Raw genomic sequence first — 114,449 nt, 5'->3', positions numbered from 1 at the left:
CGGCCGCTGACCGACATTTCCTGGCGCAGGTCGCCCTGGCTGATCCGCTCGGCGGCGTCCACGGCGCGCCGCAGCGGAATGGTGATGCTGCGGGTGATGGCGACGGAGAGTAGTGCCGCCAGTGCCAGCGCGACCAGCGCTACTGCCAGCAGCCAGAAGACCGCGCGCTCGAAGGATCGCGCCATGGCAGGCGTCACCTCGGCCATACCCGCGGTGGCCAGTTCGTTGATGGCTCCGGCGTGGGTTTCGAGACTGTAGATATTCTTCTTGTGCTCGGAGAAGGCCGCGTTGGCCGACTGGGGGCTTCTCAGTTCGCCGGAAACTATGCGCTCGTGGATACCGGTGAAGTCCGCCCGGTAGGCGGCCAGCGCCTGCCGCGCCTGCTGGTAGTGCTGCAGCAGGGTTTCGTCGGTAGTCAGCGAAAGGCCCGCCTGCAGGGTTCCTGCGAGCCGTTCGCTGGTCTTCTGCCAGCGCTGGAAATAGGAATGCACCTTGTCCTTCGATCTGATATTGATGAACACATCTTTCTCGTAGCGGCGCTCCTCCAGTGCCAGGATTTGTATCCTCTGCGCATTCAGCGCCAGGGCGGCGCTGACGTTGAGTGCCTCGTCAGAGGTGTCCTTGAATTTTGACAGGGAGTAGAGACCAACTCCCGTGGCCAGTGCCAGCAGCCCTGAGACAACGGCGAAGGCGAGTGCGAGCCGCGCCCCTATCCTGATGCGGTTTAACATTGTTCCCCTCTTGAATATATGCTGTATGTAAGCCGTTATATCGGCCGGGGCGGCAGATCCTTGAAACCCTGCGGTCGTTGCAGAAAGGGCTGGGAAGTTGTTCTATTGCAATGCTGGATTTTGTAACAACAGCCTCTTATTCTGCATATGCAGGAGTAAAAATAACCAATAACCAACCGCAAGGAGCGCTGTATGGAATTCCTATCCCGCCAATCCCTGGCTCGCCTCGGGCTCGATGATGATGTAGAACTGCTTGAAACCATTGCCAATCTCTCCCAACACTGGCCGCAGCTGCGCGGGGACACCTCCGCGGAGTCTGCGCTGGATTACCTGGCCACTCTCGAGGACCAACTGGAGCAGCAACGCCCGCTGCTGGAGAGTCTCGATATCAACCCGGATGCCTTGACACAATTGTCACGCAAGTTCCGCAAGGCCTATGCGGGTGAGGTGCCGGAACCACTGCGAAAGCTACTGCGCGAACTGGGTTCCTTTCGCGAACAGGAGAGTGATCGCGATCCGGGCCTGGTGCGCTGGAAGCTGTATGACGACCAGGAGGGCGGCGAGCTGCTGTCCGCGGATGCGTTGACCTTCTCCCTTAACAACGGCCTGGCGCAGATAGACCTGGAGGCCGGCGACCTGTCTCCGGAGATACTGGCGGAGGAGAACCTACTGCGCGTCGGTTTTGCCGGCCAGTTGAGCGGCGCCGCCGCGGCCAGTGGGAATGGCACGGCGATCGGCCTGGAGGCCGGCGCCGACGGGCGCCTGGATTACTGGTTTGCGGCCCCCGCGCAGGAACTCTTCGCCAGCGCCGCCGCCGACAGCCTGCGCAGGCTGCCGTCGCCCTTTTCACTGGCATCCATCGACGCTTCGGTGGAACACGGCTTCCGGGGGCTGCAGCTGACACTCGCGACTTCCAGCAAGGCATCGCTCAGTGTCGAGTACAGCCTCTTCAAGGGTGGCGACCTGATCGATACCAGTGCCGGCATCGACATCAGCGCCAGCTACGACGCGCGGCGGAATTTCGACCTCAGTGTCGGACGGGATCCCGAAGACGGCGGAAAAATGGCGGTGCAGATCCGGCGCAGTCGCGGCAGCGGGATCAACAGCACCGTCGGCCTGGGCGTGCAACTGGATATCGCCCGCGCCGTCGAGCAGGTACGGGAGGCGGTGATAGAGCCCCATCTGGGCAGGTACGAAAGTGTTTACGAGAAGTTCAAACCCTACCTGAGCCCCGGCACCCTGCTGGAAGAGAAGTGCAACGAGGAACTCTCGCGCGCGGCGGCGCGGCTGAGCGACGACGCCCATATCCAGGCTGCGCTGCGCCTGGCGCTTGGTCAGGAGGTGGATGCCAGAGAGCTGCAGCGGGATATCAGCGCGCGGCTGGTGAACTGGTTCAACAGCGGTGTCGGTGGTATCTACGACCGGGTGATTTCCGCCGGGCTGCTGCAGAGCGCCGCCGACAGGCTGAACGACAGCCTGCCGGCGGGGCTGCCGCAAGGCGTGCGCAGCAAAGTCGGCGAGGAGGTGCGCGAACTGATCCAGTCTCTGCAGGCAAAGTTGAAGGAGGAGGTGCAGCAGCGCGCGGATGCCGCCAGCGGCGAGCTTGTCGATGAACTCTCCGGACTGAACCGGCGCGTCTCCGACGCGATGGACAGCGTCAGCCAGTCCCTGGACAAGGCCTTCGAGGGCGCGCGTGAGGCGCTGGCGGAAATCGACGAGCGTATCCATTCGATCGTCACGAAGTTGGAGGAGGCCGCCGCGCGCAAGATCAAGCTGCGCATCCTGTCCGCGGAAAAGGTCCTGCGCGAGCGGGAGGTGTCCATGCAGCTGCGCATCGACAGGAGTAGCGCGCCTGCCGCGGAGATCTACCGCTCACTGGTAACTGGTAAACTGGATCTCCTCGAGGACCTGATGCAGGCGCGGGTGCCCGGTGTGGAAATCGTCTCCGGCAGCGCCAGCGAGCTGTTGGGGCGCAACTACACATCCGGGGTCGAGTTTTCCCTGCTCGGTATTTCCCTCGGGGCCTCGTCTATCGTCGACAGCAATGTGCAGATCCAGAAGGACTCCGCTGGCAATATCGCCATCCAGTCGCAGCTGGCGGCGACGCGGGTCCTCGACGGTATCCGCGAGATGCAATCGGTCGGTTTTGCCTCGCATCTGAGCCTGAGCCTGTTGAAGCGCAGCCGCAGCCTGCCACTCAACCTGACGGTCACCCAGGAGGACGAGCGGCTGGAGGCGAAGGAACTGGAAAAATTCCTCGGTGGGCTGACCGGCAGCGGCCTGCTGTCGCAGACAGCCGGGGATAATGCCCTGGCGCTCTACCGCCAGTGGCAGGGCGCGGGCAATCGGCATATCAACGCCCGCGTCCAGGTGCTGCTGCAGATAAGTGGCGACCACCTGGACAACCTGATCGACTACGCCGCCACTACCGGGGACGGGGAGAAGATTTCCGATGTGCTCGCGGCACTGCAGGAATACGATGTGTTCAGCGAGCGCGCCGTGGCCAGGGCCTGTGCCGATGTGCGCGGCTGTTCGAGAAGCTATCGGAAATACAAGGACCCAGTTTCGCTGTTCGAGGCGTTCAACGTGGGTATGCACAGGGATGACCGCCCGTTGAAGGGCCGCCGGGCATTTTTCGCCGCGCCCTTTGCCAAAACCGACGGCCACCCGCTCTGCAGCAGCGGGGACCGCAGCCTGGTCGATGCCCGCGCGATTCACTTTCAGGTCAAGTCCTGGGTGCTGCTGATGCGCGAGCTGCACACCATTTACGAGATGGAACCCGGCGCCGCGGATACGCAGCAGATGGAGCGGCACAACGAACTGATGGCCTTCTGCCTGCTCAAGTGGTTGAAGGCGAAGCAGTTCTTCCTCTTCCAGCCGGGCGACGAGGTGTCCGCGAAAACCATCGCCTTAATGGCGCTGCTGGCCCGGGCGGCGGGCCTGCCCGCGAGCCATCCGCTGACCATTGCCATGGAGCTGGTTGGCGAGGACGCGGAGCCGCAGTTGTTTTCCTAAACTGCGTGGGAGCCTGCCCCGGACTCGATCCGGGGGCCGGCTCCCACAGCGATCGTAGGGTGCGCCATGCGCACCGAAAGGTTTGAAGCCCTCGTCAGCCGTGGGCGGTGCGCACGGCGCACCCTACGGTTCAGGACAAATGGGTAATTTTCAGAGGCATCAGGCCTCGGTCTTCTCCGTTTCCTCTGCCCGCACAGCTTCCGTCGACGTGACGGCGGCCTCGATTGCTGCCGGGCTTCTCTCTGCCGGATCCCGCAACTCATCCAAGTTGCGCCGGAACATATGCGCCTGCAGCATATCGCTGTACAGCTGGATGGAGTGGAAGCCGGCGATCTGTTTGAAATTCGGGAAGCTGCCCAGCCAAGCGCGCCAGATGCAGTTGATGCGCCAGAAAATATTCACCGACTGGTCGACGCGCATATCCCTGAAGCCGATATCGTGCGTGTCGGGCAGGTTGGCGGCGTGCTTGATGAATACGCGAAAGCCGGTGTGGCAGTAGCCGAGAAACTTGCCCTGCAGCCAGCGGGCGATATGCAGGGTGCCGTTGATCGGGATCAGTCTCAGCAGGGCGAGAAAGCCGTTGAAGCCGTAGCCGAAGGGCACCATGGGCACCGGGTCGCCGCCGATCTCCAGGCGGTAGATGGGGGTCTTCACCTTGCTGAAATAGGGCCTGTCGCCGGTACGCGGCGAACCGTACACATAGGTGGCGCCGTGGCCCCTGGCATTCAGTTCGCGGGTGCAGATCAGGGCGAGGGCACCGCCAAGGCTGTGGCCGAAGGTGTACAGCGGGTGATCCCCGTGCCGGCTGAGATCCCGCTCCAGGTCCGCGCGGATATTCTCGAAGGCCTGCTTGAAACCCGCGTGCACGCGGCCCTGGCTGTCCGCGGGTACCAGGGTGAATTTCAGGTCGGTGGCGATATCCCAGGGATTCATCTCGGTGCCGCGGAAGCAGAGTATAAGCACCTTGCGCCCGGCGCCCTCCTCCATGCGGGCGAGAAAGGCCTGGGTCTCCGACTTGTCGTAAAAGGCGATGGGCTCGAAGCGGTTTTCCCGCAGGATTTGCCGGATACCGTCCGCCAGCTGGCAGTTGGCACTCTGCAGGTGATTGCTCCAGGCGCCCAGCAATTCCTTGCGCTCGGTGTCATTCTTCGCCTTGCCGAGTTTCTTCAGGATTTCGGTGAGACTGGCGTCCGGGGTGAAGGGTTCGTAGACGAGGCGCGAAAGCTCGGCGCCGATATAGGCCATGCGATCACTGTAGGCGGCGCGGCCGACGGGAATGCCGGGCAGGCGTTTCATACCTTCGAAATAAGACATTGCTGGTCCCTCAGGTCGTTTGGCTGTTCTTGTGTTCGCCCGGGTACCTCTGGGTGTGATTTGCGGCCGGTGCCGCAGCGGCAGTTTACTCCGGTGGAAGGGAATGGGGCCAGTGCCGCGAGCGCGCCCGCCCGATGGGCGGGCGCGACGGCTCATGCGACTTGCGTGAGCCGTGCAAGGGCCTGCTGAAGGGAGACTTCGCCGACAAAACCGCCGCTGCTGGCCGCGGGGCGCTGTAGCTCAATCGCGTGGGCAAAGATCACCCCGGGGTCGGTCTGCAGTTTTTCGTAGAGCCGCTGCAGGTTGGGGTAGTCGCGGTGATCGATCACCTGGTGGTACTCGTTCCAGCGGGCTATGCCGATAAAGTAGGCGTCGGCCAGGGTGCGGTGGTCGCCGAGCAGCCATTCTTTGTCGCCGAGCATGGTCTCCAAGGCGGAATGGGCTCTTTCCACCTGGCGGCGGCCGTAATCGGTGAGTATCTCCTTTTCGACACCTGCGGTACCGTATTTCACGGTTTCCCACAGAGGGGCGAAGGCGGTGAAGAAGGTGCCGTTCAGAAAGGCGAGCATCCGGTTGAGCCGGTCGAACTCCGGGGTGCCCTGGGCGAAGGCGAGTTTGCCGTCGATGCCCCGGGTGCCGATGTGGTTCAGGATCGCCGCGCTCTCGTTGAGCGAATCGCCGGCGGCGGTGATCAGTGCGGGTGTCTTGGCCTGCGGATTGATGCGCTTGAAGTCGCCGTTGGTGGCAATTTCATGCATATCGATGCGGCACAGGTGATAGGGTTCGGCCAGCCACTCGAGGGCGACGATGGAACCGAAAGAACAGCCCAAGGGCACGCCGTAGAAAAGGATGGGATTCATGGTGCTCTCCACTGGTTGGGTTTCGCTTGCTTGTGTGGAGGCACTATATGTTTATGGACTTTGCCCGAGTAGCCGGTAAAAATTGGTTGTAAAGTCCACGTATATGAACTTTGCAACCGATGCTGAACCTCAATGACCTGTTTTTCTTCGTGCGTGCGGTGGAGCACGGCGGTTTTGCCGCCGCCGCGCGCAGCCTGGGCATTCCCAAGTCGACCATCAGCAAGCGGATCGCGGAGCTGGAGGCGAACCTGGGCGCGCGGCTGATTCACCGCACGTCGCGTAGCTTTAAACTGACGGAGCTGGGGCGGGATTTCTTCGAGCACGCCCGGGCTGCGCTGATCGAGTCGGAGACCGCGGAGGCGCTGGTGCGCAGCCGTGCGGCCGAACCCGGTGGCACCGTGCGTATCAGTACATCGGTGCCGGTAGCGCAGGTGCACCTGGCCGCGCACCTGCCCGAGCTGGCACAGCGGTTTCCCAAACTGCACCTGCTGGTGGACGTCTCCGACCGTTACGTGGACTTGGTGCAGGAGGGGGTTGATATCGCCATCCGCAGCCACTTCGCACCGCTGCCGGATTCCGGTCTGGTGCAGCGCAAGATAGTGGAGGAGCCGATTATCCTGGTGGCCGCGCCGGCCTACCTGGACCGGTTGGGGCCGCTGGACACCCCGCGGGATCTGCAGCGGCACCACGGCTTGATCACCGGTCCCCACAATAGCACCTGGGAGTTGCGCGACAACGCGGGAAAGAAGGTGGGAGTGACGCCGTTGCCGCGGATGACCGCCAACGAATCGGCGGTGCTGGCGGCTTCCGCGGCGGCGGGACTGGGCGTCACCTGCCTGCCGGAGATGTTGTGCCGGGCCGAGCTGGAATCCGGGCAACTGGTCAGGGTGCTACCGGGCTGGAGCTGTGGCAGCGTGACCACCACCATCTTGATGCCGCACAGGCGCGGCCTCCTGCCCGGGGTGCGCGCCGTGGTGGAGTTCCTGGTGGAAAAACTGGGGCCGCAGTGACCCCAGGGTTGCTTGTCCAACGATTGTGCGTCGGTCACTTCGTTGGCTATAACAAACCTTTAATTCAAATTTCCCGGGTGGGTTGCGGCAGTTCACGGCAATCTTCCGCCAGCTTCGGGCAATGACGGCGGCCGGCCATTCGCGATAACCTGCGCGGCCTGGATTACCGGGGCGGGAAGCCCCACAGCGGAGTCAATTTATGTCGGACAGCAGTTACACACCGCCCAGAGTCTGGAAATGGGATTCGGAGAGCGGCGGCCAGTTCGCCAGTATCAATCGCCCCATTGCCGGCCCCACTCATGAAAAAACGCTGCCGGTGGGCGAGCACCCGCTACAGCTCTATTCGCTGGTCACGCCCAATGGCGTCAAGGTGACCATCATGCTGGAGGAGCTGCTGGCGCTGGGGCATGAGGGCGCCGAGTACGACGCGCACCTGATCGAGATCACCGACGGAGACCAGTTCGGCAGCGGCTTTGTCGAAATCAATCCCAACTCGAAGATCCCGGCAATGGTGGACCGGAGCATGCACCCGCCGATCCGCGTGTTCGAGTCCGGCTCCATCCTGCTCTACCTGGCGGAAAAGTTCAGTGCTTTCCTGCCGCACACCCCGGCCCAGCGCACCGAGTGCCTCAACTGGCTCTTCTGGCAGATGGGCAGCGCGCCCTTTCTCGGCGGCGGCTTCGGCCACTTCTATGCCTATGCGCCGGAGAAGTACGAATACCCGATCAATCGCTACGCGATGGAGGTGAAGCGCCAGCTGGATGTGCTGGACCGGCAGCTGGGTGATCATCCCTATGTGGCCGGGCGCGAGTATACCATTGCGGATATGGCGATCTGGCCCTGGTACGGCGCCCTGGTCAAGAACAAGGTCTACGACGCCGCCGAGTTTCTCGAGGCGCACACCTATAGGAACGTCATTCGCTGGGCCGAAGAGATAGCCCGGCGGCCGGCAGTGCAGCGTGGCCGCATGGTCAACCGCACCTGGGGGGATCCGGGTTCGCAGCTGCACGAGCGCCACGACGCCAGTGATTTCGAGACTCGCACCCAGGACAAGATCGGAGGTGATGCGAAACCGTAAAGGATCACAGCGGCCACCATCGGCGGACAAGGCGGAAGGCGCGGGATGGTGTTGGCAAAGGAACAAGCCGCTCTACGAGGAATCCGCCGATAAATCCCAGGCCGATCGCAAGCGGGAGCGGAACCCTGCGCACCTGCTGGCGAATATCGTCTCTCTGCCGGTCCAGCAGTATAAAAGCGCAGCGACGCTGCTTTTCCATTTCCCGGCTGCAGCACTGGATACGCTTATTTAAATGTCTCAAAGACATCGCTAATTGCCTCTTTTGCCTGCCGCCTGGTTTCGCTGAATCCCAGCATGGCACTCAGCTTCCGTTGGTACAGGAGAATGCCCGCCAGGATGAAAACCTGCGCCAGCACGAAGACGGCAAAGCCCACGTATATGGATTGTGAGTAGTAGTAGCCGATCAGGCCGGCGCCTCCACAGAGGCTAAGCACCAGCGCCAGAGCCAGTGGCAAAAGCAGCAGCTGCAGCGCGATGATCCGCTTGCCGGCCGCAAGGGTGCGGCTGAATTCCAGCCGCACCAGCGATTGCAGGTTCACGAGCCATGCGGACAGCAGCGTCAAGGTGGCTTCGGAGTGGGCCAATGCCTTTTCTTCATTTCCCGTTTCATTTTCCGGAGGCGGCGTAGAGCGATCCCGGCTGCGCTGGTGCGCAGCCGGCGTCTCATCGGAGGGGTGAGACTTTGGTTCCTGTGCCATTCAGCAGGCTCCTCGCAGAGGTGCCCTTATCTCTTGAACAGTTTCGCAATCACCCAGCCCGCGGCAAAGGCACAGCCGACGCTGAGGACAGGGTGCGACTTGATAGAGGCTTCCGCTCTTTTTTCAAGATCTGTAGCGCGCCGTCTACTGGTGTTGAGGGTAGAGGTTGCGCGCGCTCTCAGGTCTCCCGCCGTTTGTGTCGCCGCCTCGCCGGCGAGCTGGTAGGCCTGGGTCAACTTTTCCCGACTGGAGTTGGGGGCTTTTGCGGTTGCCATGAGACTCTCCTTTACACTGGGGGTCAAGGTGTCTGGTATCTTAGAGTCGCCGCTGTCAAAAACCACGAATGATCGGAAAAGAGACCAATCCTCTCTCATCTTATGCCGGCTGCCGATCCCGCGGCCGCCACCTTATATTGCGACTGAATGTCCGTTGGCGAAGCGGGACAAGGGGTTCCGAACGAATGGCGGGCACTGCGGAGGCATTATGTCGAGTCTTAGAGTTTTCTTCGCAACGCTGGCCAGCCTGTGCGCCTGCGCTGCCGTGGCGCAGGATCGCTATGTGTGCAACCTGGGGAACAGCGAGCGGATCATCCAGGTGATCTACGCGAGCCCGCCCAGCAGGATCCCCTGCGAGGTGAGCTATACCAAGTCGGAGGGCGTGCAGACGCTCTGGCGCTCGCAGCATGAAGTCGGCTACTGCGAGGCGCGGGCGCGGGAGTTGGTCGAGAAACAGGTGGCCTGGGGTTGGCACTGTTCGGAGCCTTTGGCCGCACCCGCGGAGACCGAAGCCGCAGAAGACGGGCGGGAGCCGTAGGCCCCGGTTACCGCGAGGCGCGCCACTCGCGAATATTTTCCACCACGCCGTCCAGTAGTCGCTGGCGGCTCTCGCGGCTGATCCAGGCGTTGTGCGGGGTGATGATCAGGTTGGGAATACCCTTCGCCAGCAGCGGGTGATCCGCCGGCGGCGGTTCCTCACTCAATACATCCAGTGCCGCGCCCCCCAGGTGGCCGCTTTTCAACGCAGCTGCCAGCGCGGTTTCATCGACCAGGCCGCCGCGGGCGGTGTTTACCAGGAAGGCGCCGGCCTTCATCGCGGCGAGAAACTCTTTGTCCACCAGCCGGTCTGTCTGCTCGGTCAGTGGGCAGTGCAGGCTGATTACATCGGACTCGGCCAGCAGCTGTCGCAACGGGATGCGGCCTTGCTGTTGGTGGCTCCCCTGTTTTTGTGGAGAGAAAGACTCCGCCACCAGGACATTCATATCCAGTGCGCGCCCCAGTTCGGCAACCCTCCGCCCCAGGTCACCGTAGCCGATGATGCCGAGATTCCTGCCGGCCAGCTCCACTACCGGGTGGTCCAGCAGGCAGAAGATCGGCGACCGGGTCCAGCGGCCGGACAGGACATCGTTGTGGTAATCGTGCCAGCGGGTAGCCAGCGCCAATATCAGGGCCAGGGTGTGTTGCGGTACGGAGGCGCCGGCATAGCCCCGCACATTGCGCACGGGGATATTGCATTCCTTCGCCGCATCCAGGTCGATATTGTTGGTGCCGGTGGCGCAGACGCAGATGAGTTTCAGCTTGGGGGCATTTTCGATAACGGCGCGGTCGAGGACCACCTTGTTGCTGATGACCACCTCGGCGTCCGCGATACGCGCGGCGGTCTCTTCCGGCGCGGTGGTCTCGTGGAAGTCCCAGTGGTCGAGGGCGTCTTCCAGGGCGGAGGTGTCCAGCTCCTCCAGTTTCATGGTGAGTGTGTCGAGAAATACACCGCGCATTTATTCAAGTCCTTCAGCAGTAAGGGGAAACCTGTAGGAGCCTGCTGTGACCGCCATGGATGGCGGAGTGCCGCCCCGCGGAAATGCAGATTTTGCAGGAGCAAAAATCTGCCAGGCGAAAAGAAGTGTGCTTCGTGGCCGATCCGCCTGCAAGCAGGCTCCTACAGGGAGGCATCGTACAAAAGAAAGTAGTGAAAACAAGGTCAGGTGGCATCGTGGAAGATAATGCCGGCGGTCAGCCGCCGGCCGCTGTGCAGGCGGCTGACCCCGTGGCGCATGTTGACCCGGTAGTAGCCGCGGCTGCCCTGCTGCGGGCGCTGGTGCACGGCGAAGATCACAGCGCTGCCCTTGTGCAGCGGCACCACCTGGGCGCGGGACTGCATGCGCGGGCGCTGTTCCGTGAGCACGAACTCACCGCCGCTGAAATCCACTCCGGGTTCGGAGAGCAGCAGGGCGACCTGCAGCGGGAACACCTGCTCGCCGTATAAATCCTGGTGCAGGCAGTTGAAGTCGCCCTCGCCGTACTGCAGCAACAGCGGCGTGGGGCGGGTCTGGCCGGCGCGGTGGCAGTGTTCCAGGTAGTCGCTGTGTTCTTCCGGGTAGCGGCTTTCTACGCCCAGGCACTGGTTCCAGCGGTTGGCGACGGCGGCCAGGGGCCGGTAGAGGGCGCTGCGCAGTTCGGTGACCAGTTGAGGCAGGGGGTAGGCGAAGTATTTGTACTCGCCAAGGCCGAAGTTGTGGTTGGCCATCACTATGCGGCTGCGGAAATGTTCGTCCTGAGGGTAGAGGGCGGCCAGGCTGTCGCATTCCGTGGCGGTGAGCAGTCGGTCGAGCAGGGCCCAGCCGTCGCTGTCCAGGTCGGCGGCGACCCGCGACCAGTCGATACGGGCGATGCGTCGTTGCAGCGTGGCGGTTTTCATCGGGCTGTCTCCGGGCGATTGGTGCCGCGCAGAGTAGGATAGCCTGGGAGTGGTTGCCGGCCGGTTTCGGAAGTGGTTTTAAGTGGGGCGGGTGTGGTGATATTTCGCCGCACCGGCGCAGGCCGGTGCCCAGGTAGGCCTGGATGCCGGTCTGCGCCGGCATGACGAGGAAAAACCTTACATCACCCGCATGCCGGGCTGGGCGCCCTCGTGGGGCTCAAGGAGCCACAGCTCCCTGCCACCGGGGCCGGCGGCAAGGACCATGCCCTCGCTGATGCCGAAACGCATCTTGCGCGGCGCCAGATTGGCGACCATGACGGTGAGCTTGCCCTCCAGGTCCTCCGGCTTGTAGGCGCTCTTGATACCGGAGAAGACCTGGCGGGTCTCGCCGCCCAGGTCCAGGGTCAGCTTCAGCAGCTTGCCGGCGCCCTCGACGTGTTCCGCCCTGGCGATCAGCGCGATGCGCAGATCCACCTTGGCGAAGTCGTCGAACTGGATTTCCGGTGCAATCGGTTCGTCGGCCAGGGGACCGCTTGCCGGTTTGGATTCCGCCTGCAATTGCGCCAGGGATTCCCTCGCCGCTTCCATCACCGCGTCCACCTGGGTCTTCTCCACCCGCTGCAGCAGCGGGGTGAATTTTTCGATCCTGTGGCCCGCCAGCGGTGTGGTGGCTGCATTCCAGTCCAGCTCGCAATTCAGGAACTGGGCCGCCTTCTGCGCGGTGTTCGGCAGCACCGGCGCCAGCCAGGTGATCAGGGCGCGGAACATGTTGACGCCCTGGGAACAGATGGCCAGCACTTCCGCCTCCTTGCCTTCCTCCTTGGCCAGGGACCAGGGCGCCTTGTCGGCAATCCAGGCGTTGGCGACGTCGGCGAGGCCCATGATGTCGCGCATGGCGCGGGCGTATTCGCGGCTCTCGTAATAGTCGGCGATGCGCGGCGCCGCCTCGACGAACTGGTTCCAGAGTTTTTCGTCGGCGAGTTCACCGGCCAGCTCGCCGCCGGACTTGCTGACGAACTTGGCGGTGCGCGAGGCGATATTGACCACCTTGCCCACCAGGTCCGAATTGACCCTGGCGATAAAGTCGTCCAGGTTCAGGTCCAGGTCGTCGACGCCGGATGTGAGCTTGGCGGCGAAGTAGTAGCGCAGGTACTCGGGATTCAGGTGATCCAGGTAGTTGCGCGCATTGATAAAGGTGCCGCGGGACTTGGACATCTTCTTGCCGTTGACGGTCAGGAATCCGTGCACGCACACCTTGGTGGGGGTGCGGAAATCCGCGGAGTCCAGCATCGCCGGCCAGAAGAGGGCGTGGAAGTTGACTATGTCCTTGCCGATAAAGTGATACACCTCGGCATCGCTGTCCTTTTTCCAGTAGTCCTGCCAGTCGAGGCCGTTTTTGTCGCAGTAGTTCTTCAGGCTGGCCATATAGCCGATGGGCGCATCCAGCCACACGTAAAAGAACTTGCCCGGCGCGTCGGGAATCTCGAAGCCGAAGTAGGGCGCATCGCGGGAGATATCCCACTCCTGCAGGCCCTCTTCCAGCCATTCCGACAGCTTGTTGGCCACTTCGTCCTGCAGGGTGCCGGAGCGGGTCCAGTCACGCAGGAATTCGGTGAAGGCGGGCAGGGTGAAGAAGAAGTGCTCCGACTCCTTCTCGATGGGCGCAACGCCGGAGATGGCGGACACCGGGTCTATCAGCTCGGTGGGGCTGTAGGTGGCCCCGCAGGCCTCGCAGTTGTCGCCGTACTGGTCCGGGGTGCTGCAACGTGGGCAGGTGCCCTTGATATAGCGGTCGGCCAGGAACAGCTGCTTTTCCGGATCGAAGGCCTGGGTGATGGTGCGCGAGGCGATATGGCCGTTGTCGGACAGGCGCCGGTAGATCATCGCCGACAGCTCGCGGTTCTCCTCAGAGTGGGTGGAGTGGTAGTTGTCCACGCCGATCAGGAAGTCGGCGAAGTCGCGCTCGTGCTCCGCCTGCATATTGGCGATGTGTTGTTCCGGTGTCAGGCCCAGCTGTTCGGCCTTCAGCATGATGGCGGTGCCGTGGGCGTCGTCGGCGCACATGTACAGGCAGTCGTGGCCGCGCGCGCGCTGGAAGCGCGCCCAGATGTCGGTCTGGATATATTCGAGCACATGGCCCAGGTGCAGGGAGCCATTGGCGTAGGGGAGTGCGCTGGTTACCAGGATTTTTCTCGCTGTGGGGCGCGATTGCGGCATGGGGGATTCCGTGTGCTTTTGGTCGGTGGAAAGGGCGGGGAATATAGCAGATTTGGAGTGCTGTCGGGAGTTTGGGGGTTCGTTCACCCCTCTCCCCCGGTCCCACTGACTCGCGCCATCCCTGGCGCTTGCCCGCTGCGCAGGCGCCTTCGGCGTCCAAATTTGATCCTGTCAAATTTGTCCCCGGGAGAGGAGCGCTCGGTCGGCTGGCTTTGGGCGTCGGCTTCCGGGACAATGCCGCCCAACATGCATTCGCCAAGAGGGACGAAAAGTGAGCGACCACCAGCACGACCATCACCTTGAAGACGTGCCCGAGGAAGTACAGGCCGAACTGGAGCGCCTGGCGGAGTGCCTGGGGCAGCTGCACGATCCGGCCACCGGCCTGCCGCTGGACGAGCTGGACGCGGAGATAGAGGTCGGCTTCGACGAGGGCACCGTGTTTGTCGGTATCACCCTCGGCTATCCCTGCGCCAGCCAGGAGGACAGCTGGAGCGGGCGGGTGCACGAGGCCTGCCTGCCGACACTGAAGGGCGGCCCCCTGGGCGATGCGCAGCTGCAGTTCGAGCTGTTCAGCGAGATTCCGGCGACGCCGGCGGCCGATGTGCCCGAGCCGCTGCAGGGGGTGAAGAACATAGTCGCGGTCGCGTCCGGCAAGGGCGGCGTGGGCAAGTCCACCACGGCGGTGAACCTGGCCCTGGCCCTGGCGGCCGAGGGCGCTAGCGTCGGTCTGCTGGATGCGGATATCTACGGCCCCAGCCTGCCCACGATGCTCGGCACCGAGGGCGCGCGCCCGCAGGTCAAGGAGCAGAAATTCTTCCTGCCGGTGGAGGCGCAGGGCCTGAAGACCATGTCCCTGGGCTACCTGATGACCGAGGAGACCCCGGCGGTATGGCGCGGCCCAATGGCCAGTGGCGCCTTGAACCAGATCCTGACGCAGACGCTCTGGTGTGAAGAGGGGGGCGAACTGGACTACCTGATCGTGGACATGCCCCCGGGCACTGGCGATATCCAGCTGACCCTGGCACAGAAAGCTGCCCTCGCCGGCGCGGTGATAGTGACCACTCCCCAGGATCTGGCGTTGAAGGACGCGATCAAGGGCGTGGAGATGTTCCGCAAGGTATCGGTGCCGGTACTGGGCATCGTGGAGAATATGTCCCTGCACACCTGCTCCAACTGCGGCCACAGCGAGCCGATCTTTGGCAGCGGCGGCGGTGAGCGCATCGCCGCGGATTACGGCACGCAGCTACTCGGCCAGTTGCCCCTGGATATGGCGATCCGCGAGGACGCCGACAGCGGCCTGCCCAGTGTGGCGGCGGATCCGCAGGGGGAGATCGCCGGTCGCTACCGTGAGATAGGCCGCCGCGCCGCGGCGCAAATCTGGCTCAGCGCCGGCGAGGAGGCACTGCCGGAAATCGAAGTTACCTGAGATCGGAAACAGGTCACAAACGGAGTAATTCCTTGCATTTTTCTCTTTGTTGGGAATTTGTTCCAAATGTATTGTTGGCGAAAGGATTTTGCGCCACGACCTGAATACCTGGGTGGCGCAGCCAATGTCTGCACGGAAGCCCGCATGTCGCCCAGTTTCCAGATTCGCTATCTCGCCGTTGGGCGCATTGTCCGGGTACACCTGATCGGCCGTGTGGGCCTGGCTGAGCGGTTGCAGGCCGCCGGGCAGTTGGTGGAGAAATACCGCCACCTGACCCCCCTGCGCCTGCTCGTCGACACGCGCTATGCGGAATCCACCATGACCCCCACCGAACAGAAGCAGTTTGCCGAGTTCATACGGCTGCACCCGGTGCTGCGGCGGGCGCGCATCGCTGTGCTCTACCGCAACGGTTACAGCCCGGTGGCGCTGGCCGCCAGTCAAATCGCCCTGCGCGCCGGCAACACGCGGCAGTTTCTGGTGGAGTCGGAAGCCCTGGTCTGGCTGAGGAGCCGGAGAGTGCATTCCGCCGCCAGGGAGCGCTTCCCGGCTAAATGACAGGGGCGCTTATCGAAATCACAGTTAGCCAAAGAATATCGATTTTGTTGGTATTCGAGCGAAGACTGTTTTTATACTGGTGACGCAGTTGGCGCCACATATGTGAAGTGGTCGCGGAGAATAATGGCAACAAGCGCAGGACCTTCGCAGCGATGAATTTTCACATCACCTACAGGCCGGTCCCCGGCATAGTGCGGCTACTGTATCACGGCACTATCGGGCTGGCGGAGCGTATGGAAGCGGCCACAATGCTGGTGGAAAAGTACCGCCACAGGACGCCGTTGCGCATCCTGGTGGACCTGCGCTTCGCGCGCTCGGTCATCGCGCCGGAGGAGCAGCGCCGCTTTGGCCACTTCCTGGCCGAACACCCCGTTCTCGGCCCGGCGCGCATCGCCGTGCTGCACCCCAGCGACAGCTACCCCTCGCAGATGGTCGCCAGTGAGGCCAGATCGCGCGGGCACAGTTTGCGGCAGTTCTTTGTGGAGGCTGAGGCCGAGGCCTGGCTGGTGCAGGCGAGAGATGAGGTGCCGTCCCTGGCGCTGTAACTCTGGCTCTAAGAACTCTGCGCCTCCGCCTGGCGGCGGCGCTCTTCCTGTTTCCGGCGGCGCCGCGCGGCGGTCACTTCCCGCGCCTCCAGTCCAATATGTTCCTCGCCGCGCTGCCTGGCCAGTTGTATCTGCTTTTCCCGTTCGCGAAAGCGCGCCCGGTCGGCCTCGGAAACCCTGTCGAAGCAGTGCGGGCAGCTGACGCCCTGTTCGAACATGGGTGACCGTTTTTCCTCCTCGGTCACCGGCATGCGGCAGGCGTTGCACTGGTCGTAGTTGCCGCGCTCCAGGTTGTGGTTGACGGTCACCCGGTCGTCGAAGACAAAGCACTCACCATCCCACAGGGTCTCCTCCAACGGCACCTCCTCCAGGTATTTGAGGATGCCGCCCTGCAGGTGGTAGACCTCCTCGAAGCCCTGTTCCTTCAGGTAGGCGGTGGACTTCTCGCAGCGGATGCCGCCGGTGCAGAACATGGCCACTTTCTTGTGCTTGGCCGGGTCCAGGTTGTCGCGTACATACTGCGGGAATTCGCGGAAGCTGCTGGTATTGGGATTCACCGCATTGCGGAAGCTGCCCACCTGGTACTCGTAGTCGTTGCGGGTGTCGATCAGTAGCACTTCCGGGTCACTGATCAGCGCGTTCCAGTCGGCGGGTTTGACGTAGGTGCCTTTGGTGCGGCGCGGGTCTATGCCCTCCACACCCATGGTGACTATCTCGCGCTTCAGCTTCACCTTGCTGCGCAGGAAGGGGGGCTTGTCGGTGTAGGACTCCTTGTGGTCCAGTTCGGCCAGGCGCGGGTCCGACGTAAGGTAAGAGAGCAGCGTGTCTATGGCCTCACGGGTGCCGGCCACGGTGCCGTTGATGCCCTCGCGGGCCAGCAGCAGGGTGCCGCGCACGCGGTTGTCCATCATGACCTTGAGCAGGGGGGCGCGCAGGGATTCGAAGTCGTCCAGGGTGACGAACTTGTAGAGCGCGCAGACGACGATCTGTTTCATGTTGTTTCCTCTTTGCGGGCCGGAGCGTAAATCCGGGGCAGTGGGACCTGTACGTCGGGCACAGGTCAAAAATCGCCGCGCATTTTATCGCAGACGGGCGCAGTTGTCGTACATTTATCAATCAGTGGTGGCGGGCTGCGAAAAGCAATTGACCGTCGGGCCACAAGTTGTCACAGTTCGGCAACACCAAAATGAGGCTATCCCCATGGATGAAGAGTTTGCACCCAGAGAGTCGGAATTGAGCCAGACCTATCGCGAGGGCGATGTGACGGTCCACATCGATATTTACGAAGATGGCGAGGGCGGCTGGCTGCTGGAGATCGTCGACGAGAACGACAACTCCACCGTGTGGGAGGATGCATTCGATACGGAACGAGAGGCGCTGGACGAGGCCCTGGACGCGCTGCGGGAAGAGGGCATAGCGACCTTCGTCGGCCCGGTCCAGGAGACCGACGAGAGCTGGTGACTTCCCCCGATCCGCCCCGCCGATTCCCCGCCCCGATGCAATGTCCGGGTGAGCCCGGACATTGCTTTGCCGGCTGCGCCCTCACTTGATCTCTGCACGCTCAGCGCATTTTTTCGGCTAATACAGGCAGTAAGCATGCATATACGCCGAAAAAATGCGCTGAGCGCACAGATCTCGGCGCGATCATCACAGCCGGCAACGCAATGTCCGGGCTATGCTATGGTTAACTGAGAAGGGAATCGCGACAGTGTGACAGCACACAACCCAATCACAGCACCGTCGCGAGGCAACCACGGACTGATTGTCTCCGGCGGTGCGACCTGGTGTTCGCGGGCGGTTCCCTCTCCATGAAAGCACTTTGTTTTCTTTCCTTCCTATTGCTGAGCCCCCTGGCCGCAGCAGAAAGCATCCAGCTTTCCGATCGGCGCCTTCTCGATACCGGGCTGGCGGAAGCCAAACTGATTTCCGAATTGCGCGGCTATGCGATTGTCGCCGGCCGCAGCTGCGTGGACTGCGACGAGAACACGGCCATCTATATTCACCGGCTAGGTGGCAACGGGGAGGAGGGCGACGGGGAAACGGCCAGCGTCGACCGCTACACCTATCCCGGTCGGTATCTCGATTACCTGAGCAAGGAACTGGTGGAAAAGACGCGCATGTTCTACGGCCGCTGCTATGAGAACCAGCCATCGCTGCTGTGGCTCAGTGAATACCGGGAGAACGGCGGCTGGATCAAGTCGGAATACCTGATCGTATTCGGTGAGGACGGCCTGGAGCACCGCTACAACGAGAACCGCCAGCCGAGTATTTTCTATATCGACAACAGCGACTGTGTGGAGCTGCCGGGTATTACTGCGGAGACGGAGCCCTAGCGGAATTGGCGGGCTCGCCCCGCGTGGGTTCGCTTGAATGGTAGCTTGGGCTGAGCGCAGCGAAGCCCAACGAGGAGGTCGGGACTTCGCTGTTGGGGGTTCGCAGGGCTCACCCCAACCTACGCGCTTTCCCGAGTCCCAGTCCCCAAATAAAAAGCCCCGCTGGAGGGCGGGGCTTTCAGGGGCGGGGTCAACCGCTGTCGTCAATAATCAGTTATTTCTTCTTCAGCAGGGAGACCTTCAGTTTTTTCTTGCCCCACTTGCGCGCCTTCTTGATGTCCTTTTCCATCCACACGTCGATGCGGTTCTTGAAGCGCTTGTTCATGCGGTCGCGGACGGTATAGGTGCCGGGCAGCCCCTCAATCTTTACCTTGGCGCCGTTGGTCAGGCCGTGCTTTTCGAGGTCACGGGACACTGCGATGACCTTTTGGCCCGGGCGCAGGCGGTTGTTCCAGGCCGCTACCCAGGGATCGCCGTCGGTCTGTCCGGGTACTGAGTTGTAAGCGGTGGCGTCGACGGTCATGGTCTTTTTCACGGTGGCAGATGCATTCAGGCTCACTGCTGCTGCGAGAAACGCGATTACAAAAAGTGCCGAATTGCGCAGAGTCTGTTTCATCATGTCCCGATACCTCCAGGATTCAAATGGGCCGCAAGCCAAAAGGTGCTTGTGAAGTTTCCAAGTGCCTTTGGAAATAACTGATCAATGTTTGATCAGTGATCGCTATATTACGGACTGATGACCCCATATCAACTTTTTCTGGGAAGTCGGCAAAAAGCCGTACGTTATGACAGGTTATTTCCTGGCGTGAGCATATTTACCCCGGTCACGCAGGGATTCTGAAAAATAATTCTTGGAGATCAAGTATCCGTAAACGGTTGGTCAAAAAATGCACTTCCGGTTTGGTAATTGATTTCTTTACTCAGGTATTTGCTGACAACGATGTCATCCTAACGGCTGTATAAAATTTGTATTAGGTTGTCTTCCTAATCCCGGGGCGGAAAGTAAAAAATTTCCTTTGAATTATTTGTGACCGAGCGTCCGGAAAAGCGATTTCCAGCCTTGAAACAGGCATATAGGAGGAGAAACCATACGTTCTGTATGGAAAATAGGGATGGGTATCCGGGTTTAAAATGGCTAGAGGGCCGTGCTGCTGGCGCGGGCCGGGGGATTGACCAGCTGGCGCAGGGCCAGTAGGTAGGCGCGGTCCTCTTCGAGGTCGGCAAAGCCGTGGCGGGCATCGAGCTCCACGGCCTTCTCCAGCCACTCGATGGCCTCTTCCAGGTTGCCCTGCCACTCGCACACCTGCCCCAGATTGAAATAGGTGATGGCCAGATTGTGCCACTCCCTCTGTCGCGCCAGGTCGCGGGCGGCGCCGCTATAGAACAGGTAGGCGGTGCGCAGGAAGTGCGCTTTCTGTACCGGGTCCTCCTCGCTGGCGGACTGCTGGTGATAGGTGTGGGCCAGGGCCGAACGCACCCGGGCGGCCGAGTGTTCGAAGGGGGGCGGATGTCCCAGGGAGGCGCCGCCGTCCAGGTAGTCCAGCACCGACTCGAACTGGGCCCGCGCCAGCGGGTAGAGGTCTGGGCGCGCCCGCGCGCTCAGGGCGTTCAGCACCATGCCGTAGCGGTAGCGCAGGGCCTGCTGCTGTTGCGGCCGGCTGGCGAGGGCGGCGATGGCTTTCTCATAGAGGGGCAGGGCGGCCTCGAAATCGCCGTCCAGGGCGAGTTCTTCGGCTTCGTCGACCAGCTGTTGCGGAGCCGGCTCCGCGAGAGCGGCACCCGGCGCGAGTAGCGCCGCCAAGAACAGCAATCTGGTCAGGCTTTTGTACATCGGCCTTTCCCGTGGTAGAGGTAGGGTGCGCCGTGCGCACCGTTGATCGGTCGGTGCGCACGGCGCACCCTACAAATTTCCCGAGTCCCGATACTTCTCAGTATCACCCCTCAACCCGCAGCTGCGCCAGCACTCCCTGCAACGGATGGCGCAGAGTCACACCCGCGAAGCGCTTGGCCTGGCAGCGGCAGGAGTAGCCGCTGGCGAGCAGCGTGCCCTTCCCGTCGGCGCTGGCTTCTGACAGCCGCGGCGCCCAGGACTGCTGGAAGATGGTGCGGGAAGTCTCCCTGTGCGCCGTCTCGTGGCCGTAGGTGCCGGCCATGCCACAGCAGCCGAGGCTCTCCGTGTGCAGTTCCAGCCCCAGGGCCTCGAAGATGCTCTGCCAGTCGCGCAGGGAGGCGGTGGCGTTGGTCTGCTCGCTGCAGTGGGGCAGCAGGCGGAAGCTGGTGGGATTCAGCCGTGGGCGCTGCTGTTCGAGGTGCTCCAACTGCCCGGCCAGCCATTCCTGCAGCAGCTGCACCTTGGGTGCGCCTTCGCCGAGCAGTTTCCGGTACTCGGCGCGGTAGGTCAGGGTCATGGATGGATCCACGCCCACCAGGGGTACGCCGCTGGCGGCCAGTTCATTCAGCATATCGCTGTTGCCCTCGGCCACGCGTCGGAACTGGCGCAGGAAACCGTGCACATGCAGCGGCTTGCCGTTGGCCTTGAATGGCGCCACCAGTGGCACGAAATCCAGCTGCTTCAGTAGGCGCAGGGTATCGCCGACCACTTCGGCGTCGAAATAGCTGGTGAAGGCGTCCTGGACGATGATTACCGCGCGGTTGCGCTGCGCCGGTCCCAGGGCCTTGAGGCAGGCGGGACTGGCGAAGGGCACGCCCAACTCGCCCATGGTCTTGCGCAGTGTCTTCTGCGCCAGCAGCGGGCTGTCCACCAGGCCCAGGCCGCGCTCCAGCAGCCAGGACACCGGCCTCAGGCCCAAGGGTAAATTGTACAGCTGCGGCAGCCTCGCCAGGTGCGGCATCACGAACTCCAGGCCGCCGACGAAGTAATCCTTCAGCGGGCGCAGGTAGCGGCTGTAGTAGAGCTCGAGGAACTTGCTGCGGAACTCGGGCACATCCACTTTCACCGGGCACTGGCCGGAGCAGGACTTGCAGCCGAGGCAGCCCTGCATGGCCTCGTTCACCTCGTGGTTGAAGTCGTACTCGCCGCGCATCTTCGCCAGGGAGTTCACGATGCGCCCGGGCAGGCCGACGAAGAAGGACTGCTCCCGGAACCTGCGCGCGGCCTCCACCGCGTCCACGTTCCGTTCACTCAACAGCCGCAGCCACTCCTTCATCAGGGTTGCGCGGCCCTTGGGGGAGTGGATGCGCTCGCGGGTGGCCTTGTAGGACGGGCACATGGCGTCGTCCGGGTTCCAGTTGAAGCAGGCGCCGTTGCCGTTGCAGTGCACCCCTTCGCCATAGCCGTCCCAAACCTGTACCGGGATCTGCCGGTCCAGCTCGCCGCGGGTGGTGACCCGGTCGATCTTCAGCAGCGCCGAGGCGCGGCTCGGTGTGGCTATCTTGCCCGGGTTCAGCTGGTTGCGCGGGTCGAAGGCGGCCTTGATCCGCTGCAACTCCGGGTAGAGCTCGCCGAAGAACTCCGGCGCGTACTCGGAGCGCACGCCCTTGCCGTGCTCGCCCCACAGCAACCCTTGGTATTTCTGTGTCAGCGCCACCACCTGGTCGGTGATCGGGCGTATCTGTGCCGCCTGCTCGGGGTCCTTCATGTCGATGGCCGGGCGCACGTGCAGCACGCCCGCATCCACGTGGCCGAACATGCCGTAGTCGAGGCCGGCTTCATCGAGCACCGCGCGGAACTCGGCGATAAAGTCCGCCAGGTTCTCCGGCGGCACCGCCGTGTCCTCGACGAAGGGAATCGGGCGTTTCTCTCCCTGCACATTGCCGAGCAGCCCCACGGCGCGCTTGCGCATGCCCCAGATGCGGTTCACCTCGCTGTGGCCGCGGGCGATGGTGTAGCCGAAGCTCTTGCCCGGCTGGCCTATCACTGCGTCCACACGGCCGGTGAAGCCGGCCAGCAGCAGGTCCAGTTCCTCCTCCGAGTCGGCGGTGTATTCCACCAGGTTGATGCCCTTTACCGGGCGATCGTCGGAGGGGAAAAACTCGCTGACGCTGTGCCAGACGATATCCTCCATCGCCAGCATCAGCACCTTGCTGTCCACCGTCTCGATGGAGGTGGGGCCGGCCCCCATCAGGTCCTTGGCGTCGCGCAGGGCGTCCCGGAAGTGGTCGTACTTCAGGTTCACCAGCGCCGCGCATTTGGGGATCGGCAGCAGGTTCAGCTTCGCCTCGGCGATAAAGCCGAGGGTGCCCTCGGAGCCGCACAGCACGCTGTTCAGGTTGAACTGGTCGCCCTCACGGATGTGGGCCAGGTCGTAGCCGGTCAGGCAGCGGTTCAGCTTGGGGAACTTCTGCTCGATCAGCGCCGCCTTGTCGCGGGCTATCTCGTTGCAGGTCTCGTGTACCTTGCCGATGCGGTCGTCGCGTGCGGTGATTTCCTTCAATTCTTCGTCATTCAGCGGTGCGGATTTCCACAGCTCGCCGCCCAGCAGCACCGCGGACAGTTCCAGCACATGGTCGCGGGTCTTGCCGTAGACGCAGGAGCCCTGGCCGGAGGCGTCGGTATTGATCATGCCGCCGATGGTGGCGCGGTTGCTGGTGGACAGCTCCGGGGCGAAGAAGAGGCCGTGGGGCTTCAGTGCCGCGTTCAGCTGGTCCTTGACCACCCCCGCCTGCACCCGCACCCAGCGCTCCTTGGCGTTGATCTCCAGGATGCGGTTCATATGGCGGGAGATATCCACCACCAGGCCGTCGGTCAGGGACTGGCCGTTGGTGCCGGTGCCGCCGCCGCGGGGGGAGAGCACCACCTGGTGGAAGTCCTCGCGATCCGCCAGTACCGCCACCAACTGCAGGTCGCGGGTATCCCGCGGGTAGACCACCGCCTGGGGCAGCACCTGATAGATGGAGTTGTCCGTGGCCAGCACCGTGCGGCTGGCGTAGCTGGGGCTGATATCGCCGCGAAAACCGGCGTCCGCCAGTGCCTGCAGGAATTGCAGGTAGAGCGCCTGTACCTCGTCGACTTCGCGCAGTGCTGGGATCATGGGGGTAAATCCGTAGCTCTCGGGAGCACCTGTGGAAAATGCGGCCCTGCATTGTAGCCGCGGCGCCTGTATGCGCAAGCGGCGCCCGGGCCACCGGCCGTCTCGCCGTGTGGAGAAGCGTCATCCCGGGGCGGTGGGATTTCTTGTGTGGCTTTCGCCTCCGGGATATAAAAGTTGTACCTGTCATCGTGGACCTGGGACTCTTGTGACGATCCAATTGCTGACACAGAAGATTCCGGTAGGCATCAGCCAGTGCGCGCTGGGGGACCCGGTGCGCTACAACGGCGGCCACAAGTTGAGCCGGGTCTGCACCGGGCTGTTGAGCCGCTGCTTCGACTATGCGCCCTTCTGCCCGGAGGTCGCCATAGGCCTGGGCGTGCCGCGACCGCCCATTCACCTGGTCGCCAGCGACCGCCTGCGCGCCGTCGGCGTGGACGATCCTTCGATGGACGCAAGCGAGGCACTCGAGGGCTATGCGGACCGAATCGTGCCCCGGGTGGCGCAGCTGCGCGGCTTTATCCTGATGCAGAGGTCGCCGAGCTGCGGTGTGGGCAGCACACCGCACTACCCGCCGGGAAAGGCCGAGCCACTGGCCCACGGCGCCGGCCTGTTCACCGCGCGCCTGCGGACGCACTTTCCGCACCTGCCGGTCGAGGAGGCGGGGCGGCTGGACAACCGCGAGATCCGCGGGAATTTCCTCACCCGGGTCTTCGCCTACGACGCCTGGCACCGCTATGTGGCGCCGGACCCGCGCCCGGCGAAAGTGATCGAGTTCTACTCCGCCTACAAATACCTGCTGCTGGCCCACCACCAGGAGATGACCCGCGAACTGGGCCGCTTTCTCGCCGGTGCCAAGGCGCTGCCACCCGGACAACTGGCCTTCGAGGCGCGCGGCCGGATCATGGAGATCCTCGCCCATCCGGCGAGCCGCGAGAACAGGACCAATGCGCTGATGCACAGCCAGGGGCACCTGCGGGAGTTCCTCGGCAGGGCGGAGAGAGCCGAGCTGGTGCAACTGATCGAGGACTATCGCCTGGGCCGGAAACCCCTGTCCGCGGTGTTGAGTCTGCTGCGTCGCTATCTGCCCCGCAGCCGGCACGCGTTTATTCACAGCCAGGTGCTGCTCGCCGCGGAGCCCGAGGCGTGCGCGCTGGCGGATTCGCAGCAGCCGGAGCGACCCTGATGGCCGCCCGGGCCTTCGCGCGCGGGCTGGTGTGGCTGCGCAACGACCTGCGCCTCAACGACAACACGGCGCTCTACCGCGCGGCAAAAGGTTGCGATGAGCTGGCGGTAGTCTTTATCGCCTGCCCGCAGACCTGGCACAGCCACGATGACGGCGAGCCGGTGGTCGCCTTCCGCCTCGCCTGCCTGCGCGAACTGCAGCAGAGCCTGGCGGGGCGCAATATCCCGCTCTATTTCCTCGAACTGCCGACTTTCGAACAGGTGCCGCGGGCGCTGGTGCAGGTGGCGCAGAGACTGGAAATCGATGCACTCTTTGCCAACGCGGAATACCCCCTCAACGAGCGGCGCCGCGACGACGCCGTGCGCGATGCGCTGAAAACAGTGGGGGTTCCGGTGGAATACAGTAGCGACCGCACCTTGCTGCCCCCGGGCTCGCTCAAGACTGCCAGCGGCGAAACCTACAGGGTGTTCACCCCCTTCAAGCGCGCCTTCATTGCCCAGTGCGGCAGTGACAGCTTCGCACCACTGCCGCCACCGCGCAGGCTGGGCGGCTACGGCGGCTGGCCGAAGTGGATTCAAATGGAGGGCGAGCACAATCTGGTGCAGAAAATTCCCCATCGCCTGCAGGGATACGGGCTCGCGCCCGACAGGGATGGCAGGCTGTTGGGCTGGGTGCCGGGAGAGCAGGCCGCGGGAAAACGCCTGCGGGAGTTCCGCGAGGAAATCGGCGGCTACGCGGAGGAGCGGGACTTTCCCGCGCTGGACGCCACGTCGCGCCTGTCTCCCTACCTGAATTGCGGCGCCGTCTCGATCCGCCAGTGCGCGCACATGGCGCTGGACTTGAATGGCGGCCGCTGGAGCGGCGGCAGCGAGGGCGTCAGCTGCTGGCTGGGCGAACTGCTGTGGCGCGAGTTCTACACCCACCTGGTCGCGGCCTTTCCGCGGCTCTGCATGCACAAGCCGTTCAAAACGGAGACGGAAAAGGTACCCTGGTCCTGCGACGAGCGGCAGTTCCAGAAATGGTGCGCGGGCAAAACCGGGGTGCCTATCGTCGATGCGGCCATGCGCCAGCTGAATGAAACCGGTTGGATGCACAACCGCCTGCGCATGGTCGTGGCATCCTTCCTGAGCAAGAACCTGCTGATCGACTGGCGCCGGGGCGAGCGCTATTTCATGCAGCACCTGATAGACGCGGACCTGGCCGCCAACAACGGCGGCTGGCAGTGGGCCGCCTCCACCGGCACCGATGCGGTGCCCTACTTCCGCGTATTCAATCCCTACAGCCAGTCGCGGAAGTTCGACAGGGAGGGAATATTCATCCGCGAGTTCGTGCCGGAGCTGCGCCATCTGGACAGGGATCAGATTCACTGCCCGCCGCCCCTGGCGGGCTATCCTCCGCCAATCTGTGATGTTGCGCAGAGTCGCAAACGCGCGATCGCCGTGTTCGCCGATTTGAAGTGAGTAACGGTTCGGGGCGTGTTGCGCTGGTCTATATTCTTGGAAACTCAAGTTTCGGAGTTCACATCGAGGGCAGGAAGCCTCCGGTTGGCACTGTGCGAGGCCCTGCTGCCGGTGGCCACCTGGCAAATATCTACCGATGAGGTTTTTTACCAGGTGGCCACCGGCAGCAGGGCCGCTCGAAGGCATCTCCCCGCGGCGTTGGCAATCCCTGTGAACTCCGAAACTTGAGTTGGAAAAATCGACGGAATGATTTTGGGTTCGGCAGAATAAGCGAGCTGGAAGCATGAAACAGCTGCTCAACTTCTCGATGTATTTCTGCGGCTGGTGGATCGCCATTCTCGGCGGTAATGCCATGGCGCTGGTGGCGCTGTTTGTGATCCTGATGTCCCATTTTGCCCTGTGGCACGATCAGCGCGACATCTTTATCGTGCTGTTTTTTATCTTTACCGGCTTCCTGACGGAGTGGCTATTTATGGCCAATCGGGTGCTGGATTATGGCTCCAATCTGCCACCGGCCTGGGTCATCTGCATGTGGGCCATGCTCGCCACCACCCTGCGCTATTCCCTCTCTTTCCTGGTTGGGCGGCCGCTGGTGGCGTTTGCCACCGGCTTTATCCTGGCGCCTCTCGTCTACAGCAACAGTGTGTATTTCGGCCCCGCCGACTGGGGCAGGGAGAGCTGGGAATCCCTGTTGATCCTGTCCCTGTGCTGGGGACCCCTGGCGGCCGCGATCAGTGGCCTGGTGATTCCCTTTGTCGATCGACTGGACGGCGGTGGTGATTCGCTGGGTACTATTCGATAAATTTTGAATAGCTGTCGCTACCTATCGAGTGATCTCTTGCCGCACTGCACCGCCGGGCGGCGTGTCTATACTTGCCCCATCGTGATCTGACCAATTTCCGCAATGGAGTGCGCAATGGGTTTTCCCCTCAGACCTGTCTGTGCCGCCGTGGCCCTCGCCAGCGCCGCCACCGCATATGCCGATAACGGCAACGATCTCCTGTATCAGAGTATTGTCGTCTTCGGCGACAGCCTGTCGGACAGCGGCAACGCCGGCATTTTCACCAGCAGCGATCCCGACGGCATACTGCCGAGACAGCCGGCGATCAGCTTTACCGCGCAGAACTTCGGCCTGGATCCACTGGAGCCCTCCTGTTCCGGCCTGGGGATCAGCATCGGCGGGCCGGTTCCCTGCTACCCGAGCGCCGCGGATCCCGCCGGGCAGTTCCAGCAGGTAGCGGCCTCGGTATTGGCCAACGGCAGCAACTGGGCCGTGGGCGGCAACCACACCGCGGACGTGCTGCTGGACGTTGTGGGGCCGCAGCGCTTCCGCCAACTGTTTCCGAATACCACCGTCGCCGATCACAATGCCCTGACCACGATCCTGCCGGACTCCAGCCGCTGCGGCGCCGACGGCGTCTGCGATCCGGCCGCCGGCGAGAGCCCTTTCCTCTCCCCTGCGGAGGTGGCCGCAGCGGTCGCCGCCTTCGATGATCCCGCGGCCCTGCAGGCACTGGTGGACGACCCGAACAACGATATCACCCTCACCGGCGTGCCCTTCGGTACCGGCCAGGGTTATCTGCCGCAGAACGGCGTCTCCAGCGACACCCTCTACTACCTGAACGGCGGCGGCAACGACATCATCGCCGCCACCATTGCCGGGACTGTTTCCCCGGACAGCATGGAGCGCGCCGCAAATTTCCTCGCCACCGCGGCCCGGGAACTGCGCATTGCCGGCGCCGACTATGTGGTGGTGTCCAACGCGCCGCGGGTGGGCGATACGCCGCTGATGAACGACATTGGCCCCGACGCAATCAGCGCGGCCAACATAGGCACGGCGCTGTTCAACAACTCGCTGCGGATACAGCTGAACTTTGTCGGCAATGTACTGATCCTGGACACCGAGGGCATGGGCGCCCTGGCCCTGGCCAGACCCGGGCTCTTCGGCTTCGCCAACATCGATCAGGCCAGGACCTGCTACGCCGCCGGCGCCTGCTCCAACCCGAATCCCGTCTACAGCGAGACCGGCAGCGCCCCCGACTCGGACCGGCTGCTGTTCAACGACGGCGTGCACCCGACCCTGGCCGCCGGGCAGCTGCTCGGGGATTATTACTATTCGGTACTGAGCGCGCCGGTGGGCTTCGGCATGCTGCCGGACCTGGGCTACCAGAACACGCGCCTGCACCAGTCCAATATCGACCACCACCTGGTGGCGCAGCGCTTCCGCGATCCCACCACCACGGTGTTTTTCAGCGCCGCCTGGCAGTACACCGACCTCGGCCAGGGCCCGGCCCCCAACCGGGAGAGCAATGGCTGGGATGGCTTCTTCGGCTTCAGCTTTGCCGCCGGTGACCATTTCGAGTGGGCCCTGGCGCTGTCCTACGCCGGCAACGACTACACGCCCACAGACCTGTCCCTGAAGGCCCGCAGCTGGAATCTTTCCGCCTTGGGGCGCTGGGACGACGAGCGCTGGTTCGTGGACGGCGGCATCACCTACAGCGATATCGATTACCACGAGGTGGACCGCGACATCCACCTCGGCCAGACTTTCAGCACGCGCATCGAGGGCGATACCGACGGCAGTGCCACCGCCCTGTTTGCCCGCGCCGGCTACGACAGCGCGCCGGCGCTTCCCTGCCAGATAGGCCCCTTCGTGTCGGCCGAGTGGACCCAGGTGGATGTGGACAGCTTCCGCGAATCCACCGATCCGGACCTCACCTATATCGGCAGCAACGGCCAGACCCTGGACCCCCTCGGCCTCTATGTTCGCCACCAGGACCGCGAGTACTATCGGCTGCGCGCCGGCTTCTTCTACAACGCGCCGGAAGAGGCGGACTGGCGCTGGTTCGGGGAGGTGTGGCTGGAGCACAACGGCGGAGACGACACCGCGAATGTGGGCATCGGCGTCAAGTCCATTCCCGGCAACAGCGCCTACCTGAATGCCTACGACAGCCGCAACGCCGGCTTCTTCCAGAACGGCTTCGGTGCCCTGGTGGGCCTCAACCTGACCGACAAGCTGCAGCTCTCCGGCAATATCCTGGTGCGCCCGGAGGACACGGTGGGCGGGCTGAACCTGAACTACCGCTTCTAATGCTGGGGACTGGGGACTGGGGACTGGGGACTGGGGACTGGGGACTGGGGACTCGGGACTCGGGACTCGGGACTCGGGACTCGTCGGATCCTCCTGGGCGAGAAAGAATAGCTCCCCTCTCCCGCTTGCGGGGAGGGGCCGGGGGCGGGGGAGTCACAAAAGTGTCACCGAATTTTCTGCGGCAAAGCCGCTGAAAAAGCCGCAGGAATGCGAAATTCGAGCCTCTATATCGCCATCAATTACCCGCGCCGTTGTTAACGTTAGAAGTATCGATAACAACCCGAAAGTGACACCAGTGACGATGTTCAGTCCCCGATTCAGCAAACAGAGTGAAGCCCTCAACAGCGCCGATGCCGACGTCTGGGCGGTCAGCGACCGCGCCCACGAACTGGCCGACAAGGGCGAGGATGTGATCTTCCTGTGCGTGGGCGACCCCAACTTCGACACCCCGGAGCCGATCCTCGATTTCGCCCGCGCCCGCCTCGGCGTCGGCCGCACCCACTACTCCCCGGCCGCCGGTGAGCCGATGCTGCGCCGCGCCATCGCCGATATCGAGAGCAAGGTCTCCCCGCACCCCTGCAGCCCGGACGACGTGGTGGTCTTCCCCGGCGGCACCAACGCCATCTACGCGGTGCTCGCATGCCTGCTGAACCCGGGCGAGGAAATCGTGATTCCCGAGCCCATGTATATCGGCTATGTGCCTATCTGTGACTCCCTGCGCCTGAAGGTCAAGAAGGTCGCCTGTCCGGCGGAGACCAACTTCGCCTTCGACGTGGACGCGATCGAGGCCGCCATAGGCCCGGACACCCGCGCAGTGATGATCAATACCCCGGTCAATCCCACCGGCGCCATGGCTACCCCGGAGCAGCTGCGCGAACTGGCCGCCTACTGCCGCGAGCGCGACGTCTGGCTGGTGTGCGACGAGATGTATTCGATGATCACCTTCGCCCGCCGCCACACCTCCCTGCGTACCGCGGCGGCGGAGCTGGACAATATCGTCGTGATCGACGGCCTGTCCAAGTCCCACGCCATGAGCGGCTGGCGCCTGGGCTGGGCGGTGGCCCGCGGGCCACTGGTGGAGCGGCTGATCGAATTCGCCGGTGCCACCATCTTCGGTTGCCCGCAATTCATCCAGGAGACCGCCGCCTTTGCGCTGGAGTTCGACACCTACTTCGTCAAGCAGATGCGCGAGGCCTACGAGCGCCGTCGCGACCTGATAGTCCCGCGGATCAACCAGATCCCCGGCCTCAGCTGCTACTCCCCCGAGGCGGGTATGTTCGTGATGGTGGACGTGTCCCGGGTGGCCCACTCGAAAGAGGGGAGTAGTGGCCAGGCCTTTGCCGAGGCATTGCTGGATGCGGAGCGGGTTTCCGTACTGCCCGGCGCGCCCTTCGGTACCAGCGCCGCCAACCACGTGCGCCTGACCCTGGCCGCGGACGAGGGGGAACTCTCCCGCGCCCTGGACCGCATTGAGCGTTTCGTCACCGCCGGCAGCCGCCGGGCGGGTTAATCCCCGGCATCATGATGGGGGCGAACCTTGTGTTCGCCCATTCGATCGCCGCGCACTGACCCGAAACGGGCGAACACAAGGTTCGTTCCAGCCGCTCCAGGTATTCGCGGCGCCTTCGGCCCCTACGCGGCGGGTGCAGTACGTGATGCGATTGCCCGCGAATGCCGCTATCCTTGCCCCTTTTCCAAGATCAAAAGAACAGCCAAGTGAAAATCGACCGGCACAATCTGCGTATTTTGCAGGCGCTGCAGACCAATGCGCGCATCAGCAACCTGAAGCTGAGTGAAGAGATAGGACTTTCCGAGAGTGCCTGCCTGGCGCGGGTCAAGCGCCTGACCAGCGAGCGCTATATCCGCGAGTTTCACGCCGAGGTGAACCTGGACAAGGTGCGCCACGCCGAGTTTTACGTCAACGTGGCCCTGAAGCGCCAGGACGCCCGCACCAGCGAAAGCTTCCGCCGCGCCATCAACGATATTCCGCAGATAGTCTCCTGCGTGAAGATGTCCGGCGAATTCGACTATATGCTGCGTTTCGTCTGCCCGGACGCGGCGGACTTCAACCGCGTGTCCGAGCAGCTGCTCGCCAACGAGGACGCGGCCATCTCGCGCATGACCTCCCACCTGGTGATCGAGAAGACCAAGCCGTTTACCGGCTATCCGCTGGAATTGTTGTTCAACGACTGAGCCTTGCGGCCATCTTGCCCAGCGATTCCAGAGCCCGCTGCAAGTTCTGGTCCAGGGGCCAGCCGCAGTTGATGCGAGTGCAGTTGCGGTAGCGCCCCAGGCTGGAAAATCCCTGGCCGGGTAGGATGCTGATGTTTTCCGCGGCGGCGGCTTCGAATAGGGCCATTCCGTCGAATTCCTCCGCCAATGTCAGCCACAGCACGAAACCGCCGTCCGGTTTCGAAATTGCCGTGCCCGCAGGCATGGCTTCATCCAATACGTGGCGGTAGGCCGGCAACTGTTCCGCCAGCGCCGGGCGCAGCCGCTGCAGGTGGCGGCGGTAGTAGCCGCCGTTGACGAAGTCCGCCAGTGCCGCCCGCAGGGGCAGGTTCACTACGAGCTGCTGGTGCCCCGCAAATTGAATGTGGTGGTCTTCCGCCCGCGAAAATGCGCGCCTGGTTGAGAAGGCTGAACGGCAGCGACGAGGTATTTATGACGCCCGGGCAGTGGCGGGGCGGGGACGCGCTGCGTGCTGCCTTCAGTAACTGGTCCACAACCGACGCCGATGTAAGCAGGGTGATTCGCCTGCTGGAGAAAATCGCGTCCTGACGCAACAATCGCAGGTGATGCCCGCTAAGAAACGACCTCACAGCGCGTCGCGCACCAGTCGAACGGCTTTCGGCTTCGTCCTTTCGCCGTAGGTAAAAGCGCCGGTTGCAAAATTGACGTGCCACGAATAGTGCGTATGAAAATTGGCGGGCGATGACGACCAGACATCCGCAGGGGCCGCGTTGGGGAAAATCGCCAGGTTGATTGCGGGGCCGGCGCACTGCAGTTCGACCAGGGTGCCCAGTTCGCGGATATTCGGCAGGCGCCAGTCCCTGTGGCCGCCGAAACCGCCTTCACCGTTGAATGTCGGTACGTAGGCCAGCGCCTCGGCCCAGGTCAACGCCAGCGGTTCGCCCCGATCACAGGTTTTGCCCGCGACACCTTCCAGGCAGGCGCGCCACATCAGGCCGGTTTTTGTGTCGACAATGGCGCCGTCATCCTGTTGCCGGTAGCGCGAGGAGGGTGCGGTCGCCGCCATATGTCCGGTTTTGCAATGCTGGGCGGCCTGCGCCTGGGAGAGCGGTGCCAGCAACACCAACAGCAGTGCCGTATTGCGCAAGCTATCGATCATTTCGCCCCCGAATCTCCACTGTTCCAGTTTCTGACCAGCCGCACATGGCGGCCGTTGTCGCGCGGCATGGGTGCGGAATAGCCGAACTGGAAATTGACCGCCCAGGCCCTTTCCTCCAGCCTGGCGTCGGGCGAATGGCTCCAGTAAAAACCGCCTTTCGCGTTGGGAAAATACGCCGTATCGATAGCCGGGGCGCTGCGCCCGAAGTGCACCAGGGTGGCGAGTTCCGCCAGGGTCGGCACACGCCAGTCATTGAAGCCGCACAGGCCCCGCCGGTTGATGCGACTGACGAATTCCTCGATATTGCAATAGGTGGCGGGCTGACCCCGGACGTATCCCGTGCACTGGGCGTAGTGGCTGTTCCAGTCGCCGATGGCGCCGCCGTTCATGCGCTTGTTGGGGTTATACCAGGTGTACACATCGTCCGCGTCGTGCCGCCCCCGGTTGCCGTAGACCCCGTCGCCCGGCTGCTTGACCTCCCACGCCAGGCCGGTGATTTCATCCAGTACGCAGTGCCACTTCTGTGCGTCCGCGGGCAGCGGTTCGCCCCGATCGTCAATCTTGCGAAAGACAAAGCCTGCCGCGCCGTCGGCGTCGCCGCCGGCGGTGTCCCTGCCGTGCCTGCAGTCCTGCTGGCTCAGGATATCGCCGCCCAACGACGCCCCCTCGGGCAGCCGTTCGAGGTCGATGCTTGCGCTGCAGTCGCCGTTGACGCCCCGGGGATAGTTCGCGCCCCAGGTGATGCCCGTATCGTTGAGCCCGTTCCGGGGCGGAGGAGTATCCCGGTCGGATTCCGGGCATCCGCCCAGGGAGGCAGCCGTGAGAGCCAGCGCGGTAATTTGTGCGAGTTTATTCCTGATCACTTTGTCTAGGCCAAAACCCCCGGAATCACTTCGTTTTGATAACCCTGATACAGCGGATGCTGGTCGGCCTGCAGCGCCACCGCCGCGGTGTGTATCTGGTGCAGGGGCGTATAGGAGGCACCGCCGGCATTGGATACACCGCGCTGTATGGCGCCGCCGCCACCGGCCATGATCAGGGGCACGTCGTTGCTGCCGTGGGCGTCCCCGTTGCCCATGTCGGTGACTTCGCAGACGATGGTGCTGTCGAGCAGGCCCCGGTCCCTCAGGCGGCCGATCAGGAAGGCCGACAGGCTGCTCAGGTGCGCCCGCGTCTCCCGGTAGAAGGGGTAGGTCGGATCGCCGCCGTTGCCGCCGTGGATAGACGAGTGGTAGGTGTCCTTGAAATTCAGGTAGGGCAGGGAGAACTCGGCGCCGTCGTTGCCCAGCGCCAGCGAACAGGAGGCGGTGAAGTTGCACTCCAGGGCCAGAGCGATGATCTCCGCCTGCAGTTCCGCCTGTTGCTGGAAGGTGGAAAATTCGATCGGGAACTGGGCGGGTGGGGTGGCGGCGTTGCAGGACAGGCCGCCGCCGGCCAGATCCTGCAGGCGCTGCTGGGTTTCCTCGATGGCGGTCAGGTGCGAATCCAGGCGCTGCTGTTCGTAAGTCCCCAGTTTCGTTTTCAGCGCGTTGACCGCCTCCAGGTGCGCGTCCACCGCGTTGAGCTTGGGATCGCCGCCACCGCCGCCGGGCTGCAGGTTGCCGAACAGGCGGTTGAAGGCGTTGAAGGGGTTGTCTTCAAACGGTACTTCCGCGCCCTTGTCTTTGGTCAGGACGCCGTTGCCGTTGCTGTGTACACCCAGGTTGACGTAGGTGAATGGCAGGTTTTCGCCGAGAATTCTGCCCATGTTGACGTCGAAGCTGTCGCCGCCCCAGCTGTTGTTGATGATGGTGGGCATGACGCCGTGCCCGCCGCGGTGGTGGCCCATGTTCCTGAGGAAGTTGCATTCGCTGGCGACGGAACTGTAGGGCTGGGACATGGCGCCGAAGCTGGTCAGGTCGCCGTTGGGGTACCAGTGTTCCGCCAGGGCGCCGTCGGGCACGTAGATGACCACCGACTTGTTGGGCCCCGTCTGCGCCTCGGCCCAGCGGGAGACCATCATGCCCGTGACCAGCGGCGAGGCCCGCATCAGCCCCCTGCTGATGCCCGCGGCCGCGAAGATTTTCAGTAAATCCCTGCGCCTTTTGTCAAACTCGTTCCTGTATCGCTTTGCCATGATCTGACCCTTTTATTTTTGTAACTACTCGCCCCCCGTTGCCCGTAAGAAAGGCTTGGGCGGCCCCGCTGCCGGGGGCCTTCGCATCTGACTTGAGTATTCTTGCCCGAGTCCCGAGTCCCGAGTCCCGAGTCCCGAGTCCCGAGTCCCGAGTCCCGAGTCCCGAGTCCCGGAACCGCCCCTCAACGCTGCCACTCCTTGCGGTAGCGCACCGCATCCAGCGTGCTCATGCTCTCGAGCATGGTGCGGGGGCTCTGCTGCACCAGGGTGTCGGTCATATCCCGAACCGTGCAGGTGTAACCGTCCTCCTCGAGCGGATCCAGTTCCCGCCCCTGCGGATTGCTGTTGTCGATGTTGTCGTGCCCCACGCCGAGCATGAAGCGGAACATGTTCTGCGAGACGCAGGACTGCGCGCTGGGCAGGGTCGCCAGCACCTGGCCCAGGCCCCGGGCACCGTCGAATTCGATCCACTCGCCGCGGTTGCTCAGGACATCGGGCGCGTACAACTGCCCGCTGGCATCGATCACATTGCCGTTCAGGTCGACGCTGCGCGGATTGCCCACCGAGTCGAAGTCCTCCATGCCGCCGCCGAGCGGGTTGATCCACTCCTGGTGGCAGTTCAGGCAGGGCGCGACGGACGTCAGGGCCTCGTACTTCATGCGGTTGGTGGTCGCCGGATCGGCCAGAAGGTCCGCCAGTTCCTCGAGGCGCTCCGCGCGGCTCTCCGCGATGCCGGCGGGCGGATCCGGCTGGTCCTGGCACAGCATGCGGCGGCGTACCCGCACCGAGCGCCGGATCGGCGAGGTCTCGACGCGTTCGGCCCAGCGCGACATAAAGGCGCCGCTGGTGAGGATGCCGCCGCGGTCGCTGGTGGTGACCCGCTGGAAGGCGTCGCCGGAGACGCCGCCGATGCCGTAGTGCTGCGCCAGGGGCCCGTTGACGAAGGTCCAGTTGGAGTCGTAGAGGGAGGCGAAGGACTCGCTGCCGTTCAACATGACCTCGGCGAAGACTTCGCGGATTTCCCGCTCCATGTGCGGCGCCACATTCTCGAAGCCGGGCCAGGTGGCCGCGTCCTTGGGCGAATTTTCCAGCTTGTCGGTATCCAGCCAGCTGCCGACGAAGTCGCCCATGGTTTCCCTGGCCTCGGCAAGGTCCAGCAACCGCTGCGCTTCCTGCCGGATCTGCACCGGATCGCGCAACTGGCCGTTGGCCGCCTTCTGCAGCGCCGTGTCGTCCGGTGTGGAACCGGCGAAGGAATAGCTCAGCCAGGTGGCCATTTCGTAGGAGGTCAACTCGTAGGAATCCGCGTCTATCTCGCTGTTGGCCGGGTTGGGTTCGCCCAGCTCGTGGCGGTAGAGGAACTGCGGCGAGGACAGCATGGTCGTCAGCGCCAGCTGGATGCCGGAGTGTACGTCGCCGTCGGTAAAGGTGCCGTTGGCCAGTTCCGAATAGGTCGCCACTTCCTGGCTGTCCAGCGGCCGGCGGAACACTTTCGGTGCCAGCTCGCCGATAAACTGGTCGGCGCAGCTCTGGTTGAAGGAGGCGCAGCTCAGTGCCGGCGAGAAATCGCGCGCCGCCGACCAGGCCGCGATTTCCTCGGCCGCCGTCAGGTAGCGGTCGTAGCTGCCAGTCACGATGGAGGCGTGGGCGTTGTTGATGAAGTAGCCGACCCGGCTGTCCTCGGCCAGGCCCTCGGCAGCGGCGAAATCGACGCCCAGCAGGTCCTCGACCGTGTTCTGGTACTCGGAGCGCGTCAGGATCTTCAGCTGGCGGGCGCCGTAGCGGACGATGCTGCAGTTGGGCGGCGGCTGGTCCTCCCAGAAGGTATCGGCGATATAGTTGCCGACCTTCTCCGCGCAGTCCGCGTCGCAGGCGGACGGCTGATTCTGGGGCATGGCGCTCTCGATATAGCCGATCATGAAATCCAGGTCCTGCGGCACGTTCAGCGGTACTCCCACCGAACCGCCGTCGGCGGCGAAACCGTGGCAGTCGGCGCAGACGGCGCTGTAGATTTCGGAGCCCGTCATATTGCCCGTATCGATGCCGCCGCTGCTGGACGAGCTGGAGCTGCCGGACGAGGAACTGGAGCTGCTGCTCGATGAGCCCGGGCCGCTGCAGCCGGGTAGCGCAAAGCTGCCGTCGTGGTTGCCCTGGAAGCCGAATGTAGTGCTGTCGCCCGGCGCGAGGCTGCCGTTCCAGCCGACGTCGCTGAAGGCGGCCGTGTTGCCCGAGACGCTGCTGTTCACATTCCAGCTGCCGGTGATCTGCGGCGGCTCACTGAACTGAAGCGCCACCTCCCAGCTGCTCACCGGGCTGTTGCCGCCGTTGGTCACGGTGACATCCAGCTGGTAGCCGTTGTCCCAGACATTCTCGAAGGTAATCGCACAGGAGACGCCACCGCCGTTGCCGCCGCTGGACGAGTTGCCCGAAGTCGAGCTGCTTGAGGAGCTGCTGGAACTGGAGCTGCTGCTCGAGGAGGAACTGCTGCTCGACGACGAGCTGGAACTGCTGGAGCTGTTGCCGCCTTCCGCGACTACCCGGTGCAGGGTGCCGCCGGCGATATCCACCAGGTAGATCTCGCCGCCGTTGGACTCGCCGAAGGAGGCGATGCCCATATTCGTATCCGCCAGCGGGTACATGGCGTCGGTGTAGGCCCAGACCCTGCCGCTCTGGTAGTCGCCGAAGACATAGGCGCCGTTCATGCCGGCGATCTGCGAGCCGCGGTAGACGTAACCGCCGGTGATCGATTGCCCCTGGCCGTGATCGTATTCGAACAGGGGATCGTCGTAGGGGCCGCTGCCGTTGCAGCTGTTGGAAGTAGCGTGGAAACCCTCCCGGCAGCGCCAGCCGTAGTTGCCGCCCTTCTCGATGATATTGACTTCCTCGTACAGCGCCTGGCCCACGTCCGCCAGCCACAGGTCACCGGTGAGGCGGTCGAAGCTCCAGCGCCAGGGGTTTCTCAGGCCGTAGGCGTAGATCTCAGGCCTGCCGCCGCCGCTTGCGAAGGGGTTGTCCGCGGGAATGCCGTAGGGCGAGCCGCTGTCCACATCGATCCTCAGCATGGCGCCGTGCCAGTTGCTTGTATCCTGGCCGTTGGCCTCGGGATCGTTGGCCGAACCGCCGTCGCCGAAGCCGATATACAGGTAACCGTCGGGCCCGAAGGCGATCTGGCCGCCGTTGTGGTTGGCGTAGGGCTGCTGCAGGGTGAGGATGTCCTGGCGCGAGCCGGCGTCCAGGCTGGCGCCGCCCGCGCTCTCGGTATAGCGCGCGACCACTGAGGTCATGGGATCCGAAGCCGGCGTGGTGAACGACAGGTACACCTGGCCGTTGCTCTGGTAGTCGGGGTGGAAGGCCATTCCCAGCAGGCCGCCCTCGACGGCGGTATCGACCGTGCCGGACAGATCCAGGTAGGTGTTCTTGGTGGACGTGAAATCGTCGTTGGCGTCGATCCAGTAGACCACCCCGGTTTTCTCCAGCACGTACCAGCGCGAGTCGTCCCCCGGCGCCTGCAGCAGGCCGAGCGGCTGGCCGAAGGTCAGGTTCGGGAAGGCCCGCTGGATCTCCACCGCCGGCGGCGGGCCGCTGGGGCCACCGCTGCTCGAGGATGAGCTGCTGGAGGATGAGCTGCTGGAGGAGCTGGAACCGGATGACGAACTCGAGCTTGAACTGCTGCTCGAGGAGCTCGAACTGGAGCTGCTGCCCCCGTCACAGACGGAACCGGTTACAACCGGCACCGCGGCGCTGCCGGAGCCATTGCTCACCTGCAGGCCGAACTCGGCATACTGCCCCGGCTGGATGTTGCCGTTCCACGACAGGTTGCTCGCCGTGTAAGGGTTGTTGCCCGACAGGTTGGCGTTCCAGCTGTCGGTCACGACGGTGCCGTCGCTGTACTCCCAGTCGACCTCCCAGCCATCGATGGCGCTGGCGCCGTCGATGGTGATGCGGATACCGGCCTGCGCCCCCGAGCCCCAGTCGTTGACCACCAAGTACTCGCAGGTTGCCGCGACCGCCGCCGGCATCGAACTCCATGCCCACAAGAACAGAAATAATGATGGGATTTTTGAGGCGGTTTTTTTCATTATTATTTCCTGCACCGTTGAGATGTAAATGGATGCCACCGTCCCGCGGTGACGCCTTTACGATTGCGTCTCCGGATCGTCTCCGGAATTTCCCGGGGATTTGATACACGGGTGTAGAGGCGGCCGGTCGGATACCGGCAACACTTCGCTCTACTGGCATGAGGTGCGGAAATAGGCTCGGGTACGCTGGCCGTTTGCAGAACAGCCCGATACCGCCTGTTTTTATCGTATTTATTTTTTAGGTCGTGCCCGGCCTGCCGCCTGCAGATATTGGCATTCGACTGCGGCCATCGAGTCGGGCTGCGAAACAATGTAATCGTTTCCATTTTGCTCCACAAGCACCGCAATGGAATTTGGCGCTGCTTTCTTTTTGCCGTTGCAGGAAGAAAAGATTATGAAAATCAGTCAGTTATGAAGGGGTGGGGGCAGGCGGGCAAAAATTCGGGTGGAAACAGCCGTCACGGGGCGAGCCGGCGCTGTCGCGCGGTGCCCGGCCGGAGACGTTTGGGGAGCAAAAAAGCCGCGGGGGCGGGTAAAAAGGCGCGGCCCGGAGGCCGCGCACAAACATGCGGACATCTGCCGATCAGCCGCAATTCCTAGGTGACGGCCCGCGCCTTTGCCGGGCCCGTCTCATCACCGAATTCGCCATCGACCGCCTGGCGAAACACTTCTTTGTAATTCTTGAACTCGGTGCCCATCCAGCGATCCCACCAGGTGAAATAGAAACCGTAGTTGCCCCGAAATCGCTGGTGGTGCAGGTCGTGGTGGGTAGTGGTGGTCATGAAGTCCAGCGGGCCGTCGACCCAGCCGCGGGGGTGGAACTCGCAGCCGGCGTGCAGCATGGCGTTGCGGAAGATCATCACGAAAATAAATGACAGCCAGGTGAGCACATGCAGCGGCAGCAGCATCAGTACCAGCGGCGAGAAGACGGCCATCAGGAAGCCCTCGCCGATGGAGAAGCTGTAGGCGGCCCAGGGCGTCGGGGTGCGGGACAGGTGGTGCACGCGGTGGAAGTGCCTGAAGAGTTTCGGGTGGTGCATGCCGCGGTGCACCCAGTAGAAGTAGGCATCGTGCAGCAGTATCACGGCCGGCAGGCTGGCCAGGTTCCACCACAGCGGGTAGTCGCCCCACTGCCAGTAGAGCTGCACCAGGCCCCAGTCTTTCAGGATACTGGTGACTATGCCGATGGTGGCGAATACGCCCAGGGTGAGCATGGAGAAGCCGACTTCGCGGCGGATGTCCTTCCAGCTCGCGCGGCGCTTCTGCAGCCGGCGCCGGTTCATCCAGCCGCGGAAGAGCCAGCTGACCGAAAGGCTGACCGCAGTGGCCGCCAGCAGGTAGCGGAATAGGTCGCGCTGGAAGTGCACTGCCCAGTCTTGGGCCAGTTCCCACAGGAAGTCCATAGTCTCACCTTCTTATTCTTGTTGCCGGTGGCTTCGATGCCGATTCGTAGGGGCGAACCTTGTGTTCGCCCATTGGCCGGTTGGGCGAACACAAGGTTCGCCCCTACAGGTCAGTGACTGGAGTCTGTCCGAAAGTGCGGGAAGGCGCTTGCGGAAAGCGAAAAAACAGCTGACGGATTCCGAAAAACGGTCGATTCAGTCCGGCAGCTGCTCGCGGCGGTATTCGGTGGGGGTCTGGTTGTGGCGGCGCTTGAAGGCGGCGTTGAAGGGGCTCAGGGAGCGGTAACCGATATCCAGGGCGATGGTGAGCACCGGCAGGTGCGCCTGGGCCGGATTCGCGAGGCGCGCGCTGGCCTCGTCGATGCGGAACTGGTTCAGGTATTCGTTGAAGTTGCGGTAACCCAGGTGGCGGTTGATCAGCGCGCGCAGCACATGCTCGCGGGCGTCCAGCTGTTCCGCCAGTTCGCGGATGGTCAGGCCCGTGCGGCGGTAGCCGCCGCCCTGCATATGGGACTGCAACTTTTCCAGCAGCAGGCGCTGCTGCTCGTCCAGCGGCGGCGGCTCCGCTGCCGGTGCCTCTTCCTCGCTTTCGGCCACCGCCGCGCGCGGCAGGGACTCGGCCAGCGCCTGGGGCGAAACTGCGAGCAGCCACAGGCAGGCGCCCAGTGCCAGCCCGCTCGCCAGTACCGCGTGCATTGTCGGTACACCGGCGGGCACCGCCCGATAGGAGAACAGGAACTCGGCGCAGACCACGATCAGCATGTAACTGCCGATGGCAATCAGCAGGCAGGCGCGCAGGTTGCGGCGGGATTCCACCAGGTCCGACTGGTACTGGCGCAGCAGTGTCAGCAGGCCGGCGCCGATCAGGCCGAGCTGCAGCGGTTGCTTGAGCAGGTACAGCCAGTGGCACAGCGCCGGGAACCGCTCCGCGTCCAGGTGCGCGGCGGCGAGGCCGACCGCGACGCTCACCGCGATCAGTGACCAGCCGAGCCGCGGAAAGCGCTCGCACTCACTGCACAGGGCGTAGCTGAAGAGCCAGAAGGCGCCGGGGATCAGTTCCGTGGGCAGGTCGACAAGGAAGTCCAGCAGCGGACCCCGCTCCGGCAGCACCGGGCGCAGCAGGTAGAAGAAGGCCCCGCTGATCAGCAACAGCAGCCAGCGCGCGACGGCCTGGCGGCGATAGCTGATCGCCAGCTTGGCCGCTGCCAGCAGCAACAGGCCGCAGGCGGCGCCGGTGAAGAAAGTGTAACTGCTGCTGAGAGTCATGTTTCAGTGGTCGGTGGTTGGTGGTCAGAGCGTAGGTTGGTCTGAGCTCCGCGAAGCCCAACGATTACCGCCGGCACCCTGTTGGGCATCGCAAGACTCGGCACAACCTACGCTATTGTCTAGCGCCATCTGGAAGCCCAGGCATCCAGCACCTTGCTGGAATAGGTGTGGCGGCCGTAGCTGCCGTTGTAGTAGGCCAGCGCATTGGCCAGGTTGCCCTTGGCCTTGCCGATATAGTGCTTGAGGATGGTGCAGCCGTAGCGCAGGTTGGTGTCCATATCGATCAGGTTGTCGTCCGGGCGGCCTATCTCTTTCTTCCAAAAGGGCATCACCTGCATCATGCCCTGGGCGCCGACCCGGGACACCGCATAGGGGTCGAAGGCACTCTCTATCTGGATTACGGCGAGGACGATTTCCGGGCGCAGCCCGGCGAGGGTGGCCTCGCGGTGCACCGCCTTCAGCACGCGCATGCGCTCCTTCGGATCCTTGATATAGCGCGCCAGCGGCTGGGACTTGGACATCAGCCAGACCTCCGCGTCGAAGCGGTCGGCGAAGCTGTCCGCCTGGGTAACCGCCTCTTTCAGGGCGCGCTTGAGCTCCGGGTCTATCTCCGGGATTGTTTGCGCCTGGGCGCAAACAGCGAGGAGGAGGAAGATTGAAATGAGGCAGCTTCTTATCATGAATTATCGGTGTTGCTGGATCTTGCTTGTAGGAGCCTGCTTGCAGGCGAATAGGGCGGTGCTTCGTAGCCATTCGCCTGCAAACAGGCTCCTACAAGGGGCTCCCTGAGACTCAGTGCCTGTTGATCATCTTCAGCAGCACTTCCTCCAGCTGCGATTCCGCAAACTCCTGGCTCTCGGCGTCGCGGCGGCCCTTGTACTCCACCACGCCCTTTTCCAGGCCGCGGTCGCCGACGACGATGCGGTGCGGAATGCCCATCAGTTCCACGTCGGCGAGCATGGCGCCGAGGCGTGCCTTGGGTTCGTCCATCAGCAGCACGTCGACGCCCTGGGCGCGCAGGGATTCGTACAGGTGCTCGCACTTCTCCCGCACGACGTCGCTCTTGTGCAGGTTGATCGGCACTATCGCCAGCTGGAAGGGCGCTATGGCATCCGGCCAGATGATGCCGGCGTCGTCGTGGTTCTGCTCTATGGCGGCGGCGACGATGCGGGAAACGCCGATGCCGTAGCAGCCCATGACCATCACCTGCTCCTTGCCGTTCTCGTCCAGTACGGTGGCGTTCATCGCGCGGCTGTACTTGTCGCCCAGTTGGAAGATATGGCCCACCTCGATGCCGCGCTTGATCTCCAGAGTGCCCTGGCCATCCGGGCTGGGATCGCCGGCGACCACGTTGCGCAGGTCCTCGACCCGGCCCAATTCCACGTCGCGGCCCCAGTTGACCCCTGTGTAGTGGTAGTCGTCCCTGTTGGCGCCGCAGACGAAGTCCGCCAGCTGGGCGGCGGAGCGGTCGACGATGGTCTCGATCTTCATGCCCACCGGGCCCAGGGAGCCGATACCGCAGCCGAGTTCGTCGGCGATGCGCTGCTCCGGGGCGAACTGCAGCGGGCTGGCGATACCGGGCAGCTTCTCCGCCTTCAGCTCGTTCAGTTCGTGGTCGCCCCTGAGTACCAGGGCCACCAGCGGAGCGGTTTCACCCTCTTCGCATTCGCCCAGCACTATCAGCGTCTTCACCGACCGGGCCGGATCCGCTTGCAGGAATTCGCTCACCGCGGCAATGGTCTTCTGTCCCGGGGTGTGCACCTCTTCCATTTCCTGCGAAGGCGCCGGGCGCTCACCCGCGGGCGCCACCGCCTCCGCCAGCTCGACGTTGGCGGCATAGCGGGATTCGGTGGAGAAGGCGATATCGTCCTCGCCGCTGTCCGCCAGCACGTGGAACTCGTGGGAGTGGGAGCCGCCGATGGAGCCGGTGTCCGCCAGCACCGGGCGGTAGTCCAGGCCGATGCGGTCGAAGATGCGGCAGTAGGCGCCGTGCATCACGTCATAGGTTTCCTGCAGCGAATCCGGATCCAGGTGGAAGGAGTAGGCGTCCTTCATGGTGAACTCCCGCGCGCGCATCACGCCGAAGCGCGGGCGTATCTCGTCGCGGAACTTGGTCTGTACCTGGTAGAAGTTGGCCGGCAACTGCTTGTAGCTGCTGATCTCGTTGCGGATCAGGTCGGTGATCACCTCCTCGTGGGTGGGGCCCAGGCAGAAGCTGTTGTCGTGGCGGTCGCGGATGCGCAGCAGCTCGGGGCCGTATTGCTGCCAGCGCTCGGATTCCTGCCACAGCTCCGCAGGCTGCACCACCGGCATCAGCACCTCCAGGGCGCCGGCGCGGTCCATCTCCTCGCGCACTATGCGCTCCACCTTGCGCAGGACCCGCAGGCCGGTGGGCAGCCAGGTGTAGAGACCGGAGGCCAGGCGGCGGATCATGCCGGCGCGCAGCATCAACTGGTGGCTGATTACCACGGCGTCGTTGGGGGTTTCTTTCTGGGTGGCGATCAGGTAGCGGGTTGCGCGCATAAGGGCTTCTGTTCTGGTTGTGTTGCTTTGGGGACGGACATTTTACGCTAAATGCAGGGGGCTGGAGGAGGGGGCAATAAAAAACCCCGCCGGGGCGGGGTTTTTCGTGCGGGAAGGGCGCGAATCAGGACTCGGCCATTTCCTTCAGTTTCTTCAGCGGGCGGATCTTCACCTGGATGCTGGCGGGCTTGGCCTTGAACATCGTCTCCTCGCCGGTGAAGGGATTGATACCCTTGCGGGCCTTCTTGGCCGGCTTCTTCACGGTGGTGATCTTCAGCAGGCCCGGCAGGGCGAATTCGCCCACTGCGCGCTTCTTCACGTGGGCCTCGATCACGTTGGTCAGCTCGTCCAGAACGGACTGGACCTGCTTGCGGGACAGCTCGGTGTTCTCCGCGATCTGGTTCAGGATCTGGGTCTTGGTGTACTTCTCCTTAACCGCGGTGACCTTCTTGGCCGGAGCGGCCTTGGCGGCTGCCTTCTTGGCCGGGGCCTTCTTGGCTGCGGTTTTCTTGGCGGGGGCTTTCTTAGCTGCGCTTTTCTTTGCGGCCATGAGTAGCTTCCTTCTATTAGTGTTTTTCCAGTGAAAATGTGTTCTTACCCCCGCGGCGCGCATCCGGGGAATCGGGGTGCCGCCGCGGGTGTTGAGGGGAAGTATATATAGTTTTTGTTCGCCTGCACGGGAAAATGCAGGAAAAATAGTGCTTTTTTATAGGGTTTTGCGGTCGGGATCGTAGGCCTGCGCCAGGTTTGTGGTCGGCCTGTTGCCGATTGCGGCCGCAGCTTCTTCCCGCTCCGGGGGTCATGTATAATCTGCGCCCCTTAAACCATCGGGTGTGGGTATCCACAGAGGACACTAGCAATGCCGATCTACGAATACCAGTGCAATGCCTGCGGCCACGAGATGGAGGCCCTGCAGCGCATGAGCGACGCTCCGCTGACCGACTGCCCGGCCTGCGACAAGGCCGAGCTGCGCAAGAAGATCTCGGCCGCCGGCTTCCGCCTCAAGGGTGGCGGCTGGTACGAGACCGATTTCAAGACTGGCAGCAAGAAGAACCTGGCCGGCGACGCGGCCAACGGGGCCAAGGCTGGTGGGGTAAAGTCCAAGGCGGACAAGCCCGCAGCCAGGAAGGCCGAGGCGAGCTGAGCCGGGGCTGCCGTACGGCGGCCCCCATGATTCATCTACAGACAACGGGAATTTGCATCCATGCGCACTGACTACTGTGGCGCCCTTCGTACAGCGGACATAGACCGCGTAGTGACCCTCTGTGGCTGGGTCGACCGCCGCCGCGACCACGGCGGAGTGATCTTTATCGACCTGCGCGACCGCGATGGTATCGCCCAGGTGGTGTTCGATCCGGACGCCGCGGAGTATTTCGAGAAGGCCGACCGGGTGCGCAGCGAGTATGTGCTGAAGGTCACCGGCCGCGTGCGGGCCCGCGCGCCGGAGGCGGTGAACCCGAACATGGTGACTGGCGAGATAGAGATCTACGGCACAGAGCTGGAGATACTTAACGTCGCCGAGACAGTGCCCTTCCAGTTGGACGAGCACACCGCGGTGGGCGAGGACGTGCGCCTCAAGTACCGCTACCTGGACCTGCGCCGCAACGAGATGCAGCACAACCTGCGTTTCCGCTCCAAGCTGACCACGGCCATCCGCAACTACCTGGACGAGCAGGGCTTCCTGGATATCGAGACCCCGATCCTGACCCGCGCCACCCCCGAGGGCGCCCGCGACTACCTGGTGCCGAGCCGCACCCACGAGGGCAAGTTCTTCGCCCTGCCGCAGTCGCCGCAGCTGTTCAAGCAGCTGCTGATGGTGTCCGGTTTCGACCGCTACTACCAGATCGCCAAGTGCTTCCGCGACGAGGACCTGCGCGCGGACCGCCAGCCGGAATTCACCCAGATCGATATCGAGACCTCCTTCCTCGACGAGGAGGCCATCATGTCCATCACCGAGGGCATGGTGCGCAAGCTGTTCCAGGAGCTGAAGGGTGTGGACCTGGGCGAGTTCCCGCGCATGACCCACTACCAGGCGATGCTGCGCTACGGCTCCGACAAGCCGGACCTGCGCATTCCGCTGGAAATGGTGGAGATCAAGGATCTGCTCACCGAAGTGGATTTCAAGGTGTTCTCCGGCCCGGCCAACGACCCCAAGGGCCGCGTTGCCGCCCTGAAAGTGCCCAGCGGCAACGACAGGCTGACCCGCAAGCAGATCGACGACTACACCAAGTTCGTCGGTATCTACGGTGCCAAGGGCCTGGCCTATATCAAGGTCAACGACAAGTCCGACCTGGAGAACGGCCTGCAGTCGCCGATCGTCAAGTTCCTGCCCAACGATGTGCGCGCGGCGATTCTCGACCGCCTCGAGGCCGAGAATGGCGACCTGATCTTCTTCGGCGCGGACAAGGCCAAGGTCGTCTCTGAAGCCCTGGGAGCGCTGCGCTGCAAGCTGGGCGCCGACCTGAACCTCTACACCTGCGACTGGGCGCCCCTGTGGGTGGTGGCCTTCCCGATGTTCGAGGAAGAGGACGGCGGTGGCCTCACCGCGCTGCACCACCCCTTCACTGCGCCCTCCTGCACGCCGGAGGAGCTGGAGGCGAATCCGCTGGACGCCCTGTCCCGCGCCTACGATATGGTGCTGAACGGCACCGAACTGGGCGGCGGTTCCGTGCGTATCCACGACCAGGCCATGCAGCAGGCGGTATTCGATATTCTCGGTATCGAGGAGCAGGAGCAGCGCGAGAAGTTCGGCTTCCTGCTGGACGCACTGAAATACGGCGCGCCGCCCCACGGCGGCCTGGCCTTCGGCCTCGACCGCCTGGTGATGCTGATGACCGGCAGCGATTCGATCCGCGACGTCATCGCCTTCCCGAAAACCCAGACCGCGGCCTGTGTGATGACCGACGCCCCGGGCACCGTGGAGGCCAGGCAGCTGCGCGAACTGAACATCCGCCTGCGCCAGAGAGAAGAACAGGTCGGCTGAAAAGCTGTAGGCCGATTTTTGCTCCTGCAAAATCGGCATTTCCGCCATCCATGGCGGTCAGATAGGGCAGAGGAGCGCAGCGACGTGCCCATCAAATTGAGCTGATGGGCGCGCTGCGCTTTGCCCATCCTGCGAATTGAACGGAGAGGACAATGGCCGGACATAGTAAATGGGCCAACATCAAGCACCGCAAAGCGGCCCAGGACGCCAAACGCGGCAAGATTTTCACCAAGATCATTCGCGAGCTGACCGTGGCCGCCAAGGCCGGTCCCAACCCGGATGACAACCCGACCCTGCGCGCCACCATCGACAAGGCGCTCAGCAACAACATGAAGCGCGACACCATCGACAAGGCCATCGCCCGCGGCGCCGGCAATGCCGATGGCGAGAACTACGAGGCGGTGACCTACGAGGGCTACGGTGTTGGCGGCGTCGCCGTACTGGTGGAATGCCTGACCGACAACCGCAACCGCACCGTCGCCGAAGTGCGCCACGCCTTCTCCAAGCGCGGCGGCAACCTGGGCACCGACGGCTCCGTGGCCTATCTCTTCTCCCGCAAGGGCCAGCTCTACTACGAGCCCGGTGTGGATGAAGACGCGCTGATGGAGGCGGCCCTGGAGGCCGGTGCCGAGGATATCGAGACCAACGAGGACGGCAGCATCGAGGTCACCACCGAGTTCACCGACTACATGGCGGTGAAGGATGCCCTCACCGAGGCCGGCTTCACCCCGGACAATGCCGAGATCGCGATGATCCCGTCCACCACCGTGCCGCTGGACAAGGACGGCGCCGAGAAGGTGATGGCCCTGGTGGATATGCTGGAAGACCTGGACGATGTGCAGAACGTCTACAGCAACGCCGACATCCCCGCCGAGGTGATGGAACAACTGGCATAATACTGCGGGACTCGGGACTCGGGACTCGGGGCTCGGGACTCGGGACTCGATTGTTCCAGTGCGAAAGGATAGCTCCCCTCGCCCCTTCGGGGAGAGGGGGGTGGGGGAGAGGGGCGGCCGCAGGCCCATTCCGCATTCATCACTCCGCATTCCGCATTCATTCCCCTCCCTTGACGCCCCCCCGCCCACCTTGGGACACTCCCGCAAATTATTTGGATAAACGTACAGGGAAGCAGCCTGTGACCCGAATCCTGGGCATAGACCCCGGCTCGCGCAAAACCGGCTACGGCCTGATCGACGTGCAGCGCAATAAAGCCATCTATGTGGCCAGCGGTGTGATCCGCATACCCGAGGCCCCCCTGCCGGAACGGCTCAAGCTGATCTTCGACGCGGTCAGCCAGATAGCGCAGCAGTACCGGCCGGAACAGATGGCGATCGAGAATGTGTTTATGTCCAAGAGTGCCGGCTCGGCCCTGAAGCTGGGCCAGGCCCGCGGCGCGGCCATAGTCGCCGCCGCCAACGCGGAACTGCCGGTGGCCGAGTACGAGGCGCGCAAGGTCAAGCAGGCGGTGGTGGGCACCGGGGCGGCGGACAAGCTGCAGGTGCAGCATATGGTGAAGACCCTGTTGTCCCTGCCGGCCTCGCCCCAGGAGGATGCGGCCGACGCCCTGGCCGTGGCCCTCTGCCATATGCACACCATGCAGACCCTGATTCAGGCCGCCGGCGGTGCTCGCAGCAGTTTCCGTCGCGGCCGCCTGAGTATTTCCTGATGTGTTCTGGTGGGGGCGGTGGCGGCACTGCTGCCGGTACTCCCTTGCGAGACGCGGGCTAGGCGCCCCCCGTGAATACATCCCTGTAGGCTTGTCTGCGAGGTCCCTCTCGCAGACAGTCTCGCAAGGGGGAGTACCGGCATCAGTGCCTTCGCATCGAACACTGTGCCAGTTGGTAGTTAAGAGACAGAAGAATGATAGGAAGACTGAGCGGCACCCTGGCCGCAATACAGCCCCCCAACCTGCTGGTGGACGTGCAGGGCGTGGGCTACGAGCTGCTGGCCCCCATGACCACCATCTTCGAACTGCCGCCCCTGGGGCAGTCGGTGCAGCTGCACACCCACCTGGCGGTTTCGGAAACCGCGCAGACACTGTACGGATTTATCCGCGAGTCGGACCGTCAACTGTTCCGCACCCTGATCAAGGTCAACGGCGTGGGCCCGAAGATGGCCCTGGCGATACTGTCCGGCCTGGACGGCGCCGCCCTGTCCCGCTGTGTGGCGGAGGACAATGTCGCCGCGCTGGTGAAAGTGCCCGGCGTCGGCAGGAAGACCGCCGAGCGGCTGATCATAGAACTGCGCGACAAGCTGGCGCCGCAGTTCGGCGACAGCAACGATATACCGCTGATGGCCGCGGTTGCGCCGAAGGTGGACCACGCCGGCGAGGCCGAGAGCGCCCTGGCGGCCCTGGGCTACAAGCCCACCGAGGCCAGCAAGATGGTGGCGAAGGCCTGCAAGGAGCAGCCGGACGCCGACAGCGCCACCCTGATTCGCCTGGCCCTGAAGAGCATGGCGCCAGCTTGATGAATGCGGAATGCGGAATGAATTATCTCGAAATCACCTGTAGGAGCGGCCCATGGCCGCGATCAAAACCGGCGGCGGCAGCAGCGCGTGATCGCGGGCATGGCGTCCGAACCTGGCACTGCGGCACGGCGCGTATTCCGCATTCCGCATTCATCATTTCGCATTCCGGGAGCCCTCTGTGATCGAAGCCGACCGCCTCATAGCCCCCGAACCCATAGGCCCCTCCGGCCAGGAGGAGCAGTATGACCGCGCCGTGCGCCCCAAATCCCTGGCGGACTACGTCGGTCAGCCGGTGGTGCGCGAGCAGATGGAGATCTTTATCCAGGCCGCGAGGCTGCGCGGTGAGGCCCTGGACCACACGCTGGTGTTCGGCCCACCGGGCCTCGGCAAGACCACCCTGGCGAATATCATCGCCGCGGAGATGGATGTGGCCATCAAGACCACCTCCGGGCCGGTGCTGGAGAAGGCCGGTGACCTGGCGGCGCTGATGACCAACCTGGAGCCCGGCGACGTGCTCTTTATCGACGAGATACACCGCCTCAGTCCCCATGTGGAGGAGGTGCTGTACCCGGCGATGGAAGACTACCAACTGGACATCATGATCGGTGAGGGCCCGGCGGCCCGCTCGATCAAGCTGGACCTGCCGCCCTTCACCCTGGTCGGCGCGACCACCAGGGCCGGCCTGCTGACCTCGCCGCTGCGGGACCGCTTCGGCATAGTGCAACGCCTGGAGTTCTACAGCGTCGAGGACCTGACCAGCATAGTGCGCCGCTCCGCCGGCTTGATGGGGGTGGGGATGGACGAGGGCGGCGCCCTGGAGGTGGCCCGCCGCGCCCGCGGCACGCCGCGTATCGCCAATCGGCTGCTGCGGCGGGTGCGCGATTACGCCGAGGTGAAGGGCGACGGCAGCGTCGACGCCGCCACCGCCGACGCCGCGCTGAATATGCTCAACGTGGATGCGCGCGGCTTCGACCAGTTGGACAGGCGCATGCTGCTGGCGATGATCGAGAAGTTCGACGGCGGCCCGGTGGGGGTGGACAGCCTGGCGGCGGCGGTCAGTGAGGAGCGGGACACCATCGAGGATGTGCTGGAACCCTACCTGATCCAGCAGGGCTATATCGCCCGCACCCCGCGCGGGCGGGTGGTGACAGCGTTGGCCTATGAGCATTTCGGCATACCGAAGCCGGACCGGTTGTTCGGGACTCGGGACTCGGGACCCGGGACTCGGGGAGGGGAGCGAGGAGGCCGGAAAGGGTAGCTTTCCTCTCCCGCTTGCGGGGAAGGGGTTGGCGGCGGGGCGCCAGGTGGATGCGCTTTGCGCTTATCCCTATGGATTTAACTCCGGTACCATACCCGAGTCCCGAGTCCGAGTCCGAGTCCCGAGCCCAAAAACCACCCGACAAACGAACACTGAAAATCACACAAGAGACTGCATCGGAGCCCAATGAGCGACCCCTTCAGCATCCCCATCCGCGTCTATATCGAGGACACGGACGCGGGCGGAATCGTCTATTACGTGAATTATTTGAAGTATATGGAGCGCGCGCGCACAGAACTCGTGCGCTCCCTCGGCTATGATAAGCCCGCCATGCCGGAGCAGGGCCTGTTGCTGGTGGTGCACTCGGCGGAGATACAGTACCGCCGCTCGGCGTGGCTCGACGACAATTTGCGGGCCACCGCCGCGATTGACAAACTGGGGCGCGCCGCGGTGACCTTCGAGCAAAAAATCTGGCGCGACAATGAAATTATTTGCGAGGGTGTGGTCAAAGTCGCCTGCGTCGCGGACGACAGCCGCAGGCCCTGCGCGCTACCCGAACCCATTCACTCAGCATTAAAGGCAGCTATTTAGAAGATGAACGCCGGTGAACAACTCTCCCTGTGGGGGCTGATACAGAATGCCAGTCTGCTGGTGCAGCTGGTGATGTTGATACTGCTGCTGGCCTCGGTGATTTCCTGGGTCATGATCATCCAGCGCGGGCTCTACCTGTCCCGCGCCAGGCGGGCGCTGGTCAACTTCGAGCGCCGCTTCTGGTCCGGCGCCGACCTGAACCAGCTGTTCCGGGAGGGCAACGGCCGCGCCGAGCGCGGCAAGACCGACGGTGTCGAGTCCCTGTTCCGCGCCGGCTTCACCGAGTTCACCCGCCTGCGCCAGCAGGGCCGCAGCAGCCCCGAGGCTGTGATGGAGGGCACGGAGCGCGCCATGCGCGTGGCCATGTCCCGGGAGCAGGAGAAGGTGGAGATGAACCTGCCGTTCCTGGCCAGCGTCGGCTCGGTAAGCCCCTATATCGGCCTCTTTGGTACCGTCTGGGGCATCATGAACTCCTTCCGCGGCCTGGCCACCATGCACCAGGCCACCATCGCCACCGTTGCGCCCGGTATCTCCGAGGCCCTGGTGGCCACCGCCATGGGCCTGTTTGCGGCTATCCCGGCGGTGATGGCCTACAACCGCTATTCGGCCAAGGCGGACTGGCTGTTGTCCAGCTATGAGACTTTCGCCGAGGAGTTCTCCTCGATCCTGCACCGCAAAGTGCACGCGAGCTGAGCGGAGCTGAGCTATGGGTGTATTTCGCAAGGGCGGCAAGAAGAAGCTGGTATCCGAGATCAACGTGGTGCCCTACATCGACGTGATGCTGGTGCTGCTGATCGTCTTTATGGTCACCGCGCCGCTGCTGATGCAGGGGGTCAAGGTGGACCTGCCGGATGCGCCCTCGGCGCCGATCGAGGATACCGACGACGAGCCGCTGATCGTCTCGGTGCGCGCGGATGGCACCTACTACCTGAACCTGGGCGAGGAGGAGAAAGAGGCCAAGCCGCTGGCCGAGATCAAGGAAACTGTGGCCAAGGTTTTGCGTCAAAAACCCAAGACCCCGGTGTTGGTATGGGGCGATACCGATGCCAGGTACGGCCTGATCGTAAGCGCCATGACCCATTTGCAGCAGGCCGGCGCGCCCAGCGTGGGCCTGGTGACCGAGCCGCCGCAGGAATAGCGGGAATAAAAGAGCCGCGATGAATAACACCAGTTCCTATTTCCTGCCGGTCCTCGTCAGCGTCCTGTTTCACGGCCTGCTGATCGCCGTGCTCAGCTTCGGCTGGGAGGCCAGGGAGCCCGAGCGCAAGCCGATGCCGAAGTTCGTGCAGGCCAAGCTGGTGAGTGCGGAGGCCCTGACAACCAAGAAAACGGCGCCACCCAAGGTGGATCTGCGCGAGCAGCGCCGCCAGCGCGAACTGGAACGCCAGCGCCAGGCAGAGGCCGAGAAGGAGCGCCGAGCCGCCCTGGAGCGCAAGAAGAAGGCGGAGGCGGAGAGGAAGCGCAAGGCCGAGGCCGAGCGCAAGCGAAAAGCGGCCGAGGAAAAGGCCCGCCGCGAAAAGGAGCGGAAAGAGAAGGAGCGCCAGGAACAAATGGAGCGCGAACGCCAGAGCGCCTTCGAGGAGGCGCTGGAGGAAGAGGAGGAGCTGCTCGACGCGCGCGAGGACACCCAGGCGGTCATGTCCGTGGCCCAGGCGATCCAGCAGCGCATCGAATCGGTACTGAGCTGGCCGCCCAGTGCGCGCAACGGTATGGTGACGGAGGTACAGATCAGCTTCGTGCCCACCGGCCGCGTGGTGGCTGCCAATGTCGTCAAGAGCAGCGGCAACGCCGCCCTGGACCGCTCGGTGATCACCGCGGTGCGCAAGGTGGAGGTATTTCCCGAGGTCGCGGAGCTGGCCCGCGAAGAGCCGGCGCTGTTCGAGCGCCAGATACGCACAACACAATTGATTTTCAGAGTCGAAGGCCTGCGCCAATGATTAGAAAACTGAAACTGTTTTTAGCTGTCGCAATCGCCCACTACCTGTTTGCCGCTGCCGCACAGGCGCAGCTGGTGGTGGAAATCACCCGGGGCAGCCAGGACCCGACCCCGATCGCGGTGTCGCCGTTCAGTTGGTCCGGCGGGGGGGTGCTGCCGGAGGATGTATCCGGAATCATCTCCGCCGACCTGCGCCGCAGCGGCCTCTTCGCGCCGGTGCCCCAGGAGGACATGCTGTCCTTCCCGAAGAACCCGGAAGAAGTCGTTTTCCGGGACTGGCGGATACTGGGAACCGAATACGTGGTTACCGGTCGTATAGAACCCCAGGCGGCGGGTTACCTGCTCACCTTCGACCTGGTGAACGTCTTCGGTCAGAACAAGATGTTCACCAAGCAGGTCAGCGGCGGCAGCCAGCAACTGCGGGATATCGCCCACCGCGCGGCGGACGAGATCTTCGAGGCGATCACCGGCATCCGCGGCGCCTTCTCCACGCAGATGATCTACGTGCTGGAGCAGACCCGCGGCGGGCAGCCCAGCTATGTGCTGATGCAGGCGGATATCGACGGCGCACGGGCGAAGGAGATCCGCCGCTTCAGCGCCCCGGTGATGTCGCCCATGTGGTCGCCGAACGGGCAGGAAGTGGCCTATGTGTCCTTCGAGACGGGGCGCCCGGCCATCTTCCGCGAGAACCTGCGCACCGGTGCGCGCCAGCAGTTGACCAACTTCAAGGGTATCAACAGCTCGCCCACCTGGTCGCCGGACGGAACCAAAATGGCCATGGTGCTCTCCAAGGACGGCAATCCGGAGATCTATGTGCTGGATCTGGGAAGCGGCAAGTTCACGCGGATGACCCGGCACTTCTCGATCGACACAGAGCCGAACTGGATGCCGGACGGTAAATCGCTGGTTTTCACCTCGGATAGGGGAGGTAAGCCACAAATTTACCAATTGACCCTTGCCACTGGTCAAGTAGACCGCTTAACCTTCGACGGTGACTATAACGCAAGGCCGCGTGTGTCACCCGATGGGAAAACGCTGGTAATGGTACATCGCAGCAGGGGGGTCTTTACGATTGCGACGATGGATATCAATACCGGCAGAATGCGTGTCCTCACGGAGACGACCCTGGACGAATCCCCCAGCATTGCCCCCAACGGCGCCATGCTGATGTACGCCACCAAGCGGGGGAACAAGGGCATCCTGGCGGCGGTATCGCTGGATGCCGGGGTGAAGTACAGCCTGCCGTCCCAGCGGGGCGATGTGCGCGAACCGGCGTGGTCGCCTTACTTTGATTGACTTTCTTGATTGTAAGGGGTGCCCGCCAAACAAACCCCTTGGGCGGCGGGCGTGGATTGAAACAGACGAATAAAAGTCTTACAGCATTTTTTCGATAACACTAAAAGCGGAGTAGCTTATGTTGAAATCAGTAAAAACCGGCCTCGGTCTGGCCTGCGTTCTGGCGGTATTGGGCGGTTGTGCCAGCACCGAAAGCGAAACCAGCGGCCAGCAGATGGTCGAGCAAACCCCGGAACCGGTTGTGGATACTCCGGCCGAGCCGACTCCCGTGGCGCCGCTGGATAATGTCGTTTACTTCGACTTTGACCAGTCCCTGCTGAAGCCGGAGACCCGCGAGCTGCTGATTCAGCACGCCGACCGCATGCGCGGCAACAGCGGCACCGTGCGCCTGGAAGGCCACGCCGACGAGTTGGGCACCCGCGAGTACAACCTGGCCCTGGGCGAGCGCCGCGCCAACGCCGTGCGCGACTTCCTGGTACTGCAGGGTGTGGACGCCTCCAGCCTGGAAGTGATCAGCTACGGTGAAGAGCGCCCGGCCCAGACCGGTTCCAGCGAAAGCTCTCGCGCGATGAACCGTCGCGTCGTAATCAACTAATCGTCAATGGATGCCAATGGCTTTAACGATTAGACGTATTGCTATAAAAAGCGTCGCGACTGCCGCAGCCGTAATGGCTGCGGCATCGCCCGTATTCTCACAGGCGCCGATTGTCGACCTGTCCAATGGCAGCGCCCGGCAGTCGGCGTCTTCGTATCCGGACTCCTCCTATTCCGAGCCCGTCTACTCCGAACCCGAGTACCGGGAGACCCAGATAGCGCGCGCGCCGGTATCCGTCCAGCGCCCCCGCCAGGCCAATCCTCAGGCTGAGGCATACTACCAGATGCAGGTGTTGCAGCAGGAGGTGCAGGAGCTGCGCGGCGCGGTGGAAGAGCTGCGCCACGAGGTCAAGCGCCTGAAGCAGCAGCGCACCGACGACTATATGGACCTGGACAGGCGCATCGCCCGCCTGGCCGGCACCGAACCGTCGCAGCAGCCCCCGGGTGAAAATGGGGAGAATAATGGTGCCGCCGAAAATGGTGCGACCAATTTCGCCCCGACTGCGCCGGCGCCCGTCGCCAGCGAGGACGAGCGCGATCGCTACCAGGCCAGCTTCGGACTTGCCCGCAACGGCGACTACGATGGCGCCCGCGCCGAGTTCAAGCGTCTGCTCCAGGACTACCCGAACGGCAAGTACGCCCCCAACGCCAACTACTGGCTGGGCGAGATAGCCCTGGTGCAGGGCAACCTGGAAGAGGCGCGCCAGTGGTTCGTGGCGCTGCTCGAAGGCCATCCCAATTCCACCAAGGTGTGGGACGGCCGCTACAAACTGGGCACCGTCTACCACCAGTTGGGCGATCAGCAGAAAGCCCGCGAGCTGCTGGAGCAGGTGGCCTCCAGTGACGCCCGCGCCTCGGGTCTGGCGAAGAAGTACCTGGAAGAGAACTTTTAGGGCGAACGCCGGACTCAGCCACAGAGCCAGTCGCTGGTTTTTTGATCACAAAAGCTCTATGATCCGCGCCCGGACGGCACAAGCCGCCCGGGCGTTTCTGTCTGTGGTGAATATGACCGACCTTTCTACAGAGTCACTGCGCATCAGCGAGATCTTTTACTCCCTGCAGGGGGAGGCGCGGGAGTCCGGCCTGCCGACGGTGTTCGTGCGCCTGACCGGCTGTCCGCTGCGCTGTACCTACTGCGACTCCGAGTACGCCTTCTACGGCGGCGAGCGCCTGACCCTGGTTGACATCTTGCAGAAGGTTCAGAGCTATCCGGCGCGCTATGTCTGTGTGACCGGTGGCGAGCCGCTGGCACAACCCAACTGCCTGCCGCTGCTGAAGGCCCTCTGCGATGCCGGCTACAAGGTATCGCTGGAGACCAGTGGCGCCATGCCGGTGGAGCAGGTGGACGAGCGGGTATCCCGGGTGGTGGACCTGAAGACCCCGGCCTCCGGCGAACAGCACCGCAACCGGATGGACAACATCCAGGCCCTGAACCAGCACGACCAGATCAAGTTCGTCATCTGCGACCGCGCCGACTATGACTGGGCCAGGTTCATCCTGGACCAGTACCGGCTGGTCGAGCGGGTGGGGGAAGTGCTCCTCTCTCCCAGCTACGAACAGCTGCAGCCGCGGCAACTGGCCGAGTGGATCCTCGAGGACGGCCTGCCGGTGCGCATGCAGCTGCAGATGCACAAGCTGCTGTGGGGTGATATTCCCGGGGTGTAGCTTGATGGGGACTGGGGACTCGGGGTTCTGGACCTGGGGACGCGGCGTAGGTTGGAGTGAGCTTCGCGAACCCCAACAACCCGGCCGCGGTCTCCCCGTTGGGCTTCGCTGCGCTCAGCCCAACCTACATACTCATCGGGACAAGCCGTAGGGTGGGTAAGTGCCAAGCGCATCCACGCCGGGCGCAGCAACGGCGGATGCGCTTGGCGCTTATCTGCCCTGCAAGAAGAGTCGAAAGAACAGCTGGGGGAGAAGGTAGAAGATATGACCGCAAAAAAAGCCGTAGTCCTGCTATCCGGTGGCCTGGATTCCGCCACGGTACTGGCCATGGCCCGCGCCGGGGGCTACGAGTGCTACGCCCTGGGCTTCGACTACGGCCAGCGCCACAGCGCCGAACTGGTAGCCGCGCGGCGGGTGGCGGCGGACCTGGATGCCCGCGAGCACAAGGTGGTCAAGCTGGACCTGCGCGCCATCGGCGGCTCGGCCCTGACCGATGACAGCATCGCGGTGCCGGAGGAGGAGACCAGCGGTATCCCGGTTACCTATGTGCCGGCGCGTAACACCGTCTTCCTGTCCATCGCCCTGGGCTGGGCGGAGGTGCTGGGGGCCCGGGATATCTTCGTCGGCGTCAACGCGGTGGACTACTCCGGCTACCCGGACTGCCGCCCGGAGTATATCGAGGCCTTCGAGAAGATGGCCAACCTGGCCACCCGCGCCGGTGTCGAGGGCCACAAGCTCAGCATCCGCACGCCGCTGATGCATATGAGCAAGGCGGACATAGTGCGTCGCGGAACCGAACTGGGCGTGGACTACAGTTTAACTGTGTCCTGTTACCAGGCGCAGCCGAACGGTGCCGCCTGCGGCCGCTGCGACAGCTGCCGCCTGCGCTCGGCGGGATTTGCAGAGGCGGGCCTGGCGGACCCCACGGTCTATGCCTAAGCCTTTAAATTATCTGGATTTTTCCCCGGCCGGGTATTGCCTTTCGGAAATAGATCCGTAAGATACGCAGCTCCTCACGCCGGGGTATCGAAGGGTCGTTAGCTCAGTTGGTAGAGCAGTTGGCTTTTAACCAATTGGTCGCTGGTTCGAGTCCAGCACGACCCACCATTTCCCCAGAGCGTTGACCGATTCGAGGGTCGTTAGCTCAGTTGGTAGAGCAGTTGGCTTTTAACCAATTGGTCGCTGGTTCGAGTCCAGCACGACCCACCATCTTCCGAAAAGGGCTGCCCTCCGGCAGCCCTTTTTTATTACCTGCCTTCCGCACCGGCCGGCGGAGCGGCGAGAACCGCGCATTTCACCACACTAAAATGACATTTCGATGGATTTGGGTCCGATGCGCTATAATGCGCACTTTTCCGCTAGTGGTAGTCAGCAATGAGCCAGAAGTCAGTTGCCTCAGAGACCGTTGATCCCCGCTCCGATTCCAGGGCCCCCGATCCGAGGGATCTGGTGCAGGCGCACCTGGCGGAACCGGCTTTGCACCAGTACAGCGAAGAGGAACTGGAGCTGTGGCGCGAGCGTATCAAGCGGCTGCTGAAAGAGCAGAACGCGGTGCTGGTGGCCCACTACTATACGGATCCGCTGATCCAGGCCCTGGCCGAGGAAACCGGCGGCTGCGTGTCCGACTCCCTGGAAATGGCCCGCTTCGGCGCCGAGCACCAGGCGGATACCCTGATCGTCGCCGGGGTGAAATTCATGGGCGAGACCGCCAAGATACTGACGCCCAACAAGCGGGTGCTGATGCCGACCCTGGAGGCCACCTGTTCCCTGGACCTGGGCTGCCCGCCGGAGGAGTTTTCCGCCTTCTGCGACGCCCACCCGGACCGCACCGTCGTCGTCTACGCAAACACCTCCGCCGCGGTCAAGGCGCGCGCCGACTGGGTGGTGACTTCCAGCATCGCGCTGGACGTGGTGGACTACCTGGACGAGCAGGGCGAGAAGATCCTCTGGGCCCCGGACAAGCACCTGGGCAGCTATGTGCAGCGGGAGACGGGCGCGGACGTGCTCTTGTGGAACGGTGCCTGCATAGTGCACGAGGAGTTCAAGGCCAAGGGCGTGGCGGACCTGAAGGCCCTCTACCCGGATGCGGCGGTGCTGGTGCACCCGGAATCCCCCGCCTCCGTCGTCGAACTGGCGGACGTGGTGGGCTCCACATCGCAGATCATCAACGCGGCCAAGACCCGGCCGGAGAAGCGCTTTATCGTCGCCACCGACCAGGGCATCTTCTACAAGATGCAGCAGCAGTGCCCGGGCAAGGAGCTGATCGTCGCCCCCACTGCCGGCGCCGGCGCCACCTGCCGCAGCTGTGCCAACTGTCCCTGGATGGCGATGAATTCACTGGAAAACCTGTGCGGCGTGCTGGAGCGGGGAGACAACGAGATATTCGTCGATCCGGAGCTCGGCAGGCGCGCCATGGTGCCGCTGCAGCGGATGCTGGATTTCCGCAAGCCCCTCGATTGAGTGGTCAGTGGTTGGTGGCCGGTAAAAAAGTGGTCGGTGGCGAGTGATAAGCACTGACCACTAAAGCTCTTTAGCTTTTTCCTGCATCTTGATCACGTCCTTCATCCGCTGCTCCAGAATCGCGTGTGTCTGGTAGTCGTTCTTGGCCATGCGGATGCCGTGGCGCAGGTGCTGCAGCGCCTTGTCGAAGACGCCGTTGAGTATGTAGTACTCGGCCCGCGCCTCGTGCACGCCGATGATGTCCCCGGCCAGGCCATGGGTCTCGGCCAGCAGGTACCAGACCGATGGGTCCTTCTTGCGCACGCGGCTGTGCCTGGCCAGGATGCGCTCTGCCGCCAGGTAGTTGCCGGCCTTGAAGTGGGCGTTGGCCAGGCCCATGGTCAGGGCGTGGTCGCCAGGACTCTTGTCCAGGGCCTGCTGCAGCCTTCTGGTCGCATTGGTATAGTCTTGCCGGGCCAGGTCGATATCGGCGCGCGCGAGTACGAAGGCGGCCTTGTCGGGCTCCCTGTCCAGCAGCGGCTGCAACGTCTCCAGGGCCGAATCGGGTTTGCCGGCCGCGGTCTGCGCCAGGGCCAGGCCGTAGCGGGCCGCGTCCTCGTTGTCGCTGATGCCGTTCAGTTCCGCCTGGAAGCGCTTCACCGCCTGCTGCGGCGTGGCCTCGGCGGCCACGCGGATGCGCGCCCGCATCAGGTGGTAGTCGCGGCTGTTGCTGGGTTTCACCGCCGGCATGCGGCTGGCGCGCAACTTTGCGTCGGCGATGCGCTTTTCGGTGACCGGGTGGGTGAGCAGGAATTCCGGCGGGCGGCGGTAGTAGCGGGTGGCCTTGAGCATCTGCTCGAACATCTCGCCGGCCGCCTCCGGGTCCCGGCCGGACTTGGCCAGGGTCTCGATGCCGACGCGGTCGGCTTCCTGTTCGTTCTGACGGCTGAAGCGCAGCTGGCTGTCCAGTGCCGCGGCCTGGGTGGCGGTCATGGCGGCTATACCGGCGTCGCCGCCGGCGGTTGCGGCCAGTACCAGGGCGCCGAGCATGCCCGCCAGCGTGGGAATGGTGCTGTTGCGCTGGGCCTCCAGGGAGCGGGCGTAGTGGCGCTGGCTCAGGTGGCCCAGTTCGTGGGCGATGACCGAGGCGAACTGGTCCTCGTTTTCCGCGAACAGGAAGAGGCCTGTGTGTACACCCATGATACCGCCGGGTACGGCGAAGGCGTTCATGGTGTCGTTCTTGACCACCACCACGTCGATGGCCTTGTCCTCCAGCGGGCTGAATTCGGATAGGCCCTTGACCGTGTTCTCCACATACTGCTGCAGCAGCGCGTCGTTCGAGGTGCGCACCTGGCTGCGGAACATGCGCAGCCACATCTGCCCCAGCTCCTTCTCCCGCGCCCGGGATACCAGGCCGCTGCTGCTGTCGCCCAGCTCCGGCAGCCGGATCTGGTCGTCGTCCGCCACCGCGGCGAGAGGGGCGCCCCCGAGCAGCAGCCCCATGCCCAGTGCCGCCAGGCCGCCGCTGATGCGCTGCCGCAGGGGGCGGCGGACCGGGGATTTGTTGTGGAGATCGATCATCGCTGTACTGCTCGGTCTGCCTCGGGAGTAGCCCAACTCTATACGCAACCCTGTCGGACTGTCGAGGATTTGACCAGCGGTCTGAGGAAAGGTTCGCGCTGTCGCGACCGGTGACCGCTTTGCCAAAACCGGACGCAGTGTTGCGGCCATTGTTCCGCCGCGGAATCTGGCGCAGTATCCGCGCTATAATCCGCCGCAATCAGCAACTTATGACCGCAGGGCCGATGACAGTATCCAGCGTCGACAGGGATTCGGACATTGCGCCCGACTGGGAGGCGGCCGTGACCGTGGATGCCCGCGGCCTGCCCTGCCCGCAGCCGCTGCTGGCCATGCGCCGCGCCCTGTGCGAGCAGGCCGCCGGTACACTGCTGCGGGTGTTGGCCACTGACTCGGGCTCCTGGCGCGACTTCCACAGCTTCTCAGAACTGAGTGGTGTGCCGCTGCTGCGCGCCGAAAGGCGGAATGACGGCTTCTGTTACTGGCTGCGTGCCGGCAAGTAAATAACGACGAGACCAGGAGTTTTATGCTCGCGATTGTCAAAAACTGGGTAAACCGCTATTTCAGCCAGGAAGAGGTGGTGCTGCTGGTACTGCTGCTGCTGGCGGCGCTGGTGGCGATGGCTACCCTGGGCCAGGTACTGGCGCCGGTGCTGGCGGCACTGATCATCGCCTTCCTGATGCAGGGCATGGTGCAGCGGCTGAAATCCTGGAAAGTGCCCCATTGGCTGGCGGTGAGTATCGCCTGCCTGGTGCTGGTGGGCACCATAGTGGCCCTGTTCCTGGTGGTACTGCCGATCATCTGGCGCCAGTTGGTGAGGCTCTTCGCCGAACTGCCGAACATGATCGACCAGGGCCAACAGTTGTTGCTGTTGCTGCCGGAGCGCTACCCGCGCCTTGTGACGGCGGAGCAGATCGACGAGATATTCAATACCCTCGGCAGCGAACTGGGCACCATGGGGCAGACTCTGCTGACCTTCTCCCTGGCCAACCTGCCGGTACTCGCCGGGCTGCTGATCTATGCGGTGGTGGTGCCGATACTGGTGTTCTTCTTCCTGAAGGACTCGGACAAACTGGTCAACTGGTGCACCTCCTTCCTGCCCAACCAGCGCCCCATGCTGCGCCAGATCTGGCACGAGATGAACGACCAGGTGGCCAACTACGTGCGCGGCAAGGTGATCGAGATCGGCATAGTGGCCGTGGTCAGCTACGCGGCCTTCCTGCTGCTGGGCGTCAACTACGCGCTGCTGCTGGCGGTGGCGGTGGGCCTCAGCGTGCTGATTCCCTATATCGGTGCCGCGGTGGTGACCATTCCGGTGGCGGCCATCGGCCTGTTCCAGTGGGGCTGGAGCAGCGAGTTCTTCTACCTGATACTGGCCTACGGCATCATCCAGCTGCTGGACGGCAATGTGCTGGTGCCGCTGCTGTTCTCCGAGGCGGTCAACCTGCACCCGGTGGCCATCATCCTCGCGGTGCTCTTCTTCGGCGGCATCTGGGGCTTCTGGGGCGTCTTTTTCGCCATTCCACTGGCGACCCTGCTAAAGGCGATCATGAACGCCTGGCCCACGGCGGACCACCAGGCCGAGTGGCAGGCCAGGGAGGCCGCGGAGAGCGTCGCCGAGGAATAGCTTTCGCAGGCTGAGAATTTGATAGCTTCGAGCGGCCCTGCTGCCGGTGGTCGTCCGGTAAAAAGCCTCATCGGGCTATTTGCCGGCCACATGCGTCTTTACCGGACGGCCACCGGCAGCAGGACCTTGCATCAGGCAAGCCCGCAAATACCGATGCTTCGACTTGGCGCCATTCGGCCCTGTCCCTCTGTCTGAGCTGTGAAGCTTTTGCTAAAATCCCGCGCTTCTTTTTGGTTGGCCCATCCCGAATAGGAAAGATCCATGAGCCTTGCTGGCAAAGTACTGGCGGTCAACGACGATTTGCCGATCCGCACCGATAAGCCCGTCCACAGCGGCAAGGTCCGCTCGGTTTACTGGCTGACCGAGGCCGACAGCCGTCGCCTGATCGAGGAGAAGGGCTACCCGGTGGCCCCGGACGCGCCCCTGGCGGTGATGGTGATCTCCGACCGTCTCTCCGCCTTCGATTGCATCTGGACTGGCGAGGGCGGCCTGCGCGGCGTGCCCGGTAAGGGCGCGGCCCTGAACGCCATTGCCAACCACTGGTTCCGGCTGTTCAGGGAGAACGGCCTGGCGGACAGCCATATCCTGGATATCCCCCACCCGCTGGTGTGGATAGTGCAGAAGGCGCGCCCGGTCATGATCGAGGCCATCGCCCGCCAGTACATCACCGGCTCCATGTGGCGCTCTTATGAAAAGGGCGAGCGCGAGTTCTGCGGTATCGAGATTCCCGACGGGCTGCAGAAAGACCAGAAGCTGCCGGAACTGCTGATCACCCCGTCCACCAAGGGCATCCTGAAAGGCATTCCCGGCGTGCCTGAAGCGGATGATGTGAACGTCACCCGCAAGAACATCGAAGACAACTTCGCGGCCTTCAACTTCCGCTCCAAGGATGACATCGACCTGTATGAGAAGCTGCTGAAAGAGGGCTTCAATGTCATTTCCTCCGAAATGGAGAAGCTCGACCAGATCTTCGTCGATACCAAGTTCGAGTTCGGCTATGTCACCGATGCCGACGGTGAGGAAAAGCTGATCTATATGGACGAGGTGGGCACCCCGGACTCCTCCCGCATCTGGGACGGCGAGCAGTACCGCAATGGCAAGGTGGTGGAGAACTCCAAGGAGGGCTTCCGCCAGGCGCTGCTGAACCACTTCCCGGAACCGGATATCCTGTTGAACAAGGACCGCATGCCCGAACGCCAGGCCCTGGCGCGCGACAACGAGCTACCGGAATCCATGCTGATGGATGTGTCCGCCACCTATGTCGGCATTGCGGAAAAGATCATCGGCAGGAAGCTCGAGATCTCCGACAATCCCAAGGCGGAGTTGATCGAGATACTGCGGAATCAATACGAACTGATCGATTGATGTCGATCCTGTCAAAAAGCCGGCGCTTGCGCCGGTTTTTTTATATGCATAAAGACCGCATGCAGGGCATTGCCACAATTCGCCATAATAGGTCCGCTTTGATGCCGCTTTCCGCCGGTTTTTTCCGTTTAAAGTGAGCGTGTTTGCTTGAGTAAGCACGGAATCAATAAATAATGAGAACCAAACCGATAATAAAGCGGATAGCGGCAGCTGTTCTCGGGCTGGCCCTTGTCTTTATTCTGCTGAAAGCGCCGGAGTATCCGCTGTCCGAAAAGGGCCAGCTGGTGGCCTACCGGGGCGGCGGCCAGCTTCTGGATTATTCGTCCTTCGATCACAACGGCTGCGTCGCCAAGCAGATAGTGCAATCGTCCAACGCCCATATCGAGAACACGCTGGAGTCGATCGGTTCCGCTATCGAGGCGGGATTCGGCGCTATCCACTTGAATATCCACCATACCGCCGACGGCAGGTTTGCCGTATTCCACGACTGGACCCTGGACTGCGCCACTGACGGAAGCGGCGTCACCAAGAAGCGGAACATGGACTACCTGAAATCCCTGGACGCGGGTTATGGCTACACCTTCGACGGTGGGGAGACTTTTCCCTGGAGGGGCAGGGGATACAGGATAGCTTCCCTGGATGAGGTGGTAGAGCGCTATCCGGGCATGGAATTGTGGCTGAATATGAAAACCGGCGACAGGCAATCGGTGGAGGCGTTGCTGGAATACAAGGCGTCTCTGCCTGAGCGCCAGCGGGAAAGACTTTTTCACTTCGCCGCGGACAAGAATCTGTCCGCGTATCCCGCCAATGGCACGCAGAAGTCTGCGCTCAGCATGGAATCGGCCAAAAAGTGCATAAGGGACTACCTGATTTACGGCTGGAGCCGCTTTTTCCCCGAGTCCTGCGCCAATACCAAAGTGGTTGTTCCCCCTTCGATGGCCAGTTACCTTTGGGGCTGGCCGGAACAGTTCGCGGCGCGGGCGCAACAGCGTGGCAGCCGCGTCTACCTTTGGGCGAAACATCAAAAATTTAACCCAAAGTATGATCTTCTGGATAGGGGCGTGGGGCTGATTATCGGAGATATTGCCGGTGTGAGTTCAGGGAACTAACTCTCTCGAACTGCCCTTGTAGGAGCGGCGGGGCGGCCCTCCGCCGTTGGCCGCGGTTGATCTTCCGGGTCTCCCCGAATATTGATCGCGGCCAACGGCCGCTCCTACATATCGTTCATTGCCAGCGCCACAATTCGCCACAATCTCTCTGCCTTTTAGCCCCAATCCACTCCCGCTTTCGTCCCATTGCCCCTGTTTAATGACCTCCAGAACAAGCAAATACCGGAGGGAAATCCGTGGACAGGACAATTTTTTGCGGCCAGCGCATACCGCGCGAACTGGTGGTATTGCCGACCGAGGAATACTACCGTCGCCGCTACCGCGGCAGCCGGCGCGGCCGCTGGCTGCTGTTTCTTGTTACCGCGCTGGCGGTGTTCGTCGCTGCCATAGGTACTAGAGCCGCACGCGCCGACCAGGTCGTCGGCCTGAACGATGTCGAGAGCGGGGACCTGCTGTTCAGCGGCGCGGAGCAGGGCGGCTATGTGCCGGCGGTGCACCTGGCCAGCCGCGCGCAGATTCGCGTGCGCGGCCTGGTGGCGGAGGTGCAGTTGCAACAGGAGTTTGCCAACCGCAGCGGCGATTGGCAGGAGGCGGTGTATGTATTGCCCCTGCCGGAACAGGCCGCGGTCAGTGGACTGGAAATCCAGGTTGGCGAGCGCCGCATCGTCGGTGTGGTACGCGAGCGCGAGGAGGCGGCAAAAATCTACAGGGCCGCCCGCGCCGCGGGTAAGCGCGCCGCGCTGCTGGAACAGCAGCGCCCGAACCTGTTTACCAACAAGGTCGCGAACATAGCCCCGGGCGAAACCATCCGTGTACAGATCCGCTACCTGCAGCCGGTGAGCTACGACGGCGGCACCTTCAGCCTGCGCCTGCCGACGACGCTGACGCCGCGCTACATCCCGGGCGAGGTGATTCCCGATGCGGAAATGGAACTGGCCACCGACAGCAGCGGCTGGGCACTACCCACCGATCAGGTACCGGACGCGCACAAAATCACGCCTTTGATGTGGATGCCATCCATGGCATCCACCCTTCGGGACAGCGTAAAGCTGTCCAAAACTGCTCGCGGCAGTTTTGTGCAGCCGGCCGCCGAACTGACCGCCATCGGCAGCCACAAAATCGCCATCGAGGTGGAGCTCGAAGGCGGGCTGCCGCTGGCGGAAGTCACCAGTCCCTACCACGATATCGATTTCGACAAACAGGCGGACGGACGCTACTCGATCAAGCTGCGCGGTGGCGATGCGGTAATGGACAGGGACTTCGCCCTGCACTGGCGCCCGCGCCCGTCTTCGCTGCCGCGCGCGGCGCTTTTTACCGAGCACTCAGGGCTGTTTACTCAAAAGGCTGCCACCGGGGAAGCGTCGACGAGCACTTACCTGCAGCTCTTGCTGTTGCCGCCTGACGCGGAGAAAGATGTGCGGCGCCTGCCGCGGGAAGTGGTCTACGTGATCGACACCTCCGGCTCCATGAGCGGCAATTCCATCCGCCAGGCCAAGGAGAGCCTGCAGCTGGCGCTGTCGCGCCTGCAGCCGAACGACCGCTTCAACGTGATCGAATTCAATAGCAGTACCCGCGCCTTCTTCCCGCGTCCGGTCGCGGCGGATTCCACAAATGTCCAACTGGCCCGCGCCCAAGTGGAAGGTCTGCAGGCGAGTGGCGGCACCGAGATGGCACCTGCGCTGCGCCTGGCGCTCAGCCAGCAGATGCCCGGCGCCGACAGCCTGGTGCACCAAGTGGTATTTATCACCGACGGCGCCGTCGGCAATGAGCGCGCCCTGTTCGAGCTGATCCAGCAGTCGCTGCGGGACGCACGCCTGTTTACGGTCGGTATCGGCTCGGCACCGAACAATCATTTCATGCGCAAGGCGGCGCAGTTCGGCCGCGGCTCCACAGTCACCATCGGCGACCTGGGTGAGGTGCAGGAACACATGCAGGCGCTGTTCACCAAGCTGGAAAATCCACTGGCGACAGACCTGCAACTACAGTGGCCCCAGGGACTGGTGGTGGATGCCTACCCGAAAAGAATTCCCGATCTCTACCGCGGCGAGCCGCTGCAGCTGGTGGCGAAGATCGACGGAGGTGTGCTCACTGGAGAGGTGCAGCTGCGCGGGCGCCTGGCGGGCAAGCAGTTCGTGCAGAAACTGGCGCTGAAAGAAAGCGGTACCGAGGGGAGCCGGGGAATAGGCAGCGTCTGGGCTCGGGCCAAGATAGAGGCCCTGCGCGACCGGCAGTTGCAGTCCGGCGAGCAGAGCGACGCCGGCAAAGCGCTGCGCGAGCAGATACTGCAGCTGGCGCTGACTCACCAGCTGGCGAGCCCTTACACCAGCTTCGTCGCAGTGGAGGAAAAAGTGGTGCGGCCGCAGGGGGAAAGGCTCTCCAAAAGCCCGATCCCCAACGCAGTGGCTCGCGGCCGGGTTCTGCAGCGCCAGACCTACCCGCGCACCGCCGCCGGTCTCTACGCCCAACTGCTGGCGGCCGCGGGCCTGCTCAGCCTGGCCGGGCTGCTGCGCCGCGGACGCCTGGCGCGCGGCAATTTGCTGCACCGCTTGCGCCGGCTGTTGCGCAGACTATTGCCAGACCCGCGCGCCAGGTGGGAGCCTGCCCTGCAGGCGATTGGAACGGAGCCTGCCGGCAGGAAAGTATCGCCAGCAGGGCTGGCTTCCACGATCGCCGCCCACCTCGGGGCTCGCTGATGCTGCGCACTGCACTGTTCAACGCCTGTCTGCTCGCCGGGCTCTGGCAGCTGGGCGGCGCCGCCTGGCTGCTGGCCAAGGCGGAGCTGGCCCAGGTGTTGATCGCAGACGCCTGGGAAGAGCAACTGGAGAGCGGTGCGCCGGCGAAACCCTGGCCCTGGGCGGATACCTGGCCGGTGGCGAAACTGCAGCTGGATCGGCAAAAACCACTGATGGTACTGGCCGGCGGCAGCGGCCAGGCGCTGGCTTTCGCCCCGGGAATGCTGGAAGTCTCCGGCGCGCCGGGAGAGCCGCGCACCACGGTGATCGCCGCCCACCGCGACACCCATTTCGGCGACCTGGGAGAACTCAAACCCGGCGCACCCATCCAACTGCAGGACAGCCGTGGCCGCTGGCACAGCTACAGGGTCAGTGAGACCCGGGTGGTGGACAGCGGCCGCGAACAGCTGCCGATCTTCGCCGAACCGGGGCTGCTGCTGGTGACCTGCTATCCCTTCGATGCGATGGATCCCGGCGGCCCGCTGCGCTATCTGGTCTACGCAGAGTATCTCGGGGCGGGCATGCCTATCCAGCTATAGCGACTGTTCTCGGCTGTCGGCCAGATAACCATTTTCATGGCCGAGCGGACAAAGGCGGCGGGCAGAGCCTTCCTTTACTTGACCAATTCCACTTCACCCGGCCGCCACTTCTTGGTGAAGAAGGATTCCTCCGGACTGTAGAGGCGCAGGAGGACGAACCAGCCCTTGCCGGGCACCGTCTGTATCCAGTTGCCGCGGGGTACGCCCTTGGGCTGTTGCGGCGAGAACCAGATGGTGATGGAGCCGTTGGAGGCCGGTTCCGCGGCGGGCGACGGGTAGCTCTGGCTGCCGGCGCGCGGGTATTTCTGTGGCGTCTTCAGCATGGAGCGGGTCTGGTTGTCGTAGAGGGTGAGCGACCAGAACTTGCCGGCGGGGATGTCCCTGGGCAGGGTTACCCGGTAGGTCCTGGCGCCGTCGAACGGCTGGCCTTTGGTATCCTGGTAGCCCATCAGGTACTGGGAGCCCACGTTGGGAATGCGCATTATCATCGCCGGCGAGTCGAGAATAGCGCCGTAGTAGAAGGCGGTGCGCGAATCGAGGGTGCGCGCGCCGGTGGGCGGGAAAGGCTTGAACATGCCCTTTTCGAACAGCGGCGGCGGCGTCTCGAACAGGGCACCGCCCTGCCACAGCATGCTGCCCCACATGGAGTCGGGGTAGTGGGCCCAGCCCGGGTGTGCCACCCGGTAGCGGTAGGTCAGGGTGCGCCCGGCCGCATCGCCCACCGCGGCCGCGTCCGCGAGGATCTTCTTCATGCGCGCGTCCGGCTTGAACGGTTTGCCCTTGACGATGCCGATGGCGGCCAACTGCCCGGCCAGTTCCACGTCGTAGCTGTCCGCGGGTTCGCTCTGTACATTGGCGTTGATCATCTCGAAGAAGCCGAAGTCGCTGGGCGGGATGGTGTTGAAGGCCTTGCCGGTCCCGTCTACGAATTTGGTTTCGGGAATTTTCGGGTCCTGGCCGATGCGGACCTCGCCTTCGAGTGCCGTTGCGATGCTGGTGCCGAAGCCGCCCGGCGTGTAGGGGTAGATCTTCAGGTGCTTGCGGATATTCTCGACGGCCGGCTTGGGGTCGTTGTCGACGAGGAAGGCGCGCACGGCGTAGAGCGCGTGGTCGGTCTTGGAGTGGGCGACGAAGAAGCCGCCGTCGGGCAGCGGCCCGTCGTAGCCCGGCGGCACTATCAGATACTTGCCGCCCTCGCCCCGGTCGGGGCCGGGAAAGCCGACGTCGATGATCCAGGAGAACCACATGTCGTTGATGGTGCCGAGCCCCATGGGCGGCTGCTCGATCACCAGGGGGCCCTTGCTCAGGTCCAGTGACGACATGTAGTAGACAGTGTCGGCGTTGCCGGTCAGCCACAGCGGCGTGGAGTCCATCAGCTTGGGATACAGGAGGACGCTGTTGTCCTCGGCACCGATGCTGTGCATACCCTGGCGGATCGCATAGGCAGAAGCGCCGCGAAAGCTGTTGTTGAAGACGTTGAGGGCGCGGGTGAAGTCCAGGGTGTCGACCACCTTGCGGGCGGTCTCCTCCGTGGGCACGCCGTCCCGGGCCTCTAGGGTGCCGATGGAGGTCTCCACCTTGTCCGGCATCGACATGGATTTCACCACCGATTCCGGAACCTGTGCTGGTGCGTACAAGGATACAACGGCGAGAGCCAGGCCGATGGCGGGGGAAACTATGTGATTCATAGGGCTTTCTCCATTAAGGGACTGATTGGCCAAGTGCATCCCGCCCGGTTGCCACTGTTTCTCATAGAGTCTAGAAAAAACGGGAAGCTGCCGCCGTCTGCAGAGGAAAACCGGCCGCGCCGGGGGCCACGCCAAGGCGGGCGTCGTCCTGGCCCAACCCAGCTCCTCGCCGATCGGGGCTCCCGTGCGGCAACTCGCCCGCTCCGTTTCTCTTTCTACGGTGATGGGCTCCAGGTGCCGTCGAGAATGGAAAGAGACTTCTTCCCTTGTGGAGGGATGGGCCGCGTCTTCCTCTACGTTGCGTTTGTTGGCCGGTCGAAGGCGGCAACTTTTACCCCTGGCCTATACTGGATGGCAGATCAATCGGTTAAGAACACTATAAAAATCCTTAACCCGCGGGCGTCTGGAGGGGGCCGCCCATTTTGGTGGGCTCGCGCGAAGCGCGCCCTGGTTGGATGCCCGCGGCCCGATTGCGTGCCCGCAGTCGCCCTGGACGGAGTGCCCCATGCCTGCCCGCAGCGAGAACAGCTTCGATTCCACGCCCACGACTTCCCTGGGCCTGACGCCGCCGCGCCTGGTGGAGGACAGCGTGTCGCGGGAGCGGCTGTTGCGGCGGGCCTGCGGCGAGCAGCTCCCCGCGGCGCACCTGTGCCTGGTGACCGCGCCGGCCGGCTACGGCAAGTCCACCTTCCTCGCGCAGTGCCGGCAGCGGCTGCGTGACCGGGGGCTGGGCACCGCCTGGCTGACCCTGGATGAGGAGGACAATGAAGAGGGCCTTTTTTTCTACTGTCTGGGTGCGGCCTTCAGCCAGTTCAACCCGGCGATCACCGGGGAACTGGTCGAGCACCGTCTGACGGTGGACGAGCTCAGCGGTCGGCACCTGATCACCGAGCTGCTCGGATTTCTGGACCCCTCCCAGCATTACGCGCTGTTTCTCGACGATTACCACCAGATCCACAACCCGGCGATGCACGAGGCATTGCAGTTCCTGTTGCTGCACCTGCCCGGTAACCTCTACCTTTTTATCGGCTCGCGCAGCATGCCGCCGATCCCCCTGTCGCGATACAGTGCGGCCGGCGACCTGTTGCTGCTTGACAGCGGCGACCTGAGCTTCGACAGGGAGGAAACCCAGGCCCTGCTGTGCGACGTCAACCATTTGCAGGTGAGCGGCGAGGAGACGGCGCTGTTGTGCGAGCGTACCGGCGGCTGGGCGGCCGTGCTGCAGCTGGCCGCCCTTTCCATGCAGGGCTCCGCCGATCGCGGCCGCCTTGTCAGCGCCCTGTCCGCTAACAGCGGATCCGTGGCCGACTTTCTGGCCGAAGAGGTGGTGGCGCAGATGCCCGGGACTCTGGCCGGTTTTTTGCGCCGCATTGCCATACTCGACCGCTTCTGCGCATCCCTGTGCCTGGCCGTCACCGGCGACCGGGAACACAGTTTCGAGCTGGCGCGGCTGCGGGATTCCCGCCTTCCTGTGCAGAGCCTGGACGAGAGCGGCGACTGGTACCGGCTGCATCCCCTGTTCCGCAATGCCCTCCAGCGGCAACTGGAGTCCGTTCGCGCGGAGGAACTTGTGGAACTGCACCGCCGGGCCAGCGCCTGGTTTGAGGAACACGAATTGATGGCGGAGGCGATACAGCACGCTATCGGCGCTGGCGATGAAAGTCGTGCGCTGGAGCTGCTCGACGAGCAGGGGATCAGCCTCTTGGTCCAGGGTTACGTGTCCCGGTTCCTCGGCCTGGTCCGGCGCCTGCCGGAGGCGCTGCTGCGGGAGAGCCAGGGGACACTGATCCAACTGGCCTGGCTGCAGGTACTCCGTAACCAGTTGCCCCAGGCGCGGCGGCTGCTGGAACAGCTCAAGAGTCGCAGAGATACCCTCGAGCCGGCACAGTGGGTGGAAGTCAACTGTATCGAGGCGAACCTGTACGCCTACGACGATCAACTGGAAAAGTCGGCGCAACTGGTGGACACCTGGCTGCCCCGCTGCCCCCGGGAGCCGGTATATCTCCGCGACTGCTTCAGGCTGCTGCCGGGCATGTTGCACTACGTCTGTCGGGACTACGCGCAGGTGCTGGAGATAGCCGGGAAGGTACTGGCGGCACCCACGGTGCCGAAGCAGGTCTACAACCAGGCTTGGGCCGCCTGCCTCGCCGCGCTAGTCTATCTCGCCGGCGCCCGGCTCAAGGAGGGCACCGGCTATGTGGAGCAGCAACTGGACAATATCCTGCGCCACGTGATGCCCGACTCCGAGGGGGTGGCCCTGCTGGAGTCGATGACCGGGCTCCTCTACTACCAACGGGGAGAGCTAGAGCGGGCTGGAATCCTGTTCCAGCGCGGCCTTGAAGCGCTGCGGGTCTATGCGACCGTCGACATGGTTATTGCTGTGTCATGCGCGCGCGCGCGGCTGCTGCACGGTGCGGACGACACCCAGGGCGCCCTCGAGTATCTGGATGAGATGCAGACGCTGGCGGAGGAGCGCGGCTGGGTGCGCCTGCACGCCAGTGTCGTGCACGAGCGGGTGCGGCTGCTGCTGGCCTTGGGCGAGCCGCAACGGGCCAGGGCCTGTTTCGACGATTGGCAGGGCTACCGGCAAACCCTGCCCCGGCTCTCGGACTGCGCCCAGGCGGATATCGAAGAGTGGACAGGGATCGCTGACGTGCGCCTGACCCTGGCTGAGGGCGATGCGGCCAAAGCCGGGACATTGCTGAAGGCCTATATCGAAGAGGCCGTGGGCAGCGGCAGCCTGCTGCGGGCCATGGAGCTGCAGGTACTGCTGGCCAAGTCCTATCTGTCGGAGAACAAACCGGACCTGGCCAAACAGGCGCTGGCGGACGCTCTGGCGCTGGACCCGGAGAATGGGGTCATTCAGCTGTTTCGCGACGAGGGCGAGGAAGTAGTCGCTGCACTGCGGGCGCTCAGGCAGGATCTGGGGCTTTCGGCCGGGCCGGAGCGGCGCGAGTTATGGCAACAGCAAATAGACTCCATCATCACACCCGATTGAATGGCCCAGGCCTGCTCGAGGCTTCCAGTGCTCCGGAACAGTCGCGGCGGACTGGTCCGCGACTGAGGCGCAACCGTGACCAAAGTGCCAATTCTGGACTCGATTTCGTAATTGAATTTCTGCCATTTCCCGCAATATGTTTCGTTAAAATGACGAATTGGCAAATAATTGTTTTGCAAATTGGTTTTAATTGTTACTAATCATCCTATCTGGAAAAAGTTTTGTAGTAATACTACAATCGCCCCCGCTTATAAGACCGGGATGACCGATTGGCCGCCAGGGCGGCTTGTGTACCCGGGCTAGAATTCACAGCCAAAGATACTGAATCACGGCAACAGCAAGGCGCCGTTTCCCCTCTCCGCCACACTGAAGTGAGCTTTTGCTAACTTTGCATTTCCGCCAACGACGGTGGTGAATTGGCGAGAATGTCGAAAAAAGGAAGCAATTTTCTGCCTGCGCTGTAGTTTGCCCGGTTACCGAAATTTACCCATAGAGCTAACTCCAGTTTCGGAGTTCGAGGTGCCTGCCGGTGGCACAAGCTGGAGCGGGGTGCGCCTTTCTGGGACTGTCTGCGAGAGGGACCTCGCGGACAAGCCTACAGGGAGGTATTCATGGGGGGCGCCTAGCCCGTGTCCCAGAAAGGCGCACCCCGCTCCAGCTCCCGGAAATGAACCCCGAAACTTGAGTAGAAGACCCCGACTCGACGTCGTTCAATTCGCCGAGGAGCGTTGTTTGATGCAAGACGAAACCGATATCCAGGAAACGCAGGAGTGGCTGGACGCGCTGCAGGCGGTGATCCGCCACAGTGGCAAGGAGCGCGCCGCGTTCCTGCTCAGGCAGCTGGCCGACCGCGCCACCGATGTGGGTGTGCAGCTGCCTGCGGCCATCACCACCCACTACCGCAACACCATCCCCACCAGCGCCGAGAAGCGCATGCCCGGCGATCTGTTCATGGAGCGGCGCATCCGCTCCCTGATTCGCTGGAACGCCCTGGCGATGGTGGTGCGCGCCAACCAGAGCAGCGATAACCTGGGTGGCCATATCGCCAGCTTTTCATCCGCCGCCACCCTCTACGACGTGGGCTTCAATTACTTCTTCCGCGGCAATGAGGGCGACGAGTTGGGCGACCTGATCTTCTTCCAGGGCCACAGCTCCCCGGGTATCTACGCTCGCTCCTACCTGGAGGGCCGCATCGACGAGGAGCAGATGGACAACTTCCGCCGCGAAGTGAACGGCAAGGGCCTGTCCTCCTACCCGCATCCCTGGCTGATGCCGGACTACTGGCAGTTCCCCACTGTCTCCATGGGCCTGGGGCCCATCCAGGCCATCTACCAGGCGCACATCATGCGCTACCTGTCCGCCCGCGGCCTGTCCCCGCGCGGCGACCGCAAGGTGTGGGCCTTCCTCGGCGACGGCGAGTGCGACGAGCCGGAATCCCTCGGCGCCATCTCCATGGCCGGCCGCGAGCGGCTGGAGAACCTTGTGTTCGTGGTCAACTGCAACCTGCAGCGCCTGGACGGCCCGGTGCGCGGCAACGGCAAGATCATCCAGGAGCTGGAAGGCGTCTTCCGCGGCGCCGGCTGGAACGTGATCAAGGTCCTCTGGGGCCGCCTGTGGGACCCGCTGCTGGAGAAGGACGACAAGGGCCTGCTGCAGAAAGTCATGGACGAAGTGGTCGATGGCGAAATGCAGAACTTCAAGGCCAACGGCGGCGCCTACACCCGCGAACACTTCTTCGGCAAGTACCCGGAACTGCTGGAGATGGTCAAGGACCTCTCCGACGACGAGATCATGAAACTGAACCGCGGCGGCCACGACCCCTACAAGGTCTACGCCGCCTACGCCGCCGCCATGGCGCACAAGGGCCAGCCCACGGTGATCCTGGCGCAGACGGTGAAGGGCTACGGCCTGGGCGCCGCCGGTGAGGCGGCCATGGACACCCACAACGTCAAGAAGATGGACCTGGAAGCCCTCAAGCGCTTCCGCGACCGTTTCGCCATACCGCTGACCGACAAGGAGCTGGAGGAGGTCCCCTACTACCGCCCGGCCCCGGACAGCCCGGAAATGAAATACATGGCCGAGCGCCGCAAGGCCCTGGGCGGCCCGGTGCCGCAGCGATTGCACGAATGCCCGAAACTGAAAGTGCCCGGCCTGGACGCCTTCAGCGCCCTGACCAAGGGCTCCGGCGACCGCGAAATCTCCACCACCATGGCCTTCGTGCGCGCCATCTCCGCGCTGGTGAAGGACAAGAACATGGGCCAGAACGTGGCGCCGATCGTTCCCGATGAGGCGCGCACCTTCGGCATGGAGGGCCTGTTCCGACAGCTGGGCATCTACTCCTCCCAGGGGCAGAAGTACACCCCGGTGGATCACGGCCAGATCATGTATTACAAGGAAGACAAGAAGGGCCAGGTGCTGGAAGAGGGCATCAACGAGGCCGGTGCCATGTCCGCCTGGATGGCTCTGGCCACCGCCTACAGCAACCACGGCGTGCCGATGGTGCCCTTCTATATCTACTACTCGATGTTCGGCTTCCAGCGCATCGGCGACCTGGCCTGGGCCGCCGGTGACATGCAGGCGCGGGGCTTCCTGATCGGCGCCACCGCCGGTCGCACCACCCTGAACGGCGAGGGCCTGCAGCACCAGGACGGCCACAGCCACGTGCTGTCGGCCACCATTCCCAACTGCAAGAGCTACGACCCGGCCTACGGCTACGAGCTGGCGGTTGTCATGCAGCGCGGCCTGGTGGAGATGTACGAGGAGCAGAAGAGCGTCTTCTACTACATCACCATCGAGAACGAAAACTACCTGCAGCCGGAAATGCCCCAGGGCGTTGAAGAGGGCATCATCCGCGGTATCTACAAACTGCAGTCCAACGTCAAGAAAGGCGCCAAGGGCAAGGCGGCCAAGAAGCATGTACAGCTGATCGGCGGCGGCACCATACTGCGCGAGGTGCTGGCGGCGGCGGACATCCTCGCCGACGAGTTCGGCGTGACCTCCGACGTCTGGAGCCTGACCTCCGCCACCGAGGCGGCCCGCGAGGCCCAGGATGTGGAGCGCTGGAACCGGCTGCACCCGACCCAGAAGCCACGCAAGGCCTGGATCAGTGAGCAGTTCGAGGGCAACGAGTCCCCGGTGATCGCCTCTACCGACTACATCCGCTCCTACGTGGAACCGCTGCGCAACTACATCGACGGCGACCTGACGGTGCTGGGCACCGACGGCTTCGGCCGCAGCGACAGCCGCGAGCAGCTGCGCCGCTTCTTCGAAGTGGATCGCAACTATGTGACCGTCGCCGCGCTGAACGGCCTGGCCAGACAGGGCGTGATCGATGCGAAGGAGGTGGCGGACGCCATCGTGAAGCTGAACATCGATTCGGAAAAGACCAACCCGCGGTTGTGCTAGGAGAAGGCGAACAATATGGCCAAACAAGTCATTAAAGTGCCTGATCTCGGCGGCGCCGATCAGGTAGACGTAATCGAAATCACCGTCGCCGTGGGCGACACGGTAGCGGAAGAGGATTCGCTGATCGTTGTGGAGGGCGACAAGGCCTCCATGGACGTGCCGTCTCCTTACGCCGGCAAGATCGTCAGCATCGATGTCAAGGAGGGCGACAAGGTCTCCGAGGGCGATGTGATCGGCGAGATAGAGACCGAAGTCGGTGAGGAAGAAGAGGAAAAACCTTCCGAAGGCGAAAAAGAGGAGAAGGAAGAAGAGCCCGCTGAGGAAGAGGAAGCCGAAGAGGAGGCCTCCGAGGGCGGCGAGGCCGCAGGCGAAGAGAAAGAGGAAACCGTGAAGGTTCCGGACCTGGGCGGCGCCGAATCCGTGGACGTGATCGAGGTCAGCGTGCAGCCCGGCGACGAAGTGGCCGAGGGCGATTCCCTGATCGTGGTCGAGGGCGACAAGGCCTCGATGGACGTGCCCTCGCCGAGCACCGGCACCGTGGTCTCCATCGCCGTGAAGGAGGGCGACAAGGTCTCCACCGGCGACAAGTTGGGTGTGTTGAAAATAGTCTCCGGCGCCGCTGCGAAGAAGGCGGAAGAGAAGCCCGCGCCCAGGAAAGAGGAAAAGCCTTCCGCCGCTGCCGAGCCGCGGGAGTCTTCAGCGCTGCCACAAGAGGCACCGAAACGGGACCACAAGCTGGAGCGGGACCTCACCGTCTCCGCCGAGGTCTACGCCGGCCCCGCGGTGCGCAAGCTGGCGCGCGAACTGGGCGTGACCCTGAGCAAGGTCAAGGCCACAGGCCCGCGCAACCGCGTCACCAAGGACGACCTGCACGCCTATATCAAGGAGCAGGTGCAGAAGGCTGAGAGCGGCGCCGCGGGCGTCGGCGCCGGCCTGCCGCCGATGCCGGAGATCGACTTCAGCCAGTTCGGCCCGGTGGAAACCGAGCCGATGAGCAAGATTCACAAGATCACCGCCGCCAACATGGCGCGCAACTGGCTCAACGTGCCCCATGTGACCCAGTTCGACGATGCGGATATCACCGAGCTGGAGGAGTTCCGCAAGTCCATGAAGGCGGAGGCGGAAAAGCGCGGCGTGAAACTCACCCCCGTGCCCTTTCTGCTCAAGGCCGCGGCCGCCGCGCTGCGCGCCGAGCCCAGCTTCAATGTGTCTTTGCACAACGACGGCGAACATATAGTACGCAAGGACTATGTGCATATTGGCATGGCGGTGGATACGCCCAAGGGCCTGATGGTGCCGGTGATCCGCGACGTGGACAAGAAGGGCCTCTACGACCTGGCGGAAGAAGCCACCGAGATGGCGCTCGCCGCCCGCGACGGCAAGCTGAAGCCCAGGGACATGCAGGGCGCCTGTTTCACCATCTCCAGCCTCGGCGCCATCGGTGGCTCCGGCTTCACGCCGATCGTCAACGCACCGGAAGTGGGCATCCTCGGCGTGTCCAAGCTGGCGGTGAAGCCGGTGTGGAACGGAAAGGAATTCGTGCCACGGCAGATGCTGCCCCTGGCGCTGTCCTACGACCACCGCGCCGTCAATGGCGGTGACGCCGGGCGCTTTATGACCTACCTGGTCAGCGTCCTCGGCGACGTGCGACGCCTGTTGTTGTAACAGGCGCCGCCATCGCTCTTTTGTAGGAGCGGCCGTTGGCCGCGATCGGACTTTGGGATTTTCCCAATAGCGATCGCGACCATGCGCCGCTCCCGGCCGGACCGCTCCCACATCTAAAGAATGAATTCCGCGCATATTTCCTCCCGCCTCCCACAGGCCGAATCCCCCGCCAGCTAAACTCAAACTGTACAAATAGTGAGCACGGCTCTGAAAGCGAGAGGTATTCGGAAATGAAGCGCATAGGGACATTCGCTCTGCCACTGGCGGCGGCACTGGCGATGCAAGGTTGCATTTTTCTCCCCGTTGAAAATGGCGGCAGGGACGACCCGTTCTTTTTTGATCCCGACGACGCCAGCCACAGCGCCGACTTTGTCGAAGTCGGCAACTACCAGCCCAACTCCCAACTGCCCCCGTCCGCCAGCCGGCACTGCTCCGTAGATACGCAGATGGGCAAGGTGGGGTCCGCCTGCTGGTTTTTCCCGGTAATGCGGGTTTACTAGTATCGGGACTCGGGACTCGGGACTCGGGACTCGGGACTCGGGACTCGAAAGAGTAGCTCCCCTCTCCCGCTTGCGGGAGAGGGGCCGGGGGAGAGGGCGTTAACCACAGAGGCTAAATTTATGCACAAACACACGATAGTAATTTCCGTTCTCGCCACCGCGACACTGCTCGCCGGTTGCGGCGTCGCCGACACCCGCGACGAAGTGGTCTACCCCTACAGCCCCCCTGTCCCCCGAGCCGCCGAGTACCGCGCACCGCAAGCGCACCAGCCACCGGCACAGCCCGCCGCGCGCAAAACCAGTTACGACGCCTGCCCCGGCGATGCCGAGGAGCTGGCCGAGGGCTCCATCTGCCCGCCCACAGCCCAGTGTTATGAAATCTCCGGCGGCCGCCGCTGTATCGTCTATGTCAAGTAAAGCCCTGATCACACTGGCCACCGCAGCGTTGCTCGGCGGCTGCGTCGGCTTCGACGGTTTCTGGGACGACCTGCGCGGCACGCCCAAGTACTACAGCTACAGCAAGCGCCCCGCGCCGATCGAGGAGATGCCGGCGTTTCCACGCCACTGCCTTGCCGATGATTCGCTGATGGCCGGGTTCGGGCAGTGCATCGAGCAGGGGCTTCACTGCTACCAGCTCGATAGTGGCGACTGGTGCGCGGGCCCATACTCCCCGTTTGCACTGGAGCCTGCTTACCACATGCACGCCGTGGACTGGTCGAAGTAACTTTACGCCGCCCGGCATTTACCGGCGGACTGCCGTCCGCCGTGTGCCTGCCATTCGCTTTGCCGCCGAGCCGGCCTCACAGCTTTTTCTGCCGTCCCATTGCGCCGTCAGTGGCCTTTCGGACCGTGGTGGAAATCCGCTATCCTTGCCGCCAATCTTTTTACCGACAAGACGTTCAGGGGAGGTGCGAAAATGTTGTCTGTGGAGGAAGCGCTGCGTCGCCTGCAGGAGGGCAATCGCCGCTTTGCAGCGGGAATCCAGGAAAAAAGTTCCGGAATGGATGAGGACAAGCGCAAGGCGCTGCTGACCGGCCAGGCGCCTTTCGCGATTATCCTGGGCTGTTCCGATTCCCGCGTGCCGGCGGAGTTGATTTTTGACCAGGGTCTCGGCGACCTGTTCGTGATCCGCGTGGCGGGCAATGTGGTGGCGCCGTCGCAGATCGGCAGTATCGAGTTTGCCGCCGATCGCTTCGGCACGCCGCTGGTGGTGGTACTGGGTCACTCCAATTGCGGTGCCGTGCAGGCCACGCTGGAAGAACTGGAGCGGCCCCAGGAGAGCCGCTCTCCCAACCTGCGCTCTATCGTTGACCGCATCCGCCCGTCGGTGGAGCCGCTGCTGGAATCCGCAGCCGCGGAGAACGCGGAAAAACTGGTGGAGCGGGCGGTGCGCGCCAATATCCGCGCATCCGCCAACCAGCTGCGCCACGGCTCGCAGATACTGGAACAACTGGTGGAGAAGGGGCGGTTGCTGATCCTGGGCGCAGAGTATTCGCTGGAGACCGGCGAGGTGGATTTCTTCGAAGGCTTGCCGGACGCGGGCTGAGGGAGTCCTGCCGGCACAATAAGGAAAACAAATGCGCTGGATGATGGGCGTGCTGGTCGCCATAGACCAGCTGGGCAACGCCATTGCCGACGGCAACCCGGATGCCACCATCTCCGCGCGCACCGGCTATTTCGCCCGGGTGGAGGAAACTCCGTTCCGGCCCTACTGGCGGCTGATGGAGCGGATCATCGATTTTACCTTCAGGCCCATCGATGGCCCGGACCATTGCTACAACGCCTATCTGGCCGACAAGGACGAGAAGAACCGGGAGGGCAGTGACCTGATGCGCGGACTGCTGGGCATCATAATAATCGCTGCCTGTATCCCGCTGTCGGTGATCACCAGGCTGTATGCGCTGGTATTTCCCCGCTAGCCGAGGGGCGCGGACGTCTCTCGGTCATTCCTCAACAGCCAGACATCTTCCGTCGCCGGGCATTTTCCTTTTAATCCGCCGGCTACGCTTGCGCTTGTTGCGAGCGCCAGATCGTAATGGTCCCGGTAGTGCCGCTGCACTTCCTCGTTGCCGATGGAAAAGGGAGGCCCCTCCATCAACGCCTGGTCGTATTCAAAAGTGATCAGCAGTTGCGGCGCCTTGTTTGTAATCTCCATCAGGTGCGCGGTATAGCGGCTGCGTACTTTCTCCGGCAGGGCCACCAGGGCGGCCCGGTCGTAGACTGCGTCGACGGGGCCGAGCAGCTCCGCGGACAGGTCGAAGATATTACCGACGAATATATCGATATTTGCTGCACTGAAGCGGGTCAGTTTGCCCGCGGCCAATATCCCGGGCTCGACTCCTAGATCCGCAAACAATTGCCGCACGGCCAGTTCACTCAGTTCGGCCCCGGCCACCCGGTAGCCGCCGGCGAGCAGCCAGGCGATATCGACGGTCTTGCCGCACAGGGGGACAAATACGCGGTTGCCCTTCGCCAGCGAGAGCTCCCCGAAAAATTTGACCAGCTGGGCATTGGCCTTCCCCTCGTGGAAGGCGATTTCGTTGTTCTCCCACTTTTGATGCCAAAAACTCGCATCCATGTTGGTTCCTCTGGTTGGGCATGGCGGCACTCGAAGTGCCGCCAGTTGCGGGAATATGATCTGTCCTTTCCGGTCTACGCCGCCTGTTCCAGCTGCGGCACTTCTTCAATGGGCTGCTTGCCATGCCCTGCCAGCTTGCGCAGCGCCACATAGAATACCGGTGTCAGCAGCAGGCCGAACAGGGTCACGCCGATCATGCCGGTAAACACCGTGATGCCCATCGCATTGCGCACCTCGGCACCGGCGCCGCTGGCCAGTACCAGCGGCACCACGCCGGCGATAAAAGCCACCGAGGTCATGATGATCGGTCTCAGGCGCAGGCGGCAGGCCTCCAGTGCGGCGCGCACCGGGTCCATGCCCTTTTCAATCTCCAGTTCACGGGCGAATTCCACGATCAGGATGGCATTCTTGCAGGCCAGGCCCATCAGCACCACCAGGCCCACCTGCACGAACACGTTGTTGTCACCGCCGGTCAGCCATACCCCGAAGAGTGCCGCCAGCAGGCACATGGGCACGATCAGTATCACCGCCAGCGGCAGCACCCAGCTCTCGTAGAGGGCGGCCAGCACCAGGAACACCAGCAGCAGTGCCAGCGGGAACACCAGCATGGAGGCGTTGCTGCGGTTGACCTGCTCGAAGCTGAGGTCCGTCCACTCTATCTGCATGCCGGCGGGCAGTGTCTGTTGCGCCACCCGCTCCACAGTGGCCAGTGCTTCGCTGGACGACAGCATCGCCGGGTTGGACTGGCCCAGCAGGTCCGCGGCCGGGTAGCCGTTGTAGCGGATCACCGGGTCGGGTCCGTAGCTCTGCTTCAGCTGCACCATGGTGTTGATCGGCACCATCTCGCCGCGGTTGTTGCGGGTGTAGAGATGGTCGATATCCGCAATCTCGTCGCGGAAGGGCGCGTCCGCCTGGGCCATGACCCGGTAGGTGCGGCCGAACAGGTTGAAGTCGTTGATATACAGGGAGCCGAAGTACAGTTGCAGAGTGCCGAACAGATCGTCCAGGCGCACCCCCTGGGCCTTGGCCTGCAGGCGATCCACCTCCGCGTCCAATTGCGGCACATTGGCCTGGTAGGAACTGAACGGATAGCTGAGCCCCGGTGTCTGGCTCAGTGCGCCGGCCAGTCCGTTGGTGGCCGTCTGCAGCTCGCCGTAGCCGGCGCCGGTGCGGTCCTGAGCGCCGCGGCGATTCTGAACGTACAGCGAATAACCGGAGCCGGCGCCGAGGCCGAAGATCGGTGGCGGCATAAAGCTGACCGCGAAGCCCTCCTTGATGCCCGCCAGCTTGCCGTTCAGCTCCGCGGCAATTTCCTCGGCGCTGCGATCGCGCTCGCTGAAATCGTCGAAGAGCACAAACACTGTGCCCACGTTCGGCGTATTGGTGCGCTGCAGCGCATTGAAGCCGACAAAGGCGGCGGCGTGGGATACGCCTTGTGTCTCCATTGCCAGTTCACTCACCCGGCGCGCAACCGCTTCGGTCCTGTCCAGTGAGGCGCCCTCCGGCAGGCGGATGCTGCCCACCAGGTAGGTCTTGTCCTGGGTCGGGATAAATCCTCCAGGAACCAGGTTAAACATAAAAACCGTGCCGGCCAGTAGCAGCGCGTAGACGGCGAATACCAGGCCGCGACGGTTCAGGCTGCGGCCGACCAGGCCCTGGTAGCGCTCGGCGTTTTTGTTAAAGAAGCGGTTGAAGGGGCGGAATATCCAGCCGAACAGGCGATCGATAATCCGCGCCGGCATATCCGGCGCAGCGCCGTGGGATTTCAGCAGCGTCGCCGCCAGCGCCGGCGACAGTGTCAGCGAGTTGATTGCGGAGATCACCGTGGCGATCGCAATGGTCATCGCGAACTGGCGGTAGAACTGGCCGGTGATGCCGTCCAGGAACGCCATGGGCACGAAGACCGCGCAGAGCACCAGGCTGATGGCGACGATGGGCCCGCTCACCTCGCGCATCGCCTGGTGGGCGGCGGCCAGCGGGCTCAGCCCCTCCTCGATATTGCGCTCGACGTTCTCCACCACCACGATCGCATCGTCCACGACGATACCGATCGCCAGCACCATGCCGAACAGGGTCAGGGTGTTGATGGAAAAGCCCAGTGCCTGCAGCACCGCGAAGGTGCCGATAATGGAAACCGGCACCGCCAGCAGCGGAATCAGCGACGCGCGCCAGGTCTGCAGGAAGAGGATCACCACCAGCACCACCAGCAGCACCGCCTCCAGCAGGGTCTTGATCACCGCCTTGATGGAGGTGCTGACAAAAACCGTCGGATCGTAGGCGATCTCCCACTCCAGTCCTTCCGGGAAGTGGTCGTCCAGTTCGGCCATTTTCTCCCGCACCGCCTGAGAGACTTCCAGTGAATTGGAGCCGGGCGCCTGGAAGATCGGCAGGGCCACCGCCTGGCGGCCGTTCAGCAGCGCGCGCAGCGTATCCTCGGACGCGGCCAGCTCAATGCGCGCGACATCGCGCAGGCGGGTGATCTCGCCGTCGCTGCCGGTCTTCAGCACCACATCGCCGAACTCCTCGGCACTGGCCAGGCGGCCCTTGGCGTTGATGGAGATCAGGAAGTCGTTTTCACCCGGCATCGGCTGGGCGCCTATCTGGCCGGCGGAGACCTGCACATTCTGCTCGCGCACCGCGCCGGCGATATCGGATGCGGTGACGCCGAGAGCGGCGGCCCTCTGCGGATCCACCCACAGGCGCATGGCGTAGTCGCCGGCGCCGAACAGGCCCGCCTGGCCGACGCCGGGGATGCGCGCCAGTTCGTCGCGGATATGCAGTACCGCATAGTTGCGGATATAAGTGGCATCGAAGCGGTCGTCCGGCGATATCAGGTGCACCGCCATCATCAGGTTGGGCGACTGCTTCTGGGTGGTCACCCCCTGGCGGCGCACGTCCTCCGGCAGCCGCGGCAGCGCCTGGGAGACGCGGTTCTGCACCTGCACCTGGGCCTGGTCCGGGTCGGTGCCCAGCTCGAAGGTCACTGTCAACGACAGGGTGCCGTCACTGCCGGCGACGGACTTCATATAGATCATGTTCTCCACGCCGTTGATTGCCTCCTCCAGCGGTGTGGCGACTGTCTCGGCAATGGTCTTCGGGTTGGCGCCCGGGTAGCGCGCGGTGACCGCGACACTGGGCGGCACCACTTCCGGATATTCGCTGACCGGCAGCGCCGGAATGCTGATCAGGCCGACGACGAAGATGATGATCGACAGCACCGACGCGAAGATGGGCCTGTCGACGAAGAAGCGGGAAAAATTCATATAGGGTTACCCCGTGTGTGGTTTCGGAAACCGCACCAAATTTCGGAATCAGATAATTTTTTTTGTAGGAGCGGCGGGGCGGATGGCCGCCTCGCCGCTCCTCCAGAGATTTTGTTCGGTGCTCAGCGGCTGGCAATCTGCCGCGCCGGATCCGGCTCGCGCATCTGCACCAGCTCCGGTTGCACCGGCATGCCGGGGAAGAAGATTTTCTGCAGGCCGTTGACCACCACCCGCTCACCGGGCTGCAGCCCGCTGCGAATCACCACCAGCTCGTCCTGCTGCGGTCCGGTTTCCACCTCGCGTCGCTCGGTGATGTTCTGCTCGTTCACCACATAGACATAGCGCCGGTCCTGGTCGGTTAGCACCGCCTTGCTGTTCACCAGCAGTGCGTGGCTCAGCTGTTCCGTCGGCATTTCCACGCGCGCGAACTGCCCCGGCTTGAAGGTGCCGTCGGGATTGGGGATCACCGCGCGGAACTGGATGGTGCCGGTGTGGTTGTTCAACTGGTTGTCGATAAAGTCCAGCTCGCCGATGTGCGGGTAGCCCTCCTCACCGGCCAGGCTGACCCGCACCTGCGGGTGCTGCTCGGGGGTGAAAAAACCGCGACTGCTTACAAGAGTCTGCTGGTCGCTCTCGAAATAGACGTACATAGGGTCGACGGAAACCAGCGTGGTCAGCAGTGTCTGGTCGGCACTGGCCAGGTTGCCGCGGGTGATGAAGGCGCGGCTGACGCGGCCGCTGATCGGCGCCTTCACCACCGTGTACTGCAGGTCCAGCTGTGCGTTCTCCACTGCGGCTTCGGCAGCGCTGACGGCGGCGCGGGCGGAATCCCGCGCGGCCATGCGCTCGTCGTATTCGTCGCGGGAAATGGCACGGCTGCCCAGCAGCTGTTGCGCACGCTCCGCCTGGTTCTCGCTCAGGGTCAGCTGGCTGCGGGCGCGGGCCAGTTCCGCCCGAGCTGCGCGCTCGCGGGCGCGGTAGGGGCGCGGGTCTATCTCGAAGAGCACCTCGCCGCGTTTGACCAGCTCGCCCTCGGTGAAGGAGACCTTTTCGATATAGCCGCTGACCCGCGGGCGCAGCTCCACGGTTTCCGGCGCGGCCACGCGTCCGGTAAAGTCGCTCCACAGCGTGGTCGGCTCGGCCTGTACCTCGGCCACTTCCACGGCCGGCGGCGGCGCCTGCTGACCGCTCGGTTCACCGGCGTTGCATCCCGCCAGCACCAGTGCCATCAGGCCGAGCAGTGTGTATGTCAGTATTCTTGCCATTGCGTCTTTACTCCCTCAGTTACGGCAGGGTCGAATGCGTGGGAGACGTCTCTCCCAGTGGCTGCAGACCTTAGCGGTGGCAAGGGCGGAGGCGGTATCCGGTTACTGCGCGGTGATTGCCTGATCCTATTCTGGTGATTCTGGTACTGCTTGGTCACACTGCCTGCCTCGCCGGCAGATTAAGCACTAATGTAATTTTTTCCGTTATATACAGCTGTTGTCAGGGATTGTCAGTGGAAGAGAGAACTGGGTGGCTTGCATATTACTGCAGGGTGATTGCCTAATTCTGCAAAAGTCTAAGCGGCTTGCCTGAAACTCCGTATACTGGGCCCTCGCTTGTTCGATTCTGCCCGCATACTGTCGGGCGCGGAGGGGTACATATGTCGATGGAGCAAAAACACTCAGTTGTCGCCGACGGGGAACTGGAGTCCGCGCGGCGAAAGCTCGCGCGCAACATCATGCGGTGGGCGCCGGAGCAGGGGCTGCAGTATTCCGCCCTGGAGGGCGTCGGCCTGATCCGCTCGGATTCCACCACCAGTTGCACCGCATCGGTATACGAACCCTCCCTCGGCTTTATCGTCCAGGGCAGCAAGACGCTGCATCTGGGCGACAAGGAGATCGCCTACGGCGCCCTCAGCTACCTGGCCTCCTCGGTGCATCTGCCGGTGTTGGGGGAGGTCAAGGAGGCCTCGCCCGAGAATCCCTTCCTCGCCGTCAAGTTGATCATCGACCCCCAGGAAGTGACCGACCTGGTGCTGGAACTGGGTGACAAGGCCCCGGAGCTGCGGGCGGAATTCGATTGCCCGGAAATCAACTGCGGTCTCTGTGTGGCGCAGATGAATCAGGGCATGCTGGATGCCGTCAGCCGCCTGGTGGGACTGCTGGACAACCCAATGGACGCACAGATACTGGCACCCCTGGCGCGCAGGGAAATCATCTACCGCGCACTGATGGGGGAGATGGGCGCGCGCATGCGCAAGTTCGCCGTGGTGGACAGCCAGGCCAACCGCATCTCGCGGGTCATCGCGCTGCTCAAGGACCACTTTTCGGAACCGCTGCGCATTCGCGATCTGGCGGACCAGGCCAACATGAGCGAGTCATCCCTGTACCACAGCTTCAAGCAGGTCACGCGCATGTCGCCGCTGCAGTTCCAGAAAAAGCTGCGGCTTCACGAGGCGCGCCGCCTGATGCTGGCCGAGGGGCTGGAGGCGGCCTCCGCCAGCTACCGGGTGGGCTACGAGAGCCCGTCCCATTTCAGCCGCGAGTACAGCCGCATGTTCGGCGCCCCGCCGCGGGCGGATGTGAACAAGCTGCGCGGGGAGCAGCGGGTGCCGGCGTAAATTTTTTAGTGCCGGCTAGGACTGCTTGACCACAAACAGGCTGCACCAGCCCTCCGGGCTGATTTTCCCTTCCACCACCTGGCAGCCGTCCGGTGTGGTAAAGAACTGGCAGTCGGCGCACTTCTGCCCGTTCTTGGGCGAGTCCTGGTACTGCACTGCCTCCTTCGTCGCCTTGCCCTGGGCAATTGCGCGATCGGTTGCGATCAGTGCTACAGGCAGCAGTGCCAGTGAACAGCCGGACAGTTTGAGAAACTCCCGCCGCGTAATTTTCTGATCTCGTTTGCTCATGGCCGATTTACCTCGCCCGGTAAGGATCCTGGGAAATACTCTTTACTGTCTTTCAGGTTAGCCCGGCGGTCCGGTTTTGCAGGGGACAGTTCGGCGTGCGTATAAGATGAAATTGAGAATGGATTGTGTTTCTGTTTATCGTTTCCCTGTCGTTGTCTATCGAGCCGAGCTTGGATAGACCCACTTGCGGGTTCTCTACGGCAGCTTGGATGCTTTGCGTACTTTCGACGCCAAACTGTCATATTGAATCGCTAGTCTCTGGTGCCTGAACCTATACAAAGTTTCAGCGGAAATGACGGAATTGAAAGTTCCACAGGAAGCGCTGTGCCGGGAACTGGTAGAGGGCAGCCCCCGGATCAGGCGCTATCTCAGTCGCCACGTCGCGGATGCCAGCGAGGCGGCGGACTTTTACCAGGAATCCATCACCCGGGTGCTGGAACAGGCCCGCGAGCAACCAATCCGCAACCCGGTGGCCTACGCCATCCGCGTGGCGCGCAACCTGATTATCAACCGCCCAGCCCCCAGCCATGATGGCGAGCGGGAAATTGCCTGTCCCCGCCCTTCACCGGAGGAGAATGCCAGCAGCGCCCAGCGGGTGGCGCTGCTGACCCGGGCGCTGGAATCCATGCCACCCCTGCGCCGCTCCGTGTTTATCCGCCGGCGCCTGCACGGCGACAGCCGCGCGGCCATCGCGCGGGAACTGGGAATCAGCGAGGAGGCGGTAAAAAAACATATCAGCCGCGCCCTCTGTGACCTGCAGCGCCTGCTGGATGGAGACTTGTGAAAGTGACCGGGCGAGCTGAACTGGAAGCGATTTACTCGGATGCGGCGGACTGGTTGGAGCGGTTGTCCGACGGAAAGCTGGATACTCTCAGCGCCCGCCGTTTCGAAAACTGGCTCAACGCCGATGCGCGCCACGGGCAGTTGCTGGAGCGCATGCTGCAGACCTGGTGCGATCCGGATCTGACCGAGGCGGCGCGCAGGGCCGGGCTGCCGCGGACAGGCGTTCGCCGGCTGACCCACTGGGGCGGCGCCCTGGCGGCGGCCGCCTGCCTGCTGGTGGCGCTGCTGCTGTGGCTGCCCCGTGGCGAAAACCCGCTGTCGGCGCTGCATCTCGAAACGCCGGTGGCGGAACTGCGCCAGGTCGAGCTGCAGGACGGCTCTGTGCTGGAAATGGCCGCGGCCAGCGAACTGGAAGTGCGCCTGGGAGAGCGCCGCCGCCGGATCAGCCTGCTGCGCGGCGCGGCCTATTTCGATGTCGCCGGGGACAAGCGGCGCCCCTTCGAGGTGCGCATCGACGACGCCAGCGTGGTGGCCCTGGGCACAGAGTTCAATATCGAAAGGTTCTCCACCGGTATCGACGTGACTGTGCACGAGGGCAGGGTGGAGGTGCGCGCGAATGACGGAGCCGAGCCGCTGATACTGAGTGCCGGCGAACGGGTGCGCATTGATCGTCGGGGGATATCTCCGATCGAATCGGTGGACCTCCAGCGCCTGGTGGACTGGCGCTCCGGCTGGATAGAAATCCGCGACGAATCCCTCGCTTTCCTGCTGGAGCATTTCTCCCGCCACAGTCCCGATCCGATAGAAGTGGCGGACGAGCGCCTGGCCGGGCTGCGTGTCGCCGGGCGTTTTCGCCTGGCGGACACGGATGCAAACCTGGCCCTGCTGAGCCGCCTCTATCCGCTACAGGTGGAGCACCGGGACGGGCGCATCCTGGTGCGGCATTCGCCGCATTGAACCGGGGCGCCGGCAATGCCAAAACTGCGCGCCCCGGCTCTTCGAACAATGCTGTGCACTCTCCTGTTGCTGTCGGCGAGCGCCAATGCCGCAGATGGCCACTATTTTTCCCTGCCCGCCCAGTCACTGGCGGAATCCCTGGCGGACTACTCCCGCACCGTCGGCCAGGCGGTGGTGTTCGATCCGCGGCAGGCGGAGGGGTTGCGCGCGCCGGCACTGGAGGGAAAATTTTCCGGTGACGGAGCGCTGCGCCACCTGCTGGCGGATACACCGCTCGCCGCAGAGCGGCTGGGGGAGGGCTGGCTGGTAGCGCCGCGCATGGACTCCCCGGCGCAGGAGCCGAAAGCCATTGCTCCGGACAGCATCGAGGAAGTACAGGTCACCGGCAATTACCGCGATGCCCTGGGCGCGGCCGCAGAGAAGAAGCGCCAGGCGAACCGGCGCCTGGATATTGTGCTCGCCGAGGACATGGGCAAATTCCCCGCACTGAATGTGGCCGAGGCGATAAGCCGCGGCGCCGGCGTCTCGGTGGTGCGCGACCGCGGCGAGGCGCTGTTCATCAGCCTGCGCGGCCTGCCGACCCAATTCAACGACCTGACCCTCAACGGTCGCCCCCTGGCGAGCAACGAGAATGTGCGCACCTCGGAGCAGTACGGCCGGCGCTTCCATTACAGCATATTGCCCGCGGAACTGGTGGGGGGGGTCGAAGTGCGCAAGTCCACCACCGCCGCCGATCCCTCCGGGGCCATCGGCGGCAGTGTCAACCTGCGCAGCTTCCGGCCGTTGGACACGTCACCGGCCGGAACTGCGCTCAGTGGCAGCGCCGCCGTCGGCCACTCACCGCTGTCCGGGAGCGGGGACCCGCGCCTCTCGGCGATCGGCTCCTGGGTCAACAGCGATGAAAGTTTTGGGTTGCTGCTGGGCGCCGCCTATGCGGAGCGCAGTCTGCGCCAGGACCGCGCACTCAATTTCCGCTGGAGCCAACTGGAGGACGGGGCCATTTCCCCGGGCGGTGTGCGCCCCACCCTGGAGCTGGAGCAGAGCGAGCGCCTCGGCGTCAGCGCCGCGGCGCAGTGGCGGCCGGACGAGAATACCCGGCTGGATGTGGATCTGCTGGATTTGCGCCGGGACACCGACTACCGGGAGTTCAGCTACAGCGCCGACTACGGGCCGGAATCCCTGGAGAAAGGCAGCCTGCAGTGGCGCGGCGATGCCCTGGTCGGCGGCGAGACAAAAAGTGGATCCGTGCAGGTAGGTCGCGAATCCGCCGGCCTCGCCGATCGCCTGCAGGCGCTGGGTTTCAATTTCGAGCGCGAGCGGGGCGACTGGCGCTACCGCACCGGCGCGGCCCTGTCCCGCGCGCGCAGCTACAACAGCGATCCCATTGTACGCACCCGCCTGCGCCGGGACGGGGATGTCAATTTCAGTTTCTGGTATCCGCAGAGCGGCGGCTCCGCATTACCACATATCGACTATCACAACCTGTCGCTGGCGGACCCGGACGCCTTTCCCGGGCGGCGGCTGGAATGGCGGCGGATCGACGCCCGCGACGAAAGCGCGGTCGCGGAGCTGGATGTGGAGCGATATCTCGCCGGAGGATTTTTCGAGAGTCTGGAGGGCGGCATCTACTGGCGCTACCGGACGCGGGACTACCGGCGCCGGGATGCGGTGATTACCGAGGGCATTGCCGGCGAGTATTTTCCCGCGGACTTTTTCCTGCCGCTGCCGGTGGATGACTTTCTCGAAGACAGCGCTGGCCTGCCGCAGCAGTGGCTGGTACCCGATGAGAGACTTTTCTGGCAGTCGGTGGATACCACAGCGCTGGCGGCGACCGGGCCCAGCGCAGGCGATCTGCTCAATTCCTACCGGGTGGCGGAGGCAAGCCGGGCCCTCTTTACGCAGGCCAATTTCCACATGGGGCCCTGGCGGGGCAACCTGGGGGTGAGACTTGTGCACAGCGCCCGCCGCGCCTCGGGCCACTGGCCTGGAGTGGACGGCGGCGTCGAGCCGGTGCGTTTCGACAACAGCGCTGCAATTCCGCTGCCGTCACTGAATCTCGCCTTCGAAATGGACAGCGGGCGCCTCTGGCGCTTTGCGGCGGCCCGGGTGATCAACCGTCCGGACCTGCAGGACCTGGCTCCCCGGCTGACCCTCAATTCGGGTGACGCGCGAACGGCGGTGGGCGGAAACCCCGAGTTGAAGCCGGTCACCGGCTGGCAGTACGACGCCGCCCTCGAGTGGTATTTTTCCCCCGGGGGCCTGTTGAGTCTGGGGTTGTTCCACACCGAGCTGGATGGATTTATCCAGACGGACACCTCCACCGTTTCCATCGGCGGCGACGACTACGAGCTCACCACCAGGAACAACGGTGGCAGCGCCCGGGCCAGCGGACTGGAACTGGACTACCAGCAGCTGTTTTCGCAATTGCCCGGGCCCTGGAATGGCCTCGGACTCCAGGCAAATTTTGCCCTGACGGATTCGCACGCCGAATATCGCCAGGACGGCAACACCCTAGAAGACCAACTGGCGGATGTGGCACCGAGAACGCTCAACCTGGGTATTTTTTACGAGGTCCCGGGCTTGGCTGTCCGCCTGCACTACAACTGGCGCGACCGGGTTCTGAAACAGGTGGGCACCTACAGCCAGGCGGCGCAGGACAGCGAGCCCTTCGGTACCCTCGATGCCCATGTCTCCATCGCCCTCGGCGAGAAAATAAGTTTCTTCGCCGAGGGTATCAATCTCACCGGCGCCGCGGAGCAGGAGTCGGTGGCCGGTGGTGAGTTCGCCGGCTACAGCTACTACGGCCGCACCTTGATAGTGGGAATAAAAGCCAATTTTTGATTCAGGTTAGAAATCCCGCGCGATAAAACCGACCCTGTCCAGCTCGTCCCCGGAGCGGCCGTAGGCACCGATAAAGCCCTTGCCTGCCGGGGCGGTAAAGGTCTTGCAGTTGCCCGTCTGACTGCCGCCGGCAATGCCATTGCCCAGACTGGTCTCCAGCGCCAGGTAGAAAATGCGCGTGTGGCCGTTGTGCTTTTCCTGGCAGGCGGTAATCGTGTCGATGGTTTCACCCTGCGCCAGGACCAGTGTCTGCAGGCTGCCGCCGGAGCCGCCGTGAGCCAGCTGCTGGCCGTCTGCATAGCTGAATGCCAGTCGGTCCACGCGGCTGCCCGCGCGCAGGCTGACTGCGGTCGGTAGCGGATAGCCGCTTGCGTCGAGGGCGACCAGGTCGTTGAAGAAATTGCCGTGGGGGCCGCCGAGCGTGTCGGTCAGGTGCAGGCCATCGACGATCGAGTAATTGAAATAGGCAGCCACCGGGTCGTGGTCCGAGAGCTCCGCGCCCGCTTCGTCGACAAAATGCGAGGGTACAAAGGCATCGCTGAGAGACAGGCTCACCGCCGGCCCGCTGCGGTAGAGAATCTTGTCCACCCGCTCGCAGTTGCCACTGTTTTTGTCCGCGCAGTCGAGCAGTGCCGGCTCGCCGCCCTGCGGGTAGATGCCGCCGCGGGACTGTTCCACCCACACGTCGGAAAAACCGGCGGCGATATATTCGTGCAGCCTGTCAGGTTCGCGGGTGTAGCGGGAATTGGTATCGCCGGCGACGATCACCGCGTGGCCGCTGGAGCGGGTTTCTATGGTGTCCAGCAGCTGCAGCAGGTTGCTGGCGCGGGCGCTGTTGGAATTGTCGTCCGTGTTGGCGTCGGCGTGCAGGTTGTACACATCCACTACGGCGCCGCCCTCCAGGAACATCCGCGAAAAGGAAAATCCCTTGGGAGTGAGGCAGTCGCTGCCGCTGTCGAAGACGCCGTAGCAGTCGTCCCACTTGGTGCGTTCGAAGTCGGTGACATCGGCGAAGGCAAAGCGGTTCATGCCGTCGCCGAAGGCGATATCGCCGGAGTGGGGCGACTGGTAGCTGTGCTGGACCTGGCTCACCAGGTCGTCGTGATAGCTGAAATCCTCCTGCACCAGCACTATGTCGTAGTCGTTGAGCAGCGGGCTGATCTTTACGGTGTTGGTGGCTGGATTGCCGGAACTGAAGGCGTCCGGCAGGCCGGCCACATTGTAGGTCAGCAGGCTGAGCTGACCGTTGGCCAGTGCCTGGCCGCTGAGTGCCAGCGCGGCGATTGTTGCCAAAATCTTTTTCACGATTCTTCTCCTCCGATAGTGATGCCTGCGGATTGCAGGTATAGGGAAGAGGCTTTGAGTGGCGTCGCGGGGACAGATTTTTCGGTGAATTTATTTTGGCAGTTTGGTGACTGCCAAAATTTCCGGTTTCCCATGTAGGAGCGGCGTTGGCCGCGATCGATGGTGGTTTATTCCACAGACCGATCGCGGCCAACGGCCGCTCCTACAGTTTCTTGCGCTTACGAGCGCAACTGCCCCCAGGGGCCGGTTATCGCCAGGGTCATGCCGGGCCTTTGGATATTGACGAACAGGGTGGAGCCGTCCGGTGAGAAACAGGCGCCGCAGAATTCGCCCTTGTCCGGGTGGGCGTTCATGGCCAGGGTGTAGAGTTTCCCCTGTGGTGTCAGGCCGCGGATATAGTTGACCATATCCGGGCTGTCGGAATAGCTGTCCTCGCAGATGATCAGGTCGCCCCAGGGCGCTATGGCCAGGTTGTCGCAGGACTCCATCAGCGCGCGGTCGCGGGTTTCGTAGACCAGCTGCAGTTCTCCCGGCGTTTCGTTGCCGCTGCCCTCGTGGCGGCCGGGGCGGTAGCGCCATATCTGGCCGATATGCTTGGGGCCGCCGCCGGTGGCGGCGAAGAAGATTTCCCGGCGTCCGTCGGCGCGCATCGCAAAGGCCACACCCTCGCAACGGCAGAAGCGCGCCGCGCCTTTTGCGGCACCGCGCAGGCTCAGGTCGCCATCCGGGGAGGTGACCTCCTCCAGGTCCATCCACTCGCAGGCGAAGCGCTGGCCGATTTCCACCGGGCGGGCGTCGGGATTTTGTGCATCCTCCGCCCAGTTACGGGTGAGCGCCCGCGGCCAGTCGCGGATCACCAGCGCCTGCAGCTTGCCGCCCTTTACCAGCTCTCCCGGCTGTGCGGGCAGGAAGCGATAGAAGAGCGCCTGGTCGAAATCCTCGGTGAGATAGACGATGCCGTTGCTGCTGTCCACCGCGGCGGCCTCGTGCACGAAGCGGCCCATTTCCTTCAGCGGCACCGGCTCCACCAGTCCCTCGGCGACGGCCGGCACCTCGAAGATATAGCCGTGTTCGCGGCCGAAACCGAGTTCAGGGCCGGCCAGGCTCTCCTCGCAGCTGAGCCAGGATCCCCAGGGTGTGGCGCCGCCGGCGCAGTTGCGGGTGGTGCCCAGCAGGCTGAGGTGCGAGCGCTCCACGCGGCCGGTTTTGTGGCTGTAGAGCAGGGTGCTGGTGCCACCGTTGACCGGCAGTTCGCCTTGATAGAAGTCGAAGGCCTTTTTGCCCAGCTTTTTCGCCCGCGACAAATCGTTCTGGAAGGGGCCTGTCTCCTCGCCCACGGAATCCAGCTCGTGGTTGCGCACCAGCAGGCACTGGTCTCTTTTCCCGGGCACCGGGAAGGCGGCCATGCCGTCGGGTGCGCTGGGGGTGGTGAGGCCGTCGGACATCAGATCGCCGCTGCGGGAAATGATTTTGTAACTGAAGCCCTGGGGCAGGTTGAGTATGCCGTGCGGATCCCGGTAGAGCTGGCCGAAGCGGTCGACACCGCGCTGGGGGTCCACCGCGTATACCTGGGCGAGAGTGGAAAAGCTGGACAGGCCGCCGAAGGCCATTGCAGCGGCGCCCGCGTTGCGCAGGAAGTGCCGGCGGGATAGGGTCATGGTCGGTTCTCCCAATAAAAAATCAAGGTAACTACTCGCCCCCGTTGCCCGTAAGAGAAGCCGGCAGCAGCGCCTTCGCACCAAACGCCGGCATCCTTTTTCGAGTCCCGAGTCCCGAGTCCCGAGTCCCGACGGGGCGAGTAGCCAGGATCGGTTATCAATAATCGACCCGCGCCCCCAGCACGAAAGTGCGGCCGTAGTCGGTATAGCTGCGGAACTCGTCGCCGTCGACAAACAGCTGCTGCACCTCGTTGGTGATATTGATGCCTTCCGCAAATACAGAAACAGCTTCGTTTATATCATAGGAGGCGCTGAAGTCGAGAGAGCCGAACTCGGCGTTGTTCTCGGTGGCCAGGCTGTTGGTGCCTATTTGGTTGAGCACCCCGTCGCGCCAGCTGTAGCTGAAACGCAGCGCCAGGCCGTCTCTTTCGTAGAAGGCGGTCAGGTTGTAGCTGTTCTTGGCTACATCCGCCAGCTCGCCCTCGATACGCTCGTCGCCGTCCACGTACACCGCGCTGGAATCGGTATAGGTATAGTTGGCCTGCACACCGAGGCCGTCGAAGGGGGCGGGCAGTTGCTGGAATATCTGCTGGTAGGCGAGTTCCAGGCCGGAGACATCGGCGTTGGAGCCATTCACCCTGGAGGTGAGCAGGTAGGTCTCGCCGTTGAACTCCAGATCGGACACCTGGGTCTGGATAAAGGTGGAGATATCCTTGTAGAAGACGCCGGCGGTCAGCGCCGTGCCCTCCCGTGGATACCACTCCAGGGCGGCGTCGTACTGCCAGGCCTCGAAGGGCTCCAGGTTGGGGTTGCCGCCGCTGGCGGTGAGGATGTCACCAGAATTGAAGGTCAGGCGCGGGGCCATGTCCTGCAGGTCCGGGCGGGTGATCACCTTGGCGGCGGCGATGCGGCTGACCAGGTTTTCGCGGATATCCAGGGCGAAGTTGAGCGACGGCAGCACATCGGTGTAGTCGCTGGTAAAGCGCACCGGCGTCGTCTCGCCGTCGACGGTGGCGTGGCCGGAGGACTTCTGTTCCGTCTGCGCCACGCGCAGGCCGATATTGCCGCGCAGGGGTATTTCTCCCAGCAGACTGTCCATATTCAGCATGGCGTAGGCGGAGCGGATACTCTCTTCGATGCGATAGGAGTTGCGCAGGTCGCCGGAAGTGAGTTCCGCGGCCAGTTCCGCGGCGCCGGGCCAGTCGCTCCAGAAGCGGGACTCGTCGGGTACCAGCCACACCTGCGGCAGTTGGCCTGAGGCGTCGCCGAGGAAATCACTCACCGGGAAATCGGTAAAGTAACTCTCGTCGAAGGTGACTCCCTCTATGCCGTCGTAGAGGCGCAGGTCGCGGCGGGAATAATCCCGCGAGCGCTCGCGCAGCTTGAGGCCGGTGGCGAATTCGCTGAAGCCGGCTAAGTTGATTTCGCGGCTGGCGTCCAGCTGGAAGGACTGCTCCTCGTCCTCCGCGCGTATCGTGCGCCACTCGAGGCGGCGGCCGGGCCACTGGCCTGGATCGTTCAGGTCCGCATCGGTGTAGTTGATCGAGGGCACTGAGTCGCCGTTCACTTTCGGAAACAGGAAATCGAAGCCGATGCCGCTGGTGACGCGGAAGCGGGTGCGGCGAATCGGGTCGGCGTCCTCGCTGGCGGCGGAGGAGTGGAAGAGGTCGCTGGACAGGGTCCACTGGTCCAGTTGCCACTCGGCGTTCAGGCCTATGGCCAGGTTTTCGTCGTGAATGCCGGAGCTCTCGCGGCCTATCTGCACGGAACCATCCTGCGTGGTACCGCCGACCAGGGCGCCGTCGCGGATCACCGCGGAACCCGGCACCAGGTTTTCGTAGTCGTAGTCGGCGCTGTAGGTGAACTCGTCGTACTGCACCTCCTGGTTCACGTAGAGGATATCCAGGTTGATATCCAGATTGTCGCTGGGGCGCCACTGCAGCGCGGTGGACAGGCCCAGGCGCTCGCGGTCCTCCAGCTCCAGGGTCGGGCGAATGCCGCCGGGAGTGATCACAGGGCCGCTGTCCAGGGTGCCGTCGCCGTCGGTGTCGATACCTTCGGGTACTTCGGTCCAGCCGAAATTGATCGACCTGTCCTGCCGCAGACTGCGCTCGGCGTAGGCGCTGGAGACCAGCAGGCCGAAAGTCTCGTCGTCATTGACCCAGTTGGCCAGGCCCGACAGGCGCGGGTCTGTCTGGTCGGCCAGCTCCGCGTGGCTGGCGCGGGTGGAGGCGGTGAACTTGGTCTCGCCCAGGTCCAGCGGGCGGAAGGTTTTCACGTTCACCGTGCCGCCGATGGCCCCCTCGTCCAGCGCGGCGGTGGGGCTCTTGATCACCTCCACGGCGGACACCAGCTCCGCGGGCAGTGTGTCGAAACGGAACTGGCGGCCGAACTGGCCCGAGGTGCGCACATTCTCGTTGACCGCCATGGTGCGGCCGTTCAGGGTGGTCACCTGGAAGTTGGAGCCCAGGCCGCGTACGCGCACATAGACCCCCTCGCCGCGGTCGCGCACTATCGAGACGCCGGTCACCCGCTGCAGCGCCTCGGCGATATTCTGCGCGGGGAACTGGCCGATATCCTCGGCGACGATGGCATCGGTCACGCTTGGGGCATTGCGCTTGGCGTCTATGGCGGACTGCAGGCTGTGGCCGTAGCTGCCGACGACCACTATCTCCTCCAGTTCGCCGAGGTTTTCCTGGGCAACGGTCGAGGCTGTCCCACCGATCGAAATGGCGCCGATCAGCGCGGACAGGGCTTTCTTGCGGTAACTTGAGAGTGTCATTTTTCCCCCGATAAATTTTTCTGGCGTTGATGGTTTGTGTCTGTAGACAGCCAGCTAAGAGGGGGAAGAGAGGGGGAAGGGGACAAAAGTAATTTTATTTTTTCTGCAGACTGCAAATGCCCGGTATCTTAATAATTTCGTAACGGTCAGGTGGCTTAATGTCGGGCTTTTGCGCTTACTGTTTTGGCCAGGGCAGCCACAGGCTGATCTGCAGGCCGCCGCCGGGGCGGTTGTGCAGCTGGATATGACCGCCGTGGGCGTCGACGATTTCCCGACACAATGCCAGGCCCAGGCCCACGCCCTGGGGCTTTGTGGAGTAGAAGGGCAGCAGCGCCTGTTGCAGTACCTTTTCGCTCATGCCGCAGCCGCGGTCGCGCACTATCAGTTCCTGGCCGCGGGTGTCTGCGCTGATCTGCAGTTCCGTGTGCTCGGCATCGCTGCCGGCCTCGGCGGCGTTCTTGAACAGGTTCAGCAGGGCCTGTTCTATCTGTACCGGGTCGAAATGGCCGGGGCGGCTGGGTAAGGCGTCCTGGAGGGTGAACTGGTGCAGCGGCGCTATGCGGTCGATCAGCTGCTGCCACTGCACCGTCTCGCAGCTGGGCGCTGGCAGCTTGGCGAAGCGCGCGTAGCCCTGGGTGAATTCGGTCAGGTGCCGGCAGCGCTCGGCGATAATGTCGAACACCTTTTCCAGCGCTTCGGACTTGTCGGGCTGTTGAATCAACAGCTTACCGCTGTGGGCCATCGAGGATATAGGGGCCAGGGAGTTGTTCAGCTCGTGGCTGATCAGGCGGATGACTTTCTTCCACACCTGGACTTCGGCGCGGGTCAGCTCCCGGGTCATTTCGCGGATGACGATCAGCCGGTGCCGCTGGGCATTGAGTACAAAGGTGCTGTTGGCGATATGCATTGTCTGGGTGTTGTCGCCATCGCTGTAGCTGAACAGGCCGTCCTCTTTTTTTGCTATGGCATCGGCCAGTTCCTGCGGGCAACTGGGCAGCAAGCGCTCCAGTGTCAGGCCCTGGATCGGCTTGCCACGGTTCAGCAGGTGCCGCGCGCTGCTGTTGGCATAGATGATATGGTCGCCCTGGTCCACCAGCAGCAGCGACTGGGGCGAACTCTGGATCACGGTATCCAGCAGCAGCTCGCGCTGATAGATATGCGCCCGCTCGCGACGCAGTATCTCGCCCACCTCGTTATAGAGCCTGGTCAGCTGGCCCAGCTGGTCGCCGCGTTTCGTCGCCAGCGAAATTGAGAAGTCGCCGTCGCGGAAATTCAGCAGCCCGCTCTCCAGCGCATTCAGTGTGCGATTGAGGGGGCGGGTCACGAAGCGCAGCAGGAGCAACACCGCGGGCAGCGCCAGCAACAGGCCACCGGTCCAGGCCAGGCGGGGGGCGATGTCGAAATGCAGAAGGGCAAAGGGAAAGCTGACGCCGACAGCGACAGCCAGCAGCGAAGCGGCGATGATCCGGCCTTCGAGGGAGAACTGCTTAAACATCAATAGGGAATACCGTATTTATCCAGGCGGCGGTAGAGCGCCTGTCTGCTCATGCCGAGTTCCCGTGCGGCCTGGGCGATAACGCCGTTGCAGCCAGCCAGTGTCTGCTCCAGCAGTTCGCGGCTGGGCTCGAAGCTGACCTCCACCCTGTCGGCCCTGTCAGTGCCGGGCTGCGCCGGCAGCGCCAGAGTCTCTTCGTCGATGGTGTCGGACTGGCAGAGCACCGCGGCTCTCTGCATGGTGTTCTGCAGCTCGCGCACATTGCCCGGCCAGCGGTAGCGCATCAGTGTCGTCTGTGCCTGGGGCGACAGTTGTTTGCTCTCGCCGACGCCATGGCCGAGGAAGCTGCGGGCTAAAGGAAGGATATCCTCCTGCCTGTCACACAGCGGCGGCAGCTTCAGTTCGATCACGTTCAGGCGGTAGAAAAGATCCTGGCGAAAATTGCCCTCGGCTATCTGCTGTGGCAGGTCGCTGTTGGTGGCGCTGATTACGCGCACCTTGACCTTGCGGGTCTGGCTGCTGCCGAGGCGCTGGAACTCGCCCGTCTGCAGTACGCGCAGCAGTTTTACCTGGCCACTGGCGGACAGCTCGCCGATTTCGTCCAGGAACAGGGTGCCGCCGTCGGCCGCTTCGAAGCGCCCCTGGCGGGTGCGGTTGCCGGCCCCGGTGTAGGCCCCCGGCTCGGCGCCGAACAGCTCCGCCTCCATCAACTCCTCCGGCAGGGCGCCCACGTTCACCTTGATATAGGGGCCGTCCTTGAGAGTGGAGTTGGCCTGCACAATATCGGCGATCTTTTCCTTGCCGGCGCCGTTGGGGCCGGTGATCAGCACCGGTACATCGGACCTGGCCACCTGGGTGGCCATCTCCAGCAGTTTCTGCATGGCGTCGCTGCGGTAGACAATGTTTTGCAGGTCGAAATTCTGGCGCAGCTGCTGCCGCGCCTGCAGGGCCTGTTGCTGGGATTTGCGCTGCTGCTCCTGCAGCTCGCTCAGTTCCAGCAGGTTTTTTACCGTGGAGATCAGTTTGTTGTCATCCCAGGGCTTGCCGATATAGTCGGCCGCGCCGGCCTTGACCAGCTCCACCGCCATCTCCAGCTGGGTCCAGGCGGTGAGCAGTATTACCGGCAGGTCCGGGTTGATTTCCCGGATCGCAAAGAACAGCTCGCGTCCCTCCTCGCCGGAGGTGGTGTCCGCGGTGAAGTTCATATCCTGGATGACCAGGCTGATATCCGGGTGTTCGCGCAGCAACTGCAGGCCTGCGGGTGGGGTGACCGCGCTGACGGTTTCAATCCGATGCAGGGACAACAACAGCTCCAGGGCGGAGATGATGCCCTGGTTGTCGTCGATGATCAGTACCTTGTCCATAATCAGTACCGCTGTTGGTTTTCGCTGGGCATTATGCACCCAAAGTCGGGTGCAGAAACAGGGGGCGGAAAGAAGGGAACCCGGTGTAACCTTGCCGGGTTCGGGAGAAACTACTCGGAAGACTGCTGGGCCGCCTTGTGGTCGTAACTCAGCACGCGGGCTAGCTTCCACTTACCGCCTATCTTCTGCCAGACGTGGGTGAACTGCCCCGTTTCCCGCAGCACCGGCTCTTTTCCCTCCGGGAGGCCGTAGAACTTGTGCGTGCCGATCTGAATGGCTCCGAATTGGTTGAGTGGGTATATTTTTACACTGCCGGAAACCAGCTCCCGCTTTGCTTTGACATTCCGGCCGGTTTGCCGGCCTGCGCACACGTCCTCGACCGAGTTCAGGAACTCCGCGCCGGAATCCGCGATCTTGCCCCACTTGTCGTGATAGAACTCGAAGTCATCCGTCACCAGGCCCTGTGATGCTTCCAGGTCGCAGTTATTGAACACGGCATCAAACAGTATCCGGTCTGCGTCTGTTATCTCCGTTACGAGTTCCGCGGATGTGGCGGGGCCGGATATCACCGGGTGCTCCTCCGCCACAGCCGCCAGGTGGGCGAGGGACGAGCCCGCCAGGATCAGGGCTGCAGTCAATTTGCGCATGCTTGTTTCCTATTGTCGATGTTATCGCGGGGAGGGAGAGACATCCCCCTCCATTTCCTTCTGTGTACCGTGCCGTTTATACGCTGCGGGTGGCCGTCGCCGGCGAGATATTGGCCGCGCGCAGGGCCGGCACCAGCGCTGCCGTCAGGCTGACGGTGAGCAGCATCAGCGCGCAGACCAACATCACGGACAACGGCATCGCCGGCTGGGAGTAGTTGGCAACCATAAAATGGTTGCCGATCTGCGCCGCCGCCATGCCGATGGCGATGCCGGTGCCGGCGATCAGGCAGTTTTCCAGCAGGAAGTAGCGGCTGATATTGGCGCGGGTAGCCCCGAGGGCACGGCGCACGCCGATCTGCTTGGCGCGCAGGTTGATCCAGAAAAACGTCAGGCCGACGATGCCGAGAGCGATGATAAAGGTGAGCATGATTATTACTGCGGAGAGCACCTTGACCATCAGGTTGTCTTCCGCATAGCCCTCATCCAGTTCCTCGGACAGTGTCTTGAAGCGAATGACGCGCTGAGGATCGCGTTCCGCGAGCTTTTCCTCCACCTGCTTGAGCACCTGGTCGCGCTTTCCCGGTTCAGCGCGAATCACATAGCGTCCAAAACTGATATCCATCAGGCCGGGGTAGAAGGCCACCCGACCCGCCAGGGACCAGCTCACCCAGGCACCGAGGTGGCGCTCGACGATACCGATGATCTTGACCGGATCGCCGCTGCCCTTGTACAGGTATTTGCCGACGGCATCGCCCTCGGGGAACATCGCATCGGCAAATTTCTGCGTAATGATGGCTACGGCCGGTCTGTAGGCGTCGTTGGGGTTGAAAACTTTCATCTCGGCGGGGGTGAAATTTCTCCCGGCAACCAGGTTCAACCCCCATGCCTCGATGAATTCCGGTCCTGTGTAATAGACGTTGGCAGTCTCATCGCCGACCTGCTGGTTGGGTTCCTTGTAGAAGTCGCTCGATGAACCGGAACCGGAAATTGGAATATGGCTGGTGTGCACGGCATTGATCACGCCGGGTATGCGGCGAATCATATCCAGGTCCGCCTGTACTGTGCCGGGCAGGTCGAAGTCGGCACTGGTCGGATGGAATATGACGCCGATCAGGTCATCCACCGGCATGCCGGTGGGCCGCGCAATTTTTTCCTGGCGGTCGCTGACGATGACGCTGGCGTTGCCGACAATGGCCAGGGTCAGGGCCAGCTGCACGGCGATCAGCAGGGCCGCAACCTTGTTGCGCCAGAGGGCGGACAGAATGGGTCTGATTTCCAACATGGCCTTGTCCTTATTGGGTTTTCAGGTAGACGGAGGGATTGGTGCGGCTGACGCGCCAGGCCGGATAGAGGCCGGCCAGCAGACTGGCGACAATTGCCAGGCCGACGGCGGCCAGCATCATCAGCCAGTCCATATGGGCGATGTGGTCGGCGAATCCCATAGCGAGGCTTTTAACAGCCAGCAGCCCGAAACTGCTTAGCAGTATGCCCAGCAAACCGCCGCCGATGCCGATACAGGCACTTTCAATCAGGTGCTGGGTGAAAATTGCGTTGCGGCTGGCGCCCAGGGCGCGACGTACACCGGCTTCCGGTGCCTTGCGCAGAAACTTGGCCAGCAGCAGTGCCACCGCATTGACGACGCATACCAGCAGGAAGGCCAGGGATAGCCAGCCCAGGACGCGGTTGTCGTCGCGCAGCACCCGGTTGACTACAAGCCACTCGGAGGGCCTGGTGAGGCCGAATTTCAACGGTCGCTCGAAACGGCCCTGGGCCTTTTGCTCGCGGATATAAGAGGTCAGGAAATTCTCGTAGCGCTGTTTCTGCTCCGCGGACTCCAGTTCCACCCAGTACTGTATCCAAACCGATTCGCTCTGCAGGAACCCCTCGTACCCCTTGTCCTCGAGCTCTTCCTCGTGCTTCCAGGCGTTGGTGTTGCCCCAGCTGTAGATGCCCAGTTCGCGGTGGAGCCCGAAGGGAATGTAATACTCCTCCGAGTCGTTGAAGGCGCCGTTGTTCAGGTCGTGGACCTTGGGCACCGGGCTCCAGTTTTTGACCACGCCGATTACCGTGAAAGGCTTCCCGTTCAGATTGATAGTGCGGCCAACGCTGTTCTCGCCACCGAATAATCTCTCGTTGCTCTTCTGGGTGATCACTGTCTGCCGCACGGCGTTGTTATCGGCATTTTTCTCCCAGGTGCCGCCGTACAGGAAATCGACATCGAAGAGCGCAAAGAAGTCCCGCGTGGTGACCCGGATATGGCCGACAAAGGGGCGCAGCTCCGAGTCGTCCAGGGTGACGGTGGCACCCCAGCGGTGCATGGCCACCTGGCGGCTGGGAATGTCCGATCGGAGCAGTGCCTGGGCATCTTTGTAGGTCAGTTCCCAGGGCATGCGGGTAAGGTTCTTGTCGCCCTGGTAGGAAGAGTTTGGGTCCCAGCTGTCCAGCTGCACCGCGTAGAGTACATCGTCCTTATGGGCCAGGGCGTTCCGGGACATCATGTAGTTGAGGGTCAGCACCGTCATCGATGCGCCCACGCCGACGGCGATGGCGGCGACCATCAATGCGCTCAGAATCGGCGTGCGGCGCAGGCTGCGTAGCGCCAGGGAAATATAGTATCCAAGCATTATTGTTCTCCTCAGGCGATCGCAGCTTCAGGGTTGATCGCGCCGTGCCGCAGGTCGGCTACCTGGCCGTCGACTATCTGGATATTGCGGTGCGCGCGGCGGGCCAGGTCCGGGTCGTGGGTGACCATGACGATGGTAGTGCCCCACTCGTTGATGAATTCCAGCAGCTCCATGACCTGTCGCGCCATCAGCGAGTCCAGGTTGCCGGTGGGTTCGTCCGCGAGCAGGAAGCGCGGTTCGCCGGCCAGGGCGCGGGCGATGGCCACGCGCTGCTGCTGGCCGCCGGACAGCTGCGCCGGCAGGTGCTTGGCGCGGGCAGACAGGCCCACCTGCTCGAGGACCTTTTCGATGCGCCTTTTCCGCTCCCTGGCATTGAAGCCGCGGTAGCGCAGCGGCACGTCGATATTGTCGAACAGGTTCAGGTCCGGGATCAGGTTGAAGCCCTGGAAGATAAAGCCGATCTTCTCGTTGCGCAGGCGCGAGCGCTGGCGGTCGTTCAGGTCGCTAACATCCTCGCCGTCGAGCAGGTACTGGCCGCCGGTGGGGGTTTCCAGCAGGCCGGCGATATTGAGAAAGGTGGTCTTGCCGGAGCCGCTGGGGCCGGTGACCGAAACGAACTCCCCCTCGTTTACCTCCAGGCTGAAATCCCGCAGCGCGTGGGTTTCTATGGTGTCGGTGCGGTAGCTTTTGCGGATGTTGTGCATTTTCAGCATGGTGGTTTTCCTTTCCTGATAAGTTTTTTCGTTTTTGTAGGGCGGATAAGCATCAGGTGCATCCGCCGTCTTTGTTGGTGATGCGCTTGGCGCTTATCCACCCTACGATCATTCCCGAGTCCCGAGTCCCGAGTCCCGAGTCCCGAGTCCCGAGTCCCGAGTCCCGAGTCCCGAGTCCCGAGTCCCGAGTCCCGAGTCCCGTCTTTATTCCTTCAGCGCAACCAGCTGCGCCTTTTCCAGCTCCTCCGGCGCGGAGACGATAATCTGGTCCCCCACATCGAGGCCGGAGACGATCTCCACCTGGTTCAGGCCCAGGGTGCCTATCTGGATCGGCACCCGTTCCGCCTGCTGTTCGCCGTTCAGGCGGAAGGCGTAGCGGCCGCCGCTTTGGTCGAGGAAGGCACCGCGCTTGACCAGCAGTACGTCCTCGCGGTTTTCCAGCAGGATGCGTGCGGTCAGGCGCAGGTTCTGGCGGAGGTTCTGGGGCTGGCCGTCGGTGAAACGCACCCGGGCCTGGACCTGGTTGTCGATCACTTCCGGGGAGATGGCTGTGATCTCGCCGGGCAGTCTCCTGCCGCCGAGGTTGATCTCCACCGCCATCGCCAGGCCCAGGTCGTCGGCGTAGTTTTCCGGCACTGCGGCTTCCAGTTCGAAGCTGGTCAGGTCCACGACTGTGATGAGCGGGGTATTGGCGGCCACGGCGCTGCGCTGGGCCACCGCCAGGCTGCCGATGGTGCCGTCCACCGGCGACAGGATTTTCAGGTCGCGCACCCGGCGCTCCAGCTCTTCCACCTGCAGTTTCTGCTGGGAGACCTGCAGTTCCAGTGTCTGGGTCTCGAAGGCCAGGGACTCCTTTTCAAGCCCGGCGTTCTGCACCGCCTGCTCGTACTCCAGTTCGGCGCGCGCCAGGTCGTCCTGGGCCTTCTCGAAATCCAGCTGGGAGATGATCTGCTTCTGCATGGAGATTTCCGCGCGCTTGAGTTCGCGCTGGGCAGCGGTCAGGTTGACCCTGGCCAGGTCCGCCTTCTGGCGGTTTTCCAGCTGCTGGCGCTTGGCCTGGATCTTCTGCCGCTGCAGCTCGACGTTCAGCTTGTTGAACAGCGCCTTTTCCTGGGCCAGCTGGTTGGACAGTTCCGGGCTGTCCACTTCCGCCAGCAACTGACCCTGCTCGACAGTGTCGCCGGCCTTGACGGCAAATTTGACGATGCCCTGGGCCGGGCTGAACAGGGTGGGGCTGTTGGCGGCCACCACCTTGCCCTGGACGACCAGGTCGCGCACCAGGTCGCCGCGCTCCACCTGGGCGACGTTGACGCGGGACAGGGACAGGGTGCCATCCACCGATCCTGTGGACCACCAGGCGTTGGCGCCCCAACCGAGGAAGGCGAGCGCGAGGGTGGCTGCGGCGGCGGCTTTCAGTATCCTGGGGTTTTTCCACGCCGGCACTGCGGCGATCTGAATATCCTGGCCGGAGGTGTCTCTGATCATTGTGGCTTTCCGTTTCTCGTCGTTTTGGTGCCGGCGCTTCGCTTACGGGGTATGTGACGCGCCGGCTGTCGAATCTGGATGCAAGCTTTTTTGTCTCGCTTGCAGGCAATAGAGCAAGGGCCGTGCCAGTTTTTGGCTGGTTTTTAACTTGTTGAAAAGTAAGGAGAATTTTATTTTTTATGACCGGCGGACAGCCGGGCACCTGTCCGCTCGAAGTGTCCGCTGTCCGCCCCGTCCGGCGGCGGACACAGGGGCCCATTTGTGGTAGAGTGCGCGCCCTTTTTGACCGATGTGACCCGCCTGGTAGTTCTCTTCCTATGCTGCTCTCTTCAACGAAAGCCGACTGGTTCGGCAATATCCGCCGCGACGTGCTCGCCGGTCTGGTGGTGGCCCTGGCGCTGATTCCCGAAGCCATCGCCTTCTCCATCATCGCCGGGGTGGACCCGCGGGTCGGCCTCTACGCGTCCTTCTGTATCGCGGTGGTGATCGCCTTCGTCGGCGGTCGCCCGGGCATGATCTCCGCTGCCACCGGCGCCATGGCACTGCTGATGGTGACCCTGGTGAAGGAGCACGGCCTGCAGTACCTGCTGGCGGCGACGCTGCTGACCGGGGTGCTGCAGATTCTCGCCGGCTACCTGAAACTGGGCAGCCTGATGAGTTTCGTCTCGCGGGCGGTGGTGACGGGTTTCGTGAATGCGCTGGCGATTCTTATTTTCCTGGCGCAGCTGCCGGAGCTTACGAATGTCACCTGGCATGTGTACGCGGTGACCGCCGCAGGCCTCGGCATCATCTACCTGTTCCCGTATATCCCGGTGATCGGCAAGGTGGTGCCTTCGCCGCTGGTGTGTATTCTGACTCTCACCGCGGTGGCGGTGACCCTGGGACTGGATATCCGCACCGTGGGTGACATGGGCGAGTTGCCGGACACGCTGCCGGTCTTCCTGTGGCCGGAGGTGCCGCTGAACTTCGAGACGCTGCAGATCATCTTCCCCTATTCCGCCGGCCTGGCGGTGGTGGGCCTGTTGGAATCCATGATGACGGCCACCATCGTCGACGACCTGACCGATACCCCCAGCGACAAGAATCGCGAGTGCAAGGGCCAGGGTATTGCCAATATCGGCTCAGGCCTGTTGGGGGGCATGGCGGGCTGCGCGATGATCGGCCAGTCGGTGATCAACGTTAAGTCGGGTGGCCGCGGGCGCCTGTCCACCCTGGTGGCCGGTGTCGCCCTGCTGGCGATGGTGGTCTTCCTCAGCGATTGGGTGGCGGTGATCCCGATGGCCGCGCTGGTGGCGGTGATGATCATGGTCTCCATAGGTACCTTCAACTGGGAGTCCATCCGCAACCTGAAGCGCTATCCGCTGTCCACCAACCTGGTGATGCTGGCCACGGTGATTGTGGTAGTGTGGACCCACAACCTGGCCTATGGTGTATTTGTCGGCGTGCTGCTGGCTTCGCTATTCTTCGCCAACAAGGTGAGCCACTTCATGTACGTGGAGAGCGAACTGGACGAGGCGGAAAGCACCCGTACCTACAAGGTGGCGGGACAGGTATTCTTCAACTCCGCCGACAAGTTTGTCGCCGCCTTCGATTTCAAGGAGGTGGTGGACAAGGTGGTGATCGATCTGAGCCGCGCCCACTTCTGGGATATCTCCGCGGTGCATGCGCTGGACAAGTCGGTGGTGAAGTTCCGCCGCGAGGGTGCACAGGTGGAACTGGTGGGATTGAACGAGGCCAGCGAGACCATCGTCGACCGTTTCGGTGTGCACGACAAGCCCGAAGAAATCGAGAGGGTCCTGGGAGGACACTGATGACCGTCAACCAAAACGACAATAACAATAAAGAAGTCAATGGCCACAGCCAGCAGGCCAACCATTCCCTTCATGAGGCGATGGTATTGGCCTGTATCGATGGCTCCCACTATACCAGCGCGGTATGCGACTACGCCGCCTGGATAGCGGTCAACACCGGCGCGCCCCTGAAGCTGCTGCACAATATCGAGCGCGGCAACGTGCCGGCGGTGGCGGACCTCACCGGCAGTATCGGCCTGGGCAGCCAGGAGGAGCTGCTGGAGGAGCTGACTGCTCTGGAACAGCAGCGCTCGCGCCTGATGGTGCAGCAGGGAAAACTGATGCTGCAGGCGGCCAGCGAGCGCGCCGCCCAGCACGGCGTAGAGCAGGTGATCACCTGCCAGCGCCACGACAGCCTGAGCGAATCCCTGGTGGAGATGGAGGACAATATCCGCGTGCTGGTGCTCGGCATCCGCGGCGAGGAGCACGGCGGCTCCGAGCAGGGCCTGGGCGCGCACCTGGAGACGGTGGCGCGCTCACTGCACAAGCCGATCCTGGTAGTGAACAAGGAATTCAGCAGGCCGCGACGGATCATGCTCGCCTACGACGGCAGCGAGGCCGCGCGCAAGGCGCTGGCGCTGGTGGCCGGAAGCCCGCTGTTCCGCGAGCTCGCCTGCCACCTGGTCCACGTGGGCCCGGCGGAGACCGCCGAGGGACTGCTGGCCGAGGCCAGCGCGGTGCTGGACGCCGCCGGACTGGCGGTGACCGCGAACCGGCTGGAAGGCCGGGCCGTGGAGGCGCTGACCGCCTACCAGGCCGAGCACGAAATCGACCTGACGGTGATGGGCGCCTTCAGCCACAATCGCCTGCGGGACCTGCTGATGGGCAGCATTACCGCCAAGATGCTGCTCTCCACCCGGCAGCCGCTGTTGCTGTTGCGATAGTCCGATTTCCGCTGATCCTGTCGTAGGTTGGGCTGAGCTTCGCGAAGCCCAACAGCAGGCCCGGCCACATTATGTTGGGCTTCGCAAGGCTCAGCCCAACCTACGTTCCTGTCCTTTCCCTCGTAGGAGCGGCGGGGCGGATGGCTGCCCCGCCGCTCCTACACGTGATGTGCGTCAGCCAACTTCCTGCGGCAGCACAAACCAGCGCAACCTCTCCGCCTCCGCCGGCAGCTCCAGGCCGTAGCGGCAACCCGGGCGCTCCTCGCGGCGCAGTTCCTTTTCCGCCATGGCGAGGCAGTCCGCCAGTGAAACTGTCGCCGTCTCGCCGGCGATCCCGGTGTTTCCGAGTGCATTGAAATCCAGCTGAGCCAGACTGGCGGCGGGGGCGTTGCGGATATCCTGGAAACGCCAGATGCCGTGCCCCTCGTCGAAGCGGTAGTAGGGCAGCAGCCTCCAGCCGTGCTCCGCCACCAGCTCCACCGCGCGCACCAGGTACTCGAAGGTCTCCTCGTCGATAAAGTAATTGAAATTCAGCCGCACCCAGCCCGGCCGCAGCACCATATGCCCGTCGAGCAGCTGCGCCTCCAGGGCCCGGCTGTATGCCATGTCCATGCCCAGCAGGCTGTGGCCATAGGGGCCGGCGCAGGAGCAGCCGCCGCGGGCCTGGATGCCGAAGAGGTCGTTCAATAGCGCTACCACGAAACCATAGTGCAGGTCCCTGCCCCTGTGCCTGATGCGCAGTGAGGTGATGGAAAGGCGCGGCGCATTCCCGTTGTTTACAGAGGGACCGAGTATCTCGATATTCTCGCATTCGGACCAGCGCGCTAAAGCGCGGCGCACGAAGTCCGCCTCGCGCCGCTCTATCTCGTCGGTGCCCACCTGCTGCTGCAGCTTGAATACCAGCCCGGCCCGGATCGACTCGACGATGGCCGGGGTGCCGCCTTCCTCGCAGCGCTCCGCGTCGCTCAGGTAGCGGTGATCCTCCGGCGTCACATAGAGCACGGTGCCGCCGCCAGGCACCGCCGGCACCGAGTTTTTCAGCAGCTGCTGCTTGACCACGAGAATGCCTGGTGTGCCCGGGCCGCCGATAAACTTGTGCGGGGAGATAAACGCCGCGTCCTTGCCGCTGTCCCCGTGCGCATTATTTTCACCGCTCATGTCGATGGCCACATAGGGCGCCGCGGCGGCGTAATCCCAGAAGGAGAGGGCGCCGTACTTGTGCAGCAGCCGCGCCACCGCGTCCACATCCGTCCTGATGCCGGTGACATTGGAGGCGGCGGAGAAGCTGCCGATCTTCAGCGCGCGGTCGGAATAGGTGCGCAGCCGGGCTTCCAGGGCGTCCAGGTCCAGCGCGCCGTTCGCGTCCAGGGGGATGGACACCAGCTCGGCGATGCTCTCCCGCCAGGGCAACTCGTTGGAGTGGTGTTCATAGGGGCCGATAAAGACTACCGGCCGCTCCTCGGCGGGAATCCTCTCCAGCAGCCGGTAGCGTTTGGCCAGGTCCGCCGGCAGGCGCAGGTTGAGGATATCGATCAGCTTGTGGATGGCGGCGGTGGCGCCGGCGCCGCAGAAGATCACCTTGTGGTCCGGGCCGGCGTTGACCGCCCGTCGTATCTCGTCGCGGGCCTCCTCCCGCAGCGCCGTGGTCTGGGCGCCGGTGTAGGAGGTCTCGGTGTGGGTATTGGCATAGAAGGGCAGCACCTGCCGGCGGATGGCGTCCTCGATAAACCCCAGCGCGCGCCCGGAGGCGGTGTAGTCGGCGTAGACCAGCGGCTTGTGGCCGAAGGGGGTTTCGATCGGCTGCATATCGCCGATCACGGACTCGCGGATGCTTTTTATCAGTGCGCTCATGCTCTACTTCCCGAATTCGTATGGGCTGCGAACTATAGGGCAGAAAGGGCGAAACAATGTCTCCACTTGGCCCGGATAGGGCACTGTTATCGGGCCATCGTTTCACTTATGATCATTTCCTGAAACGATTGACCGGCGCGATGCTGGTTGTGGGAACGGTGACCGGGAATCAATATGGCGGAACAGAAACTGGGCAGTCAGGACCGGCAGATACTGGATCTGCTGCAGCGGGACGCGACCCTGTCAGTAGGCGATATCGCCGAGCGGGTGGGCATCTCCAAGTCCGCCTGCTGGCGGCGCATCCACAAGCTGGAGGAGGAAGGGGTAATCCGCGAGCGGGTGACCCTGCTGAACCAGGACAGGGTGAACCTGCCGCTGACGGTCTATATCGCGATAAGAACCAACCAGCACAACGACCAGTGGGCGGCACAGTTCAACGAGGTGGTACAGGGCATTGCGGAGGTACTGGAAGTGCACCGTATGAGCGGCGACCTGGATTACCTGGTCAAGGCGGTGGTGACGGACATGCCCGGCTACGACCGCCTGTACAAGGAGCTGATCAAGGCGGACCTGTTCGATGTCAGTTCCAGCTTCGTGATGGAGACGATGAAGCAGACCACGCGGCTGCCGCTGAAATACATCTAGCTGTCGATGAGCCTGTAGGGCGGATAAGCGTCAAGCGCATCCGCCGCTATGGGTGGTGGATGCGCTTGAGGCTTATCCCTCCTACAAAAGTCGCTGTCGATTTTCTTCCAGAGGGGAGAGCGCCTAACCGGCCAGCCGCTGTTCCCGCTCATGCTCGGTCGCCAGCCTTGCCTCCTCCAGCGTCATGCCCGCCTTCTTGTGCGGTGTGGGTTTGCCGTCCGCATCCAGGGCCACAAACACGATGCGCTCCACCTGGATGATCAATTCCCGGGTCTGCTTGTTGCGCACCTCGCAGTGTACCGTCAGCGAGCTGCGGCCTATGGCCACCACTTCGAAGCCGAACTCCACCACGTCGCCGCAGAAGGCCGAACTGACGAAGTCGATCTCCGACATCAGCTTGGTGACCACCATGGGGGTGCCCATCTGGCAGCCGGCGAAGATGGCCGCCTCCTCATCTATCCACGCCAGGAGCTGACCGCCGAACAGCCGTTGTGCCGGGTTGAGATCACCGGGTTTTACGAAGTGGCGTGAGTAGTATTTCATGCTTACCTCTCTAGCTTGCCTGAGTTGAAGAGGGGCACCGCATCCGTTGCGGGCCCGTTGGAAAGGCTCGAAAACTGCTGGTCCGCAGGATTCCCGAAACTCCCACTATTGGAAGTGCATACAACGTGCCAAAGCCCAGTGTGCCGGGGTCAGGTTACACAAACTGCGCCGATCTCCGGGAAAACGGCGCCAATCGACGCGGGCTGTCCGATGCGGACTGGCAGAGGGGCCTGCCTCTGCCCCCGGACAGGGCAGAAACCGAGAATCTGGCCGCGAGCACGGATATTCTGGACAGGGCCGGCCGCGGAGAGCGCCGCCCCGTGACGGCCGCTATGGGACTCGGCCCCGTCTGCCATTAGAATGCGGCACCAGCAACGTGACCGAACAACCACGATTCCCAAGTAGAGAGGGAGACTAAAAGGCATGATCATCCAGCCGAAAGTACGCGGTTTTATCTGCACCAACGCCCACCCGCAGGGCTGTGCCGCCAATGTGCGCGAGCAGATCGAATACATCAAATCCCAGCCGGCCATCGAGAATGGCCCCAGGAACGTGCTGGTGGTGGGCGCCTCCACCGGCTATGGCCTGGCCTCGCGCATCACCGCCGCCTTCGGCTGCGGCGCCAAGACCCTGGGTGTCTTCTTCGAGAAGCCGCCGACAGACAAGCGCACCGCCTCCGCCGGTTACTACAACTCCGCCGCTTTCGAGGAAGAGGCGCACAAGGCCGGCCTCTACGCCAAGAGCATCAATGGCGACGCCTTCTCCGACGAGATCAAGGCCAAGGCCATCGAGATGATCAAGGAAGACATGGGCAAGGTGGACCTGGTGATCTACAGCCTGGCCTCGCCTCGCCGCACCGACCCCAAGACCGGCGAGCTGTACAGCTCCGTGCTGAAGCCGATCGGCAAGTCCTACACCGCCAAGAACCTGAACACCGACAAGCTGGAAATCTCCGATATCACCGTCGAGCCGGCGAATGAGGAAGAAATCGCCGCGACCGTAAAAGTCATGGGCGGTGAGGACTGGGAACTGTGGATGGACGCTCTCGGCGAGGCCGGCGTGCTGGCGGACGACTGCAAGACCGTCGCCTACACCTATATCGGCGAAAAGCTCACCTGGCCCATCTACGGCCACGCCACCATCGGCAAGGCCAAGGAAGACCTGGACCGCGCCGCCAAGGCGATCAGCGACAGCGACAAGGCCGATGCCCATGTGGCGGTGCTGAAGGCGCTGGTGACCCAGTCCAGCTCGGCCATCCCGGTAATGCCGCTGTACATCTCCCTCGTCTACAAGGTGATGAAGGAAGAGGGCACCCACGAGGGCTGCATTGAACAGCTGTACCGTCTCTATACCGAGGGCCTCTACACCGACAGCCCGCGCCTGGACGATGCCAACCGCTTCCGCATGGATGACAAGGAACTGCGCCCGGAGACCCAGGCCAAGATCGAGAAGCTGTGGCCTGAAGTGACCGAGGAAAACCTGTTCCAGCTGACCGACTACAAGGGCTACCAGGAGGATTTCCTGAAGCTGTTCGGTTTCGGTATCGAAGGAATCGATTACGAGGCTGATATCAGCCCGGTGGTGGCGGCGGATTTCAAGTAATCCCGCCTTCATCTGTAGGAGCGCTCCCGGCCGGACCGCTCCCGGCCGGACCGCTCCTACATTTCCGCTTCCCAAGCCTGCATAATCACCCCATTTGATCTGCAGGAGTCCCGCCATGGAATACCGCCAGCTAGGCAAAACCGATCTCAATGTCAGCCTGATCTGCCTGGGCACCATGACCTACGGCGAGCAGAACAGTGAGGCAGAGGCCTTCGAACAGCTGGATTACGCCCTGGGCAAGGGGGTGAACTTTATCGACTGCGCCGAGATGTACCCGGTGCCGCCGCGGCCCGAGACTCAGGGGCGCACCGAGGAGATCATCGGCAACTGGCAGGCGGCGCGGGGCAACCGCGACAGGCTTGTGCTGGCCACCAAGGTCACCGGGCGCGGCGACGCCAACTCCGGCGTGGCCCATATCCGCGGCGGCCCGCGCCTCTCCCGCGAACAGATCCTCAAGGCCTGCGACGACTCCCTGCGGCGCCTGCGCACCGACTATATCGATCTCTACCAGGTGCACTGGCCCGAGCGTCAGGCCAACTTCTTCGGCCGCCTCGGCTACGAGCACGATGACGACGACGGCATAGCCATCGCCGAAACCCTGGACGCGCTGGCGGAACTGGTCAGGGCCGGCAAGGTGCGCCATATCGGCCTCTCCAACGAGACCCCCTGGGGCATGCACAGATACCTGCGCCTGGCCGCACACGGCAACAAACCGCGCATCGCCTCCATCCAGAACCCGTACAGCCTGCTGAACCGCTCCTTCGAGGTCGGCTGTGCTGAGATGGCGATTCGCGAGCAGTGCGGTCTTCTGGCCTACTCGCCGCTGGGGTTCGGCGTCCTGTCCGGCAAGTACCTGGGCGGAAAGAAACCGGAGGGAGCGCGCCTGACCCTGTACGAGCGCTTCCAGCGCTACACCGGGGAACGCGCGGTGCAGGCCACCGAGGCCTATGTGGCACTGGCACGGGAGTTCGGCCTGGACCCGGCGCAGATGGCACTGGCCTTTGTCAACCGGCAGCCGTTCGTGACTTCCAATATTATCGGCGCCACCACCATGGAACAGCTGAAGAGCAATATCGCCAGCGCCCAGCTGACACTGGATGATGACCAAGTGGCCGCCATCGAGTCTGTCCACACCATGAACCCCAACCCCGCGCCGTGAATCGCGGGTATCTATACTTTCTGCATCGGTTTTCCCCGCCGCCCTGGACGGCGGGGCCATTTGCCGGGAGCGACTATGGAAACCACCGGATTTCACACCCTCAATGACCTCTTTGCCCAACTGGGTCTCGATTCCGAGGACGCGGCCATAGAG

General features: G+C 63.4%; 97 protein-coding genes and 2 tRNA genes (2 of these 99 cut by a window edge). 59 read left to right on the top strand and 40 right to left on the bottom strand.

Annotated elements, in window-relative coordinates:
• On the bottom strand, positions 1-731 hold the 5' portion of the coding sequence (locus tag AC6R19_RS02775; RefSeq protein WP_500577955.1) for a methyl-accepting chemotaxis protein. 931 nt of this gene lie to the left of the window's left edge; the window shows 731 of its 1,662 coding nt (coding positions 1-731); the start codon lies at positions 729-731; the stop codon falls past the left edge of the window.
• A gap of 192 nt (positions 732-923) precedes the next feature.
• Between AC6R19_RS02775 and AC6R19_RS02770 the strand changes: the two genes are divergently transcribed.
• Positions 924-3,746 (top strand): hypothetical protein, encoded by a 2,823-nt coding sequence (locus tag AC6R19_RS02770; RefSeq protein ID WP_500577954.1) that lies wholly within the window; start codon positions 924-926, stop codon positions 3,744-3,746.
• Between the two features lie 159 nt (positions 3,747-3,905).
• On the opposite strand, the gene AC6R19_RS02765 is transcribed toward AC6R19_RS02770, so the two are convergent.
• Positions 3,906-5,060: a lipase family protein gene (locus AC6R19_RS02765; RefSeq protein WP_500577953.1), complete on the bottom strand. Its 1,155-nt coding sequence runs from the start codon at positions 5,058-5,060 to the stop codon at positions 3,906-3,908.
• 152 nt (positions 5,061-5,212) lie between these two features.
• Positions 5,213-5,920 (bottom strand): glutathione S-transferase family protein, encoded by a 708-nt coding sequence (locus AC6R19_RS02760; RefSeq protein WP_500577952.1) that lies wholly within the window; start codon positions 5,918-5,920, stop codon positions 5,213-5,215.
• Positions 5,921-6,039: 119 nt separating this feature from the next.
• Here AC6R19_RS02760 and AC6R19_RS02755 point away from each other — a divergent pair, with 119 nt between their 5' ends.
• The 3 genes from AC6R19_RS02755 to AC6R19_RS02745 all read left to right on the top strand — a co-directional run bounded on the left by AC6R19_RS02755 (position 6,040) and on the right by AC6R19_RS02745 (position 8,240).
• On the top strand, positions 6,040-6,930 hold the full coding sequence (locus AC6R19_RS02755) for a LysR substrate-binding domain-containing protein (RefSeq protein WP_500577951.1): 891 nt from the start codon (positions 6,040-6,042) through the stop codon (positions 6,928-6,930).
• A 199-nt stretch (positions 6,931-7,129) separates the two neighbouring features.
• Positions 7,130-8,008 carry a glutathione-dependent disulfide-bond oxidoreductase gene (gene yghU, locus AC6R19_RS02750; RefSeq protein WP_500577950.1) on the top strand — a complete coding sequence of 293 codons (879 nt, stop codon included), beginning with the start codon at positions 7,130-7,132 and terminating at the stop codon, positions 8,006-8,008.
• Positions 7,995-8,240, top strand: coding sequence for a hypothetical protein (locus AC6R19_RS02745; protein ID WP_500577949.1), 246 nt, complete (start codon positions 7,995-7,997; stop codon positions 8,238-8,240). The genes yghU and AC6R19_RS02745 overlap by 14 nt, the downstream gene beginning before the upstream one ends.
• On the opposite strand, the gene AC6R19_RS02740 is transcribed toward AC6R19_RS02745, so the two are convergent.
• Entirely contained in the window at positions 8,233-8,706 is a 474-nt protein-coding gene (locus AC6R19_RS02740; RefSeq protein ID WP_500577948.1) for a hypothetical protein, read from the bottom strand. The genes AC6R19_RS02745 and AC6R19_RS02740 overlap by 8 nt on opposite strands.
• A 26-nt stretch (positions 8,707-8,732) precedes the next feature.
• Entirely contained in the window at positions 8,733-8,981 is a 249-nt protein-coding gene (locus AC6R19_RS02735; RefSeq protein WP_500577947.1) for a hypothetical protein, read from the bottom strand.
• Positions 8,982-9,189: 208 nt separating this feature from the next.
• On the opposite strand from AC6R19_RS02735, the gene AC6R19_RS02730 reads away from it, so the two are divergent.
• Complete coding sequence (locus AC6R19_RS02730) at positions 9,190-9,519, top strand: hypothetical protein (RefSeq protein ID WP_500577946.1); 330 nt, start codon at positions 9,190-9,192, stop codon at positions 9,517-9,519.
• A 7-nt stretch (positions 9,520-9,526) separates the two neighbouring features.
• Here AC6R19_RS02730 and AC6R19_RS02725 read toward each other — a convergent pair whose 3' ends face one another.
• From AC6R19_RS02725 to metG, 3 genes are all read right to left on the bottom strand, one after another.
• On the bottom strand, positions 9,527-10,477 hold the full coding sequence (locus AC6R19_RS02725) for a D-2-hydroxyacid dehydrogenase (RefSeq protein ID WP_500577945.1): 951 nt from the start codon (positions 10,475-10,477) through the stop codon (positions 9,527-9,529).
• Between the two features lie 203 nt (positions 10,478-10,680).
• The gene (locus tag AC6R19_RS02720; protein ID WP_500577944.1) at positions 10,681-11,397 is read right to left on the bottom strand and encodes a 2OG-Fe(II) oxygenase; all 717 of its coding nucleotides are present in this window, start codon (positions 11,395-11,397) and stop codon (positions 10,681-10,683) included.
• Positions 11,398-11,574: 177 nt separating this feature from the next.
• Positions 11,575-13,614: a methionine--tRNA ligase gene (gene metG, locus AC6R19_RS02715; protein ID WP_500577943.1), complete on the bottom strand. Its 2,040-nt coding sequence runs from the start codon at positions 13,612-13,614 to the stop codon at positions 11,575-11,577.
• A 271-nt stretch (positions 13,615-13,885) separates the two neighbouring features.
• Here metG and apbC point away from each other — a divergent pair, with 271 nt between their 5' ends.
• The 3 genes from apbC (at position 13,886) to AC6R19_RS02700 (ending at position 16,140) form a co-directional block, all read left to right on the top strand.
• Complete coding sequence (gene apbC, locus AC6R19_RS02710; RefSeq protein ID WP_500577942.1) at positions 13,886-15,040, top strand: iron-sulfur cluster carrier protein ApbC; 1,155 nt, start codon at positions 13,886-13,888, stop codon at positions 15,038-15,040.
• Between the two features lie 144 nt (positions 15,041-15,184).
• Positions 15,185-15,595 carry a hypothetical protein gene (locus tag AC6R19_RS02705; protein ID WP_500577941.1) on the top strand — a complete coding sequence of 137 codons (411 nt, stop codon included), beginning with the start codon at positions 15,185-15,187 and terminating at the stop codon, positions 15,593-15,595.
• A gap of 152 nt (positions 15,596-15,747) precedes the next feature.
• Positions 15,748-16,140: a hypothetical protein gene (locus AC6R19_RS02700; protein ID WP_500577940.1), complete on the top strand. Its 393-nt coding sequence runs from the start codon at positions 15,748-15,750 to the stop codon at positions 16,138-16,140.
• A gap of 8 nt (positions 16,141-16,148) precedes the next feature.
• Here AC6R19_RS02700 and trhO read toward each other — a convergent pair whose 3' ends face one another.
• Complete coding sequence (gene trhO, locus AC6R19_RS02695) at positions 16,149-17,135, bottom strand: oxygen-dependent tRNA uridine(34) hydroxylase TrhO (protein WP_500577939.1); 987 nt, start codon at positions 17,133-17,135, stop codon at positions 16,149-16,151.
• 205 nt (positions 17,136-17,340) lie between these two features.
• Here trhO and AC6R19_RS02690 point away from each other — a divergent pair, with 205 nt between their 5' ends.
• Both AC6R19_RS02690 and AC6R19_RS02685 read left to right on the top strand, forming a co-directional pair.
• Positions 17,341-17,601 carry a baseplate wedge protein 53 gene (locus AC6R19_RS02690; RefSeq protein WP_500577938.1) on the top strand — a complete coding sequence of 87 codons (261 nt, stop codon included), beginning with the start codon at positions 17,341-17,343 and terminating at the stop codon, positions 17,599-17,601.
• Between the two features lie 347 nt (positions 17,602-17,948).
• The gene (locus tag AC6R19_RS02685; protein WP_500577937.1) at positions 17,949-18,473 is read left to right on the top strand and encodes a hypothetical protein; all 525 of its coding nucleotides are present in this window, start codon (positions 17,949-17,951) and stop codon (positions 18,471-18,473) included.
• 214 nt (positions 18,474-18,687) lie between these two features.
• Here AC6R19_RS02685 and AC6R19_RS02680 read toward each other — a convergent pair whose 3' ends face one another.
• The 3 genes from AC6R19_RS02680 to ydiJ form a co-directional block, all read right to left on the bottom strand.
• Positions 18,688-19,092: a 3D domain-containing protein gene (locus AC6R19_RS02680; RefSeq protein WP_500577936.1), complete on the bottom strand. Its 405-nt coding sequence runs from the start codon at positions 19,090-19,092 to the stop codon at positions 18,688-18,690.
• 516 nt (positions 19,093-19,608) lie between these two features.
• A complete protein-coding gene (locus AC6R19_RS02675) occupies positions 19,609-20,304 on the bottom strand; it encodes a tetratricopeptide repeat protein (RefSeq protein ID WP_500577935.1) in 696 nt (231 codons plus the stop codon).
• Positions 20,305-20,407: 103 nt separating this feature from the next.
• Positions 20,408-23,464, bottom strand: a complete 3,057-nt coding sequence (gene ydiJ, locus AC6R19_RS02670) for a D-2-hydroxyglutarate dehydrogenase YdiJ (RefSeq protein ID WP_500577934.1) — start codon at positions 23,462-23,464, stop codon at positions 20,408-20,410.
• A gap of 205 nt (positions 23,465-23,669) precedes the next feature.
• Here ydiJ and AC6R19_RS02665 point away from each other — a divergent pair, with 205 nt between their 5' ends.
• The 6 genes from AC6R19_RS02665 (at position 23,670) to AC6R19_RS02640 (ending at position 31,391) form a co-directional block, all read left to right on the top strand.
• Positions 23,670-24,647, top strand: a complete 978-nt coding sequence (locus tag AC6R19_RS02665) for a YbgA family protein (protein WP_500577933.1) — start codon at positions 23,670-23,672, stop codon at positions 24,645-24,647.
• Positions 24,647-26,107 carry a cryptochrome/photolyase family protein gene (locus AC6R19_RS02660; protein WP_500577932.1) on the top strand — a complete coding sequence of 487 codons (1,461 nt, stop codon included), beginning with the start codon at positions 24,647-24,649 and terminating at the stop codon, positions 26,105-26,107. Before AC6R19_RS02665 ends, AC6R19_RS02660 begins: the two co-directional genes overlap by 1 nt.
• 283 nt (positions 26,108-26,390) lie before the next feature.
• Positions 26,391-26,909, top strand: a complete 519-nt coding sequence (locus AC6R19_RS02655) for a DUF2878 domain-containing protein (protein ID WP_500577931.1) — start codon at positions 26,391-26,393, stop codon at positions 26,907-26,909.
• A 114-nt stretch (positions 26,910-27,023) separates the two neighbouring features.
• Entirely contained in the window at positions 27,024-29,198 is a 2,175-nt protein-coding gene (locus tag AC6R19_RS02650; RefSeq protein ID WP_500577930.1) for an autotransporter outer membrane beta-barrel domain-containing protein, read from the top strand.
• A 301-nt stretch (positions 29,199-29,499) separates the two neighbouring features.
• The gene (locus AC6R19_RS02645) at positions 29,500-30,708 is read left to right on the top strand and encodes a pyridoxal phosphate-dependent aminotransferase (RefSeq protein WP_500578026.1); all 1,209 of its coding nucleotides are present in this window, start codon (positions 29,500-29,502) and stop codon (positions 30,706-30,708) included.
• A 206-nt stretch (positions 30,709-30,914) separates the two neighbouring features.
• Positions 30,915-31,391, top strand: a complete 477-nt coding sequence (locus AC6R19_RS02640; RefSeq protein WP_500577929.1) for an Lrp/AsnC family transcriptional regulator — start codon at positions 30,915-30,917, stop codon at positions 31,389-31,391.
• Here AC6R19_RS02640 and AC6R19_RS02635 read toward each other — a convergent pair.
• Positions 31,381-31,764, bottom strand: a complete 384-nt coding sequence (locus AC6R19_RS02635; protein ID WP_500577928.1) for an aminotransferase class I/II-fold pyridoxal phosphate-dependent enzyme — start codon at positions 31,762-31,764, stop codon at positions 31,381-31,383. The two genes, AC6R19_RS02640 and AC6R19_RS02635, sit on opposite strands and share 11 nt — an antisense overlap.
• A 65-nt stretch (positions 31,765-31,829) precedes the next feature.
• On the opposite strand from AC6R19_RS02635, the gene AC6R19_RS02630 reads away from it, so the two are divergent.
• Positions 31,830-31,979, top strand: coding sequence for a hypothetical protein (locus AC6R19_RS02630; protein WP_500577927.1), 150 nt, complete (start codon positions 31,830-31,832; stop codon positions 31,977-31,979).
• Positions 31,980-32,016: 37 nt separating this feature from the next.
• Here AC6R19_RS02630 and AC6R19_RS02625 read toward each other — a convergent pair whose 3' ends face one another.
• The 9 genes from AC6R19_RS02625 to AC6R19_RS02585 all read right to left on the bottom strand — a co-directional run bounded on the left by AC6R19_RS02625 (position 32,017) and on the right by AC6R19_RS02585 (position 44,487).
• Positions 32,017-32,550, bottom strand: a complete 534-nt coding sequence (locus AC6R19_RS02625) for an Lcl C-terminal domain-containing protein (protein WP_500577926.1) — start codon at positions 32,548-32,550, stop codon at positions 32,017-32,019.
• Positions 32,547-33,413 (bottom strand): Lcl C-terminal domain-containing protein, encoded by an 867-nt coding sequence (locus AC6R19_RS02620; RefSeq protein ID WP_500577925.1) that lies wholly within the window; start codon positions 33,411-33,413, stop codon positions 32,547-32,549. The genes AC6R19_RS02625 and AC6R19_RS02620 overlap by 4 nt, the downstream gene beginning before the upstream one ends.
• Before the next feature lie 5 nt (positions 33,414-33,418).
• Positions 33,419-34,666, bottom strand: coding sequence for a DUF1552 domain-containing protein (locus AC6R19_RS02615; protein ID WP_500577924.1), 1,248 nt, complete (start codon positions 34,664-34,666; stop codon positions 33,419-33,421).
• A gap of 182 nt (positions 34,667-34,848) precedes the next feature.
• Positions 34,849-38,685 carry a cellulose binding domain-containing protein gene (locus AC6R19_RS02610; protein ID WP_500577923.1) on the bottom strand — a complete coding sequence of 1,279 codons (3,837 nt, stop codon included), beginning with the start codon at positions 38,683-38,685 and terminating at the stop codon, positions 34,849-34,851.
• 656 nt (positions 38,686-39,341) lie between these two features.
• Positions 39,342-40,148 (bottom strand): sterol desaturase family protein, encoded by an 807-nt coding sequence (locus AC6R19_RS02605; RefSeq protein ID WP_500577922.1) that lies wholly within the window; start codon positions 40,146-40,148, stop codon positions 39,342-39,344.
• A gap of 195 nt (positions 40,149-40,343) precedes the next feature.
• The gene (locus AC6R19_RS02600; RefSeq protein ID WP_500577921.1) at positions 40,344-41,414 is read right to left on the bottom strand and encodes a helix-turn-helix transcriptional regulator; all 1,071 of its coding nucleotides are present in this window, start codon (positions 41,412-41,414) and stop codon (positions 40,344-40,346) included.
• Between the two features lie 119 nt (positions 41,415-41,533).
• Positions 41,534-42,094, bottom strand: coding sequence for a lytic transglycosylase domain-containing protein (locus AC6R19_RS02595; protein ID WP_500577920.1), 561 nt, complete (start codon positions 42,092-42,094; stop codon positions 41,534-41,536).
• 112 nt (positions 42,095-42,206) lie between these two features.
• Positions 42,207-43,937 carry a proline--tRNA ligase gene (locus AC6R19_RS02590; protein ID WP_500577919.1) on the bottom strand — a complete coding sequence of 577 codons (1,731 nt, stop codon included), beginning with the start codon at positions 43,935-43,937 and terminating at the stop codon, positions 42,207-42,209.
• Between the two features lie 124 nt (positions 43,938-44,061).
• On the bottom strand, positions 44,062-44,487 hold the full coding sequence (locus tag AC6R19_RS02585) for an HU family DNA-binding protein (RefSeq protein ID WP_500577918.1): 426 nt from the start codon (positions 44,485-44,487) through the stop codon (positions 44,062-44,064).
• Between the two features lie 309 nt (positions 44,488-44,796).
• Between AC6R19_RS02585 and AC6R19_RS02580 the strand changes: the two genes are divergently transcribed.
• The 18 genes from AC6R19_RS02580 (at position 44,797) to nadA (ending at position 59,189) form a co-directional block, all read left to right on the top strand.
• The gene (locus AC6R19_RS02580) at positions 44,797-45,081 is read left to right on the top strand and encodes an FmdB family zinc ribbon protein (protein WP_500577917.1); all 285 of its coding nucleotides are present in this window, start codon (positions 44,797-44,799) and stop codon (positions 45,079-45,081) included.
• Between the two features lie 60 nt (positions 45,082-45,141).
• Positions 45,142-46,920 carry an aspartate--tRNA ligase gene (gene aspS, locus AC6R19_RS02575; protein ID WP_500577916.1) on the top strand — a complete coding sequence of 593 codons (1,779 nt, stop codon included), beginning with the start codon at positions 45,142-45,144 and terminating at the stop codon, positions 46,918-46,920.
• Positions 46,921-47,072: 152 nt separating this feature from the next.
• Positions 47,073-47,816, top strand: coding sequence for a YebC/PmpR family DNA-binding transcriptional regulator (locus AC6R19_RS02570; protein ID WP_500577915.1), 744 nt, complete (start codon positions 47,073-47,075; stop codon positions 47,814-47,816).
• A gap of 239 nt (positions 47,817-48,055) precedes the next feature.
• Complete coding sequence (ruvC, locus tag AC6R19_RS02565) at positions 48,056-48,586, top strand: crossover junction endodeoxyribonuclease RuvC (protein ID WP_500577914.1); 531 nt, start codon at positions 48,056-48,058, stop codon at positions 48,584-48,586.
• A 194-nt stretch (positions 48,587-48,780) separates the two neighbouring features.
• The gene (gene ruvA, locus AC6R19_RS02560) at positions 48,781-49,389 is read left to right on the top strand and encodes a Holliday junction branch migration protein RuvA (RefSeq protein ID WP_500577913.1); all 609 of its coding nucleotides are present in this window, start codon (positions 48,781-48,783) and stop codon (positions 49,387-49,389) included.
• A 178-nt stretch (positions 49,390-49,567) separates the two neighbouring features.
• Positions 49,568-50,647, top strand: coding sequence for a Holliday junction branch migration DNA helicase RuvB (gene ruvB, locus AC6R19_RS02555; protein ID WP_500577912.1), 1,080 nt, complete (start codon positions 49,568-49,570; stop codon positions 50,645-50,647).
• A 186-nt stretch (positions 50,648-50,833) separates the two neighbouring features.
• The gene (ybgC, locus tag AC6R19_RS02550; RefSeq protein WP_500577911.1) at positions 50,834-51,238 is read left to right on the top strand and encodes a tol-pal system-associated acyl-CoA thioesterase; all 405 of its coding nucleotides are present in this window, start codon (positions 50,834-50,836) and stop codon (positions 51,236-51,238) included.
• 3 nt (positions 51,239-51,241) lie between these two features.
• The gene (tolQ, locus tag AC6R19_RS02545; RefSeq protein WP_500577910.1) at positions 51,242-51,931 is read left to right on the top strand and encodes a protein TolQ; all 690 of its coding nucleotides are present in this window, start codon (positions 51,242-51,244) and stop codon (positions 51,929-51,931) included.
• A gap of 13 nt (positions 51,932-51,944) precedes the next feature.
• Positions 51,945-52,376, top strand: coding sequence for a protein TolR (gene tolR, locus AC6R19_RS02540; RefSeq protein ID WP_500577909.1), 432 nt, complete (start codon positions 51,945-51,947; stop codon positions 52,374-52,376).
• 19 nt (positions 52,377-52,395) lie between these two features.
• Positions 52,396-53,175: a cell envelope integrity protein TolA gene (gene tolA, locus AC6R19_RS02535; protein ID WP_500577908.1), complete on the top strand. Its 780-nt coding sequence runs from the start codon at positions 52,396-52,398 to the stop codon at positions 53,173-53,175.
• A complete protein-coding gene (gene tolB, locus AC6R19_RS02530) occupies positions 53,172-54,470 on the top strand; it encodes a Tol-Pal system beta propeller repeat protein TolB (RefSeq protein WP_500577907.1) in 1,299 nt (432 codons plus the stop codon). Before tolA ends, tolB begins: the two co-directional genes overlap by 4 nt.
• Positions 54,471-54,588: 118 nt before the next feature.
• Positions 54,589-55,065, top strand: a complete 477-nt coding sequence (locus tag AC6R19_RS02525; RefSeq protein WP_500577906.1) for an OmpA family protein — start codon at positions 54,589-54,591, stop codon at positions 55,063-55,065.
• Positions 55,066-55,138: 73 nt separating this feature from the next.
• Positions 55,139-55,957 (top strand): tol-pal system protein YbgF, encoded by an 819-nt coding sequence (gene ybgF / locus AC6R19_RS02520; protein ID WP_500577905.1) that lies wholly within the window; start codon positions 55,139-55,141, stop codon positions 55,955-55,957.
• A gap of 112 nt (positions 55,958-56,069) precedes the next feature.
• The gene (gene queE, locus AC6R19_RS02515) at positions 56,070-56,729 is read left to right on the top strand and encodes a 7-carboxy-7-deazaguanine synthase QueE (protein WP_500577904.1); all 660 of its coding nucleotides are present in this window, start codon (positions 56,070-56,072) and stop codon (positions 56,727-56,729) included.
• A gap of 219 nt (positions 56,730-56,948) precedes the next feature.
• A complete protein-coding gene (queC, locus tag AC6R19_RS02510; protein ID WP_500578025.1) occupies positions 56,949-57,668 on the top strand; it encodes a 7-cyano-7-deazaguanine synthase QueC in 720 nt (239 codons plus the stop codon).
• A 92-nt stretch (positions 57,669-57,760) separates the two neighbouring features.
• Positions 57,761-57,836 (top strand) — tRNA-Lys (locus AC6R19_RS02505).
• Between the two features lie 26 nt (positions 57,837-57,862).
• Positions 57,863-57,938 (top strand) — tRNA-Lys (locus AC6R19_RS02500).
• Positions 57,939-58,103: 165 nt separating this feature from the next.
• Positions 58,104-59,189, top strand: coding sequence for a quinolinate synthase NadA (gene nadA / locus AC6R19_RS02495; protein WP_500577903.1), 1,086 nt, complete (start codon positions 58,104-58,106; stop codon positions 59,187-59,189).
• Positions 59,190-59,249: 60 nt separating this feature from the next.
• Here the strand turns inward: nadA and AC6R19_RS02490 are convergent, their stop codons facing one another.
• A complete protein-coding gene (locus AC6R19_RS02490; RefSeq protein WP_500577902.1) occupies positions 59,250-60,749 on the bottom strand; it encodes a M48 family metalloprotease in 1,500 nt (499 codons plus the stop codon).
• 224 nt (positions 60,750-60,973) lie between these two features.
• Here AC6R19_RS02490 and AC6R19_RS02485 point away from each other — a divergent pair, with 224 nt between their 5' ends.
• The 6 genes from AC6R19_RS02485 to AC6R19_RS02460 all read left to right on the top strand — a co-directional run bounded on the left by AC6R19_RS02485 (position 60,974) and on the right by AC6R19_RS02460 (position 68,118).
• A complete protein-coding gene (locus AC6R19_RS02485) occupies positions 60,974-61,249 on the top strand; it encodes a sulfurtransferase TusA family protein (RefSeq protein WP_500577901.1) in 276 nt (91 codons plus the stop codon).
• Between the two features lie 23 nt (positions 61,250-61,272).
• Positions 61,273-62,373: an AI-2E family transporter gene (locus tag AC6R19_RS02480; protein WP_500577900.1), complete on the top strand. Its 1,101-nt coding sequence runs from the start codon at positions 61,273-61,275 to the stop codon at positions 62,371-62,373.
• Positions 62,374-62,634: 261 nt separating this feature from the next.
• On the top strand, positions 62,635-63,738 hold the full coding sequence (locus tag AC6R19_RS02475; protein ID WP_500577899.1) for a phosphoribosylaminoimidazolesuccinocarboxamide synthase: 1,104 nt from the start codon (positions 62,635-62,637) through the stop codon (positions 63,736-63,738).
• 173 nt (positions 63,739-63,911) lie between these two features.
• Positions 63,912-64,847 carry a glycerophosphodiester phosphodiesterase family protein gene (locus AC6R19_RS02470; RefSeq protein ID WP_500577898.1) on the top strand — a complete coding sequence of 312 codons (936 nt, stop codon included), beginning with the start codon at positions 63,912-63,914 and terminating at the stop codon, positions 64,845-64,847.
• Between the two features lie 236 nt (positions 64,848-65,083).
• Positions 65,084-67,540, top strand: coding sequence for a marine proteobacterial sortase target protein (locus AC6R19_RS02465; protein ID WP_500577897.1), 2,457 nt, complete (start codon positions 65,084-65,086; stop codon positions 67,538-67,540).
• Positions 67,540-68,118 (top strand): class GN sortase, encoded by a 579-nt coding sequence (locus tag AC6R19_RS02460; protein ID WP_500577896.1) that lies wholly within the window; start codon positions 67,540-67,542, stop codon positions 68,116-68,118. The genes AC6R19_RS02465 and AC6R19_RS02460 overlap by 1 nt, the downstream gene beginning before the upstream one ends.
• Positions 68,119-68,192: 74 nt before the next feature.
• Here the strand turns inward: AC6R19_RS02460 and AC6R19_RS02455 are convergent, their stop codons facing one another.
• The gene (locus tag AC6R19_RS02455) at positions 68,193-69,806 is read right to left on the bottom strand and encodes a DUF1254 domain-containing protein (protein WP_500577895.1); all 1,614 of its coding nucleotides are present in this window, start codon (positions 69,804-69,806) and stop codon (positions 68,193-68,195) included.
• A gap of 505 nt (positions 69,807-70,311) precedes the next feature.
• Here AC6R19_RS02455 and AC6R19_RS02450 point away from each other — a divergent pair.
• The 8 genes from AC6R19_RS02450 (at position 70,312) to AC6R19_RS02415 (ending at position 80,293) form a co-directional block, all read left to right on the top strand.
• Positions 70,312-72,804 (top strand): winged helix-turn-helix domain-containing protein, encoded by a 2,493-nt coding sequence (locus AC6R19_RS02450; RefSeq protein WP_500577894.1) that lies wholly within the window; start codon positions 70,312-70,314, stop codon positions 72,802-72,804.
• A 735-nt stretch (positions 72,805-73,539) separates the two neighbouring features.
• Positions 73,540-76,209, top strand: a complete 2,670-nt coding sequence (gene aceE / locus AC6R19_RS02445) for a pyruvate dehydrogenase (acetyl-transferring), homodimeric type (protein WP_500577893.1) — start codon at positions 73,540-73,542, stop codon at positions 76,207-76,209.
• A 15-nt stretch (positions 76,210-76,224) separates the two neighbouring features.
• The gene (aceF, locus tag AC6R19_RS02440) at positions 76,225-77,874 is read left to right on the top strand and encodes a dihydrolipoyllysine-residue acetyltransferase (protein ID WP_500577892.1); all 1,650 of its coding nucleotides are present in this window, start codon (positions 76,225-76,227) and stop codon (positions 77,872-77,874) included.
• 230 nt (positions 77,875-78,104) lie between these two features.
• Complete coding sequence (locus AC6R19_RS02435; RefSeq protein ID WP_500577891.1) at positions 78,105-78,374, top strand: hypothetical protein; 270 nt, start codon at positions 78,105-78,107, stop codon at positions 78,372-78,374.
• A 120-nt stretch (positions 78,375-78,494) separates the two neighbouring features.
• A complete protein-coding gene (locus tag AC6R19_RS02430) occupies positions 78,495-78,791 on the top strand; it encodes a hypothetical protein (RefSeq protein ID WP_500577890.1) in 297 nt (98 codons plus the stop codon).
• Positions 78,781-79,098, top strand: coding sequence for a hypothetical protein (locus AC6R19_RS02425; protein ID WP_500577889.1), 318 nt, complete (start codon positions 78,781-78,783; stop codon positions 79,096-79,098). Before AC6R19_RS02430 ends, AC6R19_RS02425 begins: the two co-directional genes overlap by 11 nt.
• A 192-nt stretch (positions 79,099-79,290) precedes the next feature.
• Entirely contained in the window at positions 79,291-79,920 is a 630-nt protein-coding gene (locus AC6R19_RS02420; RefSeq protein ID WP_500577888.1) for a carbonic anhydrase, read from the top strand.
• A 31-nt stretch (positions 79,921-79,951) separates the two neighbouring features.
• Positions 79,952-80,293, top strand: coding sequence for a hypothetical protein (locus tag AC6R19_RS02415; RefSeq protein ID WP_500577887.1), 342 nt, complete (start codon positions 79,952-79,954; stop codon positions 80,291-80,293).
• On the opposite strand, the gene tmpT is transcribed toward AC6R19_RS02415, so the two are convergent.
• From tmpT to AC6R19_RS02400, 3 genes are all read right to left on the bottom strand, one after another.
• Positions 80,290-80,952 (bottom strand): thiopurine S-methyltransferase, encoded by a 663-nt coding sequence (gene tmpT, locus AC6R19_RS02410; RefSeq protein ID WP_500577886.1) that lies wholly within the window; start codon positions 80,950-80,952, stop codon positions 80,290-80,292. The genes AC6R19_RS02415 and tmpT overlap by 4 nt on opposite strands.
• Positions 80,953-81,026: 74 nt before the next feature.
• Complete coding sequence (locus AC6R19_RS02405) at positions 81,027-84,215, bottom strand: efflux RND transporter permease subunit (protein ID WP_500577885.1); 3,189 nt, start codon at positions 84,213-84,215, stop codon at positions 81,027-81,029.
• Positions 84,216-84,337: 122 nt separating this feature from the next.
• On the bottom strand, positions 84,338-85,480 hold the full coding sequence (locus tag AC6R19_RS02400; RefSeq protein ID WP_500577884.1) for an efflux RND transporter periplasmic adaptor subunit: 1,143 nt from the start codon (positions 85,478-85,480) through the stop codon (positions 84,338-84,340).
• A gap of 380 nt (positions 85,481-85,860) precedes the next feature.
• On the opposite strand from AC6R19_RS02400, the gene AC6R19_RS02395 reads away from it, so the two are divergent.
• The gene (locus tag AC6R19_RS02395; protein WP_500577883.1) at positions 85,861-86,820 is read left to right on the top strand and encodes an AraC family transcriptional regulator; all 960 of its coding nucleotides are present in this window, start codon (positions 85,861-85,863) and stop codon (positions 86,818-86,820) included.
• A 15-nt stretch (positions 86,821-86,835) separates the two neighbouring features.
• Here AC6R19_RS02395 and AC6R19_RS02390 read toward each other — a convergent pair whose 3' ends face one another.
• Positions 86,836-87,108, bottom strand: coding sequence for a high-potential iron-sulfur protein (locus AC6R19_RS02390; protein WP_500577882.1), 273 nt, complete (start codon positions 87,106-87,108; stop codon positions 86,836-86,838).
• Positions 87,109-87,400: 292 nt separating this feature from the next.
• Between AC6R19_RS02390 and AC6R19_RS02385 the strand changes: the two genes are divergently transcribed.
• The 3 genes from AC6R19_RS02385 to AC6R19_RS02375 are packed head-to-tail and all read left to right on the top strand — an operon-like array spanning position 87,401 to position 91,689.
• Positions 87,401-87,892 (top strand): RNA polymerase sigma factor, encoded by a 492-nt coding sequence (locus AC6R19_RS02385; protein ID WP_500577881.1) that lies wholly within the window; start codon positions 87,401-87,403, stop codon positions 87,890-87,892.
• Between the two features lie 2 nt (positions 87,893-87,894).
• Positions 87,895-88,848, top strand: coding sequence for a FecR family protein (locus tag AC6R19_RS02380; RefSeq protein WP_500577880.1), 954 nt, complete (start codon positions 87,895-87,897; stop codon positions 88,846-88,848).
• Between the two features lie 15 nt (positions 88,849-88,863).
• Positions 88,864-91,689 (top strand): TonB-dependent receptor, encoded by a 2,826-nt coding sequence (locus tag AC6R19_RS02375; RefSeq protein ID WP_500577879.1) that lies wholly within the window; start codon positions 88,864-88,866, stop codon positions 91,687-91,689.
• A gap of 6 nt (positions 91,690-91,695) precedes the next feature.
• Here AC6R19_RS02375 and AC6R19_RS02370 read toward each other — a convergent pair whose 3' ends face one another.
• The 10 genes from AC6R19_RS02370 to AC6R19_RS02325 all read right to left on the bottom strand — a co-directional run bounded on the left by AC6R19_RS02370 (position 91,696) and on the right by AC6R19_RS02325 (position 105,762).
• Positions 91,696-92,994 carry a jacalin-like lectin gene (locus tag AC6R19_RS02370; RefSeq protein ID WP_500577878.1) on the bottom strand — a complete coding sequence of 433 codons (1,299 nt, stop codon included), beginning with the start codon at positions 92,992-92,994 and terminating at the stop codon, positions 91,696-91,698.
• A 218-nt stretch (positions 92,995-93,212) separates the two neighbouring features.
• Complete coding sequence (locus AC6R19_RS02365; RefSeq protein ID WP_500577877.1) at positions 93,213-94,652, bottom strand: alkaline phosphatase PhoX; 1,440 nt, start codon at positions 94,650-94,652, stop codon at positions 93,213-93,215.
• Between the two features lie 157 nt (positions 94,653-94,809).
• A complete protein-coding gene (locus AC6R19_RS02360; RefSeq protein WP_500577876.1) occupies positions 94,810-97,434 on the bottom strand; it encodes a TonB-dependent receptor in 2,625 nt (874 codons plus the stop codon).
• Between the two features lie 175 nt (positions 97,435-97,609).
• Complete coding sequence (locus AC6R19_RS02355) at positions 97,610-98,929, bottom strand: sensor histidine kinase (protein ID WP_500577875.1); 1,320 nt, start codon at positions 98,927-98,929, stop codon at positions 97,610-97,612.
• Positions 98,929-100,293: a sigma-54-dependent transcriptional regulator gene (locus AC6R19_RS02350; protein ID WP_500577874.1), complete on the bottom strand. Its 1,365-nt coding sequence runs from the start codon at positions 100,291-100,293 to the stop codon at positions 98,929-98,931. The genes AC6R19_RS02355 and AC6R19_RS02350 overlap by 1 nt, the downstream gene beginning before the upstream one ends.
• A gap of 110 nt (positions 100,294-100,403) precedes the next feature.
• A complete protein-coding gene (locus AC6R19_RS02345; RefSeq protein WP_500577873.1) occupies positions 100,404-100,940 on the bottom strand; it encodes a nuclear transport factor 2 family protein in 537 nt (178 codons plus the stop codon).
• A gap of 76 nt (positions 100,941-101,016) precedes the next feature.
• Positions 101,017-102,222, bottom strand: a complete 1,206-nt coding sequence (locus tag AC6R19_RS02340) for an ABC transporter permease (RefSeq protein WP_500577872.1) — start codon at positions 102,220-102,222, stop codon at positions 101,017-101,019.
• 10 nt (positions 102,223-102,232) lie between these two features.
• On the bottom strand, positions 102,233-103,564 hold the full coding sequence (locus AC6R19_RS02335) for an ABC transporter permease (RefSeq protein WP_500577871.1): 1,332 nt from the start codon (positions 103,562-103,564) through the stop codon (positions 102,233-102,235).
• 11 nt (positions 103,565-103,575) lie between these two features.
• A complete protein-coding gene (locus AC6R19_RS02330) occupies positions 103,576-104,277 on the bottom strand; it encodes an ABC transporter ATP-binding protein (protein WP_500577870.1) in 702 nt (233 codons plus the stop codon).
• Between the two features lie 204 nt (positions 104,278-104,481).
• The gene (locus tag AC6R19_RS02325) at positions 104,482-105,762 is read right to left on the bottom strand and encodes an efflux RND transporter periplasmic adaptor subunit (protein ID WP_500577869.1); all 1,281 of its coding nucleotides are present in this window, start codon (positions 105,760-105,762) and stop codon (positions 104,482-104,484) included.
• Between the two features lie 317 nt (positions 105,763-106,079).
• Here AC6R19_RS02325 and AC6R19_RS02320 point away from each other — a divergent pair, with 317 nt between their 5' ends.
• Both AC6R19_RS02320 and AC6R19_RS02315 read left to right on the top strand, forming a co-directional pair.
• Entirely contained in the window at positions 106,080-107,573 is a 1,494-nt protein-coding gene (locus AC6R19_RS02320) for a SulP family inorganic anion transporter (RefSeq protein WP_500577868.1), read from the top strand.
• On the top strand, positions 107,573-108,496 hold the full coding sequence (locus AC6R19_RS02315) for a universal stress protein (protein WP_500577867.1): 924 nt from the start codon (positions 107,573-107,575) through the stop codon (positions 108,494-108,496). The genes AC6R19_RS02320 and AC6R19_RS02315 overlap by 1 nt, the downstream gene beginning before the upstream one ends.
• Before the next feature lie 174 nt (positions 108,497-108,670).
• On the opposite strand, the gene AC6R19_RS02310 is transcribed toward AC6R19_RS02315, so the two are convergent.
• Positions 108,671-110,347 carry an aminotransferase class V-fold PLP-dependent enzyme gene (locus tag AC6R19_RS02310; protein WP_500577866.1) on the bottom strand — a complete coding sequence of 559 codons (1,677 nt, stop codon included), beginning with the start codon at positions 110,345-110,347 and terminating at the stop codon, positions 108,671-108,673.
• A gap of 174 nt (positions 110,348-110,521) precedes the next feature.
• Here AC6R19_RS02310 and AC6R19_RS02305 point away from each other — a divergent pair, with 174 nt between their 5' ends.
• Complete coding sequence (locus tag AC6R19_RS02305) at positions 110,522-110,992, top strand: Lrp/AsnC family transcriptional regulator (RefSeq protein ID WP_500577865.1); 471 nt, start codon at positions 110,522-110,524, stop codon at positions 110,990-110,992.
• Between the two features lie 123 nt (positions 110,993-111,115).
• Here the strand turns inward: AC6R19_RS02305 and AC6R19_RS02300 are convergent, their stop codons facing one another.
• A complete protein-coding gene (locus AC6R19_RS02300; RefSeq protein ID WP_500577864.1) occupies positions 111,116-111,535 on the bottom strand; it encodes an acyl-CoA thioesterase in 420 nt (139 codons plus the stop codon).
• A 423-nt stretch (positions 111,536-111,958) separates the two neighbouring features.
• Here AC6R19_RS02300 and fabV point away from each other — a divergent pair, with 423 nt between their 5' ends.
• The 3 genes from fabV to AC6R19_RS02285 all read left to right on the top strand — a co-directional run.
• Complete coding sequence (gene fabV / locus AC6R19_RS02295) at positions 111,959-113,137, top strand: enoyl-ACP reductase FabV (protein WP_500577863.1); 1,179 nt, start codon at positions 111,959-111,961, stop codon at positions 113,135-113,137.
• A gap of 115 nt (positions 113,138-113,252) precedes the next feature.
• Positions 113,253-114,296 (top strand): NADP(H)-dependent aldo-keto reductase, encoded by a 1,044-nt coding sequence (locus tag AC6R19_RS02290; RefSeq protein WP_500577862.1) that lies wholly within the window; start codon positions 113,253-113,255, stop codon positions 114,294-114,296.
• 75 nt (positions 114,297-114,371) lie between these two features.
• Positions 114,372-114,449, top strand: the start of a protein-coding gene (locus AC6R19_RS02285) for a DUF2789 domain-containing protein (RefSeq protein WP_500577861.1). The gene runs 156 nt beyond the window's last position; the window shows 78 of its 234 coding nt (coding positions 1-78); the start codon lies at positions 114,372-114,374; its stop codon lies off the right edge, out of view.

It is taken from the genome of Microbulbifer sp. SE14 (assembly GCF_059834885.1).
The sequence above is the reverse complement of the archived record's forward strand: the minus strand, read 5'-3'. Positions and strand labels throughout refer to the sequence as shown.

What these genes read in the sequence shown, in the direction of transcription:
- AC6R19_RS02675 (WP_500577935.1), bottom strand. Translation starts at nt 20,304, where the DNA reads ATGTACAAAAGCCTGACCAGATTGCTGTTCTTGGCGGCGCTACTCGCG.
- yghU (WP_500577950.1), top strand. Translation starts at nt 7,130, where the DNA reads ATGTCGGACAGCAGTTACACACCGCCCAGAGTCTGGAAATGGGATTCG.
- AC6R19_RS02335 (WP_500577871.1), bottom strand. Translation starts at nt 103,564, where the DNA reads ATGCTTGGATACTATATTTCCCTGGCGCTACGCAGCCTGCGCCGCACG.
- ybgF (WP_500577905.1), top strand. Translation starts at nt 55,139, where the DNA reads ATGGCTGCGGCATCGCCCGTATTCTCACAGGCGCCGATTGTCGACCTG.
- AC6R19_RS02455 (WP_500577895.1), bottom strand. Translation starts at nt 69,806, where the DNA reads ATGAATCACATAGTTTCCCCCGCCATCGGCCTGGCTCTCGCCGTTGTA.
- ybgC (WP_500577911.1), top strand. Translation starts at nt 50,834, where the DNA reads ATGAGCGACCCCTTCAGCATCCCCATCCGCGTCTATATCGAGGACACG.
- AC6R19_RS02325 (WP_500577869.1), bottom strand. Translation starts at nt 105,762, where the DNA reads ATGATCAGAGACACCTCCGGCCAGGATATTCAGATCGCCGCAGTGCCG.
- AC6R19_RS02490 (WP_500577902.1), bottom strand. Translation starts at nt 60,749, where the DNA reads ATGATCGATCTCCACAACAAATCCCCGGTCCGCCGCCCCCTGCGGCAG.
- AC6R19_RS02625 (WP_500577926.1), bottom strand. Translation starts at nt 32,550, where the DNA reads ATGATCGATAGCTTGCGCAATACGGCACTGCTGTTGGTGTTGCTGGCA.
- AC6R19_RS02765 (WP_500577953.1), bottom strand. Translation starts at nt 5,060, where the DNA reads ATGTCTTATTTCGAAGGTATGAAACGCCTGCCCGGCATTCCCGTCGGC.
- AC6R19_RS02755 (WP_500577951.1), top strand. Translation starts at nt 6,040, where the DNA reads ATGCTGAACCTCAATGACCTGTTTTTCTTCGTGCGTGCGGTGGAGCAC.
- AC6R19_RS02700 (WP_500577940.1), top strand. Translation starts at nt 15,748, where the DNA reads ATGAATTTTCACATCACCTACAGGCCGGTCCCCGGCATAGTGCGGCTA.
- AC6R19_RS02430 (WP_500577890.1), top strand. Translation starts at nt 78,495, where the DNA reads ATGCACAAACACACGATAGTAATTTCCGTTCTCGCCACCGCGACACTG.
- fabV (WP_500577863.1), top strand. Translation starts at nt 111,959, where the DNA reads ATGATCATCCAGCCGAAAGTACGCGGTTTTATCTGCACCAACGCCCAC.
- AC6R19_RS02450 (WP_500577894.1), top strand. Translation starts at nt 70,312, where the DNA reads ATGCCTGCCCGCAGCGAGAACAGCTTCGATTCCACGCCCACGACTTCC.
- AC6R19_RS02590 (WP_500577919.1), bottom strand. Translation starts at nt 43,937, where the DNA reads ATGCGCGCAACCCGCTACCTGATCGCCACCCAGAAAGAAACCCCCAAC.
- AC6R19_RS02525 (WP_500577906.1), top strand. Translation starts at nt 54,589, where the DNA reads ATGTTGAAATCAGTAAAAACCGGCCTCGGTCTGGCCTGCGTTCTGGCG.
- AC6R19_RS02290 (WP_500577862.1), top strand. Translation starts at nt 113,253, where the DNA reads ATGGAATACCGCCAGCTAGGCAAAACCGATCTCAATGTCAGCCTGATC.
- AC6R19_RS02595 (WP_500577920.1), bottom strand. Translation starts at nt 42,094, where the DNA reads ATGATAAGAAGCTGCCTCATTTCAATCTTCCTCCTCCTCGCTGTTTGC.
- AC6R19_RS02305 (WP_500577865.1), top strand. Translation starts at nt 110,522, where the DNA reads ATGGCGGAACAGAAACTGGGCAGTCAGGACCGGCAGATACTGGATCTG.
- AC6R19_RS02745 (WP_500577949.1), top strand. Translation starts at nt 7,995, where the DNA reads ATGCGAAACCGTAAAGGATCACAGCGGCCACCATCGGCGGACAAGGCG.
- AC6R19_RS02660 (WP_500577932.1), top strand. Translation starts at nt 24,647, where the DNA reads ATGGCCGCCCGGGCCTTCGCGCGCGGGCTGGTGTGGCTGCGCAACGAC.
- AC6R19_RS02400 (WP_500577884.1), bottom strand. Translation starts at nt 85,480, where the DNA reads ATGGCAAGAATACTGACATACACACTGCTCGGCCTGATGGCACTGGTG.
- aspS (WP_500577916.1), top strand. Translation starts at nt 45,142, where the DNA reads ATGCGCACTGACTACTGTGGCGCCCTTCGTACAGCGGACATAGACCGC.
- AC6R19_RS02615 (WP_500577924.1), bottom strand. Translation starts at nt 34,666, where the DNA reads ATGGCAAAGCGATACAGGAACGAGTTTGACAAAAGGCGCAGGGATTTA.
- AC6R19_RS02375 (WP_500577879.1), top strand. Translation starts at nt 88,864, where the DNA reads ATGCCAAAACTGCGCGCCCCGGCTCTTCGAACAATGCTGTGCACTCTC.
- AC6R19_RS02425 (WP_500577889.1), top strand. Translation starts at nt 78,781, where the DNA reads ATGTCAAGTAAAGCCCTGATCACACTGGCCACCGCAGCGTTGCTCGGC.
- AC6R19_RS02690 (WP_500577938.1), top strand. Translation starts at nt 17,341, where the DNA reads ATGGATGAAGAGTTTGCACCCAGAGAGTCGGAATTGAGCCAGACCTAT.
- AC6R19_RS02645 (WP_500578026.1), top strand. Translation starts at nt 29,500, where the DNA reads ATGTTCAGTCCCCGATTCAGCAAACAGAGTGAAGCCCTCAACAGCGCC.
- AC6R19_RS02610 (WP_500577923.1), bottom strand. Translation starts at nt 38,685, where the DNA reads ATGCCGGCGGCGGTCGCGGCAACCTGCGAGTACTTGGTGGTCAACGAC.
- AC6R19_RS02385 (WP_500577881.1), top strand. Translation starts at nt 87,401, where the DNA reads ATGACGGAATTGAAAGTTCCACAGGAAGCGCTGTGCCGGGAACTGGTA.
- AC6R19_RS02570 (WP_500577915.1), top strand. Translation starts at nt 47,073, where the DNA reads ATGGCCGGACATAGTAAATGGGCCAACATCAAGCACCGCAAAGCGGCC.
- AC6R19_RS02350 (WP_500577874.1), bottom strand. Translation starts at nt 100,293, where the DNA reads ATGGACAAGGTACTGATCATCGACGACAACCAGGGCATCATCTCCGCC.
- AC6R19_RS02405 (WP_500577885.1), bottom strand. Translation starts at nt 84,215, where the DNA reads ATGAATTTTTCCCGCTTCTTCGTCGACAGGCCCATCTTCGCGTCGGTG.
- AC6R19_RS02435 (WP_500577891.1), top strand. Translation starts at nt 78,105, where the DNA reads ATGAAGCGCATAGGGACATTCGCTCTGCCACTGGCGGCGGCACTGGCG.
- tolR (WP_500577909.1), top strand. Translation starts at nt 51,945, where the DNA reads ATGGGTGTATTTCGCAAGGGCGGCAAGAAGAAGCTGGTATCCGAGATC.
- nadA (WP_500577903.1), top strand. Translation starts at nt 58,104, where the DNA reads ATGAGCCAGAAGTCAGTTGCCTCAGAGACCGTTGATCCCCGCTCCGAT.
- AC6R19_RS02315 (WP_500577867.1), top strand. Translation starts at nt 107,573, where the DNA reads ATGACCGTCAACCAAAACGACAATAACAATAAAGAAGTCAATGGCCAC.
- AC6R19_RS02475 (WP_500577899.1), top strand. Translation starts at nt 62,635, where the DNA reads ATGAGCCTTGCTGGCAAAGTACTGGCGGTCAACGACGATTTGCCGATC.
- AC6R19_RS02485 (WP_500577901.1), top strand. Translation starts at nt 60,974, where the DNA reads ATGACAGTATCCAGCGTCGACAGGGATTCGGACATTGCGCCCGACTGG.
- AC6R19_RS02395 (WP_500577883.1), top strand. Translation starts at nt 85,861, where the DNA reads ATGTCGATGGAGCAAAAACACTCAGTTGTCGCCGACGGGGAACTGGAG.
- AC6R19_RS02310 (WP_500577866.1), bottom strand. Translation starts at nt 110,347, where the DNA reads ATGAGCGCACTGATAAAAAGCATCCGCGAGTCCGTGATCGGCGATATG.
- AC6R19_RS02300 (WP_500577864.1), bottom strand. Translation starts at nt 111,535, where the DNA reads ATGAAATACTACTCACGCCACTTCGTAAAACCCGGTGATCTCAACCCG.
- AC6R19_RS02580 (WP_500577917.1), top strand. Translation starts at nt 44,797, where the DNA reads ATGCCGATCTACGAATACCAGTGCAATGCCTGCGGCCACGAGATGGAG.
- AC6R19_RS02650 (WP_500577930.1), top strand. Translation starts at nt 27,024, where the DNA reads ATGGGTTTTCCCCTCAGACCTGTCTGTGCCGCCGTGGCCCTCGCCAGC.
- AC6R19_RS02680 (WP_500577936.1), bottom strand. Translation starts at nt 19,092, where the DNA reads ATGATGAAACAGACTCTGCGCAATTCGGCACTTTTTGTAATCGCGTTT.
- AC6R19_RS02390 (WP_500577882.1), bottom strand. Translation starts at nt 87,108, where the DNA reads ATGAGCAAACGAGATCAGAAAATTACGCGGCGGGAGTTTCTCAAACTG.
- tolB (WP_500577907.1), top strand. Translation starts at nt 53,172, where the DNA reads ATGATTAGAAAACTGAAACTGTTTTTAGCTGTCGCAATCGCCCACTAC.
- AC6R19_RS02585 (WP_500577918.1), bottom strand. Translation starts at nt 44,487, where the DNA reads ATGGCCGCAAAGAAAAGCGCAGCTAAGAAAGCCCCCGCCAAGAAAACC.
- AC6R19_RS02740 (WP_500577948.1), bottom strand. Translation starts at nt 8,706, where the DNA reads ATGGCACAGGAACCAAAGTCTCACCCCTCCGATGAGACGCCGGCTGCG.
- AC6R19_RS02725 (WP_500577945.1), bottom strand. Translation starts at nt 10,477, where the DNA reads ATGCGCGGTGTATTTCTCGACACACTCACCATGAAACTGGAGGAGCTG.
- AC6R19_RS02480 (WP_500577900.1), top strand. Translation starts at nt 61,273, where the DNA reads ATGCTCGCGATTGTCAAAAACTGGGTAAACCGCTATTTCAGCCAGGAA.
- tolQ (WP_500577910.1), top strand. Translation starts at nt 51,242, where the DNA reads ATGAACGCCGGTGAACAACTCTCCCTGTGGGGGCTGATACAGAATGCC.
- AC6R19_RS02600 (WP_500577921.1), bottom strand. Translation starts at nt 41,414, where the DNA reads ATGACTCTCAGCAGCAGTTACACTTTCTTCACCGGCGCCGCCTGCGGC.
- AC6R19_RS02470 (WP_500577898.1), top strand. Translation starts at nt 63,912, where the DNA reads ATGAGAACCAAACCGATAATAAAGCGGATAGCGGCAGCTGTTCTCGGG.
- AC6R19_RS02760 (WP_500577952.1), bottom strand. Translation starts at nt 5,920, where the DNA reads ATGAATCCCATCCTTTTCTACGGCGTGCCCTTGGGCTGTTCTTTCGGT.
- AC6R19_RS02345 (WP_500577873.1), bottom strand. Translation starts at nt 100,940, where the DNA reads ATGCGCAAATTGACTGCAGCCCTGATCCTGGCGGGCTCGTCCCTCGCC.
- AC6R19_RS02720 (WP_500577944.1), bottom strand. Translation starts at nt 11,397, where the DNA reads ATGAAAACCGCCACGCTGCAACGACGCATCGCCCGTATCGACTGGTCG.
- AC6R19_RS02730 (WP_500577946.1), top strand. Translation starts at nt 9,190, where the DNA reads ATGTCGAGTCTTAGAGTTTTCTTCGCAACGCTGGCCAGCCTGTGCGCC.
- AC6R19_RS02605 (WP_500577922.1), bottom strand. Translation starts at nt 40,148, where the DNA reads ATGGACTTCCTGTGGGAACTGGCCCAAGACTGGGCAGTGCACTTCCAG.
- aceF (WP_500577892.1), top strand. Translation starts at nt 76,225, where the DNA reads ATGGCCAAACAAGTCATTAAAGTGCCTGATCTCGGCGGCGCCGATCAG.
- AC6R19_RS02365 (WP_500577877.1), bottom strand. Translation starts at nt 94,652, where the DNA reads ATGACCCTATCCCGCCGGCACTTCCTGCGCAACGCGGGCGCCGCTGCA.
- AC6R19_RS02360 (WP_500577876.1), bottom strand. Translation starts at nt 97,434, where the DNA reads ATGACACTCTCAAGTTACCGCAAGAAAGCCCTGTCCGCGCTGATCGGC.
- AC6R19_RS02420 (WP_500577888.1), top strand. Translation starts at nt 79,291, where the DNA reads ATGTTGTCTGTGGAGGAAGCGCTGCGTCGCCTGCAGGAGGGCAATCGC.
- AC6R19_RS02340 (WP_500577872.1), bottom strand. Translation starts at nt 102,222, where the DNA reads ATGTTGGAAATCAGACCCATTCTGTCCGCCCTCTGGCGCAACAAGGTT.
- AC6R19_RS02355 (WP_500577875.1), bottom strand. Translation starts at nt 98,929, where the DNA reads ATGTTTAAGCAGTTCTCCCTCGAAGGCCGGATCATCGCCGCTTCGCTG.
- AC6R19_RS02685 (WP_500577937.1), top strand. Translation starts at nt 17,949, where the DNA reads ATGAAAGCACTTTGTTTTCTTTCCTTCCTATTGCTGAGCCCCCTGGCC.
- AC6R19_RS02705 (WP_500577941.1), top strand. Translation starts at nt 15,185, where the DNA reads ATGTCGCCCAGTTTCCAGATTCGCTATCTCGCCGTTGGGCGCATTGTC.
- AC6R19_RS02735 (WP_500577947.1), bottom strand. Translation starts at nt 8,981, where the DNA reads ATGGCAACCGCAAAAGCCCCCAACTCCAGTCGGGAAAAGTTGACCCAG.
- AC6R19_RS02770 (WP_500577954.1), top strand. Translation starts at nt 924, where the DNA reads ATGGAATTCCTATCCCGCCAATCCCTGGCTCGCCTCGGGCTCGATGAT.
- AC6R19_RS02415 (WP_500577887.1), top strand. Translation starts at nt 79,952, where the DNA reads ATGCGCTGGATGATGGGCGTGCTGGTCGCCATAGACCAGCTGGGCAAC.
- AC6R19_RS02460 (WP_500577896.1), top strand. Translation starts at nt 67,540, where the DNA reads ATGCTGCGCACTGCACTGTTCAACGCCTGTCTGCTCGCCGGGCTCTGG.
- queE (WP_500577904.1), top strand. Translation starts at nt 56,070, where the DNA reads ATGACCGACCTTTCTACAGAGTCACTGCGCATCAGCGAGATCTTTTAC.
- trhO (WP_500577939.1), bottom strand. Translation starts at nt 17,135, where the DNA reads ATGAAACAGATCGTCGTCTGCGCGCTCTACAAGTTCGTCACCCTGGAC.
- aceE (WP_500577893.1), top strand. Translation starts at nt 73,540, where the DNA reads ATGCAAGACGAAACCGATATCCAGGAAACGCAGGAGTGGCTGGACGCG.
- tmpT (WP_500577886.1), bottom strand. Translation starts at nt 80,952, where the DNA reads ATGGATGCGAGTTTTTGGCATCAAAAGTGGGAGAACAACGAAATCGCC.
- ruvA (WP_500577913.1), top strand. Translation starts at nt 48,781, where the DNA reads ATGATAGGAAGACTGAGCGGCACCCTGGCCGCAATACAGCCCCCCAAC.
- AC6R19_RS02320 (WP_500577868.1), top strand. Translation starts at nt 106,080, where the DNA reads ATGCTGCTCTCTTCAACGAAAGCCGACTGGTTCGGCAATATCCGCCGC.
- ydiJ (WP_500577934.1), bottom strand. Translation starts at nt 23,464, where the DNA reads ATGATCCCAGCACTGCGCGAAGTCGACGAGGTACAGGCGCTCTACCTG.
- metG (WP_500577943.1), bottom strand. Translation starts at nt 13,614, where the DNA reads ATGCCGCAATCGCGCCCCACAGCGAGAAAAATCCTGGTAACCAGCGCA.
- AC6R19_RS02655 (WP_500577931.1), top strand. Translation starts at nt 26,391, where the DNA reads ATGAAACAGCTGCTCAACTTCTCGATGTATTTCTGCGGCTGGTGGATC.
- AC6R19_RS02330 (WP_500577870.1), bottom strand. Translation starts at nt 104,277, where the DNA reads ATGCTGAAAATGCACAACATCCGCAAAAGCTACCGCACCGACACCATA.
- tolA (WP_500577908.1), top strand. Translation starts at nt 52,396, where the DNA reads ATGAATAACACCAGTTCCTATTTCCTGCCGGTCCTCGTCAGCGTCCTG.